We start from the raw sequence: 112995 nt of genomic DNA on the forward strand, positions 1-112995 counted from the left end.
ACGAACTGACCGGTTTCGGCCCGCTGGAGATTCTTCTCAAGGACGAAGGTGTGACCGAGATTCTGGTCAACGGGCCGCACCGGGTATTCATCGAGCGCGGCGGGGTGCTGCAGCTCAGTGACCTGCGTTTCATCGACGATCAGCACGTGCTGCGGGTCATCCAGCGCATTCTGGCCCCGGTGGGGCGGCGGCTCGACGAATCTTCGCCGATGGTCGATGCGCGCATGCCAGATGGCAGCCGCATCAACGCGATCATCCCGCCGGTGGCCCTGGACGGCCCCTGCATCTCGGTGCGCAAGTTTCGCAAGGACATGCTGCGCAGCGCCGACCTGCTGGCCAGCAACTCGCTGGATCAGGCCATGCTCAGTTGCCTGGAACTGATGGTCAGGCGCCGCTGCAACATCATGGTCAGTGGCGGTACCGGAACCGGCAAGACCACCCTGCTGAACATGCTGAGCCAGATGATCGACCCGCGCGAACGTATCGTCACCATCGAAGACACCGCCGAGCTGGGGCTCAATCACGATCACGTGGTGCGTCTGGAAACCCGGCCACCGAATGCCGAAGGTTATGGCGAAGTGGGCGCCCGTGAGCTGGTGCGTAACGCCCTGCGTATGCGCCCGGATCGCATCGTGCTCGGCGAGGTTCGCGGCGTCGAGGTGCTCGACGTGCTGACCGCGATGAACACCGGTCACGACGGCTCCATGAGTACCGTGCACGCCAACAATGCCCAGGATGCACTGCTGCGTCTGGAAACCCTGGTGGGCTTCTCCGGCGCCACGATGGCCGAGCGTACTCTGCGGCAGATGATCTGCGCAGCGCTGGATGTGGTGATTCAACTGACCCGTCTACCGGATGGTCGTCGCTGCATCAGTGAGGTGGTCGAGGTGCTCGGTCTGCGCGAGGATCAGTACGTCACTAACACGCTGTTCCGACTCGATCGCAGTGGCGCCGGCACCTTCTGCCGCGATGCGCCGAACCCGGCTGGCCACAAGATGCGCCGCGACTGAGCGAGGCGGCCCAGGCGCCAAGGAGACCTTGAATGAACGCATCGATGCTGCTGGGGGTGATCTGCCTGATCTTGCTCGGGGCGGGCCTGCTGATGCTGCGCAGAAGCCGTGAGCAGGCCGCTTCCGAGCAGGTGATCCAGCGCTTGCTGATGGATCAGCCGGAGCCTCTGGGGGTGGTGTCCATCGGGCATGTGGATAAGTTGTTTCTGCGTGCCGGTTTCAGCAAGCCACGCAAGGGCCTCGGCTTGTGGCTGTTCATCTGGTTGCTTGGCGCCTTGATGGGGTTGATTGTCGGCCATTGGCTGGGCCTGCTGGTCATGCTGTTGCTACCACTGGTGCTCGGGCACCTGTTCATTGCATTGCGTTATCGCCGCCGAGTACAGCGCATGATCGAGCAACTGCCGATCTTTCTTGACCACGTGATTCGCAGCCTTAAGTCCGGGCGCGCGCTTGGCGACGCGCTGATGCTGGCCATGGAGACCGCGCCCGAACCCCTGCGCGAGGCGATGGCCCGTACCCGCCGTAACGTGCAGCGCGGCATGGGTCTGGGCGATGCCCTGCAGGATTTCGCCGATCTCTACGAGCGTGATGAATTCCAGGTACTGGCACTTGGGGTCAGGGTCAATCAGCGTTATGGCGGTAACAGCACCGAGCTGCTGAACAACCTGATCCGGTTGATCCGCGAGCGCGAGCAGAGCGCTCGCAAACTGCGCGCGCTGACCGGCGAAACTCGCATCAGCGCCTATGTGATGGGCGGCCTGCCGCTGGCGCTGGCCTGCTACATCTTCGTCACCAACCCGCAATTCATGCTGGGCATGTGGCAGGAGTCCACGGGGCGCATGGTGCTGCTGTTGGCATTCGTGCTGCAGGCACTTGGCAGCTTCTCGCTGTGGCGCATGCTGAGGAGCCTGTGATGGGTGGTCTTCTGCTGCTCAGTGCGTTGCTGCAGTTGCTGCTCGCACTACTGTTCATCTACCTGGCCTATGGCGATCTGCGTGCCCGGCGGCAATTCAGCCAGCGCATGGGCAGCGTATCGCGGGTTTCCGGTGGCGGCATGATGCGCGGCATCGGCGGCAGCTCGCTGGGCCGGCGTACCCTGAGCATGGATAGCGAAACGGTGCAGTTGCTCAATCGCCTGGGCTGGCGCAAACGCAGTCAGCAATCGATGTTCTCGGCCATCCAGTTGGGCACGCCGATCGTATTGCTGATGTTGGTAGTGATCGTCCAGCTACTCTTGAACAAGGCGCCGCAACCGATCTGGCTGGCGCCGGTTTTCGCGCTCGGTATCGGTTACCTGATCCCCAAGCGCTGGCTGGCCATGGCGGCCAGGCGTCGACAGGAGCAGTTGGCTGAAGAGGTGACGACGTTCATTCCCTTGCTGCGCATCCTGTTCGATGTCGGCATGACCGTGGAGCAGGGGTTGCGGGTTCTCGCCAAGGAGTCCGAGGGCATCCTGCCGAACCTCAGCGCAGAGTTGCGCCAGGTGCTGGCGCGGGTCGATGCGGGGCTCGAATTGGGCCGTGAATTGCGTGACATGGCGGCCCTGCTGGAAGTCTACGAGGTCACCGATTGCGTAGTGATCCTCGAACAGCTTATCGTCCAGGGCGGCGGAGCCATGGCCTCGTTGCTGCGGCTCAAGGAGCTGATCGATGATCGGCATCATACGGCTCTCGAAGAAAGAGTTTCCAAATTGTCCGGGAAGATGTCCGTGGTCATGATGATCTTCCTGTTCCCGGCATTGTTGATCGTATTGGCGGGGCCCGGATTTATCGCGATCGTCGGGGCTCTGGGGGAGTTGAGATGAAGCGTGTAGTGAGCGTGGTAGGGGTGGTGGGACTGTTGGCTGGTTGCGCGAGCAGCCCGGCCCAGTCCCCCTGGTTGATGAGCAGGGGCACAGCGACCCCGATGAGCTGTGCACCGCTGTCCCAGGATCAGGAGCTGGCCCTCAATCTGGCGCAGAAAACCGCCGATGAAGGGCGTCTACACGCGGCATTAGCCAATCTGGAGCGCCTGCCCAGCGGTCTGCCCCAGGCGAACTTGTACAAGGCGCGCATTCTGCGCTCGCTGAACCGCCCGGAAGCTCAGGAGCTTTACACCAGCCTGCTCGGTACCTGCCTCAAGGCTCAGGGTGAACACGGCCTGGGCCAGCTCGCCAGTGCTCAGGGCCGTTACGAGGAAGCACTGACTCATCTGCGCCTGGCGGCCAATCTCGATCCGACCAGCGATACCATCCGCAACGACCTGGGCGTGGTGTACATGAATCTCGGTCGTATGGATGAAGCGCGCTTCGAATTGCTGACCGCACTGGAGCTCAATGAGACGGAGAAGCAGCCGGCACTGAATTTGCTGACCCTGCTGATTTTCCAGGGCAACCTGCCGCAGGCCAGCGCACTGGCCGAGCGCATGGGCTTTTCTGCCAGCGAGTTCCGCACAGCCGAACAGCGTGCCCAGGCATTGCGCAGCCAGATCGGTGTAGCGGGTGCCGCTGCGCCGCAACCCGGCGGCCCGACACCAGCCCCGCGTGCTCAGCAGAGTTCGCCTGCTGCTGCGACTCCGGCGCCGAAGCCAGCCGATACGCGGCCGGCTCCGGCGCCGCAGCCGGTTGCCTCTGTCGTTGCCGCACCTGTTGCAAAGGCAGCCGAGAAGCCGATAGTGCCGCAGCCAGTTGCTCAGCCGGCGGTCGCGAGCTCGGCACCAGCCGATGCGCCACGCCCGCCAGCCGTTCCGGCGCCGCAGCTATCCAATTTCCGTCCGGTTCCGGTGGTACCGCTTTCCGTTGCCAGCGCCGTGAGGTCGCCAGCAGCTCCAGCGCCAGCCGTTGCTCCCGTGGTCGTGGCCAGAGCGCCAGCCGCAGAGCCGGCACCTGCCGTTACGCGTACCGTCTTGGCTAGCGCAGCGCCGATTCCGGCGCCGCCGCGCCAGGTGGCCGCTGCTCCGGTGGTGGTCAGCCAGCCGACGGCGCCTGCGCCGGCCGCCGCCCCTGCGCCGGCCGCTGCTCCTGTGATCGTGGCCCAGGCGCCTGCCGTCGCGCCGACACCTGTCGCTACGCGTGCAGCCGTGGCTAGCGCAGCACCGACCCCAGCGGCGACGCCCCAGGTTGTCGCTGCTCCGGTGGTGGTCAGCCAACCGGCTGCGCCTGCAGTGGCTGCCGCGCCGGTGGTACGTGCTCCGCTGGAGGCCGTCGCTTCGGCTGCGCCAGCGAGCATTTTCGCTTCCGCACCGACTTCCGCACCGGCCGCCACACCTGCCAATCAGGTGCGGGCAAAGATCGAGATGCGTCCAGGCCGTCTGATCGTGCCTGACGACGGGGGCTTCATCCGCATCGAGCCTGTTAGCGAGCTACAGGGCGACACAGTGGCCAATCAGCGCTGATCGGACACCCACCAGCCACGGCGCAACTGCGCTAGAGGGAGAGCACCATGAAGGGGATGATCATTGGCGTTGCGCTGCTGGCATGCCTACCGCTGGTTAGCCAGGCTGCTGGCGAGGGAGGAGCGGGTGGCTTGGTTGGCAGTGAGGTAGAGACGCAGACAGCCCACTGGCTGCGGCTGCAGCGAGAAGGGCGCCTGGCGTCTTCCCATCCCCAGACATCGACACCCGCCGAGCGAGAGTTGGCGTTGCAGCGCTGGCTGGAGAGCCATAAGCACCCTATCCCGGAGTTCTTCGAGCAGGATGTAGGGGGGAAATTTGGTGAAGAATAAAACATTGGCTGAATAGTGTATCAATGTCGTTGTACGGACTTGTTGTCGGTGTGAAAGAGTCGTCAAAACTGCGGCGTCTGTATAAATTTCAAGAGAAACACTATACAAAACGCTTACAAAGTTTACCCATGGGAAGGATAGGACAGCGCCAGTTGTGTGCGGTTGTGCACGCGCGTCAGTCTCAATATCTGGGAGACATAAAGTTTTACGGTGTTTTCGGTAATGCCCAATTCGCAGGAGATCTGGTAATTAGTCATCCCTTTGGCGATCAATTGCGCGACCGCCAACTGCCTTCTCGATAGTTTGTCGAAAGGCTCGGGAATAACATCCGCTGCCACGGTCATTTGCGCGACGTTCTTTATTGGCGTTGGCAATAGGTCGCTGTGCATCTCGTGCAGCGATGCAGCCAGATCCTGAATGCGCTGACGAATCTGCTGTTCCTTGATTCGTTGCTCGACGCGCTCATGCAAGCGCTTCACGCTGGCCCCCAGCTCTTCCAGATCCACTGGTTTCTGGTAGTAGTCGGAAACCCCGGCGCGCAAGGCCAGGATGACGTCCTGCTTGTCGGTACTGCCGGTAAAGATAGCCGTTTCGTAGAGCCGCCCAGTGCGTGTAATACGGGCCAGCTCACCCACCAGTTGAACCCCGGTCAGCCCGGGCATGTGCATATCGCTGAGTACGATACCGATATGTTCATCCTGCTGGAACGCCTGTAATGCATCCTCTGCACAATGGCACGCCGTAACACCATAACCGAGTTGCTCGAGAAACTCCGCGAGCTCCTCGACAATGGCCGGTTCGTCGTCGACTATCATTATCCGTAAGGGATAGGAGCTTTCCATGCAAAGACTCTATAGGGAGACGGATGATTGATATTAGAAAATCAGGATAGCTATGCCCTAAGTTATAGTCAAAGCTATGCAGCCGAGGCTGTTGTGATTAACAGCGGTTATCAGTTTTTTGCTATGGGGCAGGTCGATATTTTTCGTTATGCTCCGCTGCAAGTTGCCGGGTTTATGACACCGTTTATTTGGCTATAAACCACAATGCTGTAAGTGCAAATCCCAAGCACAGAAAGGGTGCATAGGGGGGGGCTTTGGCGTTGGTTGTTCTTAGCGCGACCAGGCGTTTTGGAAGTGCCAGGCGGATATCAGGCCAGATGCGCACCAGCGTGACCCAGATGATCAGCACGAGGGCGGCACCGATCACACTGAACAGTACATGTGCGGCATCGCTGGCGGCACCCAGAGCCACGAGCATTTTCACGTCTGCAGCACCCATTTGCCTACTCAGGTAGCCGGGCAGCGACAGCAGGCACGCGATACCGATGGCCAGCACTACCACTGGCGGGCTGGCACCGGTCAGGCTGCTGCCTGACCACAGCAGGTAGGCCAGGGCGACGCAGAGACCGCCCAGGGTCAGCAGGTTGGCGATCTTGCGGTGTTGAGCGTCCTGAAACGCGCAGGCGCCAAGCCAGCAGAGCAATACGATATAGGCCATGGATGCGCTGGGTGTCCGGGTTCAGTAGGGGCGAGGTAGCCCGATCATATCGACGGATATTTCGATCCGTCTGCGGCGCTAATCATGGTAGGTGGGCCGGACAATGCAAGTATTCAAGGATTGGTTCAAGCGTGACCCCGAAGCGCAGGCGGCGCCGGAGGCGGCTGTTGCACCCGCAGCGGTTTCCGCCAATAGCCCGTGTCTGAATCTTTCCATCGACGCCCTCGGGCGCGTATTCGAGGTCTCCGGTAGTCTCTCGTACCGCCTGCCAATCGCGGTTTCCCAGGTGCTGCCGCTGGAGCAGTTGCTGCACGGTCAGAGTCGCTATCTGGTGACGGATCTGGCGGCCTTCGTGCAACAGATGCTCGATCTTTCCTTCGTCACCCGTGACGGCAGCATTCTGCATACCCGTGGCTGGCTCAAGGCTGAAGTGCAGGGCTGGTCGCTGCAGGCCTTCGAGATCGGCGACTTTCTGGCCCGCTTGCAAGCCTGCGAACAGCGTCTGCAGGTGTTCTCGCAAATCAGCAGCGTGGCGCAGAGCATACGGGGTGCCGACCGGGTCGAATTTCCCCGCCATGCCCACGAGTGGCTGGGCGCGATGGCCCAGGCCTTGCGGCTGGCCTGCACGGCGCTGGCCCTGCCGGACGCGCAGCGGGGCGGCTGGCAGATCGTCGGGCATTACCGCGACGCGCTGACGCCGGTGTTCTGGGAAGACGGTCAGCACCTGCCCCGCGAGTTGCAGCAGTACGCTGGCGACCAGCCCGTACAGTGGTTGCGAGGTGGCGTGGATGTCACCGAATGGCACGCCGCTGATTCTGTCTGGCTGGTGCCCTACGCCGATCATCAGGGTATCCGTGCCTGGCTGCTGTGCTCGCCTTACATCGCCCACCAGAGCATGCCCGAGCTCAATACCCGTGATTGGCTGGATCTGTTTTCCAATGTCGCCGCGCCTCTGTTGCAACGCCTCGATGAGCAGAGCCGGCGGGTGCACGTCGAGCGTGTAGATATCCTGCAGAATCTGCTCGGCACCGGCTGGTGGGAATACATGCCGCGCAGTGGGGCGTTTTTGCTGGCCCCCAGCCTGATGCAGCGCTTCGGCTTCGATCCGCGCCAGGCGGTGACCCTGGCTGACTGGCTGGAGCTGCTCAACCCGGCCGACCGCGACGAATTCCGCATCCGCCTGGGCGATGCCGAGATGAGCGGTCGTGCCTTCGAACAGGTGGTGCGTCTGCGTGACGCCGCCGAGGAGCTGTGCTGGTTCCGCATCCACACGCGGATCCTCAATGCCAACGGCCAGCGGCGCATCGTCGGCGCGGTGCTGGACATCAACGACATGAAGCTCAAGGAGGTCGAAGCCGATGCGGCGACCACGCGCCTGAAGAGCCTGGTCGCCAGCGCGCCGGCGCTGATCTACGTGAATCGCTATGAAGAGGGCGCCTTCGTGCCGGTGTTCTGCAGTGATAGCAGCAGCGCCCTGCTGGGCTGGACACTGGAGGATTTCGTGCAGCGCAGCATGGCCGACTTCATCCACCCCGATGACCGTGACATTTATTTCGCCCACACCCGCACGCTGCTCAGCCAGGGCGCCGCCAGTTGTCGCTACCGGCTGATCGACCGCGAGGGTCGCTACCACTGGCTGCAGGATGAAGCCAAGCTGCTGCGTGATGAGCGCGGTATTCCCGTGGAAGCGGTCGGCCTGTGCCTGGACGTGACCGAGGCCGCCCAGGCCGCCGAGCGGATTCGCGAGAGCGAGGAGCGCTATCGCATCCTGGTGGAAGACTCGCCGGCGATCATCTGCCGCTATCGGCCTGATCTCACGCTGGTCTACGCCAACCGACCGTTGGCGCAGTATCTGGGCATCCGTCAGGAAAACCTGCCGGGTACCAGCCTGGCGACCTATCTGTCGGCCCAAGAGCTGACCCAGTTCCGCGAGCGCCATCGGCAACTGACGCCCGCCGAGCCGGTCTCCACCGCACTGGTGCGCATGAACCTGCCGGGGCGTGAACATATCTGGTGGGTACTGGCCGAGCGTGCGGTGTTCGACGAGCACGGCAAACTGCTCGAAGTACAGGCCGTCGGGCGCGACGACACGGAATTGCAGAAGGCCCGGCAGATGCTCAACCAGAGCGCCAAGATGGCGGTGCTGGGCGAGATGGCCACCGGGCTGGCCCACGAGATCAACCAGCCGCTGAACGTCATGCGCATCGCCCTGACCAACACCTTGAAGGGTGTGGAAAACGGTTCTGCCAACCCCGATTATCTGAAGAACAAGCTGGGGCGCATCGAACAGCAGATCACCCGGGCGGCGAAGATCGTCAATCACATGCGCATCTTCGGGCGGCGCTCCGAGGTCGAGGACGATCTGTTCAGCCCCGACGAGGCCATCGAGGGCGCCCTGACGCTGATCCGCGAAGGTGAGCTCGCCCGCGACATCGACCTGACCCTCGACCTCTGCGGTTCTCCACAGGTGCGTGGGCATGCCGACCAGCTCGAGCAGGTCATCATCAACCTGCTGGTCAATGCCAAGGATGCACTGCTCAGCGCGCGGGAAAAACAGCCCGAACTGGAGCCACATATCCATCTGCGCAGCGAGCTCAGTGAGGATAAGGTGGTGGTGCAGGTTCAGGACAATGCGGGCGGTATCGACCCGCTGCTGCTGGATCGGGTCTTCGATCCGTTCTTCACCACCAAGCCGGTGGGCAAGGGCACTGGACTGGGGCTGTCGGTCAGCTACGGGCTGGTCAACCAGATGGGGGGCAAGCTCAGCGTGACCAATCAGGACGGCGGTGCCTGCTTCCGTATCGAGCTGCCGGTGGTCGCCACCTGACATGAGCGACTGGGTGGGTGCGTTGTACCGCTGTTGTGACGGTGTGCTGAGTGGCGATCAGACGCTGATCGAGCAACTGCGCGACGCGGGCTTCGACTGCCGTGAGGGCTGCTGGAGTTTCCATCTGCCGGCGCTGCATGCCTGGTTGGGCGAACAAGTGGTCATCCAAAGCGCGCTCGATTATCCGATCTTTCTGCAGCGCCTGTACGCCAGCGATCTCAACGGGCGCCTCGCCCAGCGGGGCGCGCAGATCGTCATTGCCGACAATCACGGCAAGGTCAGCGAGAGTCTGTATCGTCTGCAACGCCTGCCCTGAATAGGTGGCGATGGCTCTCGTGGTACAGCGCCGAATCGGCGAAGTCCTCGGCGCCCAATACCCTGCCGACCAGAATCAGCGCGGTGCGACGAAAGCCCTTGGCGCTGACCTTCTCTTCGATATCGGCGAGGGTGCCGAGCACCCAGTCCTGGTCCGGCCAGCTGGCGCGATGCACCACCGCGATCGGGCAACTGGCGCCATAGTGCGGCAGCAGCTCGCCGACGATCTTCGCCAGGTGCTGCACACCCAGGTGGATGGCCATGGTCGCGGCGTGCCGAGCCAGATCATGCAGCTGCTCGCCCTCGGGCATCGGTGATTTGCTGGCGTAGCGGGTGAGGATCAGTGTTTGCGAAACATCCGGCAGCGTCAGCTCGCTTTCCAGCAGGGCGGCGCAGGCTGCCGTCGCGGTGACCCCCGGGATGATCTCGAAAGGGATGCCCAGGGCGCGCAGATGACGAATCTGCTCACCGATGGCGCCGTACAGCGATGGATCACCGGAATGTACCCGTGCCACATTCTCGCCGCGCCCGTGGGCGGCGTGCAGCAGGGCGATGATTTCATCGAGATGCAGTTCGGCGGTGTTCACCACCAGGCTGGCCTGATGGCCTTCGAGCAGCGCTTCGGGCACCAGGGAACCGGCGTAGAGAATTACGGGGCAGGAACGAATCAGACGTTGGCCTTTCACGGTGATCAGCTCGGGGTCGCCGGGGCCGGCGCCGATGAAATAGACGGTCATGGGATTCCTGGGCTGCAAGCGGCAAATGGTGGAGGCCTGCTGCTGTAGGAGCCGCGACCCCGCGGCGAATGGCGTGAGCGATGCCGTTTCGCGGCGAGGCTGCAATTCTTTCGCGCCGAGGTCGACGCTCCTACAGTAACGGCGTTTCTAAGGTTCGATGTCTGCGATAGCCAGCGTGGCAGTGGCGCTCTTGCGCTTGGTTATCCACAGGCGTGCGGTTCGACCACCGAGGCGTTCGGCCAGGGCCAACGCGCTGGCTTCTGCAACGCTCGGGCTGCCGGTAACGTGCAGGGCAATAGCCGAGGTCTGGCTCAGGCGCTCATGGTAACCCGTCAGCGCATCCGCGGGCATGAAGCTGATGGGCAGGCCCAGATGCTCGGCCAACTGCAGCAATCCGGGCTCGTCAGCCTTGTGTTCGCTGCTGGCCAGGGCTGTCAGCTTGGCAGTGCTCGAGCCATGCTCGGCCAGCGTATCGTCGAGCAATGCCAGCAGCTCGCTCAGCGAACACCCGCGCCGGCAACCCAGGCCAGCGACGAGGGTAGGGCGCTCGTTCATTCTGCGTGTCGAGTGCGGTCATGGAACCAGGCGGCAGCCAGCCCCAGAGCAGCCCAGAACGCAGCGTTGGTGAGCAGCGAGGCAAGGATGAATTCGTGCTCCAGCGCTTCGGGTGCCAGGCTTTCATGCACCTCAGGCTGCGGTGCGCCAATCACATGGGGCAGCGCCAGAATCACCAGGCCCAGTATGCGCAGCATCCAGTTGCCGCCAAATGCCAGCAGCGCCAGGCCTGCAGCGGTCGAAGCAGCGGTGCCGATCCACCAGTACTGGCGCAGTAGCAGCTCGGCCGCGGCGGTACCTGGCAGCTCCGGCGGCAAGCCGCTCGAGGGCGCGAGCACGAAGGTGGCGAAACCGGCCAGCCCCCAGAGCAGGCCCTGCCAGGTTTTTTCGGGGGCGCGCAGGGTGAACAGGCCAGCGAGCATCAGTGCGAAGCCCACGCCCACCACCAGATTGCTCAAGCCTGTGGATAACAGCCGTTGCCAGCCGTCTTCGGGTGCCCAGGCTTCACCATCGTGGCCGTGACCGCCTGCGGCTTCATGGTCGTGAGCGGAGCTGGCGGTGTCGTGGTTATGTTCAATAATGGCGGCGGGCTCGGCGACTTCGAACGTTTCCGCGTGCAGGATCAGTGGGGTTACCCACAGGCTCTGCAACAAGGTCAGCACGATGGCGGCGAGCAGGCCGGCGAAGCCGGCAGTCTGGGCGATGCGCTTGATCATCATGGCGTCCTCAGTGGCACGGAAACGCGGCGCTATGCCGGGTATCGTGGGCGGCGTTATGCAGGGCTTCTACGTGGGAAAAGCCGGCGAAGAAGATCAGCACGGCGCCCAGAACGCAGCTGCCAACGGCGAGCAAGATACGTTGCGACAAGGGACGCGCAGAGGCGGTGGAATTCGAAAGGACGCTGCTGGACATGATCGTAGACCTCAGGGGTAAACGGCACAGCAGGACACGGCGAGACTGCCCGCACAGGCGGGCGATAGTCGGCGCGTGCCCGCCCACCGCGGGTTGCCAAACAGAGGATTCAGGCCGGTCTCCGGGCTCACGATGATCACTGGGCAGTGATAAGGATCGGCCTTCCCATGCTCTCGCACAGTGGCCAAAACGATCCTGACATTCGCTTACCGTTGCGGGGGCAGCGCCGGACTCGAACCGGCTTCCCGTTTCACCTCACGCACGGCGGCGTGAGACACCTGAAACAACTGCGCAAGAACACCATGAAGCGGCAGATGCGTCAATATGTTACGCCATTTGTGGGTAAGAGCTTGCGTGGTGCGTTGCCCGGAGGTCATTCAAGTACCCGATAGTTGAGATTGGATGATCTTGCTAACTGATCCCAATTAAAATTGTTAACGCACCTTGTTTTGCGATAATTTTCAGGAGGCTGATCGGAGATTGGCCATTACTATCAGCTTTTGATGGGTATATCAGGGATGAAATTTTTACCGTTCTTTTTCTGGCGCATTTGCGCCTTCCTTCTCGTAGCCCTGTCCAGTCCAGCGCTGCAGGCAACACCTGCCCATGGCTTGGAGATTCCAGGCTTTGGCCGCGCCATATCGATAGATGAAGCCAATGCATTTCTGGATCGGGGCCGACGGTTCTCCTACAGGGGAAAACAACTTCAACCGGTCGGTGACTGGTACCAGCGCAACAGCCGCTATTATCTGTTAGGTGATGACAGGACACTGCTGGCTGTGGGTACGGGTAAAGAGGTCTTGTCGTTCGAGTACTTCAAGACGGGTGCCCAGTTGATTAATATCCATGAAACGGGTGTACCGGTTGCAACTCCACTCAGCACGTTCACCATGCTGGGGTGGCCGCAGAGCAATCCCGACTTGCGGGTATTTCCTCAATTCGACCTGGCATTGTCCGCATCGACAGGTGAGCTGCGTAAATACTCCGTTGCGCCATATGGCGATGAGGGCCTGCTGTTGGTTTCTCCAGACCTCAGCCGTGCCGTGTCACGCAGTGCCTATGGGGCCGTCATTCTGATGGAGCCAGGTAAAGGGCTGATTGGCATGATCTGGCCCGACGAGAAGGCATTGGAAGAAGCCCGTCAGGAGGTTCGCCTTGAGGGGGGACGCCTAGACGCTACAGGCAGATATGATCGTGGTTCGCAGTTTGGTCTGTTCGAGCCTTATGCAAGGTACCAATGGACGAAAAAGAATTTTGAATGGTACCGCGTGGGCGCTCAATGGCATCTTCGAGGTTTGGGTAAAACTACGGAGCCAGAGCCAGTATCGACGGACTTTTATAAGTTCCTTCAGAACTATTATCAGAGCTTGGTCAAAAGTGGAAAGCCATTGCCCTGGCGAAACTTTCGCGCTGGCCATCCCGGTATAAAAGTGCTGCCTGTCGATGATTTGCGATTGATGCCACCCTGTAATTGTGGTGTGTATTATTATAGCGGTCATCAACTCCCATTGGCATTTTCCTTAGATCGGCCGCTTAAGTTGCTCGGTGTCAATGTCGAAGCGTTTGGGCTCTCAGGAAAAAAATTCCTGCCGCGTCTTTACACACGGATGGAAAGGAGTTCCATATTGTCTGCCATGACTCGTCACTTCGCTTCGCAGGGTTTGCGCATGGAGCCGCTTAATGAAGATCATCATATCGTCAGGGGTGGGGCGGTGAAGCTGTTCGTAAGAGTTTATCGGACCGCTGACCCCAATACTCAGGCTATCGATATAGCCAGTCGCGGCGCATTTGATTGTATGGAATGTTATGATGAGTGAATCAAAATTTCTTTTTCAACAAGTGTTCTTTGTAGTGTTGTTACTTCTTCTGGCGGGATGTCGCTCGCATGAATATACGCCGACGGTACCTAGCGTAGAATTCGATAAAGGTAAAAGTCTGGGCAGCTTAGAAGTGCAATATGACTATGCCAAAGACGATGCTCCTACTTTGAGTAGTGCCTTTCGCCGTAATGTGATCGATTCGGATATTGGCGTTGCAGGGACATATATATTTTTGGTGGCCTATCCAACTCTGAAAGTTGATGAAGATTATTCTTCGCTAGATTTAAAAGGTGAGGCGCTGGGGGATGGGGGGTGGCGATTTCTTATTCCCTCTAAGTCGGGCTGGAACGGGCCTCAGGATCTGAACCTGCGTTTTGCCAATGGCGATCTATTTTTATTTCGTTTTCTTAAGGGGCAAAGTTGTTTGAGTGAGTACTCACTCGATACACCGGGCAGAGAGGCGCTTCACATTAAAGTGAGTTTCAAAGAACAAGGTTGTCTGCTGCCGTGTTCGCCTTCGCAAAATGACCCCAATAGATGTTCTCATTTCTGGCGCTGAGCGTTCAGGTTTCCGGTTCTCCGGTGATTGTTCTGTATGCAGCGAATTTTCGTACAGAACTTTAGGGGGCTTGTGGTCTATACAGGTGACTGTGCTCGGCGTCGTACAGCGCCGATGACGAATGCGCCTGGGATTATCTCGAACGGAATGCGTAAGGGCGTGCAGTGCTGCCTCCCAAACGTATGGGCATTACTCGCCAGCGTGGCAAGGTTACCCACAGTCAGAACCTGCCGAATCAGGTTATGGATGAGCAGATTGAGTAGATGGGTAGATGTCCTGGGGGTAATCGCGCCGACCCAGCACAGACCAGCTTCCACTCTTGGTAGGCAGCGGCGTATTGGTCGTGGTTGCGGGCAGCATGAGCGGCACTCGTGTTATGCGGTAGCGTCGCTCATCATGACAGCTGTCAGCGGTCAATCGCGATTGACCGGCCGCTAAGGCCTGCGTAGCCTTCTCGTTTTCGAGGTTCTCCACTCGTGTGGAGCTAAGAGGGAACACGGCAAGCCGTGGCTGCCCCCGCAACTGTAAGCAGCGAGCGCATCGCCAATCGCCACTGGGAAACCGGGAAGGCCGGCTACGCGCCATGACCTGTGAGCCAGGAGACCTGCCTCGATAACGCTTTCGACAACCGGGCGGGGTGATCCGGTGGTGCTTGTGCGACAGCCCCGGCTGGCGCCTGCCATCTCATTGCCCGCTCGCCGTTCATTCAGACGCAGGGCCAATCATGAAAACGCTCGCCAAACTTCCAGTCACCATCGTCACCGGCTTTCTCGGTGCCGGTAAGACCACCTTGCTGCGGCACATGCTGGAAAACGCCGAGGGCCGCCGTATCGCGGTGATCGTCAACGAGTTCGGCGAACTGGGTATCGACGGTGAGATCCTCAAGCAATGCTCCATCGGCTGCACCGAGGAAGAAGCCAACGGCCGTGTCTTCGAACTGGCTAATGGCTGCCTGTGCTGCACCGTGCAGGAAGAGTTCTTCCCGGTGATGCGCGAGCTGGTGGCGCGTCGCGGCGACCTCGACCACATCCTGATCGAAACCAGCGGTCTGGCCTTGCCCAAGCCGTTGGTCCAAGCCTTCAACTGGCCGGAAATTCGCAACGCCTGCACCGTCGATGCGGTGATCACCGTGGTCGACAGCCCGGCAGTGGCTGCCGGCACTTTCGCTGCCTTCCCCGATCAGGTCGACGCCCAGCGCAAGCTCGATCCCAACCTCGATCACGAGTCGCCCCTGCACGAGCTGTTCGCCGACCAACTGGCGAGCGCCGATCTGGTCATCCTCAACAAGGCCGATCTACTCGATGCCGACGCGCTGGCTGCGGTGCGCGCCGAAGTCGGCGAAGAGCTGCCGCCAGCGGTCAAGGTGGTCGAAGCCCATGGGGGTTCGCTGCCGCTCAATGTGCTGCTGGGCCTGAACAGCGAGACAGAGCTGCACATCGAGGGTCGCAAGACTCACCACGACAATGAAGACGAAGACCACGATCACGACGAGTTCGACTCGTTCCACGTGGAACTACCGGAAGCCGATGAAGCCCGCCTGCTGGCCGCGCTGAAGGACGTCGTGGGCAAACATGGCATCCTGCGCATCAAGGGTTTCGTCGCCGTGCCGAACAAACCCATGCGTCTGCTTCTGCAAGGGGTCGGTCTGCGTTTCGACAAGCATTTCGACCGCGCCTGGAAGGCCGATGAGGCGCGGGTTACCCGCCTGATCGTGATCGGCCAGGAGCTCGACCACACGGCCATCGCGGCTGAGCTGAAAGCGGCTCTGGTATAACCATGATCGCCCGCAAGCGGGCGGTGCCTTAGGCGAGAATATGCACCTCCTGCGCACCCAGCCCGGCCAGTCGCTGCCGGCCGACAGCATCGCCGACCTCGGCCAGACCCCCGCCGAGCTGGTGGTGCTGTGCACCGGTGATTCGCACCTGTCGCTGCTGGCCGAGGTCGCTCGCCATCTGCCCGAGGATTATCCCAGCTTGCGGCTGGCCAGCCCGGCGCAGTTGGGCAATAACGCCTCGGTGGATTTCTACGTCGAAAAGGTGCTGCAACACGCCAAGGTCATCGTGATTTCCGTACACGGCGGCGTCAGCTATTGGCGCTATGGCATCCAGCGGCTAGTGGAGCTGGCGGGGCAGGGCAAGACACTGATTCTGGTGCCGGGCTGTGATAACCCCGACCCCGAGCTCACTGCGCTGGGCAACGTGACCGCCGAAGATGCCGAGCGGCTCTGGCAGTACCTGCGCCAGGGCGGTGTGGATAACGCGCGGCAGTTCTTCAACTGCATCGCCGACCGCTATATGGGCCGTGACTATGGCTGGCAGCCTCCCCGAGCGCTGCCGCGGGTTGGCCTGTATCACCCACGCGTGGGCAATGCGTCGCTGCAGGATTGGCGTGCCAGCTGGCAGCCGGACGCACCCGTCGCCGCGCTGCTGTTCTACCGCACCCATGTGCAGGCAGCCAACACCGCTTTCGTCGACACCTTCTGCCAGCGGCTGCAGGCTCAGGGCCTCAATCCGTTGCCCATCGCCGTGGCCAGCCTCAAGGAGGCGGCCTGCCTGGCGCAGGTCGAGGATTGGCTGGACGAAGCCGGCGTGAGCGTGATCCTCAACACCACCGGTTTCGCCCAATCCAACCCGGAGTCTCCCCAGGCAAGGCCGTTCCGTCGCGACGTGCCGGTGCTGCAGGCGCTTTGTGCGCTGGACAGCGAAGAGCAGTGGCAAGGCAACGCTCAGGGTCTCGGCCCCCGCGACCTGGCCATGCATATCGCGCTGCCGGAGCTGGACGGCCGACTGATCACCCGGCCGATCAGTTTCAAGGGCCTGGCCTGGCGTAGCGAGCGCAGCCAGAGCGATGTGGTCTGCTACCGCGCGCACTTGCCGGGCATGGATTTCGTCGCCGAACTGGCGCGGCGTTGGTGCGAACTGCAGCGCACGCCTGCAGCGCAAAAGCGCGTCGCCTTGGTGCTGGCCAACTACCCGACCCGCGACGGCCGCATCGGCAATGGTGTCGGCCTGGACACCCCAGCGGCGGCGCTGAATATTCTCCAGGCCTTGCAGCAGCAGGGTTACCCGGTCGATGCGTTGCCGGACAGCGGCACCGCGCTGATCCACCAGTTGCTCGGCGGCGTCACCAACGATCTCGACAGCCTCGACCTGCGGCCCTGCGCGCAGAGCCTGGCGCTGGATGACTATCGGAGTTTCTTCGCCGCCCTGCCCGAAGCCAATCGCCATGCGGTGCTGGAGCGCTGGGGCGTAGCGGAAAACGATCCGATGTTCCGCGATGGCCGGCTGATGATCGCCGGCCTGCGTTTCGGTCTGACCTTCGTCGGCATCCAGCCAGCGCGGGGTTATCAGGTGGATGCGGCGGCGGTCTACCACGACCCGGATCTGGTACCACCCCATGGTTACCTGGCCTTCTATTTCTGGATGCGCCAAGTCTTCGCTGCCCAGGCGGTGATCCATGTCGGTAAGCACGGCAATCTGGAATGGCTACCCGGCAAGAGCGTCGGCCTGTCCGAAAGCTGCTGGCCGACGGCAATCCTCGGCGCCCTGCCGAACATTTACCCCTTCATCGTCAATGATCCCGGTGAAGGCGCCCAGGCCAAGCGCCGTACCCAGGCGGTGATAATCGACCACCTGATGCCGCCGCTGACCCGTGCCGAGAGCTACGGCCCGCTGCGTGATCTGGAGCGGCTGGCTGACGAGTATTACGACGCCAGCCAGCTCGACCTGCGCCGCGCCAGTGAGCTGCGTGGCGAGATTCTGCAGAAGGTGCGCGAGGCCAGTCTGGATCGTGAACTGGGCCTGCAGCTCAATGACGACCCGGCCAGCTGGTTGCCGCAACTCGACGCCTACCTGTGCGACCTCAAGGAATCGCAGATTCGCGATGGCCTGCATGTGTTCGGCGAATCGCCGAGCGGCACGTTGCGCCGCGACACGCTGCTCGCTTTGCTGCGCATTCCTCGCGGCGATGGCCAGGGCGGCAACGCCAGCCTGCTGCGAGCCCTGGCCCATGATCTGGCCCTCGATTTCGATCCGCTCGATTGCGATATGGCCGCGCCATGGAGCGGGCCGCGTCCGGCAATATTGGTGAGCCTGAGTGATGAGCCGTGGCGCACTATGGGCGATACCCGGGAGCGACTGGAGCTGCTGGGATTACGACTGATTGAGGGAGCGGATTTCGAATCCGTTGGATCAAGCAGCGCCGCAGTGCTGCACAGCCTGCGCAGCCATATCGCGCCGTTGCTGGACGCCTGTGGCGATGCCGAGATGCACGGCCTGCTCTATGCCCTTGATGGTCGCTTCGTGCCCTCCGGCCCCAGCGGCGCACCCAGCCGAGGGCGGCTCGATGTACTGCCGACCGGGCGCAATTTCTATTCCGTGGACGTGCGCAATCTGCCTACGCCCACGGCCTGGCGCCTTGGCGTGCAGGCTGCCGACCGCCTGCTGGAACGTCACTTGCAGGATGAAGGCGACCACCTGCGCCAGCTCGGCCTGTCCGTGTGGGGCACCGCGACCATGCGCACCGGCGGCGACGATATCGCCCAGGCCATGGCCCTGATGGGCGTACGCCCGGTGTGGCAGGCCGGTAGCGGGCGGGTCGAGCGCTTCGACGTGCTGCCCCTCGAGCAGCTCGGTCGCCCGCGTGTCGACGTGACCTTGCGGGTGTCCGGGTTCTTCCGCGATGCCTTCGCCAACCTGATCCGCCTGTTCGACGACGCCGTGCAGGCGGTCGCCGATCTGGACGAGTCGCCGGACATGAACCCGCTGTCCGCGCGCGTCTGGCAGGAAGCCCTGGCGCTGCAGGATGGCGGGCTGGACGAACTCGAAGCGCGGCGCCAGGCCGGCTGGCGGATCTTCGGCTCCAAGCCCGGCGCCTATGGGGCCGGCGTGCAGAACGCCATCGAGGAGCGCCTCTGGGAAAGCCGCGCGGATCTTGCCGAGGTCTACCTGAACTGGGGCGGCTACGCCTACGGCAAAGGCAGCGAAGGTACGCCGGCGCGTGGCCAGTTCGCCGAGCGCCTGGAGCATCTGCAGGCGGTGCTGCACAACCAGGACAACCGCGAACACGACATCCTCGACTCCAACGACTATTACCAGTTTCAGGGCGGCATGCTGGCGGCGGTGGAAACCCTGCGTGGCGCCAAGGTGGCCAGCTACCACGGCGACAACAGTCAGCCCGATACGCCGCGCATCCGTACCCTCAAGCAGGAATTGGCCCGGGTGGTGCGCGCCCGTGCGGCCAACCCGAAGTGGATCGAGGGCATGAAGCGCCACGGCTACAAAGGTGCCTTCGAGCTGGCCGCAACCATCGACTACCTGTTCGCCTTCGACGCCACCAGCGAGCTGGTCGATGACCATCAGTACGCCCTGCTCACCGACGCCTACCTGATGGACAGAGGCACCCGCGACTTCATCCAGCAGCACAACCCCGGCGCCCTGCAGGACATCATCGAGCGCCTGCTCGAAGCCCAGCAGCGCGGCATGTGGCAGGAGACGGGCGACTATCGCGAAGCCTTGGAAAACCTGCTGCTCGACAGTGAAGAAAGCTGAGGTTTGTTGGCGCGTTGGCCGAAAGTGGCGGGAGCGGACATAGAGCGCTGCTGCTTTTGTGGGAGCGGCTTTAGCCGCGAGCTCGTTGTTTGCCTTGATAAAAAGCTCGCGGCTAAAGCCCCTCCTACAAGTTACGCGAACGGCTGCTTCTGCCTTGAAGCTACCTTCAGCGCTTTTTCGGTTTTTACAAGTCGCCTCGGTTGCCCTGGCCTGACCTTGGGTTTAGCCTACCCGTCCATTTCCCTCCGGAGTTTCGTCCAATGCGCCAGTAATGCCGTCGTGTCCGCACGACCTGTGATTGTCCGCCGCGGCCTTGTGCCTCGCGTTTTCACGGCATTGCCTGGAGTCATCCATGACGAACTCGTCTGTTATCGCGCTCGAGCGCGTGTCCTTTGATTTTTCCAACGGTCGGCCTCTGTTCGATGAGCTGAGCGAAACCTTCGATGCCCGGCATACCGGACTGGTGGGGCGCAACGGCGCTGGCAAGAGCGTGCTCGGCCGCCTGCTCGCGGGGCTGTTGCAGCCGACCGGCGGGCGTATCCTGCGGCAGGCTCAGGTTGCCTATCTGCCTCAGGAAATCGAAGTGCCTGAGGGTGCTCGGGTGGTCGACCTGACGGGCTTCGCTGCACCTTACGATGCGCTGTGCCGGGTGACTGACGGGCGCATGGGCGAAGACGATATCGAGTCGCTCGAAGGCCGCTGGGATATCGCCGAGCGCCTTCAAATCGCATTGCGTGAGCAGGGCCTTGACCATCTCTCGCTGCAAACCCCGGCTGCCATGCTCAGCGGCGGTGAGCGCACGCGGGTTGCGCTGCTCGGCGTGTTTCTCTGTGGCGCGGATATGCTGATCCTCGATGAGCCGAGCAATCATCTCGACCGCCGCAGCCGCCAGCACCTTTATCGACGCTTGCAGCAGTGGCCGGGTGGCTTGCTGGTGATCAGCCATGATCGCGAACTGCTCGAAGGCATGCAGCGCATCGTCGAGCTGGCGCCAGGCGGGTTGCGCGCCTACGGGGGCAATTACAGTGTCTATCGAGACTGTTTATTGCGCGAGCGCCAGGCCGCCCAGCGTACGTTGGAGCATGCCCGTACCGAGCGCAAACGGGGTGAGCGTGCCTTGCAGGCGCAGCAGCAACGTCAGCAACGGCGTACCGTCAGCGGGGCGCGTGAGGCGCGGGACAGCAACCAGGCGCAGATCCTCCTGGGTCAGCAGAAGAGCCGCAGCGAGGCCAACGCCGGGCGGCTGCAGCAGCGCCTGCAGGAGGCCCGTAGCGGACTCGAGGGAGCGGTGAGCGAAGCCGCGACGCGGGTCGACGAGAACCTGAAAATTCAGCTGCATGGCGGTGCTGCAACCCTGCCCGAGGGCAAGCGGGTGCTGAGTCTGCGTGGCGTGCAGGCGCCGTTCTCGGGCGCCACCCTGCCGGATATCGAACTGTTCGGCCCCCGTCGGCTCGCCATCACCGGGCCCAACGGTTGTGGCAAATCGAGCCTGCTGGCGATGCTCGCGGGGCGGCTTTCAGCCGTTGCGGGCGAGTGTCGGGTCGAGGTGCCTCTGGCCTATCTGGATCAACAGCTGTCCTGCCTGCAGGCGGCGCAGAGTGCGCTCGATCACCTGCGTCGCTGCAACCCCGAACTGCCCGAAGCCGTTGCCCGCACCCGTCTGATGCACCTGGGGCTCGATGCCCATCGGGCGCTGCTGCGCAGCGTACGGCTGAGTGGTGGTGAACGCCTCAAACTGGCGCTTGCCGGGGTCATCGATGGTCAATCGGCAGCGCCCCTGCTAGTGCTCGACGAGCCCGACAACCATATCGATCTCGACTCGCTGCTGGCCGTCGAAGCCATGCTGCGCGAATACCGCGGGGCGCTGATCGTGGTGTCTCACGACGCCCTGTTCATCGAGGCGTTGGCGATCACCGACCGCCTGCAGTGGACGACGCAGGGCTGGGAGTATCAAAGGGTCTGATCGATGAGCCGTCATTCGCTCGAGTCGAGCGCAGCGGCACCCGTGAGGCGTGCCCCCGGTATCGCTTCACTCAACGCCAGGCTACGGGGTCAAACCAGGTGGCGCATGCGCACGGCAGCGTCGATCAACATCCGTTCGGTACCGGTTCAGCCGAGGCAGCCGTCGGTGATCGACACGCCATAGCGCAACTCGCCGCCAAGGCTCTGGGCACCGTCGTACAGGTGGCTTTCGATCATCACTGCACGCAGGGCGCCGTCGCCTGCCAGGCGCTGGTCGAGCACGCTGCGCAGTACGTCGGGCTGGCGCAGCGGGTTCTTGCCGCTGTTGGCGTGGCTGCAGTCGACCATGATCCGCGGGGCGATGCCCTGGCGCTCCAGCTCGGCGCGGGCGGTGGCGACGCTGGCGGCGTCGTAGTTCGGCCCAGCGTGGCCGCCGCGTAGCACCAGGTGAGTGTCCGGGTTGCCGTGGGTCTGCACCAGCGCTGGCCGGCCGTGGCCATCGATACCGAAGTGCTGATGGGCATGGGCCGCCGAGCGCATGGCGTCGCAGGCGATGCCGAGGCTGCCGTCGGTGCCGTTCTTGAAGCCCACCGGCATCTCCAGACCACTGACCAGTTCACGATGCACCTGGGATTCACTGGTGCGTGCGCCAATCGCGGCCCAGCCGAGCAGGTCGTCGAAGTAGCCGGCCACCAGCGGCTGCAGGATTTCGCTGGCCAGTGGCAGGCCGAGCTCTAGCAGGCGCAGCATCAATTTTCGCGAACGACGCAGGCCTTCGGCCATGTCGCCGCTACCATCCAGCGCCGGGTCGTAGACCAGGCCCTTCCAGCCTACCGTGGTACGCGGTTTTTCGACGTAGGCGCGCATCACCAGCAGCAGACGATCACCCACTCGCTGGCTGAGGGCGGCCAGGCGCTCGGCGTATTCGAGTACGGCAGCGTCGTCGTGCAGGGAGCAGGGGCCGACCACCACCAGCAGACGCGGGTCATGACCATCGAGAATGGCGCGGATCGAGTGGCGCTGTTGCTGCACCTGGCGGGCGAGGGCGGCGGAGAGTGGTAGCTCTTCGCGCAACTGGGTGGCGCTGGGCAAGGGCGAGGTCTGGCGGCGGGTCTTGGTGTCGACCAGATGCAAATCGGCGGATTTGGCGGTGGAGCGGGAATTGACGGCTACGGACATGGTGGTTTCCTCGGCCGGCGCGGACGTTACCGCGCGCGGCGCACTATCTGGCTCGATGGGATGTTCGATTGAGTGGATGAGCAGCGCGGCTGCCGGTAAATCGCCAGCTGTAGCGGTAATAGGTTTGGTAGGTGCTGCAGTTGATATAGGCGGTCATGGTGAAATCCTCTTTGAAAAAACGATGTGCCGGAAAAAACAAAACCCCCGGTCGGGAGGCCGACCGGGGGTTTCGAGAAACTGTCTGGTGGCGACCCTGAGTTGCTAGGGCGCCTGTGGGGTATCAGGCGCGCCTGTGGCTAAACCAATACCCATAAAAATACGCAGCCGCCGCGACCACGGATGCCTGGGCACGCACGATCACGATGCAGGCTGCATCGAGGCGGGTGCTGTTCAGGATCGGGGATGTGGACATGAAGGGCTCCGTTGAATGGGCTCGACGTTAATTCATCGCGGTGGTCGATTGCAAGCGCCGTTGGTTGAGCACGGGCAATGCACGGCGGGTGGCCACGGTCAGCGGCTCGGGAAGACTGTCCAGCGCGAACCAGCCGATGTCGTCATGTTTTTCGGGCTCCACGTTGCGTACGTCACCCTCGAAGGCATCGGCCAGATAGACCGGCGCCAACCAGTGTTCGCCGCGCTGCGCATCGATTTGGTCGACCACGCAGAGCAACTCCAGCGACGTCAGGCGGATTGCGAGTTCTTCCTCGATCTCGCGGCGCACCGCCTGCTCGACCGGCTCCAGCCAGTCCACTTTACCGCCGGGCAACCCCCAGCAGCCAGCTTCCGGCTCACGCAGGCGGCGCACCAGCAGCAGGCGCTCGTCCTGCACGATGGCCGCCCCACAACCCAGGCGTGGTTGCTCGCTCATCAGGTTTCCTGCCTGCCGATCCATTTGCCCACCTGCGGTGCTTCATAGCCGTCGATCGCCTTCAACAACGCGTCGATATCCTGCTCGACGATCAGCATCTCGCGGTGCGGCGCCTTGACGAAGGCTTCGTCGACCATGTGATCGAGAAACCCGGCGAGGCGGTCGTAGTAGCCGTTGATGTTGAGCAGCGCACAGGGTTTTTGGTGGTAGCCCAGTTGTGCCCAGGTCCACACCTCAAACAGCTCTTCCAGGGTGCCGACGCCCCCCGGCAGGGCGATGAAACCATCGGACAATTCGGCCATCAGCGCCTTGCGCTGGTGCATGGAGTCGACGATTCGTAGGTCATCGAGGCCGGTGTGGGCCACTTCCTTTTCCCACAGCGAACGCGGGATCACGCCGATCACCTCGCCACCGGCCTCAAGCGCCGCGTCGGCCACGGCGCCCATCAGGCCGACGGACGCGCCGCCATACACCAGGCCGATGCCGGCTTTGGCGAGCGTTTGGCCGAGGCGGGTAGCCGCCTCGATATAGACGGGATTGGTGCCCGCATTGGAACCGCAGAAAATGCACAGGCGCATCTGAGTCTCCCTGGATAAATCGCACGCGACAGCATCGCGAAACCGCCGACCATAGCAGAACAGCGGGGTGGGATTCGACCGCCCGCTGCTACAATGGCGGCTTTGCTCAGCCGGATTGCGCCATGACCGATAACGCCCACTTCCCCCTTGCCGCCGTGGTCGGTGCCGACTCGCTGAAGCTGGCGCTGTGCCTGGTGGCGGTCGATCCGGCAATCGGCGGGGTGCTGATCGAAGGCCCGCGGGGCATGGCCAAATCGACCCTGGCCCGCGGCCTGGCCGAGCTGCTGGAGAGCGGCGTGTTCGTTACCCTGCCGCTGGGTGCCAGCGAGGAGCGCATCGTCGGTACGCTCGATCTGGACGCTGCCCTTGGCGAAAGCCGCGCGCAGTTCTCGCCCGGCCTGCTGAGCAAGGCCGATGGTGGGGTGCTGTATGTGGATGAAGTCAATCTGCTGCCCGATCATCTGGTCGATCTGCTGCTCGATGCAGCGGCCAGTGGCGTCAATCATGTCGAGCGTGACGGTATCTCTCATCGCCACAGTGCGCGCTTCATCCTGATCGGCACCATGAACGCCGAAGAGGGCGAGCTGCGCCCGCAACTGCTCGACCGCTTCGGCCTCAACCTGGCGCTGGACGGCCAGCCGCAACCGGGGGCGCGGGCCGACATCGTCCGCCGCCGCCTGGCCTTCGATGCCGATCCCCAGGCGTTCATCGCCCAGTGGGCCGAGCAGCAGGCGGCACTGGCCGAGCGGTGTGAACAGGCGCGTGCTGAGGTAGCGCGCATCGCGCTCGACGATCAGGCGCTGGACGCGATCACCAGCCGCTGTTTCGAGGCGGGTGTCGATGGGTTGCGTGCCGATCTGGTCTGGTTGCGCGCGGCCCGTGCCCATGCGGCCTGGCGTGGAGCGACTGGTATCGAGCCTGTGGATATCGATGCGGTTGAGGATTTCGTGCTGCGCCATCGCCGTCGGCACACGCCGCCCCGACAGCAGGCTCAGCCGCCGGCCAACCCTCCCGCCCAAGCGCCGAGCGAGCAGCCCGCAGCGGGCGAAGGTCAGTGGGGCGAGCTGCCGCCGCAAGCGCAAGCTACCGGTGAGCGCCGTGAACCGCCGCGCTGGGCAAAAAAGCCCTGAGCATCCCCCCGCGCGCCAGAGCGGGGATGGATGCGAAGCCGGCTCCCGGCAAACAGGCGCAGGGCCGCACTGGCGCCAGGCAACGCGGCGCGAGCGGTGCTATAGACTGGCTCGCTACCTTGCTACAAGGCAAGCCAAAGCGCCGTGCGGATTTACAGCGCCGGCCCCGAAGTAGCGCACCCGCGCAGCTGTGGCTGATCGTCGTCGATGCCTCGGCCTCGACCCGCCGCCACGGTGCTCTGGGCAAGGCCAAGGGGTTGCTTGCCGAACTGTTCGAACGGGCCTACCGCGAGCGAGCGCGGATCGCCGTGCTGGACGCCCAGGGAGCAAGACCGCAATGGCACTGGCAGGGCCAAAAGGCGTCCGGCGCTCTGCAGCAATGGCTGGTGGAGCTCGGTGCCGGGGGCGGCAGCCCGTTGATCCCCGCATTGCAGGAAGCCCACGGCTGGCTGCAGCGGCGTCAGCGTCTCAAGCCGGGTGAGGAGCAACGCCTGCTGGTGGTCACCGACGGGCGTTTGCGGGAATGGCCAGCTCTGCCGCCCAGCCCCTGTCCGGCCACACTGGTGGATATCGAATGCGCGCCGATCCGTCTGGGGCGCGCCGTGCAACTGGCTGATGAGCTCGGCGCCGAGTACCGGCACATCGAAGCGCTGAGCCCCGTGGCTCGGCGCTGATGGCCTGGTGCGCGTTGGCTTGTCAGCGGTGGCACTTGCGTTTCGACAACTGATCAGCAAACTCGAGATTTTTCTGTTCTGCAGCGGATGGCCAAGGGCCATGTTCGCGTAGAATGGCAGGCTCCTTCCTGCCCGAGCCTGCGCCAGCATGCATACCCTCGATCAATTGCGTGCTGGCCAGCTCCATGGCATTACCCGTCTCGACCTGTGCGCCTCGCTGGAGCAGTTTCCCGAGGAAGTCTACACGCTGGCCGACAGCCTCGAAGTGCTCAACCTGAGCGGCAACCTGCTGAGCGATTTGCCCCACGACCTGCACCGGCTGCATCGCCTGCAGGTGTTGTTCTGCTCCAACAATCGCTTCGAGCATGTGCCGGAGTCGGTCGGTCGCTGCCTGTCGTTGCGCATGGTCGGCTTCAAGTCCAATCGCATCGCTGAACTGTCGGCCAGGGCGCTACCACCGCGCCTGCGCTGGCTGATCCTGACCGACAACTGCCTGGAGAGTTTGCCTGAAGCCCTCGGCGACTGCGTCGAGCTGCAGAAGCTGATGCTCGCCGGCAATCGCCTGAGTGCATTGCCCGCCAGCCTGGCGCGCCTGGAGAAGCTGGAGCTGCTGCGCATCGCCGCCAATCGATTGCCCGGCTTGCCGGATGCGCTGCTGGATCTGCCACGTCTGGCCTGGCTGGCCTACGCCGGTAATCCTTTCGACAGCAGTGCCGCATTCGAGTCCCTGGCACCCGAGGTGCTGTGGCACGAGCTACAGGTGGGCGAGGTGCTGGGTCAGGGTGCGTCAGGGATCATCCATCATGCCCGCTGGCAGCGGCCGGATGGATCGTTCGAAGCCGTTGCGCTCAAGCTGTTCAAAGGCCAGATGACCAGCGACGGTACCCCCGACAGCGAAATGCGCGCCTGCCTCGCCGCCGGACGCCACCCGAACCTGATCGACGTGCTCGGGCGCCTCGTTGCGGCACCCGAGGGCGAGCAGGGGCTGCTACTGGGCCTCGTCGATCCGCGATTCAGCACCCTGGCCGGGCCGCCGAGCCTGGAGAGCTGCAGCCGTGATATCTATCCGTCGGGTTGGCGGGTGCCTTTCGCTCAGGCCTTGCGAGTGGTCAGCGGCATCGCCTCGGCGCTGCGTCACCTGCATGCAAAGGGCATCTCCCACGGCGACCTCTACGGCCACAACATCCTGCTCGATGAGGCTGGCGAGGTACTGCTCGGTGACTTCGGTGCCGCGTCGTTCCAGCCCCCGGCGGCTTCCTGGCAACACGCAGCCGTGCAGCGCATCGAGGTGCGTGCCTTCGGTATTCTGCTCGAAGAGCTGCTGGCTCGCTGCGAAGTGCCCGCGCTCTACGCTGCGCTGCTGGAAGAGCTGGTGATGCGTTGCCAGCAGCCGCAGGTCAGTGCCAGACCCGACTTCATCGAAATCGATACGACGCTGGCGCGTCTGTTGGTCATGCAATCGGGCAACCGCGATGAGTCGAGCGCAGGCGTCGAGACGGATCTGCTACCGATCTGATTTCACCCGGTCATTCGGTGTAGCGCAGCACCAGCAGCTCGCGGTTTTGGATACTGTCCGCGAACAGTGCCCGAACCTGCACCCCGTTGTCCTCGCGGGCATACAGGCGGCTCAGCAGATCGAGCAGGCTGGCGGTCTGCGCCTGATCCAGGGCCCGTGAGCGACGAAAGGCGATGAGGCTGGCGCCGATGCCGAACAGGGCATAGCCGTAGTGGTTTTCCAGATGCTCGGCCAGGCGGAAATTCTCCTGAGGCGACAGGTCGCTGGAAAAGTAGCCATTGGCGAAGCCGTAGATTGCCTCGCAGGCGCGCTGCACGGGAATCCGCAGCAGATAGCATTCGTCATCGAGCATCGAGACCAGGTCGGTATTGGCAGCCACTAGGTCGGCGAGGCTGTCTTTATCCACACGCAGATCCTTGGCGAACAGGTCGTCGAAGGAGGTTTCCTGCAGTTTGCGTTCGACACCCAGGCGACGAATGTGCAGGCGCTGCTGCAGCGACAGGTCGTCCCGTGGATAGCCATCTTCCAGCCAGCTCGCGGCGATCCCCGCCTCCTGCAGCCAGTCGCCGCTGTCGAGATCATGGCGGTTGCTCGCATGCATCGCGGTGTAGAGCGCTTGGCCCAGATCGTCCAGGGTGAACAGATGGCGATGCCCGTCGGGCACATCGTCATAGGCGCTCAGCAGTTCTTCCAGCGAGGTCGGCTGGTGCAGCCTGAAGCATTGGCCGAGCAGGCGGCCGTCGGGTTCATCTACGGGGTCGAGTCGCATGGGGGCACCCATTGGAACGAGGAGGGGCTCCATCATAACGTCCCCTTGCCGCCCGGCGCCCGCTCAGTGCCTGGCTTGCGAGGGAGGAAACCCGTACTGGCGCTTGAAGGCGGCGCTGAAGCTGCTCAGGTGTTCATAACCGGCCAGGCTGGCAGCGTCTTCGATCGACAGTGATTGCTGACAGATGGCGTGATAAGCCTGCTCCAGACGGCGCCTGCGCAGATAAGCGGCGATGGTGATGCCGTTGCGGCTGCGGAAGGCGTTCTGTAGATCGACCGGGTTGGTGCCGAGCTGGCGGGCCATCTCGGCGATGCTGAGGTCGTTCGCTTCGCCACTGTCGAGCCAATCCATGAGGCGCAGCAGGCAGCGCTCGAGGTGGCTGCCGAGGCGTTTCTCCGGCGGCGCATCGATGCCGCGCAGGATGTCGCTGGCCAGGTCGAGAGCGAAGCTTTCCCGTTGCAGGCGCTGCAGCAGCGGCGGCAAGCCGGCGTCACGTTCGAGCAACTGGTGGGCACGCTGCAAGATATCCACAGACGGTTGCCAGAGCAGGCTTTGCCAGTGGCTACGGCTGAAACGCAGCAGGTTGTCACTGCGCAACTGGCTGCCGAGGGCGAAGTGCTGCAGCCAGTTGGGGCTGATACTCAGGCACACCTTGGTTTCCTGACGCTCGCTTTGCCAGTGGCGCTGGAACTGGTCGGCAGCGGTCAGGTTGACCAGCATGGCGCGCTGGCCGCCAGGGCGGGCGTCGAAGTGCAGGCGCTGGCGCGGCAGGCTGACCTCGGCCTCGCCGCTGAGCAGGAAGGCTGCAGTGATCCCCGGAGCCAGGCGGTTGTCGCTGCTGGCGTCGACCAGGTCGCGGCTCTGGCTGAAGTACAGCACCAGGCCATCGCTCAGCACCTGCACCTGTTGCTCGCCATCGAGCACCGGCTGCTCGCCCGGTAGCTCGCGCTGGAAATGCAGGTTACCGCCCAGAGTAAGGGCGACGTCGCTGAGCTGGCCGCAGGTGAAGACCGTCATGGCGGGCTCCGATGGAAGTTTGCTTGTGGCTAAGTTTTCCTTGTTTTCACCTAAGCGGGCAAGCTTGTTCGGAATTATTCTCATGTGCAATGTAATTGCAGCCTGCCGGGCTGCATCAGGATCGCTCAGAGGAATACTGCGGCAATGGGTTTGTTGATCACGGAAACGGCCGTGGTCGAGGCCGTCTTCGCAGACGACGTCAGCCTCGACGACATTCGCGATTGGTTGGTGCATATCGAGCGCCTGATCGCTCGCCGACAGCCGTTCTACTTCATCTCAAGCACCCAGTCCGGTGCCAGTCTGGCCGAGGGTTATCGCGCCGTGCAGGGCGCCTGGTACAAGCGGCACAAGGCGAATTTCCAGACCTGCTGCCGTGGCCTGGTGCGTATCGCCGCTGACGCCGAAGAGCGCCAGCGCCTGGATACCCCGGCGCTGCACGCCGCCTGGGGCGTGCCTTATTTCGTGACCCTGGAACGTGAGCAGGGTTTTCAATGGATCGCCGAGCGCATGGTGAGCGATGCAACAGTCCAATGACTTCACGCCGGTAACGCGGCTGAGCCTGGCGGTCATCGTCGTGCTCTACCTGGCTCACGCGTTACCACTGTACTTCTTCAATGTGGCGCTGCCAGCCATCCTGCGCAGCCAGGGCGTCGATCTGCGCTGGATCGGCATGCTCGCCCTGCTGTACATCCCCTGGGCGTTCAAGTTTCTCTGGGCGCCGCTGGTCGACCGCTACTACCTGCATGCACTCGGCCGGCGCCGCACCTGGCTGTGGTTGACCCAGGCAGCCCTGGTGGCCGGCCTGCTGGCCCTGGCGGTGAGCGGGCTCGAGCATGGCCTGTTGCTGTTCGTGCTGATCGGCCTGTGGATATCTACCTTCGCCGCGACTCAGGACATCGCCATTGATGGCTATACGGTCGAGTCGCTGGCAACCGAGGAGCACCGCCTGGGCAGCATGGCGCAGAGCATGGGCGTGGCGCTGGGCAGCATGCTCGGCGGTGCCGGCGTGCTCTGGCTGTATCAGGCCGCTGGCTGGCAGATCGCGCTGCTGACATTGGCAGCGATGGCCGCACTGCCCATGCTGGCAGTGGCACGCGTCGAAGAACGTCATTCGCCGGCCGCCGAGCGACCGAGCTTTATCCACACGTTGCGACGCCCGGAAATGCGCTGGGCGCTGTTGCTGATCCTGCTCTACCGGGCGGTCGAAGCGCCGGCCATGGCCATGCTCACGCCGCTGCTGGTCGAACCAGCAGTGGTCGCTGGCGCAGATCGGTGTGCTGATGTCGGTGGCCGGTGCCAGCATCGGCCTGTTGGCGGCGGTGCTGACCGCCAGGGCGCTGAAGAACCAGGCGCCCGAGGTGTTGCTGATTCGCGCCGGCTGGTGGCGCAGCGGCATCTACCTGCTGCTCGCCGCGTTGCTGGCCAGCGGCCTGGCTGCCACCTCGACGCCCTGGCTCGGCCTGGTGGTGCTGGCCACTCTGGCACTGCGCTACATGGCGATGACCAGCCTCTATGCACTGTTCATGCGCCTGTGTTCGCGCCAGCAGGCCGGTACCGACTTCACCGTGCTGGTGTGCTTCGAGTTGCTGGTGTTCTTCATCGGCGGCTCGCTGTCCGGGTTCCTGGCAAAGGGGCTGGGCTACGAAACCTATTACCTGCTGCTGGGGGGCCTGTCGGTGCTCAGCGTGCTGGTCTGCAAACCGCTCATCAAAAAACTCTCTTCCGGCTTCGCTTCGTAACTTATCCACAGGGGAACATCATGCGGCATCTTTCGGCATCCATGCAGGTCACGCTTTTGAGTCTGGCGGTCAGTGCCCAGGTGTTCGCGCAGAGTGGTGAGCGCACGGCAGCCGGCGGCAGTCAGGTTCAGGAACTGGGGCCGATGGTGGTGACGGCCACGCGTTCGGCCAAGAGCATTGCCGAGATCGCCGGCACGGTTTATGGCATCGAGCGTGAGCAAATCGCCGAGCAGGCGTCGGCTGGCCGTTCCACTGCCGATATCCTCGGCCAGTTGGTGCCGTCGTTGGCACCGAGCAGCGGCACCACCAGCAACTACGGCATGACCATGCGTGGGCGTACCGTACAGGTGATGATCGACGGTGTACCGCTGACCGGCTCCCGTGACGGTTCGCGCCAGCTCAATAGCATCAGCCCGGCGATGATCGAGCGCATCGAAGTGATCTCTGGTGCCACCAGCATCTACGGCGCCGGTGCCACCGGCGGCCTGATCAACATCATCACCCGCAACGCCGACGACGAAACCAGCGACTTCAGCAGCCGTATCGGCCTGCGCACCCCGGGTCGCGCCGCCCGTGACGCCATGGCCTACGAGGCTGCGCAGACCGCCGCCTTCCACCAGGGCGCGGTCAGCGGATTCGCCGGCTTGAGCTACACCAAGCAGGGCGAGATCCGCGACGCCAATGGTGATCGCGTCGGCCCGGAAATCGCCCAGACTGACCGTCAGGACACCACCAGCTTCGACTTCAACGGCCGCCTGACCTGGCATCTCGACGATGACCAGCAACTGAGCGGCGGCGTGCGCTATTACAACGACGAACAGGACAGCGACTACGGCCCGGACTACGGCCCCAACCTGTCTGCCTTGCTGGTGCCCAATTACCAGCCCAGCCATGACGCGGTGGATGGCCTGCAGCTCGACGACCAGCCACGCACCCGCCATTACGGCGCCAACCTGCAATACCTCAACCGCGACCTGTTTGGCGGCCAGCAACTGACGGCCGAGGTCTACTACCGCAAGGAGAAGTCGCGCTGGTTCCCCTTTGCCAGTCGTGCAGCGAATGCCGCGTTGCCCGGTGGGGTTGCCAACGTGGTGCTGCAATCGAGCACCGATATCGACGTGTGGGGCCTGCGCACCGCGTTGCAGAAGGGCTTCACCCTGGGCGGACGCGACCTGCAATTGACCTACGGCCTCGATCACGAGCGTGAGCAGGACCGTCAGGACGGCCAGTTCTACGACTTCAACCGCTTCTTCGCCAGCAATGGCCTGAATTACCGGGACACCTATCGCTCGTCCATGGGCCCAGATGTCGAGGTGAGCAAGACCGGCCTTTTCCTGCAGGGCGACTACCAGCTGACCGAGCGCCTGAGCCTGCAGGCCGGGGTGCGCCGCGAAACCATCCGCAACGAAGTGGACGATTCCATACCCTACGGCGAGGCGGTCACCGCTGCCAGCGTGGCTGGCTACCAGGCTCGTACCCTCGAGGGTGGCAACGTGCGCCACAGCGAAACGCTGTTCAACCTCGGCGCCGTGTATGCGCTGACCGATGCCCAGCAGTTGTTCGCCAACTTCTCCCAGGGCTTCAGCCTGCCCGACACCCAGCGCATGCTGCGTGACGTGCCCGCCAACTTCGTGATCGATAGCAGTAGCATCGACTCGATCAAGGTGAACAACTACGAGCTGGGCTGGCGCATCGGCGAAGCCGGCGGCGTGAATGCCGGGGTGACCGCGTTCTACAACACCTCCGACAAGGTGGTGCAGTTCAACCGCGATTTCAGCGTATCTGTAGCCGACACCGACGAACGCGTATGGGGCGCCGAGGGCAACCTGCAGGTGCCCGTCACCGAGCTCTGGATCCTGGGCGGCACCCTGGCCTACACCCGTGGCCAGTACAAGGACGCTGCCGGCGACTGGCGCGAACTGAACGCCTTCCGCGTCTCGCCGCTCAAGGCCACCCTCTACAGTGACTGGCGCTTCGCCGACGGCTACGGCGTACGTCTGCAGACGCTTACCGTGGGGGGCAGCGACCGCGCCTACGACGATGCCCAGGCCGCCGCGATCAGCCCGACCATTCGCGCCACGCCGGCGACGAAGATCCAGGGCTACACCGTGGTCGACCTGATCGCCCACGCGCCCTGGCTTGGCGGCGAGGTCGGCTTCGGCGTCTACAACCTGGGCGATCGCGATTACAAGACCGTCTACGGCCAGCAGGCGGCAGCCACTTACGGCGCTATCTCCAGCCTGCCGGCGCAGGGGCGTACCTTCGGCCTCAGCTACTCGGTGGTGTACTGATCGCTCAGGGCTGGTAGTCCAGCGAGCGCTTCGACGACTCTGGCAGCGACAGGCCGCCTACCAGAGCCAGCAGGGCGATGGCGATCAGGTAGAAGGCCGGCGACATGCGGTTGCCGGTCACCTCGATCAGCCAGGTAGCGACCAGCGGTGCAGTACCGCCGAAGATCGTGTAGGCCAGGTTGTAGGTGAACGCCGACGCGGTGTAGCGCACGCGGGTGGGGAACTGCTCGGAGAGCAATACGGCAGTCACCACGCCGCAGATCACCGCGCCGACGGCCAGCAGCATGGCACCGATGGCCGAAGCCAGCAGGGTGCCGGATGCAGCCAGGGTGAAGGCCGGATAGACCGCGACGATCAGTGCAACCCCGGCGGTGAGGATGGTGCGGCGACGGCCCACGCGATCCGAGTAGCGGCCCACGAAGGGGCACAGCAACGCAGCGAACAGCAGCGCCATCAGGCTGGCGAGCAATGCCGTTGGCCGCGCTGCGCCGCCAACCACCTGCATGTAGGTGGTCAGGTAGGTGGTGAACATGTAGAACGACAGCGCCGTGGCGGAGATGAACGCCGACAGGCACAGCACGGTGGCGCCGTGCTCACGCAAGGTTTCGCGCAGTGGCGAGTGCTCCGGGTGCGCTTGCGCGGCGAGGGCCTGGAAGGCCGGCGACTCGTCCAGACGCAGGCGCATGTACAAACCGACCAGACCCAGCGGTGCGGCGATCAGAAAGGGCACACGCCAGCCCCAGGCCTGCATCTGCGTTTCATCCAGCCACAGGCCCAGGCCGAACACCAGGCCCGCCGCACAGGCGAAGGCCGCGAAGGTGGAGACGGGTACGAAGCTGCCATAACGGGCCTTCTGCTCGGTTGGCGCGTGCTCCATGACGAAGGCGCAGGCGCCCGCGTATTCGCCGCCCGCAGAGAAGCCCTGCAGGCAGCGCGCCAGGGCCAGCAGCAGCGGCGCGAGCAGGCCGATGCTGGCATAGGTGGGCAGCAGGCCGATCAGGGTGGTGGCGCCGGCCATCAGCAGCACGGTGATCGACAGCACGCGCTTGCGGCCTATGCGGTCACCCAGAATGCCGAACACGATGCCGCCCAGCGGGCGCAGTGCGAAGGACACGGCGAACACCGCGAAGGTCTGTAGCAGCGCCAGGGCCGGGTCGCCCTGTGGAAAGAACAGCGCGGCGATGGTGACGGCCAGGAAGCCATAGACGGCGAAGTCGAACCATTCGACGAAGTTGCCGATGGCCGACGCGGCGATCACCTTGCGCAGAACGCCGAGATCGACGTGTGTCGCCTGTTGTGGATAAGTGGTCACGCTCATGGCTGCCTCCGCGCAGTTGCTCCAACATGCGAACGCGCCTGGCACGGGCCTTGGCGTCCATCTGTGGATAACTTACGTGGCTCGGTAGCCGTGGCGGGATTCGAGTGCGACCTGGGGTTAGTCGTGAGCGACAGGGGTTTCGCGCAAGCGCCTTGAGGCTGGCAATTCAATGCGCTCGCGGCGTGATCGCTGGTGGATAAGCTTCGCGTTATCCACCCTACGAGCTGATGCGCATCGCACGTTCGTGGGAGCGGGCCATGCCCGCGATTTCGCGCGCATGGACTCCGCCCGCTCCCACAGTAGATCCGTGCAAATGTCCTCTGCCGTAGCCCGGTTCGAGCGCGGCGGCACCCGGGTACAACGCCAATCCACCGTCCACAAAAAAGCCGACCCTGAGGTCGGCTTTCTCTTTACAGCGCAGAGCTGGCCGGCGCCGTAGCGCCGAGCCGTTTCTTACAGCGCGTCGCGGCTGCTGGCGCCGTCAACCAGACGGGCTATGCCCAGCGGGTTGGCGTTCTTCAGTGCGTCGGGCAGCAGCGCGTCCGGGCAGTTCTGGTAGCAGACCGGGCGCAGGAAGCGATCGATGGCCAGGGTGCCGACTGACGTACCGCGAGCGTCGGAAGTCGCCGGGTACGGGCCGCCGTGAACCATGGAATCACAAACTTCCACGCCAGTCGGGTAACCGTTGAACAGCACGCGACCGACTTTCTGCTCGAGCAGCGCGAACAGCTCTTCGCTACCAGCCAGATCGCCTGGCTCGGTGAGCAGGGTAGCGGTCAGCTGACCGTGCAGGCCATTGATGGCCGCCAGCAGCTCGGTCTTGTCAGCCACTTCGACGACGATGGTGGTCGGGCCGAAGACTTCTTCCTGCAGCAGTTCATCGCCGTTCAGCAGCAGGCTGACGTCGGCTTTGAACAGTTGCGGACGAGCCTGGTTACCTTCCTGCTTGGCGCCGGTCAGGTGCGTGATGCCGGAGTGCGCGTTGAGCGCTTCCAGGCCTTTCACGTAGCTCTTCAGGGTGCCGGCGTTGAGCATGGTTTGCGGCTGCTGCTCGGCCATCTTGGCGGTGAAGCTCTCCAGGAAGGCGCTGAACTCAGGCGAACGAACACCGATCACCAGGCCCGGATTGGTGCAGAACTGACCGCAGCCCATGACCACCGAACCCGCCAGCTCGCCAGCGATTTTCTCGCCACGGGCCTTGATGGCTTCCGGCAGCAGGATGACCGGGTTGATGCTGCTCATCTCGGCGAATACCGGGATCGGCTGCGGGCGTGCTGCAGCCATGTCGCACAGGGCGCGACCGCCTTTCAGCGAGCCGGTGAAGCCGACCGCCAGGATGGCCGGGTGCTTGACCAGGGTCTCACCGACGCCACTGCCGTAGATCATGTTGAACACGCCTTTCGGCATGCCGGTTTTGTCAGCGGCGCGCAGCAGGGCTTCGCCGACGAACGCAGCAGTAGCCATGTGGCCGCTGTGTGCTTTGAATACGACCGGGCAACCAGCTGCCAGCGCGGAAGCGGTGTCACCGCCAGCGGTGGAGAAGGCCAGCGGGAAGTTGCTGGCGCCGAACACGGCAACCGGGCCGAGGCCGATGCGGTACTGACGCAGATCTGGACGCGGCAGCGGCTGACGATCTGGCAAGGCACGGTCGATACGCGCGCCGTAGAAATCGCCACGACGCAACACTTTCGCGAACAGGCGCATCTGGCCGCTGGTACGGCCACGCTCGCCTTGAATACGGGCGGTAGGCAGTGCGGTTTCGCGGCAGACGGTGGCGACGAATTCGTCACCCAGGGCATCTAGCTCGTCGGCGATGGCGTCGAGGAAATCGGCGCGCTTGGCGGCAGGCAAGGCGCGGTAAGCGGGGTAGGCAGCAGCAGCGGCTTTGGCAGCGGCATCGACTTCTTCAGGGGTGGCCTGGATGAAGTCGTAGGAAAGGGCTTCGCCAGTGGTGGCGTCGTGGCTTTTATGGACGACGGAGCCGGCTGCGCTGTACGCGCCGCCGATGATGTTGTGGCCGATAGTCGCGGGCATTGTTAGCTCCTGTTGTTGACGGATGAACATGTACGAAAAGGCTTTGATTGTACGATGTCTGATAAGTTGCGCAAGTCTGCAGTTACCCAGCCCTCGCGCGAGGGCTGGGTAACTGCGATCAGAACAGCTGCTTCGGCAGCCAGGTGGCGATACCAGGCATGGCAAGGATCAGCAGAAATAGCAGCAACTGAATGGCGATGAAGGGTAGTACACCCCGGTACATCACGCCGTAGGTGTAATCGGACGGGGCGATGGACTTGAGGTAGAACACCGAGGGCGCCAGGGGCGGCGTCAGATAACAGGTTTGTACCACCACCATGAACATTACCGCGAACCATACCGGGTCGATGCCGGCGGCCTTCACCAGTGGGGTGAAGATCGGTACGAAGATCAGCACCAGGGAAATCCAGTCCAGCACCATGCCGGCGAAGAACACCATGGCCATGAGGATGAAGATCAGCATGTAAGGGCTGAAATTCATCTCTTCCATGAACTCAGCGATCATCCATCCGCCTCCGCCAGCCGCGAAGATGGCAGTGAACATGATGCCGCCCGCCACGATCAGCATGATCATCGAGGTGATCTTGATGGTCGAGACCAGGGCCTCGATCAAGCGCTGGATGCTCAGTTCGCGGAACCAGATCGCCAGAACCGCTGCACCAAAGGCACCCACCGCAGCCGACTCGGTCGGCGAGGCGATTCCCGCAAGCATCGAACCCAGCACCGCGGCGATCAGCAGCAGCGGTGGAATAAGGGCGCGGAGTGTGATCTTCAGTTTCTCGCCCAGCGGTGTGGCTTTCATCTCTGGTACGGCAGGCGCCAGTGAGGGCTTCAGCCAGCAGACGATGATGATGTAGAGCAGGAACATGCCCAGCATCAACAGCCCGGGGAACAGCGTGGCGGCGAACAACTGACCGATCGACAACTGCGCCATCGAGGCATACACCACGACGATCACCGAGGGTGGAATGATCGCTCCCAGCGAGCCGCCGCCGCAGATGGTGCCGGAGATCAGCGCGCGGTCGTACTTGTATTTGGACATGGCCGGAATGGCCATCATGCCCACCACGATTTCTACCGCGCCGACCACGCCGGAGCTGGCGGCGAAGATGCCGCACATCAGCATCGAGGAAACCGCCAGGCCGCCGGAAAAACCGCCTAGCCATAACTGCATCGCACTGAACAGGCGTTGTGCCAGGCCGGTGCGTTCGAGGATCGCGCCCATTAGCACGAACAGCGGAATCGCCGACAGGGCGAAGTTGGTCGAGGCCTGCAGCAGCGAGCCGTACATCTGCTGGAGGATGTTGTCGCCGAACAGGAACATGCCGAACAGACACGACACGCTGATCAGCGAGAAGGACACGGGGATACCGAGGAATATCAACAGAAACAGCAGGGCGAACATCAGTAGGGGTATGTATTCCATCATCGGTCAATGTTCCTTGTTGCCGGGCTGCTTGCGGTTGCCGATGAACAGCGCGGCATCGACGATGAGCTGATAGGTCAGGCCCGCCAGGCCTAATGCGAGCGCCAGGTAGAACGGCCACATGAGCGGCGCCCAGGCACTGACGTGCTCGACTTCGCCGTTGACAAAGGCATGCCAGGCGCGGCGTCCGGCGACATAGGTCAGGCCGCCGATGATCGGTGTCAGCACCAGCAGATAGAAGCCCGCGTTGAACCAACGCTGTACCGCTGGCGGCATTCGTGAGGACAGGAAGTCGACACGGACGTGGGTTTCCTCCTTGAGTGCGTAGGCGCAGCCGAGCAGGAAGATGCAGCCATTGAGCATGTAGGAAACATCGAAGGCCCAAAGCGTCGGGCTATTGAGGGCATAACGCGAGAACACTTCGTAGATCATCGCCAGCACCATGATCAGTGCCATGCTGGCGGCTATGCCAAGCAGCGCTTGGGCTGGCCAGTTGTACCATCTGTTTTTCATAACGCCTCCGTACCTGGCCGGCGACCCGAGGGTCGCCGGCCCAGTCGATTAATGTCTGTAGAGGTAGGAGGAGTTTTCCGACCAGCGCTGCATGTAGTCGCTGTAGTCCTTGAAGATGGCCTTGGCGTCGATGTCGTCGGCTTTGCGCGCTTCCAGCTTGTCGGTGATCAGTTTGTTGCCAAGCTGGGCCAGGTCATCGGTGATGCTCTTGTCCAGCTCGATGATCTCGATGCCGGCCTTGCGATAGGTCTGCATGGCCTTCATGTCGCTGTCGAGGAAGTGGAAGTAGCTTTGCATCGTGGTCAGCTTGGCTGCCTCTTCCAGTTTGGTGCGGGTCTTCTCGTCGATGGCGTTCCAGTTCTCCTCGGTCATGAAGAATTCCCAGACGAAGGATGGCTGGTGCACGCCAGGAGTGAGCAGGTAAGGCGCCACTTCATGGAAGCCTTCGGTCAGGTTGGCACCTGGCGTTGCCCACTCGACGGCGTCTACGCCCTTGCGTTGCAGCAGGGTGTAGATCTCGCCCGGCGGCACTACGGTGGGTGATGCGCCGACCTGCTGAATCACTTCGGCCCAGGCACCGGCGGTACGGAATTTCAGGCCTTTGAAGTCTTCGAGTTTCTCGATCTTCTTGTTGGAGTGGGCCAGCACTTCGGTGCTGCCGACGCCGACCACCAGGCTGTGCAGGCCCATGTTCTTGCGGCGAAACTCCTGCAGGTACTTCAGGCCGTTACCTTCGTACAGCCAGGTGAGGGTCTCTTCGCCGGACATGCCGCCCGGGTAGCCGGCGAACACATTGTTCAGCGGGTCTTGATTGACTAGGTAGGTCGGTGTGGAGTGGCCTGCCTTGAGTACGCCGTTCTGTACCGATTCGTAGACCTGGAACGGCGGCACGATAACGCCCGCGCCAATCGGACGAATCTTCACCTCGCCATCCGTGAGCAGGGCGGCGTTGCTGGCGAAGCGTTTGAGGAAGTTGTCGAAGAAGAAACTGCCTTCCGGCACTGACGTCGGCACCGAGTAGGTGTAGCTGGCCGCCTGGGTCGTGGCGCAGCAAAGCGCCAGGCCGAGAGCGGCAAAAAGCTGAGTGGTCTTGTTGATCATCCTGTTCCCCTTGGTCTTTATGTGTTTGCCAGGTGCGCGGCGTGCGCATCTATCAGGCAAGGCAGATGAGGCCAAAGAAGCGGGAGGGGTGGCCTCCCGCATCCATGCAGCTGTAGCGGTTGTTACAGGCCGACATCCGGCAGGTGCGGACGGTTGGCCAGCGCGTTGGCCATAATGGCTTCGACGTGGGCACGGTCTTCGCCGTGTAGTGGCAAACGGGTCAGCTCAGCGCTGCGGCCGGCGACGGCTACGCACCGCGTGATGCACTGCACCCGCTCGGCCGGATGCCTGGAGGCACCCGGCCGACGTACAGCGATCAGGCAGCGTTGTTTTCGGCCGACCAGTTGGCGTACCACTGGCGGAACAGCGTGTATTGCGTCTCGGCGTAGTTACGCTGGGCGTCGCTGAGGGCATCGGTTTCGTAGAAGTGCAGGGCGTATTCCTGGTCGCCGCCCAGCACCATCAGGTGCTTGTAGTAGAGAACCAGGTCGGTGCCTTCGTCGAAGGACGACAGCACGTTCAGCGCTTCGGACAGCTCCAGAGCGCGGCGGCGGGCAACGGCGTCGCCCTTGGCGGCCTTCTTGCTAAGCTCGACCAGTTGCAGCACTTCGCGCGGCAGGGCGTTGCCGATACCGGTGATGGCGCCAGTCGCGCCGCAATTGACGAAGCCGTGCACCACCTGGGTATCGACGCCGGCCATGAGAATCACGTCCTCATCCTGCGAGGTGATGTGCTCGGCTGCGTAGCGCATGTCGGCGGCACCGCCGAACTCCTTGAAGCCGATCAGGTTGGCGTACTTGCGGCGCAGCTTGAAGAACAGTTCGGCGCGGGTCGCGAAGCCGTAGTACGGGCTGTTGTAGATCACCGCCGGAAGCTCTGGCGCCGCTTCGAGAATGGCGGCGAAGTGCGCTTCCTGAGCAGCAGGCGAAGCGCCGCGGGACAACACGCGCGGGATGACCATCAGGCCGTGGGCGCCAACTTTGGCGGCGTGGGCAGCATGGGAAACCGCTTCGCGGCTGTTCACCGCACCAGTGCCGACGATGGTCGGGATGCCGGCAGCGACCAGGCGCGCCACCCCTTCCTGGCGTTGGGCCTCGGTGAGCAACGGCCAGTCGCCCATGGAGCCGCAGTAGACCACGGCGCTCATGCCTGCTTCGATCAGCGCGTGGGCTTTGCGCACCAGGGCATCGAAGTCCGGCTTGCGGTCGGCTGTGCACGGGGTCATCAGGGCGGGGATGGTGCCGGTGAAGATGTTGCTGCTCATGGTGTTGCCTCCGGGGCAGAGTAAAAGTATTTCGTATACGAAAACAAATGGCCGTAATGACCCATCTATTTTCCGTTGTTGGGCGTTATGCCCGGGTCAGGTCGCCGGCGAACCGGCAGTTTAAATCTTCAACAAGCCTTACAGCTTCAGCTCCACCGGCCAGGTATCCGACAGGCGATAGCCCGTTGGCCAGGGATCGCTCGGGTCGAGCAGGTGCTGGTGAGTGCCGGTGATCCACGCGCGGCCGGATAGGCAGGGGTAGATCGCCGGGCGGCCAGCCACGTCGGTCAGTGAGTCGATGCGGCAGTGGAATTCGGAACCGATGATCGAGCGACCGATGAAGCGTTCGCCCACTGCCAACTGACCCTTGGCATGCAGCACTGCCATGCGCGCCGAGCAGCCGGTGCCGCAGGGTGAGCGGTCGATCTTGCCGGGACGGATGACCACCGCATTGGCGCCCGTGGCAATGCCGTTCTCGTGAACCACCGGAGCGGCGATCTGGCAAAAGGAGATATGGCTCCAGTCCGGGTTCAGCGGGTGCTGGAAACCGAGCTGCTCGTTGGCGGCTTTGGTGATGCGCAGGCCCACGGCGACCAGATCGGCTGCCTCATCGGCCTGGATGGCGAAACCCAGGTGGCGCGCATCGGCGATGACGAAGCTGTCACCGCCGTAGGCGGTATCGACCTGCAGCGACCCCAGGCCTTCGACCTCGATCCAGGCGTCGAGCTTGTCGGCGAACGACGGTACGTTCTTCACCTCGACCCGCTCGGCCTTCCCGTCGCGACAGTCGGCAATCACTTCCACCAGGCCGCCGGGTGCTTCCAGGGTCAGGAAGGTCTGCGGCTCGGTCATCGGCAGGATGCCGCTGTCCAGCAGCACGGTGGCCACGCACAGCGAGTTGGAACCGGACATCGGCGGCACATCGGCCGGCTCCATGATGATCCAGCCCATCTGCGCCTTGGGGTTCTTCGCCGGCACCAGCAGGTTGACGTGACGGAACACGCCGCCGCGCGGTTCGTTGAGCAGGAAGTTACGCAGGAAGTCGTCCTGTTCGATCCAGCGCGACTGCTGCCACAGGGTATCGCCAGGTGGTGGCGCGACGCCGCCGACGATAACGTCGCCGACCTCACCTTCGGCATGGCAGCTGACCACATGGATGACTTTGCTGGAGCGCACGGGGCAGTCCTCTTTAGTGAACCGACTTGAGGAAGTCGGCGGTTTCCGGTTTTTGCGGGTTGCCGAGCACCTGCTCGGGCGCGCCGATCTCGTGTACCAGGCCGTTGCGGAAGAACGCCACACGGTCGGACACGTCACGGGCGAAGCGAATCTCGTGGGTCACCAGCACCATGGTCATGCCGTCTTCGGCGAGCATGCGCATGGTGTCGAGCACTTCGCCGACCAGCTGCGGGTCGAGGGCGCTGGTGGCCTCGTCGAACAGCATGTAATCGGGGCTCATGGCCAGGGCGCGGGCGATCGCCATCCGCTGCTGCTGGCCGCCGGACAGCTTGCCGGGAAACACCTTGAGCTTGTCGGCCAGGCCCACGTGGGTCAGTTGCTGCACGGCGATGGCCTCGGCTTCCTGCTTGCTAAGACCGAGTACCTTGCGCGGCGCCAGCATGACGTTTTCCAGCACCGTCAGGTGCGGGAAGGCATTCCACTGCTGAAACACGATGCCGATCTTCTGCCGCAGCTTGTTGATGTCGGTGCCTGGCGCATGCACTTCAGTGCCGTCGACGCGAATGCTGCCACTCTTGATCGACTCCAGGCCGTTGATGCACATCAGCAGGGTCGATTTGCCGGAGCCGGAGCCGCCGATGATCGACACCACTTCACCTTTGTTCACGGTCAGGCTGACGCCCTTGATCACTTCGAGCTCGCCGAAGGATTTGTATACGTTGTCGATCTCAATCATTTTCCTGCCACCTTCTTTCCAGACGGGCGCCAAGGCGGGCGACCACCAGGCTCATGACGTAGTAGATGAGGCCGGCGATGCACAGCACCAGCAGCGGCTCTTGAATGCGTGTGACGATGGTTTGCGAGGCGCGCAGCAGCTCGACGATGCCGATCCACATCACCAGCGCGGTGTCCTTCATCACGCTGAGCACCAGGTTCAGCCAGCCGGGGAAGGCCACCCGCGTGGCCATCGGCAGAACGATGTAGCGCAGGTCCTGCAGATAACTCAGGCCCAGGGAGCGGCTGGCGCGGCGCAAGGTGAATGGCACCGACAGCACACCGGCCCGCACGATCTCGGTGAAGTAGGCGGCGGCGTAGATGCCCAGCACGATGCAGCCCACCGCGAAGGCGCTGATATCGATGCCGGCGATGCTCTTGAACGAGTTGAACAGCACGAACTGGATGAGCAGTGGCACGCTGCGAAACACGTCGAGTACCCAGGCCAGCGGCAGGGTGGCGCGGGGCAGCAGGGCACGCAGCAGGCCGAACAGCAGGCCGGCGAAGGAGCCCAGCAGGATGGCCCAGAAGGTCAGCTGCAGGGTGACCCAGGCACCGTCGAGCAGGTAGAGGAAATCGTTCCAGGTGAAGCTGGTATCGAACATGTGGGTGCTTCCTCAGTAACGGAACAGGCGCCAGGCCAGCAGCCGGGCAACCGCTACGATCGCCTTGGCGATCAGGTAATACAGCACCGCCGCGATGGCGAAGAACTCGAAGGTGCGGAAGGTCTTGACGTTGTAGTCCTGGGTGACGCCGGTGAGGTCGTTGTTGAGGCCGACGATCACCCCCAGCGAGGTCATCAGCACGGCCCAGACCATCTGGTTGGTCAGGGGGTAGAAGACGATGCGCAGCAGCTGCGGCACGACGATCATCCGGTAGGCCTGAAAGGCGCTCATGCCCAGCGAGCGTGCGGCACGCACCTGGGTGTCGGGCACGGCCTTGAGGCCACCGCGGAAGTTTTCCGCCAGGTAACCGGCGTTGTTGAAGGTGATGCCGGCCAGCAGCGCGATCCAGGAGCTGACATGCAGGCCCAGCGAGCCCAGGCCGAAGTACAGGATGTAGATCTGGAACAGCGACGGCGTGTTGCGCGCAATCGACACCCAGGTGTTGGCGAAGCCGCGGGCAACGGGGTTCTTCACTTCGCGCATCACCGTCAGGGCGAGGGCGATGAGTACGCCGAAGATCATCGACAGGGCGGCCGTCTCGAAGGTCACCCAGGCGCCGGCGAGCATGTCGGGCAGAGCCTTGAATGCCTGGCGCCAATGGAAGGTGTAGTCAAACATGCGTGGGGTTCTCCACAGGGGAAGCCGGTTGCAGCCAGCGTGGCAGACGGCCGCTGGCCTGGCCCGAACAGGCGGCGTCGACGCACTCGGCCAGACTGGCGAAGTGCACCGAACGGCCTACCAGCCCTGGCGCGTAATGGGCGTATTTGCTCGAATTGGTCATCAGGGTGCGGCAAGTGGTCGGCACCACCGGCTCGCCGAGCATGCACCAACAGGTGTCGGTCACCAGCGTCGCTCCGAAGGCCTCCAGTACGGTGAGGTAACCAGCCACGCGGGCCTGCTCGTGAATCGCCCGGCCGCAGGTGATCACCAGGCTCACCTGAGCGTGCTTGCTGCGGCCCGCGCACAGGTGCGCGAGGTGGGCGAATTCGCTGAGCGAGAAATGCGGATTACCGAGCGCGATCAGCCCTACCTCGGCGTCATCAGCGCTGTTGAGTTCGTCCCAGCTGCGACGCAGATCGGCGAGGGTGACCTGCTCGATGGGCGCCGACTGACCGCTGTGGATAACGTTCTGCGGGTGCTTGGCTTCCGGCGTCACCCCGGCGATATGAAACAGCGGTGCTGCCGAACTGGTGGCGAAGGCGGCGCCAAAGGCCTTGAGATCGTCCAGGCTCGGCTGGGCCTTCTCCAGGCCGAGTACCAGCGGAATGCCGCTGCCGCAGAGCAGGCCGACGTGATAGCCGAGCAGCGGGTAAAAGGCATCATCCAGCTCGGCGAGCTCTGGCAGCTGGATCTGCAGGCTGGCCATGCGGTGTTCGTCGAGGTGACAGCCGACCTTGGGTGCGCGGCCGGTGAGGGCGATGCAGATATCCAGGTAATCGGGATATTTGAGGGTACGTGCCCCGAGCACGCTGTTGGCGTAGACCACTGCGTTGGACTCGGCCCAGACGATCTGCTCGCCCTCGGCCGGCGCGCTGTCCAGCAGGTAGGGCGCACAGGTGAAACTGAGCTGGGCGCCCATGGCCATGTAGGCATCGCCGAGTGCACTGGCCGGTTCGCCGAATGCGGCATCGATGCCCAGTGCACGCCAGCGGCGCTGATCCACGGAAATCGAGTTGAGGGTGGTCGGTACTCGCACCTTGGCTCCCCAGGCCACCAGTTGCTCGGCGAAGCGCAGGCTGGCCGGGCCGGTGTAGATGCAGCCGTCGATATGCGCCTGGGTGACATCCAGCAGTTCGCTGGCGCCCTGCAGGTCTGCCATGCGCAGCACCAGCTGCATGGCCACTTGTGCAGCCTTGCCCTGCCTACCGTCGAGCAGGGCACGGTCGCTTTCGCTCAATTGCAGGGCGCTGGTGAACAGCGGCTGCTGATGTCTTGAAGCCACACCTGTCGGCCGTGCATCGGCGGGGCGCTGTGGATAAAGTTGCAGCTGCTCACCGTCGAGGCGGGCGTAAGCCTGGCCACGCAAGCGGGTGAAGGCTTCGTGACCGATGCACAGCACGGCAATGGAACGCTGGAACAGCAGTTCAGCCACCAGCACGCCCAGCGTGAGGATCTCGTCGGCCTCGGCGAGCACCAGGGCGCTAGGCGCGTGCTCGCCGCTGAGCAGCTCCATCATCACGCTGCTGCCGGTGCAGGAGCCGCGGCCGCTGGGAATCGCCAGTACGCGGCCCGCCAGATGCTGGCCACTGAGCGGGTGATGCCGGTCGATCACCTCGCCCGTGAACGGGTCGACACCGCCCCAGAAACTCAGGCCCATCTCGGCGAACAGCAACTCACCCTCGGCGCACCCGGCGACCAGGCTGCGGCCCTGAATGGCGCAGGCTGGCAGGTGGGTCGAGGCACGGTCAGCGACTGTTGGCATCGATGGCTCCAGGCGTGAATAAAAAGCCCGGCGCCATGGGGCGCGCGAGCATGAAATCGTGGGTGTTGCAGGTATATAAACGTCGGGTGGGTCGGGCCACGCGGGTTAGGCGCTGCGCCTCAACCCACCCTACGAATAGCGGTTGATCAGTAGTACACGCCCGGCACGGTCAGGTTGGCCGGTTTGATTTCGTCGCCGACCCACTTCTTCCACAGCTCGTCGTAACGGCCGCTGCGTACCTGTTGGTTGACGAACAGGTTGAGGTAGTTGATCAGGCCGTACTCGTCACGCTTGGCTGCGAGCGACACGTAGTCGACGACGTAGGGCGCATCACCGACCACTTTCAGGCCTTTGTACTTGCCGGACTTGAGGGTGGCAGCGGCTACGGTGTTGGTGACCACGGTGGCGGCGATGTGGCCCTGAGCGACAGCGAGGATGGTGTCGTTCTGCGACTGGTACGCGCGGAAGCTGCCGTCGCCCCAGGCTTTCACGTCCTTCTCGAGAGCGATGGCTTCGTAGGTGCCGCTGGTGTTACCCACGGCCTTGCCCTTGAGGTCTTCGTATTTGCTGATCCCGGTGTCGTCGCGGGTCAGCACGACCATCTGGAAGGCGAAGTAAGGCACGGTCAGGCCTACGGTCTTGGCGCGCTCCAGGGTGTCAGAGGTGGAGGCGACGATCACGTCGGCACGGCCGGAAACCAGCGCAGGAATACGATCCGGGAACGGTGTTTCCACCACTTCGGCATCGACGCCGAGCACTTTCGCCAGATCGTTGCAGTAGTCGACGTCGAAGCCGATCGGCTGGTTCTTGTCGTCACGCGAGCCCATGGGCGGGAAATCCAGGGTTACCGCGCAACGCAGCTTGCCGGATTCGATGATCGAGTCGAGTTTGTCGGCGTGTGCGGTGCCGATCAGGGTGGTGCTAAGTACTGCGCTGAGGGCTACGGCAAAAGCGGGGTTTTTCATAGGAGCCTCGAAACTGTGCAGACAATCGTTATAGGAAATTTCGTATACGATATTTCATATGCAACGGCTGTGCCTGTTCTGACGCTTTCTGTGCAAGCCCCTATGGATGGTGGGTTGAGCGGGAATAAGGGGGAACCAGCGGTTATTACGAGAAGCGGGATGTTACAGATGGGAGCAATGCTGCCTCACCGGCGCCCCATTTCGGAACACTAGTCGGTATCAGCCATTATGCGAGTCGCGAAACTGGCTGGGTGTCAGCCCGGTCAGCGCCCTGAACTGGCGGCTGAAGGCACTGTGATCGGTGTAACCGCAGCGCAGGGCGATCTCGGTGATCGGCAGATCCTGCAGCAGCAGGCGGCTGGCCTCGCCGAGGCGCGCCTTGTGGATCATCTGCCGCGGGGTGAGCTGGAAGATGCGTTTGCAGTGGCGCTCCAGTTGCGCCACCGACAGCCCGGCCAGTTCGGTCAGCTCGGCCAGGCTGATCGGCCGGGCGAAGTGCTCGCGGATATGCGCGTCCACCGCCGCCAGCTTCGGATAGGCCGGGTGGCTCGATTGCGGTAGTTGCACGTCCCGGGAAATACCGGCCACCCCGATGATCTCACCTGCAGGGTTGCGCAACGCCAGTTTATGGGTCAGGCACCAGACGGGCTGATTGCCGTAATAGAGGTGCAGCTCCAGCTGGTCGGCAAGATGGCTGCCGTCCGTGAGTACCCGCCGATCCTGCGCCGTGTAGGAGGGCCCGAAGTTAGCCGGAAACACCTGTTCGGCGGTCATCCCGAGCAGCTTGGCCTTGCTCTTGAAGCCCAGCCGCTGCGTCAGTGTCTGGTTGACCAACGCGTAGCGCGCTTGCGTGTCCTTGATGAAAAACACCACCTCGGGCATGGCATCGAGCAACGGCTCGATCTGCCGGAGGCTGGCGATCAACGCAGGTAAGTCTTGATGTAGAGCGGCGGGCAGCAGAGTTTGCATGGCGAGTGGTGGCTGATCAGAAGGCGCTGAGCCTAGCGCGTCGGATTGACGCAGGAAAATGTACCGTTTGGTTAATTTACGGGTGCGACTCGTTCCGTTTCGGTGCACACTGGCACGCATACCAATTATTACAAACAGTATCGGCGACTATCCTTAGGGGTAGCGGCGTCGATGCTGTGTCTCTGTGTTCGTGAAAAACAGGATAAAACGATGAATGATGGTAAAGGTGCCCCGCGCGGCACACGTGCACTATTGCTGATCGTCGGCGTGTTGATCGCCTTGGTCGGCGTTGTCTTGCTCGGCGGCGGTGCATATCTGGCCAGCCTCGGCGGCAGTTGGTACTTCCTGCTCATGGGCCTGGCCGTGCTGGCCAGCGGCGCGCTGATCGCCGCGCGCAAACCCTCGGGCGCCTGGCTGTTCGCCTTGGCGCTGCTCGGTACCGTGATTTGGGCACTGGTCGATGTCGGCCTGGTGTTCTGGCCACTGTTCTCACGCCTGTTCACCTTTGGTGTGATCGCCCTGGTCGTCGCGCTGATCTACCCGACCCTGAAGAAGGCAGCCGGTGATCGCGGCGGGCGTGGCGGCTATGCGCTGGCCGCTGTGCTGGCGGTGGCGCTGATCGCCAGCTTCAGCGGCACCTTCGTGGCTCACCCCAGCGTGGCGGCGAGCGGCGATGGCCCGGCCGTGCAGCCGGTCGACCCGACCCAGGCGCAGAAGAACTGGGAGCATTACGGTAATACCGCTGGCGGTAGCCGTTTCGCCGCGCTTGATCAGATCACCCGTGCCAACGTGAAGGATCTGCAGGTCGCCTGGACGTATCACACCGGCGACGTGGCGGAGAGTAACGGCAATGGTGCCGAAGATCAGCTCACCCCACTGCAGGTGGGTGACAAGGTGTTCATCTGCACACCACACAACAACATCATCGCCCTCAATGCCGATACCGGCAGCGAGCTGTGGCGCAACGACATCAACGCCCAGTCTTCGGTCTGGCAGCGTTGCCGTGGCCTGGCCTACTTCGACGCCGATGCACCGCTGCAGCAGCCCGAGGCCGAGGGTGCCGTTGCGGTGCCGACCGTGGCCATCGCCGAAGGCGCCAATTGCCGTCGTCGTCTGCTGACCAATACCATCGACGCCCGCCTGATCGCGGTAGACGCCGACACCGGCGCACTTTGCGAAGGCTTCGGCGAGAATGGCCAGGTCGACCTTAAGGCCGGTCTGGGCGCTGCGCCGGATCCGCATTACCAACTCACCTCGCCGCCGCTGTTGGCCGGTACCACCGTCGTGGTGGGTGGGCGCGTAGCCGACAACGTGCAGACCGACATGCCTGGCGGCGTGATCCGCGGCTTCGATGTGGTCACTGGCGCCATGCGCTGGGCGTTCGACCCCGGCAATCCCGATGATCGTCAGGCTCCGTCCGCTGACCAGACCTACGTGCGCAGCACGCCGAACTCGTGGGCGCCGATGTCCTACGATCCGGCGATGAATACCGTGTTTCTGCCCATGGGCAGCCCGTCCACCGATCTTTATGGTGCCGAGCGTACCGAGCTGAATCACAAGTACGGCGCCTCGATCCTCGCCCTGGACGCCACCACTGGTGCGGAAAAGTGGGTCTACCAGACCGTGCACAACGACCTCTGGGACTTCGACCTGCCTATGCAGCCCAGCCTGATCGATTTCCCCAAGGCCGACGGCAGCAAAGTGCCAGCCGTGGTGATTGGCACCAAGGCCGGGCAGATCTTCGTGCTCGACCGTGCTACCGGCCAACCGCTGACTGAAGTCGCTGACGTAACGGTCAAGGCGGCGGACATCAAAGGTGAGCAGTACGTACTCAAGCAGCCGCTGTCGGTGGGTATGCCGCAGATCGGTGCGCAGACGCTGACCGAGTCGGACATGTGGGGCGCCACGCCGTTCGACCAGATGCTGTGCCGCATCAACTTCAAGCAGATGCGTTACGAGGGCCTTTACACCGCACCGGGCACCGATGTGTCGCTCAGCTTCCCAGGCTCCCTGGGCGGGATGAACTGGGGTGGCCTGTCCACCGACCCGGTCAATGACTACATCTTCGTCAACGACATGCGTCTTGGCTTGTGGGTGCAGATGACCCCGGCAGAGAATCGCGGCGCGGCCTCGTCGGGCGGTGAAGCCGTCAACACCGGCATGGGTGCTGTACCGCTCAAGGGCACGCCCTATGCGGTCAACAAGAACCGCTTCCTGTCGCTGGCTGGCATTCCTTGCCAGGCGCCGCCGTTCGGCACGTTGACTGCCATCGACATGAAGACCCAGAAGATCGCCTGGCAGGTGCCGGTCGGTACTGTGGAAGACACCGGTCCGCTGGGCATCAAGATGCGTCTGCCTATGCCGGTTGGTATGCCGACCCTGGGCGGCTCGCTGGCCACCCAGTCCGGCCTGGTATTCTTCGCCGGCACGCAGGACTACTACATGCGCGCCTTCGATAGCGGCACCGGCAAGGAAGTCTGGAAACAGCGCCTGCCGGTGGGTAGCCAAGGCACGCCAATGACCTACGTGTCGCCGAAGACTGGCAAGCAGTTCATCGTGGTTACCGCTGGCGGCGCCCGTCAGTCGCCGGATCGCGGTGACTACGTGATCGCCTACGCATTGCCGTAAGTTCGTCTGTACGGTAATCGAGGCCGCATCGCCCGAAAGGGGATGCGGCCTTTTTCATGCCTGCGATTCGGGTGGCTGAAATTCATGGCTGGAGCACATGAGTTATCCACACCCTGTAGAAGCCCCGCCCACGGGGCGAAGCGATTATGGTCACCCAACAGAATCTGTAGCGCGCCTGCTATTCGCCGCGGGGTCGCGGCTCCTACAGAACCGCGAAAGGTTCTCATACCTGTAGAAGCCCCGCCCTCGGGGCGAAGTGATTTTGGCCATCCAGCAGAATCTGCGGAGCGCCAGACATTCGCCGCGTACAGGAGCGCGAGATGCCGTAACAATCAGTAGTAGCCCGCTTGCGGGCGATGCGGTGGTGGCCATCAGTAGGTGCGTGTTATTGCCGGCAAGCTGGCTCCTACGAGGGTGCGTGAGTTATCCACATCGGCTCACTTCCGGGCTACGGAGCGATTCCAGGCGCATTTGGATATGAAGAGGAAGCGGGCCGTAGCCATGGGAGGGAGAAAAGACTGAACGCCAGAAAGCAGAAAGGGGAGCCGAGGCTCCCCTAAATTTTGTTCGAATCATCGTTCTTATTAGTGCTACCGGCCTTTTGTTCTTGTTTTAGCCGCGGCCCCCAAAGGGGGCCAAGAGCGAACGGATTTGTTTGGACGCTGATGTTGCCGTGATCCTGAGATCCAACCCGTCTGTCGCTGCCTTACAAAGCAGTTTTATTCTTCTCGACCCGGTTGCGGTACAAGCCCGAGGGCGGTCCTCTCCAAAGAAATCAGTTAGCTGCGTCTCTGCGTTTTTGTCTTTCTTATGCTAAAGCCGTTGTTTTGTTCTTGTTATCAGATGTGTCTTGTTATTTTTGTTGTGCGGAACATAGAGCATATCCTGTGCCAATTTTAGAATATCTATATTTTTCAATTGTTTAGTGATTTATGGTTTTTGCGTAACGGTTTTCAGCTGCTGAAAGCGTTACCGCACTACTCGGTTTGTTACCGTTTGATGGAGCACTGGAACACCTTTTTACAAATGAGATTCATTTCTACGGCTGGGCGCTCTGGGTCGCGCTTTCCAGTTGCATCAGGGTTTCGATTCGAGTCGGGCCGAAAGGTGGGCGGGGCGCCGCAGGCTGCCAATTGAACAGGTATTGGGTGGCCGCGCCGCAGATCCGGCCCTGGCAGGCACCCATTCCGCAGCGGGTCGCCAGCTTCGCTTCGCGCCAGCTACTGTGCGCGGCTACGGCGGCGTAGGGTACGTCCTCGCAGCGGCATAGCAGGGTATCTGGCTCGGCCAGGTGTTTGAGTGCTGGGTCGAGGGCAAATCGCTTGTTCAACTCGTCGGCAAAGCGCTGCCAGCGCGCGCGTCCTTTCCACAAGTGTTGCGCAGCCTCACGGTTACCGGCTGCGGCATGGCCGGCGATGCTGCCCTCGACCAGGGCCAGCTCGCTGCCGCCGAAGCCGGTGCACTCGCCTGCGGCGTAGATACCGCTCGCATCGGTGGCCTGCCAGGCATCCACCTTGATGGCGTTGTTACCCAGCGCACAGCCAAGGGCCTGCCCCAGTTGCACGTTGGCAATCAGGCCGAAACCGCAGGCGAGGCGCTCGCACTCCAGCTCTTCGATCTTGCCGCCGCGCTGCAGGCGTACGCCCTCCAGGCGATCCTTGCCCAGTGCGGCGACGATCCGGGTGCCAGGGCGGTAACCGCCGTCGAACAGGCTGAAGGACTGCAACAGCTTGTGCGGCCAGCGCGGCAGCTGCATGGCGAAGGCGGCGACTGCGCCTGCCGATGCCTGCTCGGCGATGCGCAGCACCTTGGCGCCGTTGTGCTTCGCTGTACCCGCGCTGGCCAGCAGCAGCGGGCCGCTGCCGGCGATCACGATGCGTTCATCGGCTACCGGCAGCCCGCCCTTGATCAGCGCCTGCAGGCCACCGGCACCGGTAACACCGGGCAATGTCCAGCCGGGAAACGGCAGTAACAACTCCCGCGCACCGGTACACAGGATCAGCTTGCGGTAGGCGATCACCCAGCCGCGCTCGGGATCTTCCACCAGCAGTGCATGGCTGCCGGATCGTGCCACCACGCGAGTGGCGGCGTGACGCTGGATATTGCGGTGCGCATCCACCGCATCGCGCAGGCGGCGGGCCTGGGCGGGGATGCTGGCCTGAGCGCCGTCCCGCCAGATTTGCCCACCGGGCAGCGGGTTATCGTCGAGCAGCACCACCTGCGCGCCATCGTTGGCGGCGGCCAGCGCTGCCGACAGGCCCGCCGGGCCGGCACCGATGATCAGTACTTCCGTCTGTTCGCTCATGGTCGCGTCTCCACACGCATACCATCCCGGCACAGAGTCTGGCAGGCCAGGCGGCGCAGGCCGTCTATGGTCACCCGGCATTCCTGGCAGACGCCCATGCCGCACAGTGGCGCACGGCGCTGGCCGCTGACCGAGGTACGTGCGCTGCCATCACCGCCCAACGCCAGCGCTGCGGCAACCGTGGTGCCCGGCGCTACGCTGAGCAGGCGGCCATCTAGATGCAGGTCAGGCATGGGCGGGGTCTCCAGCTTGGCTCAGGTAACGTCGCGGCGAATATGCCGCCGCAGGAATGGGCTCGGCCTCGTTGAACAGCATTGCGGCCAGTAGATCGGCAGTACCCGGCGCAGCGGTAACACCCAGTCCTTCGTGGCCGACCGCCAGCCACAGGCCGGGCTGCGCGGGGTGTTCGCCAATCAGCGGCATGCCGTCTGGCGTGGCAGCACGAAAGCCCGCCCAGGCGCGGATGCCATTGAGTTGCGCCAGACCTGGCGCATAGCTCGCGGCATGCTTGAGCATGCGTGCCAGCAACCAGCCCTCGACTTCGGGATCCAAGGTATCGAACTGCCTGGAGGTGCCGATGAACAGTTGGCCCGTGGGCCGCGGCTGAATATTGCAGGCCACCGAGGCACCGCTGCTGTTGTGCACGCTGGTCAGGTAACTCAGCTCGGTGATGGTATGGGTGACCGGATGCGGGTAGCGATCGGTGATCAACAGATGGCCTTTCTTCGGCGCGATGGGCAACTCCGGACACAATTCCACGGCCTGTATGCCATTGGCGAGCACCACGGCATCGGCGCTCAGCCAACTGCCGTCTTCGAGACGCACACGGTTGCCATCCAGCTCTGTGACCCTGGCGCGGCGTTGCGTGATGCCTGGTACATCGAGCATCCAGCGGGCGGTGTTCGGTGCGTAGAGAATACCGTCGTCGGGCAGGCGCAGGGCACCGTGCAGGCCGTCGCGCAGGATCGGCTCCATACCCTGCAGGGCGTGTCCGGGCACCATCTCGCAGCGAATTCCCTCGGCACGCAGGTTGACGCTCTTGGCTTCCGCAGCCGCCAGTTCCTGCTCGTTGGCGGCCAGCCACAGCGTGCCGTTGTTACGGTAGGCGCAGTCGTCCGGTAATTGCGGGCCCAGCTCGCGCCAGCGGCGCACCGAGTAACGGCTGATGTCGAGTTCGGCCTGGTTGTCATCGAGCACCAGCAAGTGCCCCATGCCGGCAGCGGTGGCTCCGTGCAGACCGGCATCGATCACCAGCACTTGCTGGCCACGGCGGGCCAATTCGCGGGCGCAGGCAGCGCCGATGATGCCGGCGCCGATGACGATCACATCAGCGACCCGCGTCGGATTCACGGGCGAATGCCCCAGGCGAACGGGTCGTCCTGTTCGAGCAGCAGGGTCGCCTCGGCGCTGATATTGGCGCGACCGCGGATGGTCGGAATCACCTTGTCGTCCTGCCATTCGAACGAGCCGTCGAACACGCTGCCGATCACGCTGGCCTGACGCCAGATCTCACCGGGTTGCAGCTTGCCATCGGCGGCCAGGCAGGCCAGCTTGGCGCTGGTGCCGGTGCCGCAGGGCGAGCGGTCGTAGGCCTTGCCGGGGCACAGCACGAAGTTCCTGCTGTCTGCTCGCAGCGAAGCTGCTGCGCTCGATGATGCTGCGTTGGGAGCTGGCGAAAAATGCTCATTTACAGCCAGTAAACTGCGCTTTTTCGCCAGTTCCCGCCTTGCCTCCTCTTCGCTCGCGACGCTTGGCTGCGAGCCTTCCTGCTGTTCATCTTCTGCAAACAGCTCGATGTGGTCGATAAGGCCGCCGTCCTCGCCACGAACGCCCTGATCCTCGAGCGCTTTCTGTACCGCGTAGGTGTAAGCGGTGAGGGCTTCGACGTTGTCACCGGCGATGCGCTGGCCGTGATCGGCGATCAGGAAGAACCAGTTGCCGCCCCAGGCGATATCGCCCTGCACTGAGCCGTAGCCCGGCACCTGCAGTTCGACGGCCTGGCGGTAACGGTAGGACGGCACGTTGCGCACACTGACCGAGCGATCTTCATGCAGGGTCGCCTCGACCGTGCCCACCGGCGTCTCGATCTTGTGCACGCCAGCGCGGATGCGGCCCATGTGTGCCAGCGATACCACCAGGCCGATGGTGCCGTGCCCGCACATACCGAGGTAGCCGGTGTTGTTGAAGAAGATCACTCCGGCACAGGCGCTGGGATCGACGGGCTCGCAGAGCAGGGCGCCAACCAGCACGTCATTGCCGCGCGGCTCGAGAATGCAGGCGGCGCGCCAGGCATCGTGCTCGCTGGCCAGCAGCTGTTTGCGCTCAGCCATGCTGCCCTTGCCGAGATCAGGAAAGCCGCTGACCACCAGCCGGGTCGGCTCGCCGCCGGTATGGGAGTCGATCACTTCGATGCGTTTCATGGGAGCTGTGCCTGTGTGCCGTTTGAGTGGCTACAGCGTGACGCGAGGCGTGCTGCCGCGGCTTGAAGGATTTGCGCGAGGACGATGACGAAATCGGCATAGTGCTCCAGGTCATCGCCTGGCAGACATTTGTTGCGCCTCGCCTAGGGTGAGCGACCGTAACAAGGCGCTAGCTGACGTTTGTTGTGGGGAGGTGAGCAGATCGCTCCTCAGGCTCTGCATGCTGAACTTCAGCGAATAAAGTGCACCTTGCCCGTGTCGTCGCTGCCCATGTAGATCCCGTAGCTGCCGGTTTCGCGTTCGGCGATGTAGCGTTCGAGGATCTGGCGGATGGCCGGGTAGTAGATCTGCTCCCAGGGAATATCCTCGGGGGCGAAGAAGCGGCGGGCCAGGGTTTCGCTGCCGAAGTAGCCGGTGTCGTGCAGCAGCTGGGCGCGGAAGATCAGGTACACCTCGCTGATCGAGGGCACGCTGAAGATCGAATAGGGGCAGAGGATTTCGGCGACCACACCGGCTTCCTCGCGCACTTCACGCAGCGCCGCCTCTTCGGTGGTTTCGCCGTTCTCCATGAACCCTGCGGGCAGTGTCCAGGTACCGACGCGCGGCGCGATGGCGCGTTGGCAGAGCAGATAGCGGCCGTCCTGCTCGATGATACAGCCGGTGATGATCTTGGGGTTTTCGTAGTGGATATACCCGCAGCCGGCACATACCAGCCTCGAGTGGTCGTCGCCGGCCGGACGGCGCCGTTCCAGCGTCGCGCCGCCGCATTGCTGACAGAAGCGCGGGCTGGGCATGGGGGTCAGCGCCCGATACGCGGGTCTTTCAGACCGATGGGGGCAACGATGTCACGCGCCTTGGCACCTTCCTGTTTGGCTTCCAGGTATTCCAGGGCGACCTTGGCCGCGGCACGCACGTGATCGACCGACGCCTGATGAGCGGCCAGTGGATCGCCACTCTTGATCGCCTCGACCATGCGCTCCATTTCTTCGTTACTGGTGCTGCGGCGATTGGTCTGCGATACCGAGGTGGCGCGCAGATAGCTGATACGCGCCTGCAACTGACGCAGCTGGGTGGCGGCGATGTCGTTGCCCGAGCCTTCCATCAGCACGTTGTAGAACTCCTGCACCGACTCCAGCACCTCCGGCAGCTCGCCCTCTTCGAGGGTTTTGCGGTTGTTCTCCAGAGCGCGTTCCAGGGCGCGGATGTCCTTGGCGCGTGCGCGCAGGGTGAACAGCTGAACGATCATGCCTTCCAGTACACAGCGCAACTCGTAGAGATCGCAGGCGTCTTCCAGGGTGATGATCGCCACGCGCGGGCCCTTGGCGTCGGCGAACTCCACCAGGCCTTCGGACTCCAGATGGCGCAGCGCTTCGCGCACCGAGGTACGGCTGACCCCCAGCCGATCGCACAGATCGCGCTCCACCAGGCGGTCACCGGGCAGCAGCTGGAAGTTCATGATGGCGCTGCGCAGCTTGTCCAGAACGATCTCCCGCAGGGTCACGGGGTTGCGGTTGACCTTGAAGCTATCGTCGATCGGCTGGCGTTTCATGGTTAGGGCTCGAGTTATAGGTATGGGATCACTCAAACTATGCCTCGCCCTGCTGGGTCTCGGCATCCGCTTCGGCGAAAGCCTCACGGGCGATGCGGAAGCTGTCGACTGCGGCAGGCACGCCGCAGTAGATGCCGACCTGCAGCAGAATCTCGCGAATCTGCTCGCGGCTGAGGCCGTTGCGCAGGGCGCCGCGAATGTGCAGCTTCAGCTCGTGCGGGCGATTGAGCGCGGAAATCATGGCCAAGTTTATCATGCTGCGTTCCTGCATCGATAAGCCTTCACGGCCCCACACATGCCCCCAGCAGTATTCGGTGACCAGCTCCTGCAGCGGGCGGTTGAAGTCGTCGGCGTTCTCTATCGAGCGCTTCACGTAATCCTCGCCCAGTACCTGGGTACGAATCTGCAGCCCCTTCTCGTACTTGTCGTTGCTCATGCTGTCACCTCCGTTCAACGATCGCCGATCAGGCCGATCTGAGTTTCAGGTAATCATCGATGCCGCTGCAGGCGGTCTGCATGTCGCTAAGTGCAGTGGCCTGTGAAGAAGGCAGCGCAAAGGGCTGCAAATACCTTAGGTGAAAGCGGGTAGGGGGCCGAGTTTGCCGCGGTGATAGATCATCGGCACCGTGGCGACTTCAGGCAGAATCAGGTTTTTCACTGCGCCGACCATGATGGCGTGGTCACCGCCGTCATACTCACGCCACAGCTCGCACTCGATGATCGCGGCGGCGTTTTTCAGCAGTGGGTTGCCTTGCTCGCTCAGTGTCCATTCGATGCCCGCGGCCTTTTCCTTGCCCTTGCCCGCGAAGGCATAGGCTTCGGCCTGTTGCTCGGCGGACAGCAGGTGAATCGCGAAGCGCTTGCTGTCGCGCAGCACCGGGTAGGAGTCGGAGGCGTAGTTGGGGCAGAACAGCACCAGCGCCGGGTCGATCGACAGCGCGCTGAAGGCGCTGGCGGTGATGCCGACGATGCCGCCATCCGGGCCCAGGGTGGTGACGATGGTCACCCCCGAAGGGAAGGCGGCCATGACGGATTTGTACAGTCCGGGTTCGATCATTTGTACTTTCCTCGATGCGCTCAGCGCATCACGAACGGGTCGGGCATCGGCGCTTGCGACAGGTTGATCCACACCGTTTTCAGTTCGGTGTAGGCGAGTACCGAGTCGATGCCGCTTTCACGGCCGTAGCCGCTGTTCTTGAAACCACCGATCGGCGCCATGGCCGATACGGCACGGTAGGTGTTGACCCATATGATGCCTGATCGCACGCCCTTGGCCAGGCGATGGGCGCGGCCAAGGTCGCGAGTCCAGATGCCGGCAGCAAGGCCGAACTGCGAGTCGTTGGCCATGGCTAGGGCGTCGGCTTCGTCCTTGAAACGAATCACCGAGGCGACCGGGCCGAAGACTTCTTCCTGCATGATGGTCATCGAGTGGTCGTCGCACTCGAACAGGGTCGGCTCGTAATACCAGCCTTCGCCGTCGACCTGAGGGCGTTTGCCACCCAGGCGCAACGTCGCGCCCTCGGCGACGGCAGTGGCGACCAGACGCTCGACCACGGCCAGTTGCTGAGCGGTGGCCATGGGGCCCATCTCGCTGGCATCGTCCTGCGGGTTGCCGATGCGGATGCGCTTGGCGCGCTCGACCAGGCGTTCGACGAATTCATCGTAGATGCTGTCCTGCACCAGCAGCCGCGACCCGGCCACGCAACTCTGCCCGGAGGCGGCGTAGATGCCGGCGACCACACCATTCACGGCGCTGTCGAGATCAGCGTCGGCGAAGATGATGTTCGGCGATTTGCCGCCCAGCTCCAGCGACAGCTTGGCGAAGTTCTCCGCACTGGCGCGCACCACATGGCGTGCGGTGGCGGCGCCGCCGGTGAAGGCGATCTTGCGTACCAGCGGGTGACTGGTCAGCGCCGCACCGGTGGTCGGCCCGTAGCCGGTTACCACGTTGACCACGCCGGCCGGAAAGCCCGCCTCCAGAGCCAGGCGAGCCAGTTCGAGGATGGTTGCCGAGGCATGCTCCGAGGGTTTGAGCACCATGGTGTTGCCCGCCGCCAGGGCTGGCGCGAGCTTGATGGCGGTCAGGTACAGCGGGCTGTTCCAGGGAATGATCCCGGCTACCACGCCAATCGGCTCGTGGGTGGTGTAGGCGAACATGTCCGGCTTGTCGAGGGGCAGGGTGCCGCCTTCGAGCTTGTCGGCCAGGCCTGCGGTGTAGTGGAAGAACTCCGGCAGATAGCCGACCTGGCCGCGGGTTTCGCGGATCAGCTTGCCGTTGTCACGGCTCTCCAGCTGGGCCAGGGCTTCCTTGTTCTCGGCGATCAGGTCGCCGAGACGACGCAGCAGTTTGCCCCGTGCAGTGGCGCTCAGGTTGCGCCAGACCGGGTTGTCGAACGCTGCCTGAGCGGCCTGCACAGCGCGCTCGACGTCTTCGCCGGCAGCATCCGGAAGCACTGCCCAGGCCTGAGCGCGCGCCGGGTCGAGGCTCTCGAAGGTCTTGCCGGACTGCGCGTCGACCCACTGGCCGTCAATGCACATCTGATAGCGTGCGAGTGTCATGCGACGATCCCCTTTGCAGTGTTCTGCAGCTGGCTGGCTTCTCTGAGGAATTCCAGCAGCATCTGGTTGACCAGGCGCGGTGATTCCACCGGCATCATATGCCGTTGTTCGGCCAGCACCACGGCCCTGGCACCTAGAATGCACTGCGCCAGCTGTTCGGCCATCTGCGGCGTCGAGCCCGGATCGAGCTCGCCGGTGGCGATCAGCGTTGGCACGCGGATCTCGGCCAGATCGTCGGCGCGATACATGTCCTGAGTGGCGAACAGCGTATAGGTGGTCAGATAGCCCTGGGCATCATTGCCGGCCAGGGTCTGGCGGATGGCGGCGATCTGCGCCGGGTTGGCAGCCTGGTACTCACGGCTGAACCAGCGTGACAGCGCCGCTTCGGCATTGGCGTCAGGGCCATGTTCGGCGGCCTGGGCCGTGCGCTCGATAACGCCTGCACGCTGTTCCAGGCTGCGGTTGAACACGCTGTTGAGTACCACCAGGGCGGCGATGCGCTGCGGGTAGTGCAGCGCGAAGGCGCGAGCCACTAAACCGCCCATGGAAAAGCCGATCACCGTGGCCTGCTGCTGGCCGAGGTGATCGAGCAGTTCACGCAACTGGTCGGCGTAACCGGCCAGGTCGGTGTCTGCTGCCGGGCGTGGGCTATCGCCATGGCCGAGCATGTCATAGACGATGACCTGGAAATGCTGGGCCAGGCCAACCACCTGGCCGCCCCACATGTCCTTGGTCAGGCCGACGCCGTGGATCAACACCACGGGCTGGCCCTGGCCGATCACCCGGTAACTGGTGCCGGCGGGGGTGCGTTCAGCGAGATGCCGAATCATGGCCTGCTCCCGATCACTGCGCCTTCTCGGCGGCCAGTTCTTCCAGATCGATGTAACGGTTACCGATACGCGGATGCAGGCGGCCACCGTTGGCGGCACCCAGTACCACGATGATTTCGTCGGCACGCGGTGCATCTTCGATCTGCATTTCCAGGGTGATGTAGTGCGAACGCAGGCCTTCATCGTCCTTGTGCATCATCGGAATCTGGATCGAAGTGCCTGGGCCGCCACGCTTGTTGGTGAAGCTCAGGTAGCTCTTGGCCTTGACCGCTTCGCGGTAGTGATTGCCGAAGCGCAGGGTGTGGATAACTGCGGAGGCGTGCTCGATTTCACCATCGGCACCGACCACGGCAGCCTTGCCGTAGGCCTCGATCTTGTCGGCACCGCCGACGGCGGCGGTCAGGCGTGCGACCATCAGTTCACCCAGCTCGGAGCAGTTGGCCTTGATCACTGGCTTGAGGTCTTCGACGAAGCCGTTGCCAACCCACGGGTTCTTGATCACGACGGCCAGGCCGACCATGGTGACCGGCTTGTCGGTAGCCTTGCCGCCTTCGATCAGGGTTTCTTCTACATAGCTGACGATCTTGCGAATCTCGAAACTCATGACAGCTCCTTTGGCTGGGTGGTGTTGAGTATTATGGTATACCAGAATACGCAATATGCAAGCATCTCTGAAAGTCAGGCACAGCGCCGCCTTGGCAGCAATCAGGGAGAGCGCCAGCTAGTTAAAAATGGTTGTTTTAGGCAGGGATGAATTGCAGATGCATGATGGTTCCCACGCTCCGCATGAGAACCCAGCCTGGGGCGCTCTGCGCCCCGACCGTTATCACTTCACTAGCGGTGAATCGGACGCGCAGCATCCTGCCGAGGCGTTCCCACGCGGAGCGTGAGGAACGATCAGCTTGCGGCCTTGATGGTTACCACTCTCCCAGTGTGCCTCAGCGCCAGTTGTGGCTGGCGCAAGCCACTGCGTCATGGGCATGCAGGCTTTCTGCATGGGTGACCTGGATATGCAAGCCGCTGACGCCTGACATTACCCGAACCGCCTCATGCAGGCGGCGGGCGGCGTCCTCGCAGAACATCAGATTTTGGCCGTTGGCCAGGGCGAAGGCTTGCTCGTCAGCGCGTTTGACGGCGGTCTGCACGGCGGTACCCAGGGCAGCCTCCGAGCGCTCGAGCAGTTCGATGAAGGGCAGGGCGTCAGCATCGCTTTCCAGGCGAATCCGAATCTGTGCATCGCTGCGTTGGCTGTGCGGTGTGGCGACGATGCCGGAACTGCTGCCCAGCCAGGCATGCATCTGCTCGAAATCCGGCGTGCGCTCGGCGAAGTCGTCGCTGAAGCGCTGCTGGATCAGTTGCCGCGCCAGGGCCGCCGAGCAGGGGCAGGTCGAGGAGTAATTCACCTGCAAACCCAGCTCCAGATGAAAACCGCCCGGGTCGAGGTGCGAGCGGATGGTCAGTGGGTAGGCCTTGTAGCCGGACAGTGGGCTGACCAGTGCTGGCCGCTCGATCAGCCACTCACCGCGCAGATCCAGGTGTGCGCATAGCGACAGACCCTGGTGGCTGTCCAGAAAGCTTTGCAGCACCTGGCGCAACGAGGCGGGCGACAGCGGTTCGCGCTGCAAGTGGGCCAGCGCCAGATACAGGCGTGACATGTGGATGCCGCGTGTCTGGCCGTCGTCCAGGCTCACGCCGGCATCGACCCTTGCGCTGATGACCTGTTCCCCTATCCGCACGGGCAGAGCAATGCCGCGCATGCCGACCCAGTCGAGGGTGGCGGCTGAGTTGGCGATGCGCTGTGCGGCGATATCGGGCAGGTTGGTCTGGAGGCTCATTGATCACCTTTGCTTGGCGTGCATGACGATTTGGCTTTAAATGTTATATTATAACACTTAAAGTTAATCCAGTGAGCCCGCCATGACCGCCGATGAACTGCTTGCCCTGCCGCCCCAGGACTACATGAACGAAGCCCAGCAGGGTTTCTTCCGGGATCTGCTGATCCGTCAGCGTGAGGAGTTGCAGCAACGCATCGACGATGAATTCGGCGCGCTGCGCGAACAGGAGCGGCCCGCCGACGAGGCCGACATCGCCAGCCGCGAAGAGCAGCACCAGTGGCAGATGCGCCTGCTGGAGCGGGAAAAGAAGTTGCTCGACAAGATCGATGAAGCCCTCGAGCGGCTAGCCCATGGTGAGTACGGCTGGTGCCGCGAAACCGTTGAGCCGATTGGCCTGCGTCGCCTGCTGCTGCGGCCCACGGCCAGCCTGTGTATCGAGGCGAAAGAGCGCGAAGAACAGCGCGAACGCCACAAACGCTCCGTGTAATGCCTGAAGCCCTGATGAGGAATCCGAGATGCCCAACCGTCTACCTGTAACCGTGCTGTCCGGCTTTCTTGGCGCCGGCAAGAGCACCCTGCTCAATCATGTGCTGAAGAATCGCGACGGCCTGCGCGTGGCGGTGATCGTCAACGACATGAGTGAAATCAATATCGATGGTAGCGAAGTGCAGCGCGATGTCAGCCTCAACCGCGCCGAAGAGAAGTTGGTGGAGATGAGCAATGGCTGTATCTGCTGCACCCTGCGAGAGGACTTGCTCGAGGAAGTGAGCAAGCTGGCTCGCGATGGCCGTTTCGACTACCTGCTGATCGAGTCCACCGGCATCTCCGAGCCGCTGCCGATCGCCGAAACCTTTACCTTCCGCGATGAACAGGGGCAGAGCCTGGCCGATCTGGCGCGGCTGGATACCCTGGTCACGGTTGTTGACGGAGTGAATTTCCTGCCCGACTTCCAGGCTGCCCAGAGCCTGGCCAGCCGTGGCGAAACCCTTGGCGAGGAAGACGAGCGCTCGATCAGTGACCTGCTGATCGAACAGATCGAGTTCGCCGACGTGCTGCTGATCAGCAAGATCGACCTGATCAGCCTGGCCGAGCGCGAAGAGCTGACTGCCATCCTGCGCGGCCTCAATACCCGCGCCAGGATCCTGCCGATGAGCATGGGCGCGGTGCCGCTGAAGGCGATTCTCGACACCGGCCTGTTCGACTTCGAACGTGCTGCCGAGTCGCCGGGCTGGCTCAAGGAAATGCGCGGCGAGCACGTGGCGGAAACCGAAGAATATGGCATCGCCTCCAGTGCCTATCGGGCGCGCCGGCCGTTCCATCCGCAGCGTTTCTTTGCCTTTCTCAACCGTGAATGGGTCAACGGCCGGCTGCTGCGCTCCAAGGGTTTCTTCTGGCTGGCCAGCAAGTATCAGGAGGCTGGCAGCTGGCACCAGGCTGGTGGCCTGATGCGCCATGGTCTGGCCGGGCGCTGGTGGCGATTCGTGCCGAAGAACCAGTGGCCCCAGGATGAAGATGACCTCAAGGGCATCATCCGCCAGTGGGACACCGCCAGCGGTGATTGTCGCCAGGAGCTGGTGTTCATCGGCCAGCGCATCGACTTTGCGCTACTTCACTCGGAGCTGGACGGCTGTCTGCTCAGCGATGCGGAGATGGCCGCCGGCACCGAAGCCTGGAGCTTGCTGCCTGACCCGTTCGGCCCTTGGGTGGAGGCGGCATGATGCTCGCGTTCAAACCCCGAGTGATGCCGCAGCAGGTCAGCGGTGAAGGGATCGACGTGCTTGGCGAGGCGTTGCGTGACGAGGTCAATCTGGCGGTCTGGCAGCGCAGCCTGCCGGAGCATCTTTCGGCCTTCGCCAGCACCTTGCTGGCCCAGGGCGAGCCGCTGGCGCAATCGTTGAGCATCGACCTGAGCGACGTCGATGCCGAGCCTGCATTGCCCGGCCTGCTCGCCGAGTACAGCGACATCCCCGGCCAGGCAGCGTTTCTTGCCGACGTGGCCTGGCTGATTCGCGCTTATGCCTTTCTGCTCGACGCCCGCAGCATCGGTTTGCGCTTGCGCGCCCTGGACGGCGCCATGTGCCCGCGTTTCCACGTGGATCGCGTGCCGCTGCGGCTGATCACCAGCTATGCCGGCCCCGGCAGCCAATGGCTGCGCGAAGGCGCGGTATCACGCCAGCACCTCGGTGGGCCCCAGGCGCTGCCAACGGAAAATACTGTGGTCGAGCAGATCGGCTGCGGTCATGTCGCGCTGCTCAAGGGCGAACACTGGATCGGCAACGAAGGCCGAGGCCTGGTGCATCGTTCGCCCGCGTTGCCGGCGGGAGAGCGGCGCTTGTTGCTGACCCTGGACTGGCTGGCCTAAGAACCTGTTCAGGATCCGATGCGTGCCGGCCCTGCTGCGTTAAAGCAGGCTCTAGCTCGGCTAGACCGCGAGCAGGTTTTGAGCGCTGCCAATCTGCGGGCAAAAAAATGCTGCGCCTGGGCGCAGCGACATTGCAGCCGGGCCTGACCGACTGCGAAGAGAGGGTGTATTAACGCCGATAGAGATGACGATTGAGTGACGGCTCAGTAGGCCATCCAAACGCCTTTGCTTTGCTGTTCGCAGAACGGCTTGAGGTAGGCGGCGTCGTTGGCTACCCCGTAGTAGTGAACGTCCTGCTGGTAGGGCGTGCCGCCCACTTTGGCGTTGCGGCAAACGCCAAAGGCGCCGGTGGGGCACTGCTCGACGAAGCTGACGTCGACCTTCTGGCCTTTGAGCTGTGGCTGGCAGAAGCCAGTACGGAACAGGTTTGGCGGGATGCTGCGGTTCTGCTGACAAACCTTGACGTCCAGCCGCTCCGCCTGGCTGTGCACTACACATGCTTCGCCCCAGGCCAGGCCGGAGACACTACAGAACGCAAGCAGCAGCAAACGACGCATCGAACCAACTCCGGAAAATGTTGCGAAACTGTAGGGGCTACGGCGAGGTTATCGCAAGCTGCGCTTTTCCCTAAGCCTCTAACGCTGCACCATAGCGACATGTTGAAACAGATACCCACCCACCTGATCGCTGGCCCGCTGGGCGCCGGCAAGACCAGCCTGATCCGTCAGTTGTTGGCGCAGCGGCCTGCGGGCGAACGCTGGGCGGTGCTGATCAATGAGTTCGGGCAGATCGGCCTGGATGCTGCGCTACTGGCCCGTGACGAGGACGGCCTGAGCTTCAGCGAGGTCGCCGGTGGCTGCCTGTGTTGCGTCAATGGCGTGCCCTTTCAGGTCGGCCTGGGCCGTCTACTGCGCAAGGCCAAACCGGATCGGTTGTTCATCGAACCATCTGGGCTGGGTCATCCGCTGAGTCTGCTGGAGCAACTGAGTCAGGCGCCCTGGGAGGGCGTGCTGGCCGTACAGCCGCTGCTGATGGTACTTGACGCCGCCGCTCTGGCTGCCGACTTGCCGCTCGCTGATAGTCAGCACGACGCCTTGATTCATGCCGGGCTGCTGGTGCTGAACAAGAGTGAAGGGTTGGATGGCGCCGCGCGTGCTCGCATCGAAGAGCGGCTCCAGCGAGCGGTGTGCTGGACGAGCCAGGGTGTATTGCCGTTCGACCGGCTGCCAGTGGCTCCCGTGGCGGGCACTGTGGCCTATAGCGGCTCCCCGCCGGATGGCCCGTTACCTCCCGTCGCCGTCTGGCGTAGTGCCAAGGAGCCGATCTGTCTGATCCAGGATCAGCCAGAGGGCTGGAGCATAGGCTGGCGCTGGCACCCCAGCCAGTGCTTCGATCTGCTGGCGATCCAGCAGTGGCTGACGCCGTTGCCATGGCGGCGCGCCAAGCTGGTGCTGCAGACCAATGCTGGCTGGCTGTCGGTCAATGCACTGGAGGGGCAGACACTGCACTGGCAGACCAGTGAGTGGCGCAAGGATTCGCGGCTGGAGCTGATCTTCAGCAGCCCCCAGGACGAAGCGTCGCTGCGCGCGGCAATGGCCGCCTGCCGAGTGGATTGAGGGCTGCTTCAATCCCGCGTGGACGGATGATCACGGCGCCATTGCTGCAACTCGATCACCTGACCAGACTGCCTGGGTGCGGGTGCGGGTGCGGGTGCGGGTGCGGGTGCGGGGTTAGGTATCGCCGTCGGAGGCGCACGGAACGGGTACGGATCCAGTTCGATACTGCCCAGGTGCGCGCCGAACATGACGATACGGCCAGCATGGCGCTGTTCGCCCGTGACCGTGAATTCGAAACCGTAGACCCGGGCAAAGCGTCGGTTACCGCGGCCATCACGCACGATGCCGAAACGCTGGAAGGCGACGTTGCCGTCGAGCAGTTCGATATCCAGCTTGCCGCAGTGCTGCTTGACCAATGTCAGCGCACGCTCACGAATGCCGTGGCCATGCCACAACCAGGCGGCAGCAGCGGCCAGCAGAATCAGGATGAATAGGTTGCCGAGGGTCAACATGGTGCATGGGCTCGGGACAGTGAGCGCTCAGCTTACCCGATCCGCCAGGCAATGGCGCTCTGGCGAATCGAGTACAACGAACGCATTACTGCGCGATCGGTGCCGGTGCCTGCAACCCCAGGCGCTCGAACATCACCCGAGCGATTTCTCGCTCACCCATCACCACCAGGTCGGCATTGTGTTCGCGCAGGTAATCGACTTCATCGTCGAAGTGGGCGCGAGCAATGATGTCTAGCCCGGCATTCGCCTGACGGCCATGCAGAGCGATCTGCCCGGCTTCCAGGCTGTTGGGGATGGCGATCATCAGCCAGCGCGCCTGGGCGACGTTTGCCAGTTCCAGTACGTGGGTGCTGGCGGCGTTGCCGAGCACCACGCTGAAGCCTTCTTCACGCAGTTCCTGGGCGCGGGTACGGTTGTCGTCGATGATCACCAGCGGCACGCCTTCGCCACGCAGGCGTTTGCTGATCCGGCTGCCGACACGGCCGTGACCGATGAGGATGGCGTGGCCGACTTCGCTGATCGGGTGCAGGTCGTTGTCTTCACTGTCCGTTGCGCTGACCTGATCAGCCGGCGTGGTGTGCTCGCGGTGATCCAGCCACGGTTGCAGGCGGTCGATCAACAGGAACAGCAGCGGGTTGCAGAGGATCGACAGGATCGCGCCGGCCAGCACCAGATCGCGGGCCGCTTCCGGCACCAGATTCAGGCCGACGCCCAGGCCGATCAGGATGAACGAGAACTCACCGATCTGTGCCAGGCTCACCGAAATGGTCAGCGCTGTACTCAGCGGCTTGCGGAACGCCAGCACGATGAGCATCGCCGCCAGGGATTTACCAAACACGATGATCAGGAAGGTACCCAGCACCAGCAGTGGCTGCTCGAGCAGGATCGCCGGATTGAACAGCATGCCCACCGACACGAAGAACAGCACCGCGAAGGCATCACGCAGCGGTAGCGAGTCTTCGGCGGCTTTGTGGCTGTATTCCGACTCGTTGAGGATCATCCCGGCGAAGAAGGCGCCAAGGGCGAAGGACACCCCGAACAGCTGCGCCGAGCCGTAGGCGATACCCATGGCGATGGCCAGTACGGCCAGGGTGAACAATTCGCGCGAACCGGTACCGGCACTGCGCTCCAGCAGCCAGGGAATGACCCGGCGCCCGACCACGATCATCAGCGCGATGAAGGCAGTGACCTTGCCGAGGGTGATCAGCAACTGCATACCGATGCTGCTGGAACCGTCGCCCTGGGGGATGCCACCGAGCACGCCGGACAACGCCGGCAGCAGCACCAGCGCCAGCACCATCACCAGGTCTTCGACGATCAGCCAGCCCACGGCGATCTTGCCACGGCGGGTGTCGATCAACTGGCGCTCTTCGAGGGCGCGCAGCAGTACCACAGTACTGGCCACCGACAGTGCCAGGCCGAACACCAGGCCGGCGCCCCAGCCCCAGCCCATCGCCCAGGACAAGCCCATGCCCATCACCGTGGCCACGGCGATCTGCACCACGGCGCCGGGAATGGCGATGTGTTTGACCGACATCAGGTCTTTCAGGGAGAAGTGCAGACCCACGCCAAACATCAGCAGGATCACGCCGATCTCGGAGATTTCGTGGGACAGTTCCTTGTCGGCAACGAATCCGGGTGTGAAGGGGCCGACGATGACGCCAGCGATTAGATAGCCTACCAGTGGCGACAGACGCAGGCGGTTGGCCAGGCTGCCGAACAGGTAGGCCAGCACGAAGCCGGCGGCGATTGTCGCAATCAGGGGGGTGTGGTGAGGCATGCGTTCTCCCTATGAACAGAAGGGCCTGGCATGCCTGCACTGCAGCGGGATACAGCGCAGAACAGCATAGCGGCCAAGGTCGGATTGCCCGACCGTAAAGACCGATATTTTATATTAAAATATTGTTTATAACTAAAGGGTCTTTATACAGGATGTGTCTGCAAGCTGATTGGGCTCTGTAAGCCGCGTCATGCCTCGCCTTTGAGTGCGCGGTAGCGGCTTTCCAGCTCCTGGCGAATCTCGCGGCGTTGATGGCCCTGTTCGAAACGTCGCTGTTCTTCCGAGGTCTGCGGTTGACGGGGCGGTACTTCGGTGGATTTGCCGTTTTCGTCGACCGCCACCATGGTGAAGAAGCAGCTGTTGGTATGACGCACCGAGCGCTCGCGGATGTTTTCGGTGACTACCTTGATGCCGACTTCCATGGAGGTGCGCCCGGTGTAGTTGACGGAGGCCAGAAAGGTCACCAGCTCGCCGACGTGCACCGGTTCGCGAAACGTGACCTGATCCACCGATAAGGTCACTACGTAGCGACCGGCATAGCGGCTGGCGCAGGCATAGGCCACTTCGTCGAGATACTTGAGCAGTGTGCCGCCGTGTACATTGCCGGAAAAATTGGCCATGTCCGGGGTCATCAGAACGGTCATCGTCAGTTGGGCGTTTCCGGGTTCCATAGTGTCTGGCTCATCAGGTTGAGGGGGCGCGATTGTCCGCGATGCGTCAGGCGCCGGGTGGTCGATTGTGTCTATGTACTCGATTGCTGCAACGTATGTAAGGGCAATTCACTCTCAGAGCCATGCTCCTTATTCACCAACAAGGAAGACACATGAAGCTAACTCTCCTTTCCTGTGCCCTGCTGCCGCTGTTGGCCGCTGCCGCCCAAGCCGCACCGCAGCCCTGCGATAGCATCAGCCTGTGCAACTCGGCCGGTACCGCAGCCTATCAGGCCGGACATTACGATGAGGCGGCAGACGCCTTCGAGCGCCAGTTGCGACGCGCCGAACAGGCTGACGACGCTGCCGCCCGCGAGCTGGCGCTGAACAATCTGGTCGTGACCAGTCTGCGTCTCCAGCAGCCGGGCCAGGCAAGGGCCTGGTTGAACCTGGCACTGGACGACGGCATGCAGGGCACGGCCACCCGCCACAACCTGCGTTCGGTGTCTGCCGCGCTAAATTACCAGGCCCTCGGCGCCAGCCTGGAGGGGCGCTATCTGCGCTATGCCGGAGCAGCGGTGTGGAGCAGCCTAGACATCACCCGCCAGCCGGACGGCAGCTACCGTGCATCCTTCTCCCCGCTGCGTGCGGGCGGCAAGGTCGAAGAGTACGGCCCTGCTGCCATCGGTAATCTGCAGGGCGCGTTGCAAGGCGAGAAAGCCTATTTCCTGCTGACCGCAGCCGATCTGCCTAGGGGCTGCGCCGTGGAGCTGTTTCACGAAGGGCTGGATATGCGCGTACTGGAAGTCTTCGACCCGCAGTGCCAGCAATACGGCGGCGCCGGTATCAGCGTTGCCGGCGAATACCTGAAGGTCAGTGCCGACCCGCAGCAGCAAGAGCGCTGATCAGGCACTGCCTGGAATGTCTGCACATGTAGTCAAGGTTGAGCGCAGCTGGCTTTTCGGCGAACGATACTCGCCGCACCAGCATGGTTAGTACCGCCGCCTTCGCCAGCAAGCCGGCCCCTGCAGGGTCGTCTCGACGTCATGCGTGATTCAGATACCAGCGCCAATCCTGTTCGCCGACTTTGGCCATGCACTGGCGATATTCGTTCTGCTTGATCGCCGGGAACACCTTGAGGAAGTCCGCCCCCAGTGTGTTCTTCACCATTGAGGTTGCTCCAGAGCGCACGGGGCGCCGAGCCAGTCGGCGGGCAGCATCTCCGGCCTGTGCATAACCGTTGCCGCTAATGGGCCCGGGTCGATCTTCTGGCTGATTTCATGCTGGCGGATGTCCGCGAAGATCGCCGTGGTGACCTGCAAACGGCGTCGGGCGTCTTTTTGCGGCACCTGTGCAACCGTTTACGGCGTGCACTTGGTGGCAAATTGTTCTGAGTATTGCTGCGTCGCGCGAGTACGGCTCGGATGTTAACCTGCAGTCAAAGTGGCCCAGCAACGGGTCAATAACCCCATTCTTAAGCAGGCTCACGTGAGCCATCGAGCAGCCGCGCGAGCTCGCTTGTGCCTGCCCCAAAACAAGGAGCCGTTTCCTCATGCATGCCATCAGCTTCATCCAGGATCTAGCGGTGATCATGCTGGTGGCCGGCGTGGTCACCGTGCTGTTCCACCGCTTCAAGCAGCCGGTGGTGCTCGGTTATATCCTCGCCGGCTTCCTGATCGGCCCGCACACACCGCCGTTCGGCCTGATCCATGATGAAGAGACCATCCGCACCCTCGCCGAGCTGGGGGTGATCTTCCTGATGTTCTGCCTGGGGCTGGAGTTCAGCCTGCGCAAGCTGTTCAACGTCGGCGCCACGGCCTTCATCGCGGCGTTTCTGGAAATCATCCTGATGATCTGGATCGGTTTCGAGATCGGCCGCTACTTCGAATGGAGCACCATGGATTCGCTGTTCCTCGGCGCGATCCTGGCGATTTCTTCGACGACCATCATTATCAAGGCGCTCGGCGACCTGAAGATGAAGAACGAGCGCTTCGCACAGTTGATCTTCGGGGTGCTGATCGTCGAGGACATTCTCGGTATCGGCATCATCGCGCTGCTGTCCGGTATCGCCCTGAGCGGTAGCGTGGAAACCGGCGAGGTGTTCGCCACCGTTGGCAAGCTGTCGCTGTTCATGATCGTCGCCCTGGTCATCGGCATCATTCTGGTGCCGCGCATCCTCGCTTATGTGGCCAAGTTCGAAAGCAACGAGATGCTACTGGTGGCTGTGTTGGGCATGTGCTTTGGCTTCTGCCTGCTGGTGGTCAAGCTGGAATACAGCATGGTGCTGGGTGCCTTCCTGATCGGTGCGATCATGGCCGAGTCGCGCCAACTGGTGCAGATCGAGCGTCTGATCGAGCCGGTGCGTGACATGTTCAGCGCGATTTTCTTCGTTGCCATCGGCCTGCTGCTCGATCCCAACGTGCTGGTCGAATACGCCTGGCCGATCGCGGTGATCACTGTGGCCGTGATCGTCGGCAAGGTGTTCTCGTGCAGCATCGGCTCCTTCATCGCCGGTAACGACGGGCGCACCTCGCTACGCGTCGGCATGGGCCTGTCGCAGATCGGCGAGTTCTCTTTCATCATCGCCACCCTGGGCATGACCTTGCAGGTGACCAGCGACTTCCTCTACCCGGTAGCGGTTGCCGTATCGGTGATCACCACCCTGACCACGCCATACCTGATCCGCTCGGCCGATCCGCTGGCGGTGAGTCTTGGCAAGGTTATGCCGCAGCGCGTGTCGCGGGTGTTCTCGCTGTACGGCGAATGGCTGCGCAGCATCCAGCCGCAAGGCCAGGGCGCGATCCTGGCGGGGATGATCCGCAAGATCGTTATGCAGGTGCTGGTCAACCTGGCTTTCGTGGTGGCGATCTTCCTGGGAATCGCCTTCTTCGCCACGCAGTTCGGTGCCTGGCTGGCCCAGTGGCTGGATCAGGAGAACCTGCGCAAGGCGGTGATCTGGGGTACGGCCTTGCTGTTGTCGTTGCCGTGCCTGATTGCGGCGTACCGCAAGATCAAGGCGCTCTCCATGCTGCTCGCCGAGATGGGTGTGCGCCAGGAGAAGGCCGGTCGTCATACGGCGCGGGTGCGCAAGGTGATTTCCGAGGTCATTCCGCTGCTATCACTGGTCGGCATCATGCTGCTGCTGACGGCGCTGTCGTCGAGCATCCTGCCGTCCAATGACATGCTGCTGCTGGTCGGCGTCGTTGCCGCTGGTGTGGTGGCCGTGCTGTGGCGCTGGTTCATCCGCGTACACACACGCCTGCAGATCGCCCTGTTCGAAACGCTCGACAAGCCCGAGACACCCGGGCATCACTGAAACGACAAGGGCGCCAGATAGGCGCCCTTCTTGTATGTAAACCCGTAGCCTGGCGTTGAGCGAAGCGATACCCAGGGCTGTATTCCCCGCGTGTCGCAACGCTCAGCACGGGCTACGAAAGCAGCCGCTGCGCCCTTGGGGAATGATCATTCCTCCAGCCAGACTTCACGTACCCAGTGCCAGACCGAGTCCCAGCTGTCGTCGGTGAGGTCTTCTTCTTCGCCGTCCCACAGCAGCACGGTGCCGTCCTGCTCGACGCAGTAGTAGTTGCCCTGATCTTCGCAGATCGGCACCAGTTCTCGGGATACACCCAGCGACCAGGCAACCGAGGCCACTTCTGGCAGGTAGGTGTGCGACTGCGGGTCGGTGGCCGTGACCGGCTCCAGGCGGCCGTAGACCACATCGCTGACCTTGAGCAGGAATTCGCGCAGCTCGAACGGCAAGTTGATGAGGATCTGCTCCTCAATCTCCACGAGCAGTTCTTCTTCCGGCAGTTCCAGCGGTACCGGTACCGGTTCGTTCAGTTCACGCAGTTGTTCGATGACTTCTTCCACGGGCGGCTCCAGTAGAGGTCGGCGATTCTCATCAGGTTTTGGAAAGCACAAAAAAGACGAGCGCTAGGTCAGCTGCCGTCTGGTTTGATATTTCTGTAATAGCGCAGCTTTTTACGCTGAATGGAAAATAGTCACAAGCCGCAAAAAGGCAAAATGCCATGTTGGTTGCGATATGACCATTCCATAGGTCTCGGTGCGAATGACCGAGAGATGCAGCACAGGTTCCAAAAGTTCAGGCCCGGAAAACACAAAACCCGGGCAAGCCCGGGTTTTGTCATCACGCGTGGGATCAGCCGTTTTGGCGGATACCGGCAACCAGCCAGGGCTGGTTGTCGCCCGTCGGGCGCTCGAGGCGCCAGCTTTCGCTGAACACTTCGCCCTGGTCGAAGCGCGAGGTCTTCGATACACCGCTGAAGGTCAGGGTGGCGATGGTCTTGTCGGCGTGGTCGTCGACACCGTCCAACTGCACGTCGAGGTTGTCGATGTAGGTGGACTGGAAGCCCTCACCCAGATCGGCGCGCTCGCGCTTGAGGAACTCCAGCAGTTGCGGGGTCACGAACTCGGCGATCTTGTCCATCTCGTTCGCGTCCCAGTGCTGCTGCAGGCTCAGGAAGTGCTCGCGACCAGCATTGATGAAGCTCTGCTCATTGAACCAGGCAGGTGCGTTGATCACCGGTTTGATCGCAGCAGCGCTGCTGCCACCGAAGATCGACTGCTGTGCGGGTTGCGGCTGGCCATGGGCTTCACGCTGGAAGGGAGCACCACCGGCGGCTGCGACGTTCGGCTGCTGCTTCTGGCGACGAGCGGCCAGGAAGCGGAACAGCAGGAAGGCGATCAGGCCGAAGATCAGCATGTCCATGATCTGCAGGCCTTCGAAGCCATCACCCATGAACATCGAAGCCAGCAGACCACCGGCGGCCAGGCCGGCCAGTGGGCCGAGCCAGCGCGAAGCACCGCTGGCGGCGGCAGGAGTACGGCCAGGCGCAGCGGCGTTGGCGTTAGGCTGGGAAGGAGGTGTGGCCTGACGGGTCTGGTGGCTCGGTGCGGAGCCAAAGGATTTTCCGCCGCCCATACGCTTGGCGTCGGCAGTCAAACTGAAGGACAGGCCCAGACAAACTACCAGGGCGATACTGAGGAAACGCTGCATTATCGGTTTTCTCTTGGTTATTGAAACACTGACGGGCATCTTGCCCGTGGCCGGTCGGCATGACCAGCAACAGAATGTTTCGAGCTTTTGCCCAACGCAACGGCTGGCGCTGTTTAGTCGTGTACTTGGGGTGGACGTAAAACGGAACCCGAGGGTTCCGTTTTATTAACGGCTACTGTCGATCCCTATTCGGGTCGACGGGTGCTTAGCGCCAGTTGTACAGCTCTTGTTCGGTCACTGCGCTCATCGGCGTGACTTCATCCTGGAAGGTCTTCATGGATTTCCAGATGCGGCCGTTGAGTTCGTTCTGGCCTGCGAGCTCTTCCAGAACCACCTGAGATTCACGCTTCATGGCGTCCAGCACTTCGTCGGGGAAGCGCTTGATCGGCACGCCCTGCTCTTTGAGCTGGGCCAGGGATTTGGCATTGTTGAAGATATAGTCGTCCATCATGTCCAGGGTCGCCGCACGGGCGGCCTCTACTACAATGGCTTGCAGGTCGGCAGGCAGGCTGTCGAAGGCCTTCTGGTTGACCATCGACTCGACCACCGCCTGTGGCTCCTGCCAGCCCGGGAAGTAGTAGTACTTGGCGGCTTTATGCAGACCGAAGGCCAGGTCGTTGTACGGGCTCACCCAGTCGGTAGCATCGATGGCGCGGGTTTGCAGGGCGGTGAAAATCTCCCCGCCAGGCAGGTTGACGGTGATCGCGCCGAGCTTGCTCCACACTTCGCCGCCCAGGCCTGGCATGCGAATCTTCAGGCCTTTGACGTCTTCCAGGGAGTTGATTTCCTTGTTGTACCAGCCGCCCATCTGCATGGTGGTGTTACCCGCCGACAGCGGTTTCACGCCGTAGGGCGCATAGGTCTCGTCCCACAGGGCCTGACCGCCACCCTTGCTCAGCCAGGCGTTCATTTCCAGGGTCGACAGGCCGAACGGCACCGAGGTGAAGAACTGTGCGGCCGGAACCTTGCCTTTCCAGTAGTAAGGCGTGCCGTGGCCCATTTCTGCAGTACCACGCGACACTGCATCGAACACTTCCAGCGCCGGTACCAGCTCACCAGCAGCGTAGACCTTGACGGTCAGCCGCCCGGCGCTCATGGCATTGATGCGTTCGGCCAGACGTTCGGCGGCAGTGCCCAGGCCCGGGTAGTTCTTCGGCCAGGAGGTGACCATCTTCCAGTGAAAGGTTTCCGCTTTTACAGGGGTGGCGCTTTGCTGGGCAGCAGGGGTTTCTTCCTTGCAGCCGGCCAAGCCGATGGCAGCGAGCAGCGCCACAGCGGCGCCGAACAGGTTACGGCGGTTCATCGTGATCTCCCTTAGGGGTGTTGAGCAGCGTGCCCAGGTTACTTTTATTATTGGGCGTCGGCTTGAAGCGCTCGATGCCCGTTGGTTTAACAAATTCTTATCAGCGCAGCAGGGGCGAGGCGCAGCCAGCTTTGAGCTGGCGCCTCAAAGTGCTTCCAGCTTGGCGTAGGCCAGCATCAGCCACTTGCTGCCCTCGTTTTCGAAATTCACCTGTACGCGTGCCTGCGGGCCGGAGCCCTCGAAATTGAGGATGGTGCCTTCACCGAACAGTGAATGCTGCACGCGTTGGCCAAGGTTGAACGGGGTGTCCGGCACGGCGCTGCCAGCGAACAGGCTGCTGCCGCTCATGCTGCGGCTGCCACTGCCGTAAGGTCGGCTGACGCTATTGGACAGGCGCACTTCCTGGAGCAGGTGCGGGGGAACCTCGCGCACGAAACGCGACACCTTGTTGTAGGTCTCGTTGCCGTACAGGCGGCGGGTTTCCGCGTAGCTGATCACCAGGTTGTGCATGGCCCGGGTGATCCCGACGTAAGCCAGACGCCGTTCCTCTTCCAGACGGCCGGGTTCTTCCAGGCTCATCTTGTGCGGGAACAGGCCTTCTTCCATGCCGACCAGGAACACCCGTGGGAACTCCAGGCCCTTGGCGCTGTGCAGGGTCATCAACTGGATGCTGTCTTCGTTTTCGGCGGCTTGGGTGTCGCCGGCTTCCAGCGAGGCGTGGCCGAGGAATGCGGCCAGCGGTGTCTGCTCTTCGTCGCCGTCTTCACCCTCGTAAGAGTCGAAAGCGCGTGCAGCAGAGACCAGCTCCTCGAGGTTTTCCACCCGTGCCTGGGCCTTCTCGCCCTTCTCGTCGCGGTGATAGGCGAGCAGGCCGGACTGTTCGATGACCAGCTGCGCCATGCTGTGCAACGACATCCCTTCGACCTTCAGGGCCAAGGTGTCGACCAGCTCGACGAAGGCATTCAGGGCGCTGGCGGCACGCCCACTGACGACCTTGGTGCCGACAGCTTCATGCAGTGCGGCCCACATCGACAGCTCGTTGGCCCGCGCGAACTGGCGCAGGGTTTCCACCGTCTTCTCGCCAATGCCACGGGCCGGTACGTTGATCACCCGCTCTAGTGCCGCGTCGTTGCCGCGCTGGTGGATCAGGCGCAGGTAGGCCATGGCGTTCTTGATTTCGGCGCGTTCGAAGAAGCGCTGGCCACCGTAGATGCGGTAGGGAATCTTCTCGCGCAGCAGCGCCTCTTCCAGCACCCGCGACTGGGCGTTGGAGCGATAGAGAATGGCGATATCGCTGCGCTTGAGGCCTTCCTTGCGCAGGGCATCCTCGATGGTTTCGACCACGTAGCGAGCTTCGTCGTGCTCGTTAAAGGCGGCGTACAGGCTGATCAGTTCGCCGTCACCGACGTCGGTGCGCAATTCCTTGCCCAGGCGTCCCTGGTTGTTGGCGATCAGCGCATTGGCGGCGTTGAGGATATTCGCCGTGGAGCGGTAGTTCTGCTCCAGGCGGATGATCTCGGCCCCGGAAAAATCACTGTCGAACTGCTGAATATTCTCGATCTTCGCCCCGCGCCAGCCGTAGATCGACTGGTCGTCGTCGCCCACCACCATGAGGCTTTCGCCGCCCTTGGCGAGAAAGCGCAGCCAGGCGTACTGCACGGCGTTGGTGTCCTGGAACTCGTCCACCAGAATATGCCGGAAGCGCCGATGGTAATGCTCCAGCAGACCGGGGTTGTTGCGCCACAGATCGAGAGCGCGCAGCAGCAGCTCGGCGAAGTCGATGACCCCGGCGCGCGCACAGGCCGCCTCGTAGGCTTCATAGATACTGCGCATGGTGGCCAGGAACAGGTCGCCGCTGGCCTGAATGCCCTGCGGGCGGATGCCTTCATCCTTCTGCCCGTTGATGAACCACTGCGCTTGCTTGACCGGCCAGCGTTGCTCATCCAGGCCCAGCTCGCGGATCACCCGTTTGACCAGACGCTGCTGGTCGTCGGAGTCGAGGATCTGGAAGTTCTCGGCCAGGTTGGCCTCGCGCCAATGCGCGCGCAACAGGCGGTGTGCCAGGCCGTGGAAGGTACCCACCCACATGCCGGCCGGGCTCTGCCCAAGCACGTCTTCGATGCGATGACGCATCTCGGCGGCGGCCTTGTTGGTGAAAGTCACCGACAGGATGCTGTGGGGCGAGACGTCCAGCCGCTGGATCAGGAACGCGATGCGATGCACCAGCACGCGCGTCTTGCCGGAGCCGGCGCCGGCCAGCACCAACTGATGACCAGGCGGTGTGGTAACCGCGTGGTGCTGGGCTGGGTTGAGGGAGGTGAGTCGCTGATCGAGGTCATTTTGCATCGCGGCATTCTAGGGGGGCGGCGCAGGTTGGGCAAACGGTGGTGAGTAGGAGGGTGATGCGCGTTATTGCTCACTGACTACGGCTAGGTGAGCCCGACCCGTTTCGGCAGAACCGATCAGCAGGTTGTGCGAATCGTTTTTTGCCACAACGGCCAATGAGCCTGCATGGCGCTGTATCGAGCTGTGCGACGTATGGTGGTTGTGATCCAGGGCACGTTCAAGAAAAGTAACTACGTTAATAATTCATAAACAGTTGTCTGTCCTATGTTCTTGAGCCATTGAGTCTCGGAGCAATCGGACTTTACTCATCAAGCCGCAACGCGGCATGGACTGATCGTCTTAAGGATATCCATCATGAAAAAGACAGTACTCATCGCCGTCGCAGCCCTCTCTCTGACCATGCTGGCCGGCTGCGGTGGCCGTACCCCACTGGATTACGAAACAGGCACCTACATCGCCCCCGAGACGGTTCAACAGCTGAAATCCTCCAGCGCCACTCAGGATCAGGTCGTCAAGCAGATCGGCTACCCGAACACCAAGTCCGAGCTGAGTGGCAAGGAAGTCTGGAAGTACGATTACACCCTGATCAGCGCACTGCCTGGTGCACCGAACAAGAACGAGTCGACCGTGTTCGAGTGGAGCAAGGCTGGGAAGCTGCTGGACGCTTACAAAACTAATGGTGGTGCCGGCTCGAACGGCAACCCGCTGTTGAAAGCGGCCGGTATGTAAGCGACATCTGTTGCTGAAACCAAAACGCCCGACATTCTGCATGTCGGGCGTTTTTGTATGTGGCGAAAAAGGTTGGCGGGTTTTATCAGCTCAGAAACTGGCTACCCCCGGCTTACGGCCTTCGGCGCGAACAGGGTGTGGATCGCTTCCCGGTACTCGCTGCTGCCGGTGCGTAGGCTGTTGTTGTGGTTGCCGCCATCTATCAGCAGCAGGCGTTTGGGTTCGTTGGCGGCCTGGTAGAGGCTTTCGCTGAAACGCTGCGGGATATAGCGGTCATTGGTGCCGTGGGCGATCAGCACGGGTACCTTGACGTCGCCAATCTTGCTCAGCGAGTCGAACTTCTGTGACAGCAGCCAGTGCACCGGCAGCGATGTGTACTCGGCGGCTACTTCGGTCGCAGCGTCGGCCAGGTTGGTGAAGGTCGACTCGATGATCAGCCCTGCCAGCGGCGGCGTGTGGCGATCGCGGCCCAGTGATTCGGTGAGGTTGACCGCTACTGCGCCGCCCAACGAGTGGCCGTAGACGAAGCGCTTGGCAGGGTCGGGCTGCAGTTCGGTGAGGCGCTGCCAGGCGATCTCGGCGTCTTCGTAAATGGTGCGCTCGGAGGGCAGTTCGCCGAGGCTCTCGCCAAAACCGCGGTAGTCGATGGCCAGTACCGAGAAGCCCATGGCGTGCAGCTGTTCGATGCGGAACATCTGGCCGGTGAGATTCCAGCGCGAGCCATGCAGGTACAGCAGGGTGGGGGCGTCAGCCTTTTGCGCGGGCCACCACCAGGCGTGAATGTTCTGCTTGTCCCCGAACTGCGGCGCGCTGAGGGTCATTTCCTCCACGCCGGCCGGCAGGCCGCTGAACCAGCTGGCGGTGCCCGGTTCGATGCGGAACACCAGTTCGCGCTCCTTCTGTTCCAGCTTGGCGCAGCCGACCGGCAGGCCGACGGCCAGGCACAGCAGCAGGCTCAGGCTGAACCAGCGGCGGCGCAGGGTGTGGATAAGTGATGTGGCCATGGATCTCCGCATTGCTCGAAACGTGACGCCGCGGCCCCTGCACAGGGGCGGCAGCGTGGCGTGAAAGGGTGATAGGCGAGTAGACAGGAGCGCAGCGGTGATGTTCGTCTGGCGCGCGGTTTTCGGGTATCGAGTTGTTACCGGATCATGACATGGCTGCTGCCGCTTTCAAGCCTGCGCTATGCTGCGCCGCTCATAGGCTACGGACTTCTCCATGTCGCCCACATCTCCCGATCTGCGCCGCCCTGCGGGTGCCACGCTGGTACTGCTGGCGTCGTTGTACTGCGCTCAGGGTTTACCATCCGGGTTGATCGCCCATGCGCTGCCGGTGCTGCTGCGTCAGCACGGCGTGGATCTGGCGCTGATCGGCCTGCTCAAGCTGCTGGCATTGCCCTGGTTGCTCAAGGTGCTGTGGGCGCCCTGGGTGGATCGTCTGTCGTCGCGCCGTCTGGGCCATCACCGTGGCTGGATCCTGCCGCTGCAGAGCGGCGTTTTGCTGATTCTGCTGGCGTTGGCGCTGCTCTCGCCCGATGCCTTGTTCGGCGGACATCTGCCGTTGCTGCTCGGCCTGCTGGTGCTGGTCAATCTGGCGGCGGCGACCCAGGACATCGCCACCGACGGCCTGACCGTGCGCCTGCTGCCGGAGCGCTGGCGCGGGCTGGGCAACAGCCTGCAGGTCGGTGGCTACAAGGTGGGCATGATCATCAGTGGCAGCGGCCTGTTGCTGGTCATCGACCGCGTCGGCTGGAACCTCTCGCTGCTCTGGCTGGCGGGTCTGCTGGCGCTGACGCTGGTGCCGATCTGGCGCTTCGCCGAAGCGCGCCATCTGCCCCCTCGGGTTGCCGCCGTCGAACCGGTTGGGCCGAGCCTGTTGCTGCACCATTACCGTGGGCTGTTGGCGCTACCGGGCATGGGACTGTGGCTGGCTGTGGTGCTGACCTTCAAGCTCGGTGACGCTCTGGGGTCGCCGATGATCAAGCCGATGCTGGTGGATCAGGGCTGGAGCAACGCCGAACTGGGTCAATTGACACTGATCAGCAGCCTGGTCGGCATCGGCGGCGCGCTGCTGGGTGGGCTGCTGTATGCGCGTCTGGGCGTGCTGCGCGCGTTGCTGATCTTCGGCGCGCTGCAGGCGCTGAGCCTTGTCACGTTGGCGCTGCTGGTGAGCCGTGGCGGTGATGCAACCCTGGTGTATACGTTGACGCTGTTCGAGCAGGCGGCCGATGGTTTGTCCACGGTGGCACTGTTTGCCGCGATGATGCGCCAGTGCCGCGCCGGCCACGAGGGGGCGGATTTCACCCTGCAGGCTTCCACGCAGATTCTGCTCGGCGGCTTCGTCGGTGCAACCAGTGGTGTGCTGGCCAAGGCGCTCGGCTATGACGGCCTGTTCATCTGCGCCGGCGCTCTCGGCCTGGCGGCGCTGTTGCTGGTCTGGCGTTATTTTCGCCGCCACGGCTGGCGCTAGCAGCGCTCGCCTTCCGTAGCCCGATGGAGTTCCGGATTTTGTAGGAGCCCCGACCCCGGGGCGATGAAATCGTGGCCATCCTGCAAAACGGCGTTGTGGCCACCATTCGCCGCGAGGGCGCGGCTCCTACAGGATCGTTGGTGTTAGGCGAGCACGGGTTGAGGCGAATATCGCTTCCTGGGTATCGCTGCGCTCAACGCCAGGCTACCGGGTTCGCGGGGATTGTTTTTCGTAGCCTGGGTCGAGCGCAGCGACACCCGGGGATGTTTCGCTCAATCCTCGAACTGCACGGGGCAGGTGGGGCCTTCGAGTTTGTGGATTTCTTCGATCACGTGGGGGCGGGCGTGGCGCAGAACCAGTTGGCGGTTCTGCGCCTGCAGGCGGCGCGCTTCCAGATGGAGCATTTCCACGCCGGCGTAATCAATGAAGTTGATATGCCGGGCATCGACCACTACCCGCTCGCCACGGCTGAGTTGCAGCACCTGCTGCACGTAGTGGCAGGCGCCGAAGAAGATCGAGCCTTCCAGGCGCAGCAATTCGTCGTCGCCGTCGCGGGTGTATTTGAAGCGCGGCTGCGAGGTGCGCTTGAGGTAGAAGAACAGCGAAGCCAGCACGCCGGCATAGATCGCCGTTTGCAGCTCCAGCACCAGGGTGGCCAGCAGGGTCAGCAGCATCACCACGAACTCCGCACGGCTGACCCGCAGCAACGCGCGTACGCCGGCGACATCCACCAGCCCCCAGCAGATCAGCAGGATCGCCGCGGCCATGCTGGGTAGGGCGATATGCGCGATCAACCCCGCACAGAGCAGCGCGAAAGCGGCCACCAGCAAGGCGGAGAACACCCCGGCCATGGGGGAGGTAGCGCCCGCTTGCAGATTCAGCGCCGAGCGAGTGAAAGAGCCCGCCGACAACGAGCCGGAGAACCAGGGGCCGATCAGGTTGGAAAGGCCCTGGGCACGCACTTCCTGATTGGCGTCCAGTACCTGCTGGGACTTGCTTGCCAGGGAGCGGGCGATGGACAGGCTGGTGACCAGGCCGAGCATGCCGCAGGCGATGGCGGCGGGCAGCAGTTGCAGCAGGCTGTTGACCTCGACGTGCAGGGTGGTGAGCGGTGGCAGCGTGCCTTCGAAGGCATTAACCAGGGTGATGCTGGCGAAGAACCCTGGCAGCGCGGCGACCAGCAGGCTACCGGCGACCACGCCAATCAGCAGCGCCGGCAAGCGTGGCCACAGACGACGGCACAGCAGGCTTACCGTCAAGGTGAAAATTGCTACCAGCACGGCGTGCCAGTCGGCCTGGTCGAGGTGCTGGAAGAGATTGAGCAGGGTCGCTACCGCGGTGCGCTGGCTGTCGACCTGCAGGCCCAGCAGGTTGGGTAGCTGACCGAGGGCGATCACCACCGCGGCGCCGAGGGTGAAGCCAAGTACTACCGAGGGCGAGACGAAGTTGACCAGATTGCCGAAGCGCAGCAGCCCCAGCAGCCACTGGAAAAGCCCGGCGAGAAAGGTCAGCACCAGAACCAGCGCGACGAACTCCTCGCTACCGGGCCTGGCCATGGGGCTGACGCTGGTGAACAGGACGATGGAAATGGCCGCCGTCGGCCCGCCAATCAAGTGCCACGACGAGCCCCACAGGCAGGCGATGATCACCGGCACGATGGCCGCATACAGCCCGTACTCGGCGGGCAAGCCGGCGATCAGTGCGTAGGCGATCGATTGCGGCAAGGCCAGAATGGCGCCGCTCAGCCCGACCAGCAGATCCGTACCCAGGGTGCGCCGGGTGACACTCGGCCACCAGAGCAGGAAGGGCAACAGGCTGTAACGGCTGGGTAAGCGCATGCGTTCGCTCGGCGGCGGGTGATCAGGTGGCAAGCAGAGTAACAGAGGCTTTAGTCATGTTTTCCCGGAGTGTCCGAGTGCATCGCGTGTATGACGTTGGAAAGGCGAAAGCGGACGGTGGATGCAGAGCTTGCTTTTTGTAGGAGGGGCTTTAGCCGCGAGCTCTTCACGCCTAGCTAGGCAAAATCGAGGCTAAAGCCTCTCCCACAAAAGCTCTGCTCACCGTCCGCTATCGCCTTTTAACTGCCTTACAGTTTGGCCTTCACCGCCGCAAGCGCATCGCCGCCATCGCGGGTGGTGACGCCCTGCAGCCAGCCGTCGACCACCTCGGGGTTGGCCTTCAGCCAGTCCTTCACGGCCTGGTCGTTGCTGGCCTGCTTGCTCAGCACCTTGTCCATGATGGCGTTCTCCATCTCCTGGGTGAACGTCAGGTTGCTCAGCAGTTTGCCCACGTTCGGGCACTGCGCCGCGTAGCCTTTGCGGGCCAGGGTGTTGACGCTGCCGCTCTCGCCAAAGTACTTCTCGCCGCCCTTGAGGTACTTCATGTCGTACTGCACGTTCATCGGGTGTGGCGTCCAGCCGAGGAAGGCGACGAATTCGTCACGTCGCACCGCACGGCCGACCTGCACCAGCATGGCCTGTTCGCTGGACTCGACCAGCGTCCAGTCCTTGAGACCGAATTCATTGGCGGCGATGATTTCCTTGATCGACTCGTTGGCCGGTGCGCCGGACGCGATGCCGTAGATCTTGCTGCCGAACTTGTCGGCGTGCTTTTCCAGATCGGCGAAGGTCTTCACCCCGGCGTCATAAGCGTAGGTCGGCACGGCCAGGGTGTACTCGGTGCCGCTGAGGTTTTCGGCAACCTTGTCGACCTTGCCGTTGGCGACGAACTTGTCGTAGTTGGCCTGCTGCGCGGGCATCCAGTTGCCGAGGAACACGTCGACCTGACCCTTCTGCAGGCCGGCGAAGATGATCGGCACGCCGAGGGTCTGGGTCTGCACTTTGTAGCCCAGCCCTTCGAGTACCAGGCTGGCGATGCCGTTCGTCACGGCGATGTCGCTCCAGCCTGGATCGCCGAGCTTCACCGTGGCACAGCTGGCGTCTTCGGCGTGGGCGTGGGCTTGGGAGGCGAGGGCGGTGGCCATGAACAGGCTGCCGGTGACAGCCGTCTTGAATGTCTTCATGCCTATTTCCTTATGTTGGTTTTTAGAGTGGCAGGCTATGCGACGCAGGCCAGCGTGCCGGGTTCCCACGGTTTTCCGCTGGGTCACCCGGCGCGCTGCATCACGGTTGGGGGAAGCGAGCGCGGCGCTCCAGATCGTCGAGGTCGATGTGGTTGCGCATGTACTGCTCGCTGGCGTCGACGATCGGCTGGTGATCCCAGCTTTTCAGCGCGCCTTTGGTCAGGGCTTCGGCGACCAGGCGGCGGCGACGCTGGCTGGCCAGGGTCGCCTGGTGGATGGCGGGAATGTTCCAACGGCCGCGTGCCTCCTCAAGGAAGGACTCGACCTGCTTGCGATGATCCCAGGACTGGGCGAGGTTCTCGCGCTCCTGCGGGTCGTTCGCCACGTTGAACAGCAGCAACGGATCCTCTTCGGAGTAGATGAATTTCCACTCGCCGCGGCGAATCATCATCAGCGGGCTGGTGGTGCCTTCGGCCATGTATTCGCCGAGCACTTCATCGTGGCCGCCAGTGCCCTGCAGGTGCGGCAGCAGCGAGCGGCCGTCGAGCGCCAAGCCAGGCTCGACCTGGCCGCCGGCCAGCTCCACCAGGGTCGGCAACAGGTCAACGGTGGACACCGACTGGCTGACCCGGTGCGCCGCGAAGCGCGCTGGAGCGTGAACCAGCAGCGGTACCCGGGCGGCCATCTCGAACCAGTGCATTTTGTACCAGAGGCCGCGCTCGCCAAGCATGTCGCCGTGATCGCCGGAGAACACAATGATGGTGTCGTCGGCCAGTTTGCAGTCCTTGAGGGTCTTGAGCAGCTTGCCGATGTTGTCGTCGATGTAGCTGCAGGCGCCGAAGTAGGCGCGCCGCGCGTCGCGGATCTTGTGCTCGGGCAGCGGCTTGTCCCACAGGTCGATGACCTTGAGCAGACGCTGGGAATGAGGATCCTGCTCGGCCTGGTCGATCACCTGACGGGGCAGGGCGATGTCGTCATCGCTGTAGCGGTCCCAGTATTCCTCGGGGATGGTGTACGGGTCGTGCGGGTGGGTCATCGACACGGTCAGGCAGAACGGTTGATCCGGCGTCACTCGCACGTGATCGAAGAGGTACTGCTGAGCCTTGAACACCACCTCTTCGTCGAAGTCGAGCTGGTTGGTACGCACGCAAGGGCCGGCCTGCAGCACCGAAGACATGTTGTGGTACCAGCTGGCGCGCACCTCCGGCTCGTCCCAGTTCACGGCCCAGCCATAGTCGGCGGGGTAGATGTCGCTGGTCAGGCGCTCTTCGTAACCGTGCAACTGATCGGGGCCACAGAAGTGCATCTTGCCGGACAGCGCCGTGCGGTAGCCGAGGCGGCGCAGATAGTGAGCGTAGGTGGGCACGTCGGCGGGAAAGTCGGCAGCGTTGTCGTAAGCACCGATCTGGCTGGGCAACTGGCCGCTGACCAGGGTGAAGCGCGACGGTGCGCATAGCGGGCTGTTGCAGTAGGCGGAATCGAACAGCACGCCCTCGGCGGCCAGGCGCTGCAGGTTCGGCACCTTGATCGGCGAAGCCGGATCGTGCAGCGGCAACAGTGGCGCGGCCATCTGATCGGCCATGATGAAAAGGATGTTCGGGCGTTTCATGGCGGTTGGTATTCCATATAGTTGTTTTATGCGAGAGTGCTATTTCGATCATCCAGCCTCGCCAGGCATGGGTAAACCCGGATCAGGTACATGACTAGGATAAGCACAGCTTATGCTTAAGACGCTCGATGGAGTCTCTCTGGACGTGCTGCGGGTATTCGAGTCCGCAGCACGCCAGCTGAGCTTCACGGCTGCGGCAGCTGAGCTCGGTAGCAGCCAGCCGGCCATCAGCCAGCAGATCAAGCGCCTTGAGGAACAGTTGGCGACCCGCCTTTTCGACCGCGTGTACCGAGGAATCGTGCTGACCGAAGCCGGCGAAACCCTGCTGGGCCCGGTGCAGGAGGGTTTGGCAGCCCTGGATGCCGGCCTGGAAGCGGTGGTCGGCCGGCAGCAGCACGAGGTGTTGCAGGTGGCCACCGACTTCGCCTTCGCCGCCTATTGGCTGATGCCACGGCTGCAGCGTTTTCATCAGTTGTATCCGGAGGTCGATGTCAGCCTGGTCACCAGCGAGCGCGACATGACCAGCCTGCCTGCGGAGATCGATGTCGCCATCTCCTTCGGCGACGGGCGCTTGAAGAATGGCCAGGTGCACCTGCTGTTCAAGGAGGAGGTGTTTGCGGTGTGCAGCCCGCAGTTGCTCAATGGCCAGAGCGCCACGGCCAATCAGCTGCTAGCGCGTTTGCCGCTGCTGCACCTGCGCCCGGAAAGCCGCTCGCGCTGGTTCGACTGGAACGGCCTGTTCCGCGCCCTGGGTATCGCTGAAACGCCTAGCCCCGGCAGCCTGCGCTTCGACAACTACACCCTGCTGATCCAGGCCGCAATCGCCGGCCAGGGCGTCGCCATCGGCTGGCGGCATCTGGTCGACGAGCTGCTTGCCCAGGGGTTGCTCAGTCGCGTCGACGGGCGCACGGTAACCTCCGAGTTCGGCTATTACGTGGTGCTGCCCGAGCGCAAACGGCGGGTGCGCCTGGTGCACAATTTCGTCGACTGGCTGCGGGACGAACTGCTGCGCGAGACGCTACCGCCACTGCAGGGCCCTATCGATCCACGGGGAATAGCCATCTGAGCGATTTGCGCAGGCGCCGAGTGCTCTGACGCGCGCCCTCTGGCACTGTATGATCCGCGCCTGATTTTCCAAGAGCCCGCGCCATGCCTTACCTGCTCGCCGTCACCGTCCTCTGGGCGTTTTCCTTCAGCCTGATCGGCGAATACCTGGCGGGCCGGGTGGACAGCGATTTCGCCGTGTTGGCGCGGGTGGCCGTAGCGGCGCTGGTGTTCCTGCCGTTCACCCTCTGGCGCGGCTTGCCGCGGCGCTTGCTGGCCGGCTTCTGGCTGGCCGGGGCGCTGCAGTTCGGGGTGACCTACCTGTGTCTGTACCGCAGTTTCCAGGTGCTGACGGTACCCGAGGTGCTGCTGTTTACCGTGCTCACGCCGATCTACGTGACATTGCTCGACGATGCCCTGTCTCGGCGCTTCAATCCATGGGCTCTTGTGGCTGCGCTGGTGGCCGTGGGCGGCGGGGTGATCATTCGCTTTGATCGGCTCGAGGGCGAATACTTGATCGGTTTCCTGCTGCTGCAGCTGGCCAACGTCACGTTCGCCGCCGGCCAGGTGCTGTGCCGCCAGTTGCTGATGCGCTACCCGACCGAGCAGCCGTTGCATCGCTTTTTCGGCCACTTCTTCCTCGGTGCGATGGTGCTGGTGCTGCCGTCGTTTCTGCTCTTCGGCAACCCGGACAAGCTGCCGAGCACTGCCTTGCAGTGGGGCATCCTGCTGTGGATGGGGCTGTTCGCCACGGCGCTGGGGCTGTTCTGGTGGGTCAAGGGCAGTATCAAGGTGGATGCCGGCACCCTGGCGGTGATGAACGAGCTGCATGTGCCAGCTGGTCTGGTGGTGAATCTGCTGATCTGGAACCGCGATGCAGATATTCCGCGCCTGGCGCTGGGCGGCGCGATCATCCTCGCTTCGCTGTGGCTGAATCGTTTGGGGCGCAGGCGCACTATCGCTGCCTGATCCATTTATCGGAGAATGGGAACCCTGCTTGACGGGTGCTAACATCGCACCTTCAATTGCATACGCAATCAGCTGTTTTTCAAACCCTATTTGCCTCTAATAGGGTCACGGATGACGTTCTTTCCACCGGCATGGATCGCCTCTTCAGCCATCTCTTGCCCAGTGAATGCCATCGTGAATATTCGTCGCCCTTTTGCCAGCCTCGCCCTGGCCTGCCTGTTCATCGTTTCCCCGCTGGCCGCCGACGCTGCCGCCCCCGCCAAGCAGGAACTCGCTTCCGGCAGCGCGCTGTTGGTCGACCTGACCACCGACAAGGTGCTGTATTCCAGCAACCCTGACATGGTGGTACCGATCGCCTCGGTCACCAAGCTGATGACCGCCATGGTCACCCTCGATGCCAAGCTGGCGCTCAACGAGCAGTTGCCGGTGATCATCCGCGACGTGCATGACATGCGTGGTGTGTATTCCCGCGTGCGCATCGGCAGCGAAATCAGCCGCCGTGAAATGCTCCTGCTGACCCTCATGTCGTCCGAGAACCGCGCCGCCTCTAGCCTGGCCCATCACTATCCGGGCGGCGTCACCGCTTTCGTCGCTGCCATGAATGCCAAGGCCCGCGCCCTGGGCATGACCCAGACTCGTTACGTCGAGCCGACTGGTCTGTCCGAGCACAACGTTTCCAGCGCCAACGACCTGGTGAAGTTGCTCAAGGCGACGCGCAAGTACCCACTGATCGGCGAGCTCAGCTCGACCGGGGAAAAGACCGTGGCTTTCCGTAAACCCAATTACACCCTGGGTTTCCGCAATACCAACGCACTGACGCGCAAGGCCGGCTGGGACGTGCAACTGACCAAGACCGGTTTCACCAACAGCGCCGGTCATTGCCTGGTGATGCGTACCACCATGGGCGGTAAGCCCGTGGCATTCGTAGTACTCGACGCCTTCGGCAAGTACACCCACATGGCCGACGCCAACCGCCTGCGCAAGTGGGTGGAAACCGGCAAGGTCACGCCCGTGGCACCTGCTGCTCTGGCCTATAAACAGCAACGCGCCTCGCAGCGCCAGTTGCAGGCTGCGCAGTAAGCCGCCTAGCGCTTCTGCCAGAGCGGGTCGCTGGCCAGACGCTGGGCGATGAAATCCAGCAGGGTACGCAGCGCCGGCAGCATCTGCCGGCGTGATGCATAGATGGCGTGGATGCCCAGTGACTGCGGTTGCCAGTCCGGTAGCAGACGCACCAGGCGACCGTCTTCCAGCATGGCTGCGGTCGCGTACAGCGGCTGCATGCAGATGCCCCCATCGTTGAGGGCAGCTTCCAGCAGCACTGCGGTGTCGTTGCTGCTGAGGTTGCCGTCCACCGCCACTTCCTCCTCGCTATCGGCCTGTTCGAAACGCCAGACGCTGCGCCCGAAGTAGCTGTAGGTCAGGCAATTGTGTTGGGCCAGATCCTGCGGTTGCTGCGGCACACCGGCGCGCGCCAGGTAGCCTGGTGACGCGCACACCACCGAATGGCAGGTGCCCAGGTGGCGTGCGACCTGGTTGGGCTCCAGCTGATTGGTGATGCGCAGCGCCAGGTCGATGCGCTCCTCCACCAGATTCACCGCCTGGCTGTTGACCAGCAGATCGATCGAGGTATTGGGATAGCGCGCCAGGTAGTCGACCAGCATCGGGCTCAGCCACAGCTGCGCGAAGGACTGGCTGCTGGCGATGCGCAGGTTGCCACTGGGCCCGTCAGTGGCCTTGATGCCGGTGGTGCGCATCATCTCTGCGGTGTGCAGCATCTCCCGGCAATGCGGCAACAGCTCGTTGCCCACCTGAGTCAGGCTCAGCTTGCGCGTGGTGCGGTGCAGCAGGCGTGCGCCGACCCAGCCCTCGAGTGCCGCCAGGTAGCGCGACACCATGGCTCGGGAGAGATCCAGATGTTCCGCGGCGGCGGTCTGGCTGCCGCGATCCACCACTTCGACGAAAACGCGGGTTGCCGTGAGTCTGTCCATGATTCGCTCGATTCATGCAACTGAGTTGGGTCGATTATGCGGCTTTTTATAGCTTTTGCAGCGAGTAAGCTCAGGGCTCACTCATCGGCGGCGCTTAACCATGAATCGCTCAGCCCAATTACTCGGCGTTTTATCACTGTTGGTGTTTGCCGCATTCGCCGCTGCCAGCAGCGAGCCGGCTGCCGATCGCTCATCACCCGTCAAATCGGAGAATTCCATGAAAGTCGTCGTACTTGGTGTCAGTGGGCGTGCAGGTTCGCGTCTGCGTCATGAACTGTTGCAGCGTGGCCATCAGGTCACCGGGATCGCCCGTGACGTCAGTGCAGTGCCTGCGCAGGAAGGCCTGACCCTGGCCAGCGCCGACGTGGCCGATGTCGCGCGTCTGGTGCCGTTGCTCAAGGGCCACGACGCAGTCATCAGTTCCACCCGATTCGTCGGCAGCGATGCAGCCAGCCTTATCGAAGCAGTGAAGACTGCGGGCGTGCCGCGTCTGCTCGTCGTGGGTGGTGCCGGGAGCCTGGAGGTGGCACCAGGTGTCGCGCTGATCGATACGCCTCAATTCCCAGCGGCCTATAAGGAGGAAGCGGGGGCCGGGCGTGATTTCCTCAACGTGCTGCGTGGCGAGAAAGAGCTGGACTGGACCTTCCTGTCGCCATCGGCGCTGTTCGAGCCAGGTCAGCGCACCGGCAAATTCCGTGTCGGTAAGGACAGCCTGCTGGTCGATGCACAAGGCAACAGCTCGATCTCCATGGAAGACTTCGCCATCGGCCTGGTCGATGAGCTGGAGCAGCCCAAGCACTCGCGTCAGCGCTTCACCGTCGGCTACTGAGGCTTGTCCTGGCTGCAGACTGAATAAAAAAACGCGGCTCAAGCACGTCCACATTCGGCAATAGTGGAGGTGACTTGGCCGCGTTGCAGGGCCTTGGCTTCATTCAAGGCAAGTTGCTAGGGAGTCCTGTATCAGGCCAGCAGTTGCATACCCAGCTGGATGGCGACCCAGACCGCCAGGATGGTGGCAGCGCCGAGCGCGATGTTTTCGAACCAGTTGTTGCAGTACTTGCCGAGCAGTTTCTTCTGGTTGGACATGATCAGCAGGCCCAGAGAAATCACCGGTAGGCCGACGATGTTCAAGGCATTGACCGCAATGGTCAGGGTCACGAAGTCCGGCATGCCCGGCAGCGACCAGACCAGCGGAGTGATCAGTACGAACAACAGGAACCACTTGTGCAGCGGGTCTTTGTGGAACGTGCTGCCATATTTATCGCGGCGCTTGGGCAAGATGTGGTGCAGGGCATCGGTGATCAGCATCGGGAACGCGGTGGTCTTGCCAGCGACGCTGGCGAACAGCGTGGCGAACGCGCCGACGAAGAACAGGTACCAACCGGTTGGGCCAAAGAACATCTGCAAGGCTGCACCCAGATCACCCAGCGTATCGACCTGCAGGCCGTTAGGACGCAGGATTTCCGCACCCACTACCCAGATCGCCAGGTTGATGATGATGCCGACGAACACGGCGAACAGCAGATCGTTGCGCTGCATGCGCTTGTGTTCCGGGCCCGTCCAGCCTTTCTCCTTCATCACATAGGGCAGCACGAAGTTGGCGATGGAGCCGGCGACCGCGCCGATCACCGATACGGCGACGATCAGTGCACCGTGTACCCCCTGATCTGGCGGAATGCTGAAACCGATAGTGCCAGCCGCGATGCCGCCCCAGTCGGGGCCGGCCATCAGCGCCAGGGCGATGAACGCCAGGGTCATCAGGCACAGCAGGCCTTTCATCACCCCTTCGATCAGCGAGTAGATGCTACGCCCGACCAGCAGCCAGACCGCGATGGCGACGGCAATCGAGCACAGCAGTGGCGCGTTCCAGCCGATCAGGGTGGCCAGTGCTTCACCGGCGCCCTTGAGCATGTAGGCGTTGGTCAGATGGCCCATCAGCAGGGCGTAACCGAACATGAACCAGGCGAAGCTCGGATGCAGTTGTGCGTAACCACCGAGGATGCTCATCCCCTGGTTATTGCACAGCTGGAAGCGCGCCATGATGTTGACGATGAGGAAGCGCAGCAGGAGAGAGACGGCCAGTACCCACATCATGGCGTAGCCATAGTTGGCACCCGCCACCGAGGAGGTGATCAGGTCGCCAGCGCCTAGCCAGGAGAGCACGGCAATGATGCCGGGGCCGAGCATCTTGAGCAGTTTGCCGAGGGTGGAGCCGGAACTGTTTACAGCTGTCTTGTCGATGACATCAGTGTGGGCCATGCGTGGGCCTCCGATTATTTTTGTTGGAATGACACCAGCTGGGTATTACGACATCACACAACTTGAATGGGTTCAAGAGCGCCTAAATTTTTCAGTGACTGTGTTTTGGTAGCGCTATCTATTTTTTATGTATTTAAAATCAGATAGTTATGTTGTTTAAAAGTAGCTGTGACGGAATTCGTTATTCCGATAAGCGGTCTTCTGGCGTTGCCATATCGCTTCAGTCGTAATACAACTTGATGAGATCAAGGCGTTCGCCTTGCCTGGCAGCGTCGAAAAAACGGGCTATCAGGTACCGCGTCATGCGCTCCAGAGGCCGATCACGGCGCTCTATACGTTCAGAGGAGATACCGATGACTGATTCAAATGCGCGTCCACAACTACTGATGATCGGGCCGTTGTTACCGAGTCTGGTTGAGCGAATCGCCGAACAGTACGAGATCCACCGCTACTGGGAGTTGGCAGATGCCGATGCCTGGGTTCGCGAGAACGCAGGGCGTATCGACGGGATCGCCACCAGTGGTGTATTCGGTGCCAAGGCCGAGCTGATCGAAGCCTTGCCCAACCTCAAGGCCATCATCAGTTTTGGTGTCGGATATGACGCGATCGCCGTCGATACGGCAAAGAAACGTGGCGTAACCGTCACCAATACCCCCGGCGTTCTAGATAACTGCGTGGCCGATACGGCGGTGTCGATTCTGCTCGCGCTGGGTCGTCGAATCAGCGAGGCGGATCGTTTCGTGCGCAACGGTGAGTGGGAGAAGGGGCGCTTCCCGCTTTCCGGCAGCATCGGTGGCAAGGTGTGCGGCATCGTCGGTATGGGCAATATCGGCCGGGCGATCGCCAAGCGAGTCGAGGCGTTCGGCATGACCGTCGCCTATCACAACCGCCGTCGCCGCGATGATGTCGACTATGCCTATCACGAAACCCTGGAAGGCCTGCTCGAAGCCGCTGACTACGCCGTGCTGGTCGTGCCAGGCGGCAGCTCCACCGACAAGCTGATCGGCGCCGAGCAATTGCGCGCGCTTGGCCAGAAAGGCTATCTGGTGAATATCGCCCGCGGCACCGTGGTAGACGAGCAGGCTCTGGTCGAAGCGCTGCAGAACGGCACCGTCGCCGGCGCCGCTCTCGACGTGTTCGCCGAAGAACCCAAGGTGCCTGCAGCGCTGCTGGCAATGGACAACGTGGTGCTCACCCCGCATATCGGCAGCGGCACCCACGAGACTCGCCAAGCCATGGCCGACCTGTTCTTCGCCAACCTTGAAGGCGTGTTCAAGCAGGGCAAGGCGGTTACCGCGGTTTGATCCCTATCAGGGTGGAGTGACCAGGTGGGCTGAAGCGGATCGCCGCCCGGTCCACCTTACGGCTGAGCGCAGGTTTCCTCAGGTAGGGTGGGCTTCAGCCCACCGGTCACCAATGAACCAGTTGCCTTTTCATTCTCCGAATCCCCCGTCGAGCTCAGTCCCGCCAGCCCAATCCGGCGGGTGAACGCCCTGCGTGACATAGCGATGAAAACTGGAATAGCCTGGTAGGGTGGGCTTCAGCCCACCACAGCGAATCAAACGGCCAACCTCACTCTCCAAATGCTCCATCCCGATCACTCCCACCTGCCCAATCCGCTGGGAGAATCCCTTGTTCGACATAGCGGTGAAAACTCGAATATGGCCAGTCGCCAACCCTTTTCACCAAGCCGTGCCTGACCGGGTTGTAATGGATGTAATCAACATGCCTTGCCAGATCATCGGCGTCACGAATTCGATGCTCCCAGAATCGACGCTGCCAGATTCCCTTTTCACGTTTCCGTAATTTGCTGGCGCTCACATCAGGAGAAGCCGGCAGGCCTCTTGAAAACCCACTCTTGATCGAACTCCAACGTCGCGCATAGGCGTTATCACCCTCCGGCAACCTCCAGACTGCGTGCAGATGATCTGGAAGCACGCAGATGGCAATGGTCTGGAAAGGCATGTGACTGGCTGTCGTACCGTAAGCACGGCGCAACAGTTGAATGGCATCGGTCAGCACAGTCGATCGGCGATTCGCCAGGGTCACGGTGAAGAAATAGGTGCCGCCCGGCATCCATTCGCGGCGGTAATTGGACATATGGCAATCCTTTGCCTGATGTTTTGGAGGGTGGAGCTGGTGGGCTGAAGCCCACCCTACGTCAGTACGTCACTGAGATTTCATGTTTGGCTGGTGGGCCGAAGCCCCCCGTACACGAGACGAAAACTGATCTTTAGCGACGAGCGCTGCGCACGCCTTCGGCCAGCTGGCTGCACAGGTTGAGCACGCCGTCGATGGCCTGCTGGTCGTTGTCGGCCTTGGCAATCTGGTCGATCAGTGCCGAGCCGACCACCACGCCGTCGGCCAGGCGGGCGATGGTCGCCGCGTGTTCCGGGGTGCGGATGCCGAAGCCGATGCTGATCGGCAGGTCGGTGTGACGGCGCAGGCGGGTGACGGCTTCCTGCACGTGTTCCAGGGTCGCCGAACCGGCACCGGTGACGCCGGCCACGGAGACGTAGTAGACGAAACCCGAGCTGCCGTTGAGTACCGTGGGCAGGCGCTTGTCGTCGGTGGTCGGGGTGGTCAGGCGGATGAAATCGATACCTGCAGCCTGAGCCGGGTCGCACAGGTCGGCGTTATGTTCCGGTGGCAGATCGACCACGATCAGGCCGTCGACGCCGGCGTCCTTGGCATCGGCGATGAAGCGCTCAACGCCGTACTTGTGAATCGGGTTGAAGTAGCCCATCAGCACCAGCGGCGTAGCCTGTTCGGTTTCGCGGAATTCACGAACCAGCTGTAGGGTCTTGGCCAGGTTCTGCTTGGCGGCCAGGGCGCGGATGTTGGCGAGCTGGATCGCCGGGCCGTCGGCCATCGGGTCGGTGAACGGCATGCCCAGTTCGATCACGTCGGCGCCGGCTTTCGGCAAGCCCTTGAGAATCGCCAGGGACGCATCGTAGTTCGGGTCGCCAGCGGTAACGAAGGTCACCAGGGCGGCACGGTTCTGCTCTTTGAGTTCGGCGAAGCGCGTCTGCAGGCGGCTCATATATGTTCTTCCTGTTCGTCGAAGTGGTGCATGACGGTCTGCATGTCTTTGTCGCCGCGGCCCGAGAGGTTGACCACCATCAGGTGATCCTTGGGCAGCGTTGGCGCGCGTTTGAATACTTCGGCCAGGGCGTGGGAGGTTTCCAAGGCCGGGATGATGCCCTCCAGGCGGCAGCACTGGTGGAAGGCAGCAAGCGCCTCCTTGTCGGTGATCGAGGTGTACTCGACGCGACCGATATCGAACAACCAGGCGTGTTCCGGGCCGATGCCCGGGTAGTCGAGGCCGGCGGAAATCGAGTGGGCGTCGATGATCTGGCCATCGTCGTCCTGCAGCAGGAAGGTGCGGTTGCCGTGCAGTACGCCGGGTACGCCGCCATTCAGGCTGGCGGCATGCTTGCCGGTTTCCACGCCATGGCCGGCCGCTTCGACGCCGATGATTTGTACAGATGCGTCATCGAGGAACGGGTGGAACAGGCCCATGGCATTCGAGCCGCCACCGATGCAGGCGACCAGGCTGTCCGGCAGGCGGCCTTCCTGGGCGTGCATCTGGTCGCGGGTTTCCTTGCCGATGACGGCCTGGAAGTCGCGCACCATCGCCGGGTAAGGGTGTGGGCCGGCCACGGTGCCGATGATGTAGAAGGTGCTGTCGACGTTGGTCACCCAGTCGCGCAGGGCTTCGTTCATCGCATCCTTCAGGGTTCCGGTGCCGGCGGTGACCGGAATCACTTCGGCGCCGAGCAGTTTCATGCGGAAGACGTTGGCCTGCTGGCGGTCGATGTCGGTGGTGCCCATGTAGATCACGCACTGCAGGCCGAAGCGCGCAGCCACGGTGGCGGTAGCCACGCCATGCATGCCGGCGCCGGTCTCGGCGATGATGCGCTGCTTGCCCATGCGCTTGGCCAGCAGGATCTGGCCTATGCAGTTGTTGATCTTGTGCGCGCCGGTGTGATTGAGCTCTTCGCGTTTGAGGTAGATCTTCGCGCCGCCGCAATGCTCGGTCAGGCGCTCGGCGTAGTACAGCGGGCTCGGGCGGCCAACGTAGTCGCGCTGGAAATAGGCCAGCTCCTTGGCGAACTCGGGATCTTCCTTGGCCTTTTCGTACTCGGCGGCCAGGTCATGGATCAGTGGCATCAGCGTCTCGGCGACGTACTGCCCGCCAAAGCTACCGAACAAGCCGGTGGCGTCTGGGCCGTTGCGTAATGAAGTCATGGGGTTCTCCTGTGAATTCTGGAGGCCTTGAGCGGCCTGCCTGCGCCGGGTGGAATTGGCGTCGATGGTGGGCAGACTAACGCCGAGACCGCTCAGAATAAAGCGATTAGTTTGCTCGGATATGTGAGTAAAGCTCACGTGATGACGGCGTGCGGGTGAGGGCAAGGTTCTGATTACCAGTGCGCCGTTACGAGACGCTGCGGCCGTTTATGCACGCAAACGGTGCAAGGGTTCTGCTGAGTATCTCTTGCGCTCCCCGGCTCCTATAGGGAGTGGCGGCTGGCATGCATCATGCTTATGTACTTTTATTCAAGTAACTTGAATAAATATCCATAGCTTCAAGAAGAGGCCTCGCCATGAACCGTCGTGCCGTGAAAAACCTGTCACTCGCTTTGGCCGCATTGCTCGTCAGCTCGCTGGCTCAGGCTGACGATCTGCTGCAACGCATCCAGCAGGAAAAACAGATCACCATCGCTACCGAAGCACGCTTCGCACCGTTCGAGTCGGTAGAGAACGGCAAGATAGTGGGCTATGGCGTGGATCTGATGAATTACGTATTGGCCGACCTGCCGGGCGTCAAGGTCAAGCAGCTGGATCTGCCGTTCCAGGGCATTCTGCCGGGCCTGGATACCGGCAAGTTCGACTTCGTGGTGACCTCGGTGACTGTCAACAAGGCGCGTTTCGAACAGTTCGCCTTCACCGTACCGATCGCCGAGTCCACCGTGGCGCTGCTCAAGCGTGACAATGATGACTCGATAAAAAGCCTGAGCGATCTCAACGGCAAGGTGGTCGGCTCGCAGAGCGGATCCGGTCAGCTGCAGATTCTTCAGGCCTATGATCAGAAACTCAAGGATGCCGGCCAGCCAGGCCTCAAGGCCATTCGTCAGTACGTCAGCTTCGACGAAGCGTACGCCGATCTCGCGCTGGGGCGCCTGGATGGCGTTGCCCAGTCGCTGTCCAACCTCGGCCCACTGATCAAGTCGCGCCCTGGTGTGTTCACCACGCTTAGCGACATGCTCGGCCCGCAGACCTACTACGGTTGGGTAGGCCGCAAGGATGCCGACAGCGCCAGCCTGGTCAAACTGTTCAGCGACGGTATCGCCCGCGCCAACCGTGACGGCACCATGAAGACGCTGCAGGAAAAATGGTTCGGCTTCACCATGGATGTGCCGGCCGACGCCATGCCTGAGCCGAGCATCTGAGTTGCTGACCATGGATGACTTCGGCGTTCGCTTCGCACTTTACTGGCCCGCTCTGCTCGACGGCGCGCTCACCACCTTGTGGCTGTGCCTGGCCGGGATGCTGCTGGGCTTCGTTCTCGGCGTGCTGATCTATCTGCTGGGCAGCAGTCACAGCCGAGGGTGCGTAGCGTTCGCCAGGGTCTACGTGAGCTTCTTCCGTGGCACGCCGATGCTGGCGCAGTTGCTGCTGCTCTTCTATTTGCCTGCAGGGCTGGGCATGGACGTGCCGGCGCTGGTCGCTGCCGGTCTGGCATTGGCCCTGAATACTGCGGCCTACCAGTCGCAGATCCTGCGCAGCGGTTTCGCTGCCATCCCGGCAGGGCAACTCGAGGCCGCTGCGGTATTCAGCATCGGTCGCTGGCGCACGCTGCTGCATATCCAGTTGCCGCAAGTGGTACGTCTGACCCTGCCGGCGCTGATTTCCGAACTGATCGATGTGATCAAGGTGTCGGCGGTGGTCTCGGTGATCTCCATCACCGACCTGATGCGGGTCAGCCAGCAACTGGTTTCGCAGACTTACCGTCCGCTGGAGGTCTATCTGGTCGCCGCACTGTTCTACCTGGCGCTGACCAGCCTGTTGGCGCTGCTTGGGCGCCAGCTTGAGCATCGCTGGCAGGCGCGCAGCTGATGGAGAACTGGATGAATTACCTTCCCGATTTCGGTCAGGCGCTGCTGGTCACCCTGGGCATCAGTTTTGCCGGCGCGGCGCTGGGCCTGCTTCTGGGCTTTGCCCTCAATGCCCTGCGCCTGGCGGTACCGGGCTTCATTGGCCTGTATCGGTTGTATGTCTGGCTGGTGCGCGGCACGCCGTTCCTCGCGCAGCTGTTGCTGATCTATTTCGGTCTGCCGGTGCTTGGCCTGACCCTGGATGCCATCGAGGCGAGCATTCTCGCCCTGTGCCTCTACAGCGCCGCTTATTTTGCCGAACTGCTGCGTTCGGCCTGGGCCAGTGTGCCGATCGGCCAGCTGGAGGCGGCGCGGGTGCATGGCCTGAACGGCATCCAGACCTTCTGGCACATCCAGGCGCCACAGGCGCTGGCGTTCGCTCTGCCGTTGCTGGGCAACCAAGTGATCCTGACCATCAAGGAAAGCGCGGTGGCATCGATCATCACCGTGCCGGAGCTGACCATGACCGCCGGACAGATCGTCTCCAACACCTTTTCCTATGTCGTGCCCTACGTGCTGCTGGTGCTCTCGTACTGGCTGCTGACGCTGCTGGTCGGTTTCGCCGCCGCCGCGCTCGGCCGTCGCGCAACGCGCTACCTGCGAGGATGACCCGATGAGCAATCTTCCCCTTCTTGAACTGCGCGGCGTGGGCAAGTCCTACGGCGCCAATACCGTACTGCAGGGCTTCGACCTGAGTGTGCGGGCCGGCGAGATCGTCTCGCTGATCGGCCCCTCCGGCTCCGGTAAGACTACTGCCCTGCGCTGCATGAATTTCCTCGAAGCCTATGACCAGGGCGAGGTGTGGATCGATGGCCAGCTGCTCGGCTACAGCGGCCCTGGGCGGCGCCCAGCCGACCAGGACAGCGCCGCCAGCGTCGCCGAGGTACGTCGACCGCTGGCCATGGTGTTTCAGCAATTCAATCTGTGGCCGCACATGACCGTGCTGGAGAACGTCATGGCGCCTCTGCTGCTGGGCAAACGCCTGAACCGAACCGAGGCTCGCGCGCTGGCCGAGGCGGCGCTGCAACGGGTTGGCCTGGCAGCCAAGATGGGCGCTTACCCGGCACGACTGTCCGGTGGGCAGCAACAGCGCGTCGGTATCGCCCGGGCGCTGGCGGTGAAACCACGTTTGATGCTGCTCGACGAGCCGACGTCGGCGCTCGACCCGGAACTGGTAGAAGAAGTGCTGCAGGTGATTCGCAGCCTGGCCAGCGACGGAATGACCATGGTCATGGTGACCCACGAGATGAGTTTCGCCGCACAGATATCCAGCCAGGTGGTGTTCATGGAAGCCGGGCAGATCGTCGAAACCGGTGCGCCGGCGACGATGTTCCAGGCGCCCGCCACCGACCGCCTGCGACAATTCCTCAAACCCTGGTTCAACCGCAGCCTGACGCCACGCCAGGAGGTGTGCCAATGAATGCCGAGCGGGTGATGGCGGGGGTGCGTGCCGAGCGTCTGCATGGCCTGCTCGATACCCTGGCCGGGTTCGGCGCGCTGCCGGCCGGCGGGATGAATCGTCAGGCGCTTTCTGTGGAGGATTTCGATGCGCGTGCCTGGCTGATCGGCGAGGCACAACGTATCGGTTGCCGCGTGTGGACGGATGCCTGCGCTAACCTGTTCATCCGCCGCGACGGCCTGGAGGATCTGCCGCCGGTGATGACCGGCAGCCACATCGATACCCAGCCCAGCGGTGGTCATCTGGATGGCTGTTACGGTGTGATGGCCGGCCTGGAATGCCTGCTGGCGCTGCACGATCAGGGCCTGCGCACGCGCCGGCCAATTGAGCTGGTGGTGTGGACGAACGAGGAGGGCAGTCGTTTCAGCCCCGGCGCCATGGGCTCCAGCGCCTTCGTCGAACCCACCCGCATGGCCGCCTATCGAGACAGCCTGGATGCTTCGGGCGTCAGTGTCGGTGAGGCGCTGGATGAGCATGGCCGCCGTTTCGCCGGGCTACCGCTGCGCGAAAGGATCGCCGCGCATGCCTTCGTCGAACTGCACATCGAACAGGGGCCGGTGCTGGAGCGCGCGGGTGTGCCGCTCGGCGTGGTCTCCGGCATTCAGGGCGTGCGCTGGTATCAGGTGCGCTGCCGCGGTGCTTCCGCCCATGCCGGTACCACGCCGATGGACATGCGCCAGGACGCGCTGCTGCTGGCTACCGGCTGCCTGCCAGCCATCGATGCCCTGGCCGAACGCCTGGCGGGCGCCGACAAACGCCTGACCTTCGGGCGCTGGCACGTGCTGCCCAATTCGATCAATACGGTGGCCGGAGAGGTGACCTTCAGCATCGATTTCCGGCATGCCGACAGTGCCGTGCTGAACGCCTTCGATACGGCGCTGGCCGATTGCCTGCCCGCAGAGGCCGAGCTGCAGATGCTCTTCAGTCATCCGCCAGTGGCCTTCGATGCAGCCGTCGTCGATGTGCTGCAGCAGGCGGTCGACGCCACTGGCGAAGCCTCCCTGAGCCTGCGCTCGGGCGCCTTCCACGACGCCATGTACCTGGCGACGCATTGCCCGACCGGCATGCTGTTCGTGCCGAGCCGCGACGGCATCAGCCACAACCCGCTGGAATACACCGAACCTTCCCAGCTCGAAGCCGGCGCCCGTGCGCTGGCCTGGAGCCTCGTCCAACTGGCTGAACAAGCCTGAACTGTCCTTGCCCACCTAGGAGCGACCATGAGCCATTCGAACCACGCCCACGATTACCCAGCCTGCTGCCAGCCCGACAATGGCGCGTCGCTGGGCATCAACGCCACCCTCAACGAGCCGCTGTCGGCCGACGGCACGCCGGAGCCGGGCAAGACCTACACCGTGCCGGCACGCTGCGGCCGTGCCGTGCGCCTGAAGGCGGGTGAGGTCATCAAGATCATCAACACCCACGGCACCCAGGTGTGCGACACCTGGCTGTTCAATGCCGAAGACCTGAGCGAATTCCTCTCCATGGAGCATGCTCGCGCACACATCGACCGCATCATTCCCAAGGCCGGTGACGAGCTGTTCAGCAACCGCCGCCGCACCATCGGTACCTTGCTGACCGACACCTCGCCGGGCGTGCACGACACCCTGATCGCGGCCTGCGATCTGCATCGCTACACCAACCTCGGTGTTGAGGGTTACCACGACAGTTGCGCCGATAACATGCGCCTGGCCCTGCAGGCCATCGGTCTGCGCGCCCGCGAAGTGCCCCAGCCGTTCAACCTGTGGATGAACATTCCGGTCAAGCCGGACTACAGCATCGAGTGGCTGCCACCGGTCTCCAAGGCGGGCGATTACGTGGAAATCCAGGCGGCCATGGATTGCGTGGTGGTGATGTCGGCTTGCCCCCAGGACATCGTGCCGATCAACGACCTCAATCCGGTGGAAGTGCACTTCTCGGTTAATGCCTGAGGTCGCCCTGGACACCAGAGCCGGTTTGGTTGGTGTCAGGGGATTAATTACCCGTGTGCCTTCGGCGATACTGTGCGGCCAGCGGGAGAATTCGCTGCCGCACGTTTGCCTTCAATACGGGTTATCCATTCATCGAGAAACGCATGCTCAAACCTAGCCATACACCGCCGTCGAAGGCCAATCACACCGATGGCCTGCCCAGTCTGGGAGTGCGTCTGCGCCATGCCCGCAAGGTCGCCGGCCTGACCCTCAAGCAGGTGGCTACCGTCGCCGGGTGTTCGGAAAGCCTGATTTCCAAACTGGAAAACGACGCCGCTTCTCCGTCGCTGGCCATGCTCCACCGTTTGGCAGGTGCCTTGGGCAGCAACGTATCCACCCTGACGTCCGAGGAGTGGGTATCCGATGAGCCGGTGCTGCGTGCGGGTGAGCGCCCGGTCAAGCGCTTCGTCAAGCGTAACAAGGACGGCGACATCGGCCTGGAGCGCATCACCCACCTGCAAAAGGGCGGGCTGCTGCAGGGCAATATCCATATCGTCGCGCCAGGTGTGGCCAGTGATGGCTTGATCGAGCACCCCGGCGAAGAAATGGGCTATGTGCTCGAGGGCAGTATCGAGCTGACCATCGGTGAGCAGTGCTACAGCCTGGCGACGGGAGATGCCTTTCACTTCCCCAGCAACCTGCCCCACGGTTATCGCAACAGCGGCTCTACCGAGGCGCGCATTCTCTGGGTGAATACACCTGTGACGTTCTGATGATCGCTCTGACGTGATTCATTCGACTGGACTGCGCCGTTCGATGCCGGATAATCCTCGCCCTCGATGTGATGTTTGCGCACAGGCCGGAGGCAGGATGAAAACAGGATGGTTATGGCTGTTCCCAGGTATTGGGGCGCTCCTGCTGGTGATCGCCATCGGTATTCAAATCGCTCGCATCAGTGCTGAAAAGCAGATGACCCTGACCGAGGGTTCGATCGTCGATCTCGAAGACGGCTGCCCGACGGTGTCGTTCATGACCCTGGATGGCACCCTTGGCGAATATCACAGCAGCACCTGCAGCACGCCGCCGTCCTTCGACATCGGTGAGCGGGTTTCCCTGTATTACGACCCGCAGCGCCCTGAGCAGGCGCACATCGACAGCTTCGAGCAGAACTGGATCGGTAGCCTGATCGTCGGTGGCATCGGCAGCGTATTTCTGGCGATCGGTCTGCTTTTCGTTCTGCCGCCGCTGTTCGCCAAGCGCCGCGCCGCCGAGTTGCGGGTCAGCGGCACAGCGGTGCAGGCCGAAGTGGTGGATGTCGAGCTCAATGGCTCACTGAGCATCAACGGCCGCAACCCATACCGCATCGTCGCCCAGTGGCTGAACCCGCAGACCAACAAGCTGCATGTGTTTCGCAGTGAAAACCTGTGGTTCGATCCAGGCCCCTACATCAACGAGTCGCTGGTCACTGTGATGATCGATCCGAGCAACCCCAAGCGCTACAGCATGGACACCCGTTTTCTGCCTGAGCTGGGGGACTGAGATGGCCCAGGAGCTGCCCTCCCTGAATGCCCTGCATGCCTTCGAAGCAGCAGCACGGCTGGGCAGCGTAAGCCGTGCTGCGGTCGAACTGCATGTCACCCACGGCGCGGTGAGCCGGCAGATCCGCACCCTGGAAGAGCAGCTCGGGGTGGCGCTGTTCGTCAAGGACGGGCGCGGACTCAAACTGACCGAAGCCGGCATGCGCTTGCGTGATGTCAGTGGCGAGACGTTCACCCGGCTGCGTCAGGTGTGTGGCGAGATCCGCCAGCGCGAAGTCGACACACCCTTCGTGCTCGGTTGTCCCGGTAGCCTGCTGGCGCGCTGGTTCATTCCGCGACTGGATCGGCTCAACCAGGCCTTGCCCGAGCTGCGGCTGCAGCTGTCCACCAGCCAGGGCGAACTGGATCCGCGCAGTCCTCAGGTGGATGCCACCCTGCTCTATGCCGAGCCGCCCTGGCCCGCGGACATGCAGGTCTTCGAGCTGGCGCGCGAATCCATCGGCCCGGTGGTGAGCCCACGGCATGTGCGTTTTGCCGAATTGTGTAAGGCCGCGCCAGGCGCTTTGCTGCGCGAGGCCCTGCTGCACACCACCTCGCGACCGCAAGCCTGGCCGCAGTGGGCTGCAGCCATGGGGCTGGAGCCGACGCAGATGCGTCTCGGCCAAGGCTTCGAGCACCTCTATTACCTGCTCGAAGCGGCGTCAGCGGGGCTCGGCGTGGCCATCGCGCCCCTGCAACTGGTAGCCGATGACCTCGCGGCGGGGCGGCTTGCCGCGCCCTGGGGCTTCGTCGAAACCGAGGCGCGCCTTTCGCTCTGGGTGCCGGAGCGACGCAGTGGCCGTCGCGCCGAGCAGCTCGCTCAATGGCTGAGAACCGAGTTGCAGCAAGCGAATTGAGCGGCTTGCAGGCGAGAACCTTCCCCGCTGTGCGCCGGTCATAGCATCGGCCCCGCGGCATGTTCAGGGCCATCATCGATCAAGAGGGATGTATCCATGAACAATATGCTGACGGCGGCTTGCCTGCTGAGCGGTATGGTGGCGAGTGCGGCTGCTCTGGCCGAGCCGCTGAATATCGAGGGGATCGGGCTGTCGCGCGACGTGTCCTGCAAAGGCCAGGACGTGAACATCACCGGCAATGCCAATGTGATTCACCTGACTGGTGAGTGTGGCGCCGTGCTGGTCTATGGTTCGGAGCACAAGGTGACGCTGGAAACGGCCAAGTCGCTGACCGTGTCGGGCGCCGAGATCGAGGCCGTTGCCGATCAGGTGAATGCCTTGAGTGTCGACACCAGCAATAACCAGGTTCGCACGGCCGTCATCGCGGGCGAGCAACCGGCTGTGGTCACGGTAGAAGGTGCCGAGCATGAACTGGATCTGCAGTTCGACGGCGAGGCCAAACTGAGCGTTATCGGGGTCAGTCAGCGGGTGCGCTGGAGCGGCGATGAGCCTGAGGTGCAACTGGGAGGCATCGATAGCAAGGTCGAGCGCAAGTAAGTGAAGCGGGCGCCCCGCCGGTCAACAGCGGGGCGACGCGTTTTCTAGTCCACTTCGGTGAACTGGATAATTTCCACCCAGTAGCCGTCCGGATCCTTGATAAAGGCAATGTTGCTCATACGCCCGTCGGTCAGGCGTTTCTGGAAGTCCACGCTCAGGTCTTCGAAACGCTGGCAAGCCGCCTTGATATCCGGCACCGCCACGCACAGGTGACCGAAACCGCGTGGGTCGCTGTTGCCGCTGTGGTAGGAAAACTCCGGATCCTTCTCGGTGCCGTAGTTGTAGGTCAGCTCCAGCACGCCGGGGATGGACTTGCGCCATTGATGGCGTGCTGCCGGGTCGGCCGGGATCTGCGACTTGTCGGCAATCAGCGCCAGAAAGTACAGGCTGAACTCGGCATCCGGAAAATCCTTCTTCTCGAGCAGGGTGAAGCCCAGCACGCGGGTATAGAAATCCAGCGACTTCTGCAGATCCTTCACGCGGATCATGGTGTGGTTGTAGACGAAATCCGCCGTGGCGACGTCAGGCTTGCCGGTTACGCCGGGCAGGGTGTTGAGTTCATCGAGGGTCATAGGGGCTCCATCAGGCGGTGATTGGGCGTGTCGAAAAGTCTGTATTTGTTTAGATGGCTTCGACTCGCGTGTTTTTCAAGGTTGTTGCCTCGGCAGGAGGTCTTTGTGGCGAAAGCGGCCGGTGAATGCCTGGCTTTTGTAGGAGGGGCTTTAGCCCCGAGCTCTTTGTTTGCCTTGATAAAAAGCTCGGGGCTAAAGCCCCTCCTACACGTTGCGCAAACGTCCGCTTCCGCCTTGCATCAGACCCCCAGCGTAATCAGTTCGAAGCGCACTGCGTCACCGCCGATATGCAGCAGGGCCACACTGATCGGCAGCTTGAAGCGTCGCGGGCCGGCGCTGCCTGGGTTCAGGTAGAGGACGCCGTCGCGCTCTTCCTGCAGAGGCTTGTGCGAATGGCCGGCGATCACCACGTCGATGCCCTCAGCCTTGGGGTCGATATCCAGTTGCTTGAGGTCATGCAGCAGATACAGGCTCACCGCGCCAAAACGCAATGTCAGCCGCTCGGGAATGCCATCGGCCCAGGTGTTGCCATCGTTGTTGCCACGCACCACCGACAGCGGCGCAATACGTTCGAGCTCGGCGAGTATGTGCGCTCCGCCGATATCACCACCGTGGATCAAATGATCGACGCCCTGCAGCGCGGCCAGCGCCTCTGGGCGCAGCAGGCCGTGGGTGTCGGCGATCAGGCCAATCTTCATGCTTCCTCCTGCCTAAACCTGTAGGAGCCAGCTTGCTGGCGATCCGTTCCGTGCAAAAACGTAGCCTGGGTCGAGCGAAGCGACACCCAGGACATAATGGCTAAGCATCGCTGCCGGAGATCGCCAAAAACAGAAAACCCGGCGCAGGGCCGGGTTTTCATGTGTCGCGCTACGGGATCAACCGTCCAGCATTGCCTTGTCGCGTACCGCGCCCTTGTCGGCGCTGGTGGCGAGCAGGGCGTAGGCCTTCAGGGCGGTGGTCACTTTGCGAGGACGTTTTTCGACCGGTTTCCAGCCTTTCTTGTCCTGTTCGACGCGGCGTGCCGCCAGTTCATCGTCGCTGACCAGCAGGTTGATCGAGCGGTTCGGAATGTCGATCAGCACCTTGTCGCCATCCTGCACCAGGCCGATGGCGCCGCCGGCAGCGGCTTCAGGCGAAGCGTGGCCGATGGACAGACCCGAAGTACCGCCGGAGAAGCGACCATCGGTGAGCAGCGCGCAGGCTTTGCCCAGGCCCTTGGATTTCAGGTACGAAGTCGGGTAGAGCATTTCCTGCATGCCCGGGCCGCCTTTCGGGCCCTCGTAGCGAATGATGACGATGTCGCCTTCTTTCACTTCGTCGGCGAGGATGCCGCGCACGGCGCTGTCCTGGCTTTCGAAGATCTTCGCGTTGCCTTCGAACACGTGGATCGACTCGTCCACGCCAGCGGTTTTCACCACGCAGCCGTCGAGGGCGATGTTGCCGTACAGCACGGCCAGGCCGCCTTCTTGCGAGTAGGCGTGTTCGACACTGCGGATGCAGCCGTTTTCACGGTCGTCATCCAGGGTTTCCCAGCGGGTCGACTGGCTGAATGCAGTTTGCGTCGGGATACCGGCCGGACCGGCTTTGAAGAAGTGGTGCACCGCTTCATCGTCGGTCTGGGTGATGTCCCATTTGGCGATGCCTTCGGCCATGGACGTGCTGTGCACGGTCGGCAGATCCGTGTGCAGCAGGCCACCACGGGCCAGCGAACCGAGGATCGAGAAGATCCCGCCAGCGCGGTGCACGTCTTCCATGTGGTACTTCTGGATATTCGGCGCGACCTTGCACAGTTGCGGCACGTGACGGGACAGGCGGTCTATGTCGCGCAGGTCGAAATCGATCTCGGCTTCCTGGGCGGCGGCCAGCAAATGCAGGATGGTGTTGGTGGAACCGCCCATGGCGATGTCCAGGGTCATGGCGTTTTCGAACGCCTTGAAGTTGGCGATATTGCGCGGCAGTACCGAGTCGTCGTTGTCGCCGTAGTAGCGTTTGCACAGCTCGACGATGGTACGGCCAGCCTGCAGGAACAGCTGCTCGCGGTCGCTGTGGGTGGCCAGGGTCGAACCGTTACCCGGCAAGGCCAGGCCCAGGGCTTCGACCAGGCAGTTCATCGAGTTGGCGGTGAACATGCCGGAGCACGAACCGCAAGTCGGGCAGGCGCTGCGCTCGTATTCGGCGACCTTCTCGTCAGAGGCGCTGGAGTCGGCGGCGATGACCATGGCGTCGACCAAGTCCAGGCCGTGGCTGGCCAGTTTGGTTTTGCCGGCTTCCATCGGGCCGCCGGAAACGAAGATCACCGGGATGTTCAGGCGCAGGGAGGCCATCAGCATGCCGGGGGTGATCTTGTCGCAGTTGGAGATACAGACGATGGCGTCAGCGCAGTGGGCGTTGACCATGTACTCCACGGAGTCGGCGATGATCTCGCGGCTCGGCAGCGAATACAGCATGCCGTCGTGGCCCATGGCGATGCCGTCGTCGACCGCGATGGTGTTGAATTCCTTGGCCACGCCGCCGGCTTTCTCGATCTCGCGGGCGACCAGTTGGCCCAGATCCTTCAGGTGCACGTGGCCCGGTACGAACTGGGTAAAGGAGTTGGCGATGGCGATGATCGGTTTCTTGAAGTCTTCGTCCTTCATCCCGGTGGCACGCCACAGGGCACGAGCGCCGGCCATGTTGCGGCCGTGGGTGGAGGTCTTCGAGCGGTAATCAGGCATGACGGATTCCTGCGGCTAATCAGGTAGGCATTGATAGATGGGTGAGCGGATCAGCGGCAGATGACCGCGACGCAAGGTGGCATGGCGCACGACGGGATCTCCGTCTGCCTGCCTGGGCTCACAGGCCCGCCGAAGGGTGGGTGGCGGGAAATGCCCTGATTCTACGCCGCCGTAGACGCCAAGGGAAAGGCTGGTAGGCAACGCCCGGTGCGGTTGAGCGCTGTATCGCCCGGCGCGTCTTGGGCGATGTTCGATGTCAAAAGGCATACGCCAACTGTGCCCAGATACGTGGCTGGCGTTCGGTGTCGCTTTGCGCCGGGTGGTCGCCTACCTTCCAGCCGGCTAGCGCGCTGATGCTCCAGGTGTGATCTGACCATCCTGCGCCAACGCCTGCTGCACTGAGGCGGCGGGGCGTCGTGTCGGTGGCCAGGCCTGGTGTGTTCATCCGTGCTTCGCCGTGATCGGCGAAGGCGACCAGTTGCCAGCTGTCGCTCAGGGCGTAGCGCAGCTCGGCGCTGGCCAGCCAGCCTCTGTCGCCGTACGCGGCGGTCTGGTGAGTGGAGCGCACGCCGAAGACGCCGCCGATATAGAGCTTTTCCGAGTCGTCTAGATTGTCATCGCTCCACTGACCCTGGGCGCGAAGGTACAGGGCCAGGCGCCCGCCCAGTTGCTGTAAGCGTGCCAGATTGGCGCGCAGCACACTGAAGTGGCCGGCATCGGCCTTGCCGACCAGGGAGTAGGGCGAGCCGTCGATATTAAGGCTACCTTCGCTCCAGCTCAGCTCCAGGTTGGTGATGGCGCCGTTCAGCAAGGAATCATGGGCAGTGGCGGAGAGACTGTAGTTGAGCACGCGCGAGCGTTTCTCACTGTCGATGCCGAGCAGGCCGATCTCGTCCTGCAGGCGCTTGTCGTCGAACTGCAGGCGGGCCTCGAGGTTGAACGCCTGGTATTGCAGCAGTGGCTGAATGACGAAGGCACTGGCCGTGCGGGTTTTGCCTTTGGCGGCGAGTATTTCCAGTTCGTCTCCCAGTTCATAGGACAGATCCGAGAGGATTATGCCCAACCGGCTCGACCAGGGGCCGACTGCCAGGTGGTAGGCGCCCCAGTGATAATGGCCTTCCTCGGCCGAACCCATGCTGCGCAGGCTCAGCAGGTCACTCTGGTCGAGCAGGCCATGCAGATTGATGGCGCTGGCGAGCCGGCCCTTGTCGTCATGGCCACCGAAGTTATCCAGCGCCACGCCGCCGCTGAAGAACGGCATCGCGCTCAGGTCTTGCGGCGGTTGGTAGTGGGTGTCGCCCAGCGTCAGGCTGCTGCGTGACGGCAGATCGGCGATTTGCTGAAAGGGCAGCAAATCCGCCGCAGGGGTGTTGGCAAGGCAGGTGAACGGCAGCACGGACAATGCGTACAACAGGCGGCAAGCCATGCGCATGGAGGAATACCGGAATGATCGTCGGGAGCGAAGCTCAGGATGGCAGGAGTGAGCACGCGGTGGCGAGGCAAGATATGGCTTTGTGCTATCTGTGCGCAAGCTCCGCTGAGGTGAATCCGGGCCGCCCTCTGCGCATGGCAGCCCGGATTCACTAGATTCTCAGAAGAGCTCGCGGCTGAAGCTGCTCCTGTGGGGACACTGCTTTGCAGTGTGGGAGGGCTTTAGCCGCGGTGATTATGTTTTAGAAGAACCGCACCAGCTGTACCCATACCCGTGGACTGCGGTCGACATCGCTCTGCGGGTCGTCGTTGCCCAGCTTCCAGGCCGCCACCGCGTTGACCTGCCAGTCGTGCGCGGCCCAGCGTGCGCCTACGCCTGCCGCCGAGAGGCTGCGATGGTTTTCGCCATTGCTCCAGGTGTCCTTGTTCAGGCGTACCTGACCATGGTCGAGGAAGCTGCTCAGTTGCCAGGCATCGGTCAGCGCGTAACGCAGCTCCAGGTTGGCCAGCCAGCCCTGGTCGCCGGATGCCTCGCCCTGCGGATAGGCGCGCACGCCATAGGCGCCGCCGAGGCTGATCTTCTCCGAGCTGTCCAGGTTTCCGTCGGCCCACTGGCCCTGCAACTGGCCGTACAGGCTGAAACGGTCGGTCAGGCGTTGCAGGCGCACCAGGCTCGGATTGAGCTTGTGGAAGCGGCCCTGGGTGCCGGCTGTCAGGTCATCGATGGCCTGATTCAGCTCGCCGTCGATATTCAGGCTGCCCTGGCTCCAGGCCAGGGCGAAGCTGTTGACGCCACCGCCGAGCAGGTTGTCGCGGCTGTTGCCGTTGAGGGTGGCGATGACCACACGCGAGCGCTTGTCGCTCTTGCTGTCGAACAGATCGATATCGTCCTTCAGACGCTTGTCGTCGAACTGCAGCTGGGCGTACAGGGAGAAGTCGCGGCTGCGCACCAGCGGCTGAATGGCATAAACGCTGGTGATCCGCGCATTGCCGTGGGCCTTGAGGTCGCCGAAGTCCTTGGCCAGCTCGTAGTCCATGTCCGAATACGCCACGCCGACCTGGGTGGCCCATGGGCCAAGCGGCAACTGGTAGGCGATGCGCCCGTACTGCTGGTCTTCATCCGAACCCATGGCACGCAGCGACAGGCGATCACCCAGGCCCAGCGGGCTGTTGACGTTGAGCGTGCCGCCCAGGCGGTACTCGCCGGTAAAGCGGTTGCCGTAGTTGTCGGCATCGATGGAACCGGACAGCAGCGGGCCGGGCTGCACGTCCACCAGCAGGTCGGTGGCGCCGACCGAAGCGCCCGGCTTGAGGGTGGATTTCACTTCCACACCCGGCGTGTCGGCCAGCAGCAGCAGGCTGCGTTCCAGCGCTGCGGAACGTACCGCATCGCCCGACTTGAGTTGCGTGATCGGCGCCAGGGCGGCATCGCTGACCCGCGAGCTGTTGTTCAGGCCGACCTCGCCGTAACGGCCTTCCATCACCGCGATCTGCACCACGCCGCCGTCGATCTCCTGGGCTGGCAGGTAGGCCCGCGCCAAGGGGTAGCCACGCTCACGGTAGGCACGGGTGATGCGGTTGGCGCCGGCCTGCAGCTCGCCAAGGGAAACCGTGCGGCCTTGCAGATCGCTGAGTAGAACCAACAGCTCGTCGCTGGTGATGGCGCTGTTGCCCTGCAGGGTGAAACCGTTGACTTGCAGGCTCGGCCCGCTGGTGGTGGCCTCGGTTGCCGGCGCATCAGGCAGGTTCAGCTCCAGGCTCTGCTTGCCCGGCAATTGCAGCGGTTGCTGGTCGATAGTCTGTTGCGACTGGCCGGCGTCCGGCAGGGTGGCGGCCATCACGGACAGCGACAGCAGGGAAAGAGCGCTGCCGATCAAGGGGCGAACGAAACGCATGAATCAGATTCCTTCTGGCAGGCGGATGCCGTGGTTGATGACCTGCAGGTTCAGGTGTTCATCGAGTGGGGTGGTGACCAGCATGTCCGGGGTCAGGGCTTCGGACTCTTGGGGCTGCTGTTTGCTCTCGGTGGAAATGGCATAGCCGTTCGAGGCAAGTACGGCGAGATAGGGGATGTCGTTGCCGACTGTCAGAGTGCCCTCGACATAGGTGATCGAGTAGTTGTCGAGGCCGATACCTTTGGCATCGCTGGCCTCGATCAGATAGCTCCCCACCGCGGCAGTGACCTTCTCTCCTTCACTGGTAAGTGTGACACCAGTCACACTATCTCCACTGAAAAGGCCGTTGATCCTATAGTTGTTCAGGTTGGCAGTTTGGCCGACCGTCTTGCGGTCGTTATTGGCGGTGATGGTCAGCGCTGCCCGGGCAATATCCGCAGTGGTCGTAGCTGAGTCGTCGGCCAGGATGTAGTTGCCGGCGTCGGCGCCGCCGAGGGTGATGGCGGTGATGTTGACGTTTATGCCTTCGGCCGTGTTCTTGTTGACGAATGCGCTGCTGGCAGAAGCCACGGTCAAGTCATCATTGCCGAGGCGACCGGTGAAGGCTGCGTTGTCGGTGTTCAGGGTGGCGTCGGTGCTGCCATTGTAGATTCGGTTTTGCGCAATGATCCCAGTGACGGTACTGATGTTGGCCTTGCCGATGTTGGCGCTGGCGGTAGCGGTAGTGCTGGTCAGGCTGTAGTTCCCGGCATCGGCACCGCCGAGAACGATATTACTGACGTTGACGGTCTTGCCATCGGCAGCGTTCTTGTCGGCGAAGTGACCCGCTGGCCGAAGTCACGCTCAACTCGTCATTGCCGAAACGGCCGATGAAGCCGGCGCTGTCGGTGTTCAGGGTGGCAGCGGTCGTGCCATCGTAGGTGCGATTCTCGGCGGTGATCCCGGTGACGGCGCTGATGCTGGCCTTGGCGATGACATGGCTGCCCTCGACAACCTCGATGTCATAGCCCTGTTGACCGGAATACAAGCCGGTCAGCCCCAGGCCATAGGTGCCTGCATTGCGGGTGGAAACATTGGTGTAGCTGGCGCTGCCCAGCAGGCTGGCATTGCTGTCGGAAAGGTTGTGGCTCACGCCCGCGACTGTACTGCTGGTGCCGTCGTAGGTCTTGCCGGTTACATCGTTGACCGTGACGGTCACTGACTTGAGGAAGCTGCGTAGCAGCGGGCCGCTCTGGCCTTCGTAGATACGCCAGACGGCGTCCGTGCCACCCGTGCTGGTGAGATCCCAACCGCTGAACGTGGATGCCTGGCGCAGCTCGGCGTCGGATTTACTGGTGACACCTGTGGCATTTCCGATCCCTACGCCAACGGAAATGCCACTGGTTGCGCTGTTCCAGAAACTGTTGCTGATGGTGCCATTGCTCTGTCCGACCAGCCCGCCGACGACGTTGCCTGCCCCTGTCACGCTGCCAGTGGCATAGGCGTTGCTGATTTGGCCGTCGTTGTAGCCGACCAGCCCGCCTACGGAGAAATTGCCCGAAACGCTGCCAGTGGTGTAAGCGTTCTCTATTGTGCCGATGTTGTAGCCGACCAACCCGCCGACGTTGCCGTTAATGGCCGAAACGTTGTCCATGGTATAGGCGTTGCTGATTCTGATGCCGTTGTTGAACCCGACCAGGCCGCCGACGTTGCCTCTGCCTAACACGTTACCGCCCACCAACCCGATATTGCGGATCTGCCCACTGTTGCTGCCGATTCCAAAACCGAACAATCCGACGTATTCCGTATTGCTGCGATTGATGGTGAGCCCTTTAACGATATGGCTGCCGCCGTCCAGTTTTCCGCTGAATGGGTTATAAGGGCTATCCCCCACCGGCACGAAGCCTGCGGTGCTCCACATGCCGCTGGCGTTGCTGCCTGCCGTGGCGCTGGCATCGATGTCACCGGCCAGGGTGTAGCTGGCGCCGAGGTTGTAGGCCATCAGTTGCAACTGGTGGGCGTTGCGAATGCTGATGCTGTATTCACTGGCGAGGAATGGGCGGGTCTGCCCTTCGATCATGATCCACTGCGCGACACCATTGGCATCGCTGGCCGCGTAGACGTCGCGGGTGCCATTGACGAGAGCCCAGTTGCCCAAGGCGGAATAGCTGCTATGGGCGTAACGGTTGGTGTCAGTGATGGCAGTCGCTCCAGAGCTTGCGCCGTAGCTCTGTCCAGTGCTGCTGCGATCCCAGTAAGCGTTGCTGATGCTG

General features: G+C 62.8%; 103 protein-coding genes, 4 pseudogenes and 2 riboswitches (2 of these 109 running past the window's edge). Of the genes and pseudogenes, 43 read left to right on the top strand and 64 right to left on the bottom strand.

All coding sequences use genetic code 11. The features are described from left to right. The 5 genes in view from ACZ0AI_RS17855 to ACZ0AI_RS17875 are tightly spaced (at most 47 nt apart) and all read left to right on the top strand, a layout consistent with a single transcriptional unit that may run on beyond the window. Window positions 1-1010, top strand: the 3' portion of a protein-coding gene (locus ACZ0AI_RS17855; RefSeq protein WP_463563019.1) for a CpaF family protein. 232 nt of this gene lie to the left of the window's left edge; only the last 1010 of its 1242 coding nucleotides appear in the window; its start codon lies beyond the left edge, outside the window; the stop codon is at window positions 1008-1010. A gap of 32 nt (window positions 1011-1042) precedes the next feature. Then, window positions 1043-1924 carry a type II secretion system F family protein gene (locus tag ACZ0AI_RS17860; protein ID WP_225836898.1) on the top strand — a complete coding sequence of 294 codons (882 nt, stop codon included), beginning with the start codon at window positions 1043-1045 and terminating at the stop codon, window positions 1922-1924. After that, entirely contained in the window at window positions 1924-2814 is an 891-nt protein-coding gene (locus tag ACZ0AI_RS17865; RefSeq protein WP_463563020.1) for a type II secretion system F family protein, read from the top strand. Before ACZ0AI_RS17860 ends, ACZ0AI_RS17865 begins: the two co-directional genes overlap by 1 nt. Next, a complete protein-coding gene (locus tag ACZ0AI_RS17870) occupies window positions 2811-4382 on the top strand; it encodes a tetratricopeptide repeat protein (protein WP_463563021.1) in 1572 nt (523 codons plus the stop codon). The genes ACZ0AI_RS17865 and ACZ0AI_RS17870 overlap by 4 nt, the downstream gene beginning before the upstream one ends. A gap of 47 nt (window positions 4383-4429) precedes the next feature. Then, window positions 4430-4711 (top strand): DUF3613 domain-containing protein, encoded by a 282-nt coding sequence (locus ACZ0AI_RS17875; RefSeq protein WP_463563022.1) that lies wholly within the window; start codon window positions 4430-4432, stop codon window positions 4709-4711. Between the two features lie 122 nt (window positions 4712-4833). Here the strand turns inward: ACZ0AI_RS17875 and ACZ0AI_RS17880 are convergent, their stop codons facing one another. After that, window positions 4834-5553, bottom strand: coding sequence for a response regulator transcription factor (locus tag ACZ0AI_RS17880; RefSeq protein WP_463563023.1), 720 nt, complete (start codon window positions 5551-5553; stop codon window positions 4834-4836). A gap of 184 nt (window positions 5554-5737) precedes the next feature. Further along, window positions 5738-6211: a prepilin peptidase gene (locus tag ACZ0AI_RS17885; RefSeq protein WP_463563024.1), complete on the bottom strand. Its 474-nt coding sequence runs from the start codon at window positions 6209-6211 to the stop codon at window positions 5738-5740. Between the two features lie 103 nt (window positions 6212-6314). Between ACZ0AI_RS17885 and ACZ0AI_RS17890 the strand changes: the two genes are divergently transcribed. Further along, window positions 6315-9038: a PAS domain-containing sensor histidine kinase gene (locus ACZ0AI_RS17890; protein WP_463563025.1), complete on the top strand. Its 2724-nt coding sequence runs from the start codon at window positions 6315-6317 to the stop codon at window positions 9036-9038. A 1-nt stretch (window position 9039) separates the two neighbouring features. Continuing rightward, window positions 9040-9354: a hypothetical protein gene (locus tag ACZ0AI_RS17895; RefSeq protein WP_463563026.1), complete on the top strand. Its 315-nt coding sequence runs from the start codon at window positions 9040-9042 to the stop codon at window positions 9352-9354. On the opposite strand, the gene cobM is transcribed toward ACZ0AI_RS17895, so the two are convergent. The 4 genes from cobM to ACZ0AI_RS17915 form a co-directional block, all read right to left on the bottom strand. Next, entirely contained in the window at window positions 9317-10090 is a 774-nt protein-coding gene (cobM, locus tag ACZ0AI_RS17900; protein ID WP_463563027.1) for a precorrin-4 C(11)-methyltransferase, read from the bottom strand. The genes ACZ0AI_RS17895 and cobM overlap by 38 nt on opposite strands. Before the next feature lie 147 nt (window positions 10091-10237). Then, entirely contained in the window at window positions 10238-10645 is a 408-nt protein-coding gene (locus tag ACZ0AI_RS17905) for a cobalamin biosynthesis protein (RefSeq protein WP_463563028.1), read from the bottom strand. After that, window positions 10642-11361 carry a CbtA family protein gene (locus ACZ0AI_RS17910; protein ID WP_463565966.1) on the bottom strand — a complete coding sequence of 240 codons (720 nt, stop codon included), beginning with the start codon at window positions 11359-11361 and terminating at the stop codon, window positions 10642-10644. The genes ACZ0AI_RS17905 and ACZ0AI_RS17910 overlap by 4 nt, the downstream gene beginning before the upstream one ends. A gap of 10 nt (window positions 11362-11371) precedes the next feature. After that, the gene (locus ACZ0AI_RS17915; RefSeq protein ID WP_463563029.1) at window positions 11372-11557 is read right to left on the bottom strand and encodes a CbtB domain-containing protein; all 186 of its coding nucleotides are present in this window, start codon (window positions 11555-11557) and stop codon (window positions 11372-11374) included. A 95-nt stretch (window positions 11558-11652) separates the two neighbouring features. Beyond that, a riboswitch (cobalamin riboswitch) is annotated at window positions 11653-11854 on the bottom strand. Window positions 11855-12075: 221 nt separating this feature from the next. Here ACZ0AI_RS17915 and ACZ0AI_RS17920 point away from each other — a divergent pair. The 5 genes from ACZ0AI_RS17920 (at window position 12076) to ACZ0AI_RS17940 (ending at window position 21448) form a co-directional block, all read left to right on the top strand. Further along, window positions 12076-13374, top strand: coding sequence for a hypothetical protein (locus tag ACZ0AI_RS17920; RefSeq protein ID WP_463563030.1), 1299 nt, complete (start codon window positions 12076-12078; stop codon window positions 13372-13374). Next, window positions 13367-13936: a hypothetical protein gene (locus ACZ0AI_RS17925; RefSeq protein ID WP_463563031.1), complete on the top strand. Its 570-nt coding sequence runs from the start codon at window positions 13367-13369 to the stop codon at window positions 13934-13936. The genes ACZ0AI_RS17920 and ACZ0AI_RS17925 overlap by 8 nt, the downstream gene beginning before the upstream one ends. A gap of 446 nt (window positions 13937-14382) precedes the next feature. Beyond that, a riboswitch (cobalamin riboswitch) is annotated at window positions 14383-14562 on the top strand. 98 nt (window positions 14563-14660) lie between these two features. Further along, window positions 14661-15710 carry a cobalamin biosynthesis protein CobW gene (cobW, locus tag ACZ0AI_RS17930; RefSeq protein ID WP_463563032.1) on the top strand — a complete coding sequence of 350 codons (1050 nt, stop codon included), beginning with the start codon at window positions 14661-14663 and terminating at the stop codon, window positions 15708-15710. Window positions 15711-15750: 40 nt separating this feature from the next. Then, on the top strand, window positions 15751-19485 hold the full coding sequence (cobN, locus tag ACZ0AI_RS17935; RefSeq protein WP_463563033.1) for a cobaltochelatase subunit CobN: 3735 nt from the start codon (window positions 15751-15753) through the stop codon (window positions 19483-19485). Window positions 19486-19837: 352 nt separating this feature from the next. Further along, complete coding sequence (locus ACZ0AI_RS17940) at window positions 19838-21448, top strand: ATP-binding cassette domain-containing protein (RefSeq protein ID WP_463563034.1); 1611 nt, start codon at window positions 19838-19840, stop codon at window positions 21446-21448. A gap of 146 nt (window positions 21449-21594) precedes the next feature. Here the strand turns inward: ACZ0AI_RS17940 and ACZ0AI_RS17945 are convergent, their stop codons facing one another. The 4 genes from ACZ0AI_RS17945 to ACZ0AI_RS17960 all read right to left on the bottom strand — a co-directional run bounded on the left by ACZ0AI_RS17945 (window position 21595) and on the right by ACZ0AI_RS17960 (window position 24072). Beyond that, window positions 21595-22626 carry a 3-deoxy-7-phosphoheptulonate synthase gene (locus ACZ0AI_RS17945; protein WP_463570053.1) on the bottom strand — a complete coding sequence of 344 codons (1032 nt, stop codon included), beginning with the start codon at window positions 22624-22626 and terminating at the stop codon, window positions 21595-21597. A gap of 280 nt (window positions 22627-22906) precedes the next feature. Next, complete coding sequence (locus ACZ0AI_RS17950) at window positions 22907-23038, bottom strand: hypothetical protein (RefSeq protein ID WP_463563036.1); 132 nt, start codon at window positions 23036-23038, stop codon at window positions 22907-22909. Between the two features lie 27 nt (window positions 23039-23065). Beyond that, window positions 23066-23494 (bottom strand): NUDIX domain-containing protein, encoded by a 429-nt coding sequence (locus ACZ0AI_RS17955; protein WP_463563037.1) that lies wholly within the window; start codon window positions 23492-23494, stop codon window positions 23066-23068. Next, the gene (locus tag ACZ0AI_RS17960; RefSeq protein WP_463563038.1) at window positions 23494-24072 is read right to left on the bottom strand and encodes an LOG family protein; all 579 of its coding nucleotides are present in this window, start codon (window positions 24070-24072) and stop codon (window positions 23494-23496) included. Before ACZ0AI_RS17960 ends, ACZ0AI_RS17955 begins: the two co-directional genes overlap by 1 nt. A 122-nt stretch (window positions 24073-24194) precedes the next feature. Here ACZ0AI_RS17960 and ACZ0AI_RS17965 point away from each other — a divergent pair, with 122 nt between their 5' ends. From ACZ0AI_RS17965 to ACZ0AI_RS17975, 3 genes are all read left to right on the top strand, one after another. Beyond that, on the top strand, window positions 24195-25202 hold the full coding sequence (locus ACZ0AI_RS17965; RefSeq protein WP_463563039.1) for an ATP-binding protein: 1008 nt from the start codon (window positions 24195-24197) through the stop codon (window positions 25200-25202). 26 nt (window positions 25203-25228) lie between these two features. Beyond that, window positions 25229-25876, top strand: a complete 648-nt coding sequence (locus tag ACZ0AI_RS17970; RefSeq protein ID WP_463563040.1) for a vWA domain-containing protein — start codon at window positions 25229-25231, stop codon at window positions 25874-25876. 148 nt (window positions 25877-26024) lie between these two features. Further along, window positions 26025-27392, top strand: coding sequence for a leucine-rich repeat-containing protein kinase family protein (locus ACZ0AI_RS17975; RefSeq protein ID WP_463563041.1), 1368 nt, complete (start codon window positions 26025-26027; stop codon window positions 27390-27392). Window positions 27393-27402: 10 nt separating this feature from the next. On the opposite strand, the gene ACZ0AI_RS17980 is transcribed toward ACZ0AI_RS17975, so the two are convergent. Together ACZ0AI_RS17980 and ACZ0AI_RS17985 are read right to left on the bottom strand one after the other, a co-directional pair. Further along, the gene (locus tag ACZ0AI_RS17980) at window positions 27403-28161 is read right to left on the bottom strand and encodes a hypothetical protein (protein WP_463563042.1); all 759 of its coding nucleotides are present in this window, start codon (window positions 28159-28161) and stop codon (window positions 27403-27405) included. 63 nt (window positions 28162-28224) lie between these two features. Then, on the bottom strand, window positions 28225-29178 hold the full coding sequence (locus ACZ0AI_RS17985; RefSeq protein WP_463563043.1) for a helix-turn-helix transcriptional regulator: 954 nt from the start codon (window positions 29176-29178) through the stop codon (window positions 28225-28227). A 144-nt stretch (window positions 29179-29322) separates the two neighbouring features. Here ACZ0AI_RS17985 and ACZ0AI_RS17990 point away from each other — a divergent pair, with 144 nt between their 5' ends. The 4 genes and pseudogenes from ACZ0AI_RS17990 (at window position 29323) to ACZ0AI_RS18005 (ending at window position 33208) form a co-directional block, all read left to right on the top strand. Then, the gene (locus tag ACZ0AI_RS17990; protein ID WP_463563044.1) at window positions 29323-29712 is read left to right on the top strand and encodes a hypothetical protein; all 390 of its coding nucleotides are present in this window, start codon (window positions 29323-29325) and stop codon (window positions 29710-29712) included. Next, window positions 29696-30358 (top strand): annotated as a pseudogene (locus ACZ0AI_RS17995) (MFS transporter); the annotation flags it as partial. The gene ACZ0AI_RS17990 and the pseudogene ACZ0AI_RS17995, both read left to right, overlap by 17 nt. A gap of 100 nt (window positions 30359-30458) precedes the next feature. Then, window positions 30459-30917, top strand: a complete 459-nt coding sequence (locus ACZ0AI_RS18000) for a hypothetical protein (RefSeq protein ID WP_463566282.1) — start codon at window positions 30459-30461, stop codon at window positions 30915-30917. Window positions 30918-30937: 20 nt separating this feature from the next. Further along, window positions 30938-33208: a TonB-dependent receptor gene (locus ACZ0AI_RS18005; protein WP_463563046.1), complete on the top strand. Its 2271-nt coding sequence runs from the start codon at window positions 30938-30940 to the stop codon at window positions 33206-33208. A 4-nt stretch (window positions 33209-33212) separates the two neighbouring features. Here ACZ0AI_RS18005 and ACZ0AI_RS18010 read toward each other — a convergent pair whose 3' ends face one another. From ACZ0AI_RS18010 to ACZ0AI_RS18075, 14 genes and pseudogenes are all read right to left on the bottom strand, one after another. After that, entirely contained in the window at window positions 33213-34526 is a 1314-nt protein-coding gene (locus ACZ0AI_RS18010) for an MFS transporter (protein WP_463563047.1), read from the bottom strand. 453 nt (window positions 34527-34979) lie between these two features. Continuing rightward, window positions 34980-36560, bottom strand: a complete 1581-nt coding sequence (locus ACZ0AI_RS18015; RefSeq protein ID WP_463563048.1) for an aldehyde dehydrogenase (NADP(+)) — start codon at window positions 36558-36560, stop codon at window positions 34980-34982. Window positions 36561-36678: 118 nt separating this feature from the next. Further along, a complete protein-coding gene (locus ACZ0AI_RS18020; RefSeq protein ID WP_463563049.1) occupies window positions 36679-37989 on the bottom strand; it encodes a TRAP transporter large permease in 1311 nt (436 codons plus the stop codon). A 3-nt stretch (window positions 37990-37992) separates the two neighbouring features. Beyond that, window positions 37993-38499, bottom strand: coding sequence for a TRAP transporter small permease subunit (locus ACZ0AI_RS18025; RefSeq protein ID WP_463563050.1), 507 nt, complete (start codon window positions 38497-38499; stop codon window positions 37993-37995). Between the two features lie 48 nt (window positions 38500-38547). Then, the gene (dctP, locus tag ACZ0AI_RS18030) at window positions 38548-39600 is read right to left on the bottom strand and encodes a TRAP transporter substrate-binding protein DctP (protein WP_463563051.1); all 1053 of its coding nucleotides are present in this window, start codon (window positions 39598-39600) and stop codon (window positions 38548-38550) included. A gap of 122 nt (window positions 39601-39722) precedes the next feature. Next, window positions 39723-39881 (bottom strand): annotated as a pseudogene (locus ACZ0AI_RS18035) (dihydrodipicolinate synthase family protein); the annotation flags it as partial. A 35-nt stretch (window positions 39882-39916) separates the two neighbouring features. Continuing rightward, on the bottom strand, window positions 39917-40864 hold the full coding sequence (locus ACZ0AI_RS18040) for a dihydrodipicolinate synthase family protein (protein ID WP_463563052.1): 948 nt from the start codon (window positions 40862-40864) through the stop codon (window positions 39917-39919). 138 nt (window positions 40865-41002) lie between these two features. Further along, window positions 41003-42040, bottom strand: a complete 1038-nt coding sequence (locus ACZ0AI_RS18045) for a trans-3-hydroxy-L-proline dehydratase (protein WP_463563053.1) — start codon at window positions 42038-42040, stop codon at window positions 41003-41005. A 13-nt stretch (window positions 42041-42053) separates the two neighbouring features. Further along, on the bottom strand, window positions 42054-42776 hold the full coding sequence (locus ACZ0AI_RS18050) for an amino acid ABC transporter ATP-binding protein (RefSeq protein WP_463563054.1): 723 nt from the start codon (window positions 42774-42776) through the stop codon (window positions 42054-42056). After that, entirely contained in the window at window positions 42769-43419 is a 651-nt protein-coding gene (locus ACZ0AI_RS18055; RefSeq protein ID WP_225836974.1) for an amino acid ABC transporter permease, read from the bottom strand. The genes ACZ0AI_RS18050 and ACZ0AI_RS18055 overlap by 8 nt, the downstream gene beginning before the upstream one ends. Window positions 43420-43431: 12 nt before the next feature. Continuing rightward, complete coding sequence (locus ACZ0AI_RS18060; protein WP_463563055.1) at window positions 43432-44097, bottom strand: amino acid ABC transporter permease; 666 nt, start codon at window positions 44095-44097, stop codon at window positions 43432-43434. After that, window positions 44090-45901: a cis-3-hydroxy-L-proline dehydratase gene (gene lhpI, locus ACZ0AI_RS18065; RefSeq protein ID WP_463563056.1), complete on the bottom strand. Its 1812-nt coding sequence runs from the start codon at window positions 45899-45901 to the stop codon at window positions 44090-44092. The genes ACZ0AI_RS18060 and lhpI overlap by 8 nt, the downstream gene beginning before the upstream one ends. 146 nt (window positions 45902-46047) lie before the next feature. After that, the gene (locus tag ACZ0AI_RS18070; RefSeq protein ID WP_225836978.1) at window positions 46048-46866 is read right to left on the bottom strand and encodes an ABC transporter substrate-binding protein; all 819 of its coding nucleotides are present in this window, start codon (window positions 46864-46866) and stop codon (window positions 46048-46050) included. A gap of 219 nt (window positions 46867-47085) precedes the next feature. Further along, entirely contained in the window at window positions 47086-47835 is a 750-nt protein-coding gene (locus tag ACZ0AI_RS18075; RefSeq protein WP_463563057.1) for an AraC family transcriptional regulator, read from the bottom strand. 210 nt (window positions 47836-48045) lie between these two features. On the opposite strand from ACZ0AI_RS18075, the gene ACZ0AI_RS18080 reads away from it, so the two are divergent. Next, window positions 48046-50463 carry a glucose/quinate/shikimate family membrane-bound PQQ-dependent dehydrogenase gene (locus ACZ0AI_RS18080; protein ID WP_463563058.1) on the top strand — a complete coding sequence of 806 codons (2418 nt, stop codon included), beginning with the start codon at window positions 48046-48048 and terminating at the stop codon, window positions 50461-50463. Window positions 50464-51502: 1039 nt separating this feature from the next. Here the strand turns inward: ACZ0AI_RS18080 and ACZ0AI_RS18085 are convergent. The 12 genes from ACZ0AI_RS18085 to folE2 all read right to left on the bottom strand — a co-directional run bounded on the left by ACZ0AI_RS18085 (window position 51503) and on the right by folE2 (window position 61961). Further along, window positions 51503-52768, bottom strand: a complete 1266-nt coding sequence (locus ACZ0AI_RS18085) for an FAD-dependent oxidoreductase (RefSeq protein ID WP_463563059.1) — start codon at window positions 52766-52768, stop codon at window positions 51503-51505. Next, window positions 52765-53001, bottom strand: coding sequence for a (2Fe-2S)-binding protein (locus ACZ0AI_RS18090; protein ID WP_463563060.1), 237 nt, complete (start codon window positions 52999-53001; stop codon window positions 52765-52767). Before ACZ0AI_RS18090 ends, ACZ0AI_RS18085 begins: the two co-directional genes overlap by 4 nt. After that, window positions 52994-54118 carry an NAD(P)/FAD-dependent oxidoreductase gene (locus ACZ0AI_RS18095; RefSeq protein ID WP_463563061.1) on the bottom strand — a complete coding sequence of 375 codons (1125 nt, stop codon included), beginning with the start codon at window positions 54116-54118 and terminating at the stop codon, window positions 52994-52996. Before ACZ0AI_RS18095 ends, ACZ0AI_RS18090 begins: the two co-directional genes overlap by 8 nt. Further along, on the bottom strand, window positions 54115-55188 hold the full coding sequence (locus tag ACZ0AI_RS18100) for a proline racemase family protein (protein ID WP_463563062.1): 1074 nt from the start codon (window positions 55186-55188) through the stop codon (window positions 54115-54117). The genes ACZ0AI_RS18095 and ACZ0AI_RS18100 overlap by 4 nt, the downstream gene beginning before the upstream one ends. A gap of 230 nt (window positions 55189-55418) precedes the next feature. Continuing rightward, the gene (locus ACZ0AI_RS18105) at window positions 55419-55982 is read right to left on the bottom strand and encodes an NUDIX hydrolase (protein WP_463563063.1); all 564 of its coding nucleotides are present in this window, start codon (window positions 55980-55982) and stop codon (window positions 55419-55421) included. Window positions 55983-55987: 5 nt separating this feature from the next. After that, window positions 55988-56737 (bottom strand): GntR family transcriptional regulator, encoded by a 750-nt coding sequence (locus ACZ0AI_RS18110; protein ID WP_463563064.1) that lies wholly within the window; start codon window positions 56735-56737, stop codon window positions 55988-55990. 37 nt (window positions 56738-56774) lie between these two features. After that, the gene (locus tag ACZ0AI_RS18115; protein WP_463563065.1) at window positions 56775-57173 is read right to left on the bottom strand and encodes a carboxymuconolactone decarboxylase family protein; all 399 of its coding nucleotides are present in this window, start codon (window positions 57171-57173) and stop codon (window positions 56775-56777) included. A gap of 135 nt (window positions 57174-57308) precedes the next feature. Beyond that, window positions 57309-57794 carry a flavin reductase family protein gene (locus ACZ0AI_RS18120; RefSeq protein ID WP_463563066.1) on the bottom strand — a complete coding sequence of 162 codons (486 nt, stop codon included), beginning with the start codon at window positions 57792-57794 and terminating at the stop codon, window positions 57309-57311. 20 nt (window positions 57795-57814) lie between these two features. Then, a complete protein-coding gene (locus tag ACZ0AI_RS18125) occupies window positions 57815-59296 on the bottom strand; it encodes an aldehyde dehydrogenase (RefSeq protein ID WP_463563067.1) in 1482 nt (493 codons plus the stop codon). Next, complete coding sequence (locus tag ACZ0AI_RS18130; protein WP_463563068.1) at window positions 59293-60126, bottom strand: alpha/beta fold hydrolase; 834 nt, start codon at window positions 60124-60126, stop codon at window positions 59293-59295. The genes ACZ0AI_RS18125 and ACZ0AI_RS18130 overlap by 4 nt, the downstream gene beginning before the upstream one ends. A 13-nt stretch (window positions 60127-60139) precedes the next feature. Continuing rightward, a complete protein-coding gene (locus ACZ0AI_RS18135; RefSeq protein WP_463563069.1) occupies window positions 60140-60730 on the bottom strand; it encodes an amino acid synthesis family protein in 591 nt (196 codons plus the stop codon). A gap of 334 nt (window positions 60731-61064) precedes the next feature. Further along, the gene (gene folE2, locus ACZ0AI_RS18140) at window positions 61065-61961 is read right to left on the bottom strand and encodes a GTP cyclohydrolase FolE2 (RefSeq protein ID WP_463563070.1); all 897 of its coding nucleotides are present in this window, start codon (window positions 61959-61961) and stop codon (window positions 61065-61067) included. An 82-nt stretch (window positions 61962-62043) separates the two neighbouring features. On the opposite strand from folE2, the gene dksA reads away from it, so the two are divergent. Genes dksA through ACZ0AI_RS18155 form a run of 3 tightly spaced genes read left to right on the top strand, consistent with a single transcriptional unit; the run spans window position 62044 to window position 64323 of the window. Then, complete coding sequence (gene dksA / locus ACZ0AI_RS18145) at window positions 62044-62448, top strand: RNA polymerase-binding protein DksA (protein WP_463563071.1); 405 nt, start codon at window positions 62044-62046, stop codon at window positions 62446-62448. 28 nt (window positions 62449-62476) lie between these two features. Further along, window positions 62477-63679, top strand: a complete 1203-nt coding sequence (gene zigA / locus ACZ0AI_RS18150; protein ID WP_463570056.1) for a zinc metallochaperone GTPase ZigA — start codon at window positions 62477-62479, stop codon at window positions 63677-63679. After that, on the top strand, window positions 63679-64323 hold the full coding sequence (locus ACZ0AI_RS18155; protein ID WP_463565967.1) for a DUF1826 domain-containing protein: 645 nt from the start codon (window positions 63679-63681) through the stop codon (window positions 64321-64323). Before zigA ends, ACZ0AI_RS18155 begins: the two co-directional genes overlap by 1 nt. Window positions 64324-64526: 203 nt before the next feature. Here ACZ0AI_RS18155 and ACZ0AI_RS18160 read toward each other — a convergent pair whose 3' ends face one another. After that, a complete protein-coding gene (locus ACZ0AI_RS18160) occupies window positions 64527-64880 on the bottom strand; it encodes an NADH:ubiquinone oxidoreductase (RefSeq protein ID WP_463563073.1) in 354 nt (117 codons plus the stop codon). A 99-nt stretch (window positions 64881-64979) separates the two neighbouring features. Between ACZ0AI_RS18160 and ACZ0AI_RS18165 the strand changes: the two genes are divergently transcribed. Beyond that, window positions 64980-65939, top strand: a complete 960-nt coding sequence (locus ACZ0AI_RS18165; RefSeq protein ID WP_463563074.1) for a CobW family GTP-binding protein — start codon at window positions 64980-64982, stop codon at window positions 65937-65939. Window positions 65940-65947: 8 nt separating this feature from the next. On the opposite strand, the gene ACZ0AI_RS18170 is transcribed toward ACZ0AI_RS18165, so the two are convergent. The 3 genes from ACZ0AI_RS18170 to ACZ0AI_RS18180 all read right to left on the bottom strand — a co-directional run bounded on the left by ACZ0AI_RS18170 (window position 65948) and on the right by ACZ0AI_RS18180 (window position 68842). Further along, a complete protein-coding gene (locus tag ACZ0AI_RS18170) occupies window positions 65948-66391 on the bottom strand; it encodes a DUF3301 domain-containing protein (protein ID WP_463563075.1) in 444 nt (147 codons plus the stop codon). A gap of 85 nt (window positions 66392-66476) precedes the next feature. Then, window positions 66477-68171, bottom strand: coding sequence for a YbaL family putative K(+) efflux transporter (gene ybaL, locus ACZ0AI_RS18175; RefSeq protein WP_463563076.1), 1695 nt, complete (start codon window positions 68169-68171; stop codon window positions 66477-66479). A 188-nt stretch (window positions 68172-68359) separates the two neighbouring features. Then, a complete protein-coding gene (locus ACZ0AI_RS18180) occupies window positions 68360-68842 on the bottom strand; it encodes an acyl-CoA thioesterase (RefSeq protein ID WP_463563077.1) in 483 nt (160 codons plus the stop codon). Between the two features lie 152 nt (window positions 68843-68994). Between ACZ0AI_RS18180 and ACZ0AI_RS18185 the strand changes: the two genes are divergently transcribed. Continuing rightward, entirely contained in the window at window positions 68995-69726 is a 732-nt protein-coding gene (locus tag ACZ0AI_RS18185; RefSeq protein WP_463563078.1) for a tetratricopeptide repeat protein, read from the top strand. Window positions 69727-69865: 139 nt separating this feature from the next. Here the strand turns inward: ACZ0AI_RS18185 and ACZ0AI_RS18190 are convergent. After that, a pseudogene (locus ACZ0AI_RS18190) lies at window positions 69866-70087 on the bottom strand (glutamine synthetase family protein); the annotation flags it as partial. A gap of 286 nt (window positions 70088-70373) precedes the next feature. Between ACZ0AI_RS18190 and ACZ0AI_RS18195 the strand changes: the two are divergent. After that, a complete protein-coding gene (locus tag ACZ0AI_RS18195; protein ID WP_463563079.1) occupies window positions 70374-72137 on the top strand; it encodes a cation:proton antiporter in 1764 nt (587 codons plus the stop codon). Window positions 72138-72283: 146 nt separating this feature from the next. Here ACZ0AI_RS18195 and ACZ0AI_RS18200 read toward each other — a convergent pair whose 3' ends face one another. The 4 genes from ACZ0AI_RS18200 to uvrD form a co-directional block, all read right to left on the bottom strand. Next, window positions 72284-72691: an SMI1/KNR4 family protein gene (locus ACZ0AI_RS18200; RefSeq protein WP_463563080.1), complete on the bottom strand. Its 408-nt coding sequence runs from the start codon at window positions 72689-72691 to the stop codon at window positions 72284-72286. Window positions 72692-72980: 289 nt separating this feature from the next. After that, the gene (locus ACZ0AI_RS18205) at window positions 72981-73838 is read right to left on the bottom strand and encodes a Tim44 domain-containing protein (protein ID WP_463563081.1); all 858 of its coding nucleotides are present in this window, start codon (window positions 73836-73838) and stop codon (window positions 72981-72983) included. A gap of 205 nt (window positions 73839-74043) precedes the next feature. Further along, window positions 74044-75141, bottom strand: coding sequence for a TRAP transporter substrate-binding protein (locus ACZ0AI_RS18210; protein WP_463563082.1), 1098 nt, complete (start codon window positions 75139-75141; stop codon window positions 74044-74046). A 144-nt stretch (window positions 75142-75285) separates the two neighbouring features. Beyond that, complete coding sequence (uvrD, locus tag ACZ0AI_RS18215) at window positions 75286-77487, bottom strand: DNA helicase II (protein ID WP_463563083.1); 2202 nt, start codon at window positions 77485-77487, stop codon at window positions 75286-75288. 354 nt (window positions 77488-77841) lie between these two features. Here uvrD and ACZ0AI_RS18220 point away from each other — a divergent pair, with 354 nt between their 5' ends. Beyond that, complete coding sequence (locus ACZ0AI_RS18220) at window positions 77842-78216, top strand: hypothetical protein (RefSeq protein ID WP_463563084.1); 375 nt, start codon at window positions 77842-77844, stop codon at window positions 78214-78216. Window positions 78217-78317: 101 nt separating this feature from the next. Here the strand turns inward: ACZ0AI_RS18220 and ACZ0AI_RS18225 are convergent, their stop codons facing one another. Then, window positions 78318-79220, bottom strand: coding sequence for an alpha/beta hydrolase (locus tag ACZ0AI_RS18225; RefSeq protein WP_463563085.1), 903 nt, complete (start codon window positions 79218-79220; stop codon window positions 78318-78320). 214 nt (window positions 79221-79434) lie between these two features. Between ACZ0AI_RS18225 and ACZ0AI_RS18230 the strand changes: the two genes are divergently transcribed. Next, window positions 79435-80685 (top strand): MFS transporter, encoded by a 1251-nt coding sequence (locus tag ACZ0AI_RS18230; protein ID WP_463563086.1) that lies wholly within the window; start codon window positions 79435-79437, stop codon window positions 80683-80685. Window positions 80686-80957: 272 nt separating this feature from the next. On the opposite strand, the gene ACZ0AI_RS18235 is transcribed toward ACZ0AI_RS18230, so the two are convergent. From ACZ0AI_RS18235 to betC, 3 genes are all read right to left on the bottom strand, one after another. After that, a complete protein-coding gene (locus ACZ0AI_RS18235; protein WP_463563087.1) occupies window positions 80958-82523 on the bottom strand; it encodes a SulP family inorganic anion transporter in 1566 nt (521 codons plus the stop codon). 248 nt (window positions 82524-82771) lie between these two features. Further along, window positions 82772-83707: a choline ABC transporter substrate-binding protein gene (choX, locus tag ACZ0AI_RS18240; RefSeq protein WP_463563088.1), complete on the bottom strand. Its 936-nt coding sequence runs from the start codon at window positions 83705-83707 to the stop codon at window positions 82772-82774. Between the two features lie 100 nt (window positions 83708-83807). Next, the gene (gene betC / locus ACZ0AI_RS18245) at window positions 83808-85316 is read right to left on the bottom strand and encodes a choline-sulfatase (RefSeq protein ID WP_463563089.1); all 1509 of its coding nucleotides are present in this window, start codon (window positions 85314-85316) and stop codon (window positions 83808-83810) included. Window positions 85317-85428: 112 nt separating this feature from the next. Between betC and ACZ0AI_RS18250 the strand changes: the two genes are divergently transcribed. From ACZ0AI_RS18250 to pbpG, 3 genes are all read left to right on the top strand, one after another. Next, complete coding sequence (locus ACZ0AI_RS18250) at window positions 85429-86382, top strand: choline sulfate utilization transcriptional regulator (protein ID WP_463563090.1); 954 nt, start codon at window positions 85429-85431, stop codon at window positions 86380-86382. An 83-nt stretch (window positions 86383-86465) separates the two neighbouring features. Then, window positions 86466-87329: a carboxylate/amino acid/amine transporter gene (locus ACZ0AI_RS18255; protein WP_463563091.1), complete on the top strand. Its 864-nt coding sequence runs from the start codon at window positions 86466-86468 to the stop codon at window positions 87327-87329. Window positions 87330-87503: 174 nt separating this feature from the next. After that, a complete protein-coding gene (gene pbpG, locus ACZ0AI_RS18260; protein ID WP_463563092.1) occupies window positions 87504-88409 on the top strand; it encodes a D-alanyl-D-alanine endopeptidase in 906 nt (301 codons plus the stop codon). Window positions 88410-88414: 5 nt separating this feature from the next. Here pbpG and ACZ0AI_RS18265 read toward each other — a convergent pair whose 3' ends face one another. Continuing rightward, window positions 88415-89317: a LysR family transcriptional regulator gene (locus ACZ0AI_RS18265; protein WP_225836492.1), complete on the bottom strand. Its 903-nt coding sequence runs from the start codon at window positions 89315-89317 to the stop codon at window positions 88415-88417. A gap of 217 nt (window positions 89318-89534) precedes the next feature. Here ACZ0AI_RS18265 and ACZ0AI_RS18270 point away from each other — a divergent pair, with 217 nt between their 5' ends. Then, the gene (locus ACZ0AI_RS18270; protein WP_463563093.1) at window positions 89535-90146 is read left to right on the top strand and encodes an NAD(P)-dependent oxidoreductase; all 612 of its coding nucleotides are present in this window, start codon (window positions 89535-89537) and stop codon (window positions 90144-90146) included. 131 nt (window positions 90147-90277) lie between these two features. Here the strand turns inward: ACZ0AI_RS18270 and ACZ0AI_RS18275 are convergent, their stop codons facing one another. Then, entirely contained in the window at window positions 90278-91576 is a 1299-nt protein-coding gene (locus ACZ0AI_RS18275; protein WP_463563094.1) for an Nramp family divalent metal transporter, read from the bottom strand. Window positions 91577-91929: 353 nt separating this feature from the next. On the opposite strand from ACZ0AI_RS18275, the gene ACZ0AI_RS18280 reads away from it, so the two are divergent. Beyond that, a complete protein-coding gene (locus ACZ0AI_RS18280) occupies window positions 91930-92880 on the top strand; it encodes a 2-hydroxyacid dehydrogenase (protein ID WP_463563095.1) in 951 nt (316 codons plus the stop codon). Between the two features lie 268 nt (window positions 92881-93148). On the opposite strand, the gene ACZ0AI_RS18285 is transcribed toward ACZ0AI_RS18280, so the two are convergent. The 3 genes from ACZ0AI_RS18285 to trpB form a co-directional block, all read right to left on the bottom strand. Then, entirely contained in the window at window positions 93149-93676 is a 528-nt protein-coding gene (locus ACZ0AI_RS18285; protein WP_463563096.1) for an REP-associated tyrosine transposase, read from the bottom strand. A gap of 133 nt (window positions 93677-93809) precedes the next feature. Further along, on the bottom strand, window positions 93810-94619 hold the full coding sequence (gene trpA / locus ACZ0AI_RS18290) for a tryptophan synthase subunit alpha (protein ID WP_463563097.1): 810 nt from the start codon (window positions 94617-94619) through the stop codon (window positions 93810-93812). Beyond that, window positions 94616-95827, bottom strand: coding sequence for a tryptophan synthase subunit beta (gene trpB, locus ACZ0AI_RS18295; RefSeq protein ID WP_463563098.1), 1212 nt, complete (start codon window positions 95825-95827; stop codon window positions 94616-94618). The genes trpA and trpB overlap by 4 nt, the downstream gene beginning before the upstream one ends. A gap of 356 nt (window positions 95828-96183) precedes the next feature. On the opposite strand from trpB, the gene ACZ0AI_RS18300 reads away from it, so the two are divergent. The 10 genes from ACZ0AI_RS18300 (at window position 96184) to ACZ0AI_RS18345 (ending at window position 104131) form a co-directional block, all read left to right on the top strand. Continuing rightward, window positions 96184-97029, top strand: coding sequence for a transporter substrate-binding domain-containing protein (locus ACZ0AI_RS18300; protein WP_463563099.1), 846 nt, complete (start codon window positions 96184-96186; stop codon window positions 97027-97029). A gap of 10 nt (window positions 97030-97039) precedes the next feature. Then, window positions 97040-97696, top strand: a complete 657-nt coding sequence (locus tag ACZ0AI_RS18305) for an amino acid ABC transporter permease (protein WP_463563100.1) — start codon at window positions 97040-97042, stop codon at window positions 97694-97696. An 11-nt stretch (window positions 97697-97707) separates the two neighbouring features. Then, window positions 97708-98343, top strand: coding sequence for an amino acid ABC transporter permease (locus ACZ0AI_RS18310; RefSeq protein WP_463563101.1), 636 nt, complete (start codon window positions 97708-97710; stop codon window positions 98341-98343). Window positions 98344-98347: 4 nt separating this feature from the next. Then, a complete protein-coding gene (locus ACZ0AI_RS18315; protein WP_463563102.1) occupies window positions 98348-99154 on the top strand; it encodes an amino acid ABC transporter ATP-binding protein in 807 nt (268 codons plus the stop codon). After that, the gene (locus tag ACZ0AI_RS18320; RefSeq protein ID WP_463563103.1) at window positions 99151-100383 is read left to right on the top strand and encodes a M20 family metallo-hydrolase; all 1233 of its coding nucleotides are present in this window, start codon (window positions 99151-99153) and stop codon (window positions 100381-100383) included. The genes ACZ0AI_RS18315 and ACZ0AI_RS18320 overlap by 4 nt, the downstream gene beginning before the upstream one ends. A gap of 27 nt (window positions 100384-100410) precedes the next feature. Continuing rightward, window positions 100411-101121 carry a DUF1989 domain-containing protein gene (locus ACZ0AI_RS18325; RefSeq protein ID WP_463563104.1) on the top strand — a complete coding sequence of 237 codons (711 nt, stop codon included), beginning with the start codon at window positions 100411-100413 and terminating at the stop codon, window positions 101119-101121. 143 nt (window positions 101122-101264) lie between these two features. Further along, a complete protein-coding gene (locus ACZ0AI_RS18330; RefSeq protein WP_172138482.1) occupies window positions 101265-101873 on the top strand; it encodes a cupin domain-containing protein in 609 nt (202 codons plus the stop codon). A gap of 97 nt (window positions 101874-101970) precedes the next feature. Continuing rightward, entirely contained in the window at window positions 101971-102639 is a 669-nt protein-coding gene (locus ACZ0AI_RS18335) for a DUF3592 domain-containing protein (protein WP_463563105.1), read from the top strand. 1 nt (window position 102640) lies between these two features. Beyond that, complete coding sequence (locus ACZ0AI_RS18340) at window positions 102641-103534, top strand: LysR family transcriptional regulator (protein WP_463563106.1); 894 nt, start codon at window positions 102641-102643, stop codon at window positions 103532-103534. 96 nt (window positions 103535-103630) lie between these two features. Next, on the top strand, window positions 103631-104131 hold the full coding sequence (locus ACZ0AI_RS18345; RefSeq protein ID WP_463563107.1) for a DUF3060 domain-containing protein: 501 nt from the start codon (window positions 103631-103633) through the stop codon (window positions 104129-104131). A 44-nt stretch (window positions 104132-104175) separates the two neighbouring features. Here ACZ0AI_RS18345 and gloA read toward each other — a convergent pair whose 3' ends face one another. The 8 genes and pseudogenes from gloA to ACZ0AI_RS18385 form a co-directional block, all read right to left on the bottom strand. Continuing rightward, complete coding sequence (gene gloA, locus ACZ0AI_RS18350; protein ID WP_042555921.1) at window positions 104176-104703, bottom strand: lactoylglutathione lyase; 528 nt, start codon at window positions 104701-104703, stop codon at window positions 104176-104178. A gap of 239 nt (window positions 104704-104942) precedes the next feature. Further along, entirely contained in the window at window positions 104943-105401 is a 459-nt protein-coding gene (locus tag ACZ0AI_RS18355; protein ID WP_463563108.1) for a metallophosphoesterase family protein, read from the bottom strand. 177 nt (window positions 105402-105578) lie between these two features. After that, the gene (ilvD, locus tag ACZ0AI_RS18360; protein WP_463563109.1) at window positions 105579-107417 is read right to left on the bottom strand and encodes a dihydroxy-acid dehydratase; all 1839 of its coding nucleotides are present in this window, start codon (window positions 107415-107417) and stop codon (window positions 105579-105581) included. A gap of 256 nt (window positions 107418-107673) precedes the next feature. After that, on the bottom strand, window positions 107674-108849 hold the full coding sequence (locus ACZ0AI_RS18365) for a ShlB/FhaC/HecB family hemolysin secretion/activation protein (RefSeq protein ID WP_463563110.1): 1176 nt from the start codon (window positions 108847-108849) through the stop codon (window positions 107674-107676). Between the two features lie 241 nt (window positions 108850-109090). Next, on the bottom strand, window positions 109091-110743 hold the full coding sequence (locus tag ACZ0AI_RS18370) for a ShlB/FhaC/HecB family hemolysin secretion/activation protein (RefSeq protein ID WP_463563111.1): 1653 nt from the start codon (window positions 110741-110743) through the stop codon (window positions 109091-109093). Window positions 110744-110746: 3 nt separating this feature from the next. Further along, window positions 110747-111211, bottom strand: coding sequence for an MBG domain-containing protein (locus ACZ0AI_RS18375; protein ID WP_463565968.1), 465 nt, complete (start codon window positions 111209-111211; stop codon window positions 110747-110749). Next, a pseudogene (locus tag ACZ0AI_RS18380) lies at window positions 111206-111520 on the bottom strand (YDG domain-containing protein); the annotation flags it as partial. The gene ACZ0AI_RS18375 and the pseudogene ACZ0AI_RS18380, both read right to left, overlap by 6 nt. Further along, window positions 111516-112995 carry the end of a two-partner secretion domain-containing protein gene (locus tag ACZ0AI_RS18385; RefSeq protein WP_463563112.1) on the bottom strand. Its footprint extends 2048 nt past the window's final position, so 1480 of the gene's 3528 nt are visible here — the last part of the coding sequence; its start codon lies beyond the right edge, outside the window; it ends in the stop codon at window positions 111516-111518. The gene ACZ0AI_RS18385 and the pseudogene ACZ0AI_RS18380, both read right to left, overlap by 5 nt.

The sequence above is a fragment of the Pseudomonas sp. AC355 genome (assembly GCF_979258205.1).

Coding starts and splice junctions, on each gene's coding strand:
- uvrD (WP_463563083.1), bottom strand. CDS start 77,487: ATGCAAAATGACCTCGATCAGCGACTCACCTCCCTCAACCCAGCCCAG.
- ACZ0AI_RS17860 (WP_225836898.1), top strand. CDS start 1,043: ATGAACGCATCGATGCTGCTGGGGGTGATCTGCCTGATCTTGCTCGGG.
- ACZ0AI_RS17975 (WP_463563041.1), top strand. CDS start 26,025: ATGCATACCCTCGATCAATTGCGTGCTGGCCAGCTCCATGGCATTACC.
- ACZ0AI_RS18370 (WP_463563111.1), bottom strand. CDS start 110,743: ATGCGTTTCGTTCGCCCCTTGATCGGCAGCGCTCTTTCCCTGCTGTCG.
- ACZ0AI_RS18130 (WP_463563068.1), bottom strand. CDS start 60,126: ATGATTCGGCATCTCGCTGAACGCACCCCCGCCGGCACCAGTTACCGG.
- ACZ0AI_RS18165 (WP_463563074.1), top strand. CDS start 64,980: ATGTTGAAACAGATACCCACCCACCTGATCGCTGGCCCGCTGGGCGCC.
- ACZ0AI_RS17905 (WP_463563028.1), bottom strand. CDS start 10,645: ATGAACGAGCGCCCTACCCTCGTCGCTGGCCTGGGTTGCCGGCGCGGG.
- ACZ0AI_RS17985 (WP_463563043.1), bottom strand. CDS start 29,178: ATGACGGTCTTCACCTGCGGCCAGCTCAGCGACGTCGCCCTTACTCTG.
- ACZ0AI_RS17915 (WP_463563029.1), bottom strand. CDS start 11,557: ATGTCCAGCAGCGTCCTTTCGAATTCCACCGCCTCTGCGCGTCCCTTG.
- ACZ0AI_RS17980 (WP_463563042.1), bottom strand. CDS start 28,161: ATGCGACTCGACCCCGTAGATGAACCCGACGGCCGCCTGCTCGGCCAA.
- ACZ0AI_RS18005 (WP_463563046.1), top strand. CDS start 30,938: ATGCGGCATCTTTCGGCATCCATGCAGGTCACGCTTTTGAGTCTGGCG.
- ACZ0AI_RS18255 (WP_463563091.1), top strand. CDS start 86,466: ATGCCTTACCTGCTCGCCGTCACCGTCCTCTGGGCGTTTTCCTTCAGC.
- ACZ0AI_RS17960 (WP_463563038.1), bottom strand. CDS start 24,072: ATGCGCCTGTGCATTTTCTGCGGTTCCAATGCGGGCACCAATCCCGTC.
- ACZ0AI_RS18060 (WP_463563055.1), bottom strand. CDS start 44,097: ATGTTTGACTACACCTTCCATTGGCGCCAGGCATTCAAGGCTCTGCCC.
- zigA (WP_463570056.1), top strand. CDS start 62,477: ATGCCCAACCGTCTACCTGTAACCGTGCTGTCCGGCTTTCTTGGCGCC.
- ACZ0AI_RS17920 (WP_463563030.1), top strand. CDS start 12,076: ATGAAATTTTTACCGTTCTTTTTCTGGCGCATTTGCGCCTTCCTTCTC.
- cobW (WP_463563032.1), top strand. CDS start 14,661: ATGAAAACGCTCGCCAAACTTCCAGTCACCATCGTCACCGGCTTTCTC.
- ACZ0AI_RS18075 (WP_463563057.1), bottom strand. CDS start 47,835: ATGCAAACTCTGCTGCCCGCCGCTCTACATCAAGACTTACCTGCGTTG.
- ACZ0AI_RS18040 (WP_463563052.1), bottom strand. CDS start 40,864: ATGAGCAGCAACATCTTCACCGGCACCATCCCCGCCCTGATGACCCCG.
- ACZ0AI_RS18355 (WP_463563108.1), bottom strand. CDS start 105,401: ATGAAGATTGGCCTGATCGCCGACACCCACGGCCTGCTGCGCCCAGAG.
- ACZ0AI_RS18115 (WP_463563065.1), bottom strand. CDS start 57,173: ATGAGCAACGACAAGTACGAGAAGGGGCTGCAGATTCGTACCCAGGTA.
- ACZ0AI_RS18235 (WP_463563087.1), bottom strand. CDS start 82,523: ATGCGCTTACCCAGCCGTTACAGCCTGTTGCCCTTCCTGCTCTGGTGG.
- ybaL (WP_463563076.1), bottom strand. CDS start 68,171: ATGCCTCACCACACCCCCCTGATTGCGACAATCGCCGCCGGCTTCGTG.
- ACZ0AI_RS18305 (WP_463563100.1), top strand. CDS start 97,040: ATGGATGACTTCGGCGTTCGCTTCGCACTTTACTGGCCCGCTCTGCTC.
- ACZ0AI_RS18210 (WP_463563082.1), bottom strand. CDS start 75,141: ATGAACCGCCGTAACCTGTTCGGCGCCGCTGTGGCGCTGCTCGCTGCC.
- ACZ0AI_RS18155 (WP_463565967.1), top strand. CDS start 63,679: ATGCTCGCGTTCAAACCCCGAGTGATGCCGCAGCAGGTCAGCGGTGAA.
- betC (WP_463563089.1), bottom strand. CDS start 85,316: ATGAAACGCCCGAACATCCTTTTCATCATGGCCGATCAGATGGCCGCG.
- ACZ0AI_RS18055 (WP_225836974.1), bottom strand. CDS start 43,419: ATGTTCGATACCAGCTTCACCTGGAACGATTTCCTCTACCTGCTCGAC.
- ACZ0AI_RS18325 (WP_463563104.1), top strand. CDS start 100,411: ATGAGCCATTCGAACCACGCCCACGATTACCCAGCCTGCTGCCAGCCC.
- ACZ0AI_RS17940 (WP_463563034.1), top strand. CDS start 19,838: ATGACGAACTCGTCTGTTATCGCGCTCGAGCGCGTGTCCTTTGATTTT.
- ACZ0AI_RS17870 (WP_463563021.1), top strand. CDS start 2,811: ATGAAGCGTGTAGTGAGCGTGGTAGGGGTGGTGGGACTGTTGGCTGGT.
- ACZ0AI_RS18185 (WP_463563078.1), top strand. CDS start 68,995: ATGAAGCTAACTCTCCTTTCCTGTGCCCTGCTGCCGCTGTTGGCCGCT.
- ACZ0AI_RS18195 (WP_463563079.1), top strand. CDS start 70,374: ATGCATGCCATCAGCTTCATCCAGGATCTAGCGGTGATCATGCTGGTG.
- ACZ0AI_RS18170 (WP_463563075.1), bottom strand. CDS start 66,391: ATGTTGACCCTCGGCAACCTATTCATCCTGATTCTGCTGGCCGCTGCT.
- ACZ0AI_RS18085 (WP_463563059.1), bottom strand. CDS start 52,768: ATGAGCGAACAGACGGAAGTACTGATCATCGGTGCCGGCCCGGCGGGC.
- ACZ0AI_RS18265 (WP_225836492.1), bottom strand. CDS start 89,317: ATGGACAGACTCACGGCAACCCGCGTTTTCGTCGAAGTGGTGGATCGC.
- ACZ0AI_RS18110 (WP_463563064.1), bottom strand. CDS start 56,737: ATGAAACGCCAGCCGATCGACGATAGCTTCAAGGTCAACCGCAACCCC.
- ACZ0AI_RS18090 (WP_463563060.1), bottom strand. CDS start 53,001: ATGCCTGACCTGCATCTAGATGGCCGCCTGCTCAGCGTAGCGCCGGGC.
- ACZ0AI_RS18160 (WP_463563073.1), bottom strand. CDS start 64,880: ATGCGTCGTTTGCTGCTGCTTGCGTTCTGTAGTGTCTCCGGCCTGGCC.
- ACZ0AI_RS18120 (WP_463563066.1), bottom strand. CDS start 57,794: ATGATCGAACCCGGACTGTACAAATCCGTCATGGCCGCCTTCCCTTCG.
- ACZ0AI_RS17970 (WP_463563040.1), top strand. CDS start 25,229: ATGGATGCGAAGCCGGCTCCCGGCAAACAGGCGCAGGGCCGCACTGGC.
- ACZ0AI_RS17955 (WP_463563037.1), bottom strand. CDS start 23,494: ATGAGCGAGCAACCACGCCTGGGTTGTGGGGCGGCCATCGTGCAGGAC.
- dksA (WP_463563071.1), top strand. CDS start 62,044: ATGACCGCCGATGAACTGCTTGCCCTGCCGCCCCAGGACTACATGAAC.
- ACZ0AI_RS18230 (WP_463563086.1), top strand. CDS start 79,435: ATGTCGCCCACATCTCCCGATCTGCGCCGCCCTGCGGGTGCCACGCTG.
- ACZ0AI_RS18365 (WP_463563110.1), bottom strand. CDS start 108,849: ATGCGCATGGCTTGCCGCCTGTTGTACGCATTGTCCGTGCTGCCGTTC.
- trpA (WP_463563097.1), bottom strand. CDS start 94,619: ATGAGCCGCCTGCAGACGCGCTTCGCCGAACTCAAAGAGCAGAACCGT.
- ACZ0AI_RS18125 (WP_463563067.1), bottom strand. CDS start 59,296: ATGACACTCGCACGCTATCAGATGTGCATTGACGGCCAGTGGGTCGAC.
- ACZ0AI_RS17990 (WP_463563044.1), top strand. CDS start 29,323: ATGGGTTTGTTGATCACGGAAACGGCCGTGGTCGAGGCCGTCTTCGCA.
- ACZ0AI_RS18225 (WP_463563085.1), bottom strand. CDS start 79,220: ATGGCCACATCACTTATCCACACCCTGCGCCGCCGCTGGTTCAGCCTG.
- ACZ0AI_RS18315 (WP_463563102.1), top strand. CDS start 98,348: ATGAGCAATCTTCCCCTTCTTGAACTGCGCGGCGTGGGCAAGTCCTAC.
- ACZ0AI_RS17925 (WP_463563031.1), top strand. CDS start 13,367: ATGAGTGAATCAAAATTTCTTTTTCAACAAGTGTTCTTTGTAGTGTTG.
- ACZ0AI_RS18280 (WP_463563095.1), top strand. CDS start 91,930: ATGACTGATTCAAATGCGCGTCCACAACTACTGATGATCGGGCCGTTG.
- ACZ0AI_RS18105 (WP_463563063.1), bottom strand. CDS start 55,982: ATGCCCAGCCCGCGCTTCTGTCAGCAATGCGGCGGCGCGACGCTGGAA.
- ACZ0AI_RS18345 (WP_463563107.1), top strand. CDS start 103,631: ATGAACAATATGCTGACGGCGGCTTGCCTGCTGAGCGGTATGGTGGCG.
- ACZ0AI_RS17865 (WP_463563020.1), top strand. CDS start 1,924: ATGGGTGGTCTTCTGCTGCTCAGTGCGTTGCTGCAGTTGCTGCTCGCA.
- ACZ0AI_RS17945 (WP_463570053.1), bottom strand. CDS start 22,626: ATGTCCGTAGCCGTCAATTCCCGCTCCACCGCCAAATCCGCCGATTTG.
- gloA (WP_042555921.1), bottom strand. CDS start 104,703: ATGACCCTCGATGAACTCAACACCCTGCCCGGCGTAACCGGCAAGCCT.
- ACZ0AI_RS17880 (WP_463563023.1), bottom strand. CDS start 5,553: ATGGAAAGCTCCTATCCCTTACGGATAATGATAGTCGACGACGAACCG.
- ACZ0AI_RS18070 (WP_225836978.1), bottom strand. CDS start 46,866: ATGAAAAACCCCGCTTTTGCCGTAGCCCTCAGCGCAGTACTTAGCACC.
- lhpI (WP_463563056.1), bottom strand. CDS start 45,901: ATGCCAACAGTCGCTGACCGTGCCTCGACCCACCTGCCAGCCTGCGCC.
- ACZ0AI_RS18320 (WP_463563103.1), top strand. CDS start 99,151: ATGAATGCCGAGCGGGTGATGGCGGGGGTGCGTGCCGAGCGTCTGCAT.
- choX (WP_463563088.1), bottom strand. CDS start 83,707: ATGAAGACATTCAAGACGGCTGTCACCGGCAGCCTGTTCATGGCCACC.
- ACZ0AI_RS18020 (WP_463563049.1), bottom strand. CDS start 37,989: ATGATGGAATACATACCCCTACTGATGTTCGCCCTGCTGTTTCTGTTG.
- ilvD (WP_463563109.1), bottom strand. CDS start 107,417: ATGCCTGATTACCGCTCGAAGACCTCCACCCACGGCCGCAACATGGCC.
- ACZ0AI_RS18270 (WP_463563093.1), top strand. CDS start 89,535: ATGAAAGTCGTCGTACTTGGTGTCAGTGGGCGTGCAGGTTCGCGTCTG.
- ACZ0AI_RS18310 (WP_463563101.1), top strand. CDS start 97,708: ATGAATTACCTTCCCGATTTCGGTCAGGCGCTGCTGGTCACCCTGGGC.
- ACZ0AI_RS18205 (WP_463563081.1), bottom strand. CDS start 73,838: ATGCAGCGTTTCCTCAGTATCGCCCTGGTAGTTTGTCTGGGCCTGTCC.
- ACZ0AI_RS18285 (WP_463563096.1), bottom strand. CDS start 93,676: ATGTCCAATTACCGCCGCGAATGGATGCCGGGCGGCACCTATTTCTTC.
- ACZ0AI_RS17965 (WP_463563039.1), top strand. CDS start 24,195: ATGACCGATAACGCCCACTTCCCCCTTGCCGCCGTGGTCGGTGCCGAC.
- ACZ0AI_RS18220 (WP_463563084.1), top strand. CDS start 77,842: ATGAAAAAGACAGTACTCATCGCCGTCGCAGCCCTCTCTCTGACCATG.
- ACZ0AI_RS17910 (WP_463565966.1), bottom strand. CDS start 11,361: ATGATCAAGCGCATCGCCCAGACTGCCGGCTTCGCCGGCCTGCTCGCC.
- ACZ0AI_RS17875 (WP_463563022.1), top strand. CDS start 4,430: ATGAAGGGGATGATCATTGGCGTTGCGCTGCTGGCATGCCTACCGCTG.
- ACZ0AI_RS18100 (WP_463563062.1), bottom strand. CDS start 55,188: ATGAAACGCATCGAAGTGATCGACTCCCATACCGGCGGCGAGCCGACC.
- ACZ0AI_RS18340 (WP_463563106.1), top strand. CDS start 102,641: ATGGCCCAGGAGCTGCCCTCCCTGAATGCCCTGCATGCCTTCGAAGCA.
- cobM (WP_463563027.1), bottom strand. CDS start 10,090: ATGACCGTCTATTTCATCGGCGCCGGCCCCGGCGACCCCGAGCTGATC.
- ACZ0AI_RS18300 (WP_463563099.1), top strand. CDS start 96,184: ATGAACCGTCGTGCCGTGAAAAACCTGTCACTCGCTTTGGCCGCATTG.
- cobN (WP_463563033.1), top strand. CDS start 15,751: ATGCACCTCCTGCGCACCCAGCCCGGCCAGTCGCTGCCGGCCGACAGC.
- ACZ0AI_RS18275 (WP_463563094.1), bottom strand. CDS start 91,576: ATGGCCCACACTGATGTCATCGACAAGACAGCTGTAAACAGTTCCGGC.
- ACZ0AI_RS17885 (WP_463563024.1), bottom strand. CDS start 6,211: ATGGCCTATATCGTATTGCTCTGCTGGCTTGGCGCCTGCGCGTTTCAG.
- ACZ0AI_RS18330 (WP_172138482.1), top strand. CDS start 101,265: ATGCTCAAACCTAGCCATACACCGCCGTCGAAGGCCAATCACACCGAT.
- folE2 (WP_463563070.1), bottom strand. CDS start 61,961: ATGAGCCTCCAGACCAACCTGCCCGATATCGCCGCACAGCGCATCGCC.
- ACZ0AI_RS18015 (WP_463563048.1), bottom strand. CDS start 36,560: ATGCCCGCGACTATCGGCCACAACATCATCGGCGGCGCGTACAGCGCA.
- ACZ0AI_RS18180 (WP_463563077.1), bottom strand. CDS start 68,842: ATGGAACCCGGAAACGCCCAACTGACGATGACCGTTCTGATGACCCCG.
- ACZ0AI_RS18010 (WP_463563047.1), bottom strand. CDS start 34,526: ATGAGCGTGACCACTTATCCACAACAGGCGACACACGTCGATCTCGGC.
- ACZ0AI_RS18135 (WP_463563069.1), bottom strand. CDS start 60,730: ATGAGTTTCGAGATTCGCAAGATCGTCAGCTATGTAGAAGAAACCCTG.
- ACZ0AI_RS18025 (WP_463563050.1), bottom strand. CDS start 38,499: ATGAAAAACAGATGGTACAACTGGCCAGCCCAAGCGCTGCTTGGCATA.
- ACZ0AI_RS17895 (WP_463563026.1), top strand. CDS start 9,040: ATGAGCGACTGGGTGGGTGCGTTGTACCGCTGTTGTGACGGTGTGCTG.
- ACZ0AI_RS18335 (WP_463563105.1), top strand. CDS start 101,971: ATGAAAACAGGATGGTTATGGCTGTTCCCAGGTATTGGGGCGCTCCTG.
- dctP (WP_463563051.1), bottom strand. CDS start 39,600: ATGATCAACAAGACCACTCAGCTTTTTGCCGCTCTCGGCCTGGCGCTT.
- trpB (WP_463563098.1), bottom strand. CDS start 95,827: ATGACTTCATTACGCAACGGCCCAGACGCCACCGGCTTGTTCGGTAGC.
- ACZ0AI_RS18250 (WP_463563090.1), top strand. CDS start 85,429: ATGCTTAAGACGCTCGATGGAGTCTCTCTGGACGTGCTGCGGGTATTC.
- ACZ0AI_RS18050 (WP_463563054.1), bottom strand. CDS start 42,776: ATGATTGAGATCGACAACGTATACAAATCCTTCGGCGAGCTCGAAGTG.
- ACZ0AI_RS17890 (WP_463563025.1), top strand. CDS start 6,315: ATGCAAGTATTCAAGGATTGGTTCAAGCGTGACCCCGAAGCGCAGGCG.
- ACZ0AI_RS18000 (WP_463566282.1), top strand. CDS start 30,459: ATGTCGGTGGCCGGTGCCAGCATCGGCCTGTTGGCGGCGGTGCTGACC.
- ACZ0AI_RS18080 (WP_463563058.1), top strand. CDS start 48,046: ATGAATGATGGTAAAGGTGCCCCGCGCGGCACACGTGCACTATTGCTG.
- ACZ0AI_RS17950 (WP_463563036.1), bottom strand. CDS start 23,038: ATGTCCACATCCCCGATCCTGAACAGCACCCGCCTCGATGCAGCCTGC.